The organism is Acinetobacter sp. Res13-Abat-PEC15-P4-01 (assembly GCF_015676285.1).
Lineage (GTDB): Bacteria > Pseudomonadota > Gammaproteobacteria > Pseudomonadales > Moraxellaceae > Acinetobacter > Acinetobacter nematophilus.
In genome coordinates this window covers 173,015-281,899 of record NZ_JADAIN010000037.1, presented here as the reverse complement: position 1 = coordinate 281,899, position 108,885 = coordinate 173,015, and the positions used below count along the sequence as shown (strand labels likewise).

Here is a 108,885-nt window from a genome sequence, read left to right as displayed (position 1 = left end):
ATAAATATTGTGTTAAGTCCACAGAAATAAGCGTGTTTCATTTGTTAATTTTATTTATAAAATAAATAAAATTAACAAATGGAATTATTTAAAAAATTGACTTACTTTGAGTTTTCTTAGTGCTATATTTTAATCATCGAAATGAAAAATAAAAATAGAGAGTAATTCACTATTTTTGATGGGTGAATGGTAATATGAAGCAAAAAAATAGAGAGGTCATACATTCCTCCGCTGAAGTTTTTGTCAATGACAACATGATCATGAATTGGAGTAATTATAAAAAGTGTAGTTTGGTCCTATTACTTGGTGCTATAGATGTTTTTTTGTGGGTCATATGGTGGTATGTCAGCCAAGCGAGCACAGATCTACAGCCTTGGATCAACCAAGCTTTTTACCCAACCTATTTTCGAATGTTGACACTTGCTACAATTGGTTTTTTTGTGCTTATTTTTCTGATTCGATCTTTAAAAAAAATTTCTATTTTTGAAAAACTTATTCCTTATATAACAATTGCATATTTTGGCGCTGTTTTTATTTATGGCGCTTATTGTATAGGTATATTCAGTCCAGCATCAATTGCAGGTTTTGTCAGTCTCATTACCGTTGGCTTGGTATTGTTTGAACGGCAGGTGGTGTATTTCACTGTTGTTCCTATTAGCATTTTTATTCTTATCAGTATTGCACTAACCCTGACAGGTAAAATTGCCTATGCTCCGATTTTCAGTGAAAAATTATTGACTACACCCCTGTATAAGAATGAGTTTTGGGTTTATTCGATGCTGTATTTTTATATTCCTATTTTTTTCGCAAGTTTGGTTTTATTTGAAATTCTTCTCACCCAGTGGCGCAAACGGGAGAAAATGATCGAGCATGTGAGTATTATTGATCCTCTGACCGGTATTTTTAACCGCCGTAAAATCAGTGAGAATATTGAAATGCTTAAACAGCAACGGAGCTCTTTTGCGATTGTGTTGTTAGACCTTGATTATTTTAAAGATATTAATGATAAATATGGGCATGACATTGGCGATATCGTTTTACAGCAAGTTGCCGGTATTTTGACTGAAAATATTCATGAAGAAGATATTGTTGGACGGTTTGGCGGTGAGGAGTTTATCATTCTGACCAGAGGAGGTCAGCTTGTTAAGGCCATTGATATCGCAGAGCGATGCCGTAAAGCAATTGAGAAACAAGTCATTTTATTGGATACACATCGCAAAATCAGCATTACTGCAAGTTTTGGTGTTGCTGCCTCAATCAATCCTTTTGTCATTACCAAAGAAGAAATTATCCGTCAGGCAGATCAGGCATTATATTTAGCAAAAAAGAATGGACGCAATCAAGTCCGTCATTTTCTCGAAATTAAAATTATCCCTTCAATTGAATCCAAGCAAGTGATTTAATGTTTTTCAAATTTTTTCCGGTAGATTAAACTTGTCATCAGGGTGATGCAACACAGGACCAAGATATAGTACATTGCGCCAATATTGCTATATAAACTGAGCCATTGTACCAATGGGAGAGTCAATCCACCGGCGATGGCATAAGCAACATTATAGGAAAAAGAAATTCCTGAAAAACGGATTTGAGCAGGAAACATTTTAACCATGCTATAAGACACTATACCTACCGTACCTGAAAAGAAACCTAGTAACAGATAGAGACTAAAAATAGTAGATGGTGTGCCATACCCTAAACTATTATAAAAAATACCTGAAATAACAGCGACGCAGAGTGAACCCCAGAACATAATATGGCCTGCACCAAAGCGATCAGCCAGCGATCCTGCAATGACACACCCTATCATCTGCATTAAGATTGCAGCACTTTGCATTTGAAATGCATCTGCACGTTGAAAAGCAAATGTCGCTGTAAGTAAATTAGGCATTGCTAAAATCACCACCACGACACACCCGGTTAAAAACCAAGTAAAGAGCATTCCAATCAAAACTGCTGACTTATGAAAGCTTAAGACCTGTTTGACTGGGAGGTCTTTGGAGAGCTGTTTACGTACCTGCATTGCTTTAAACACAGGTGTTTCTTTGAGATAGCTTCTCAGATATAAGGCAACTAATCCAAATATTCCACCCAAAATAAAGGGAATACGCCAAGCCCAACCATGGATTTCTGTTTCACTAAACTTGATGGAAATCAATAAAGACGTCAGTGATCCCAGTAAAATGCCTAAAGATAAGCCTGCTGTCAGTAGACCGTTGGCAAAGCCAATTTTCTTTTCAGAAACGTGTTCTGAAACAAAAGTCCACGCTGCTGGAATTTCTCCACCAATGGCAATACCTTGTACCACGCGCATAAGCAGTAATAATAATGGTGCAGCGAGACCTATTTCAGCATAGGTTGGCATAAGACCAATGACTAAGGTCGGAAGTGCCATCAATAGAATAGAGAGACTAAATAGACGCTTACGACCTACTAGATCACCAAAATGTGCCATGATTATACCGCCCAAAGGACGGAAGAAATATCCAGCTGCAAAAATTCCATAAGTGTTGAGCATGGCCCAAAAAGGACTCAGTGAGTCAGGAAAAAACAGTTCAGCAATGATTTTTGCGTAGAATACATAAATCACAAAATCATAAAATTCGAGTGCACCTCCTAAAGAAGAGAGAGCAAGGGTACGTTTGTCTTCCGGATCAAGATTTATTTTTTCATCCATGTTGTAATATCTAAAAAATAGTCATAACTAAAGGTTTATAATTTTAAAAAACAATTTTTTCCTTGAATAATCAATCTTTATTTTGATCGTGAGAACAAATTGTTATGGGTTATTTAGCATGTATGCTTTAGGTTAAATGAGGATGTATCAAGATGAATCCTCGAGTATTTAGCTGTTGGAGGTTATTCATAAAGCTGACTCTATAATTTATGCATATCATCATGTTAACTACACAGTTCGGAATCAACCATAAACCCGTATGAAAACTCAAAAGAGTAATAAGCTGTTATATACGAAAAAACCATGGAATAAGACAAAGAAGGATTCCCATCGCACTGATCAGCAGATTATTCTCAAAGAAATAGGGAAAAATCATTAAAGCGATGCCACAGATAAATGGCATGGTCATTTTTTGTTTTTTTCCATAAATAAAATAACCTAGTCCAATCGAACTAAAAATCAAACCGAGAAATAAGGCGGTACTATTCATTGATATGATCTCATGATTGAGTGACTGTTATTTACAAGAGTAAGATTAAAAATGAATTAAAAGCCAGTCTAAAACTTCATATATGATGAATGAAAGTTTAGCGAAGCAGATGCATTGCTTGTATGAAATAATGCAATTGTGATTACATGACTGAATGCTAAAATTAAACCACCACAAGGTATGCTAAAAAATCAGAAGAGACTATGAGTATTATTTTACCAATCGCTCAGCGTGGCGAAGATGTTTTAAAATTAATCGCAGCTCCAGTCGCTGATACTGAGTTTTCAACGGCATGGTTGCAAGAGCTTGCCAAAGCACTAGAGGCAACGATGTTGGAACGAAATGGTGTGGGGATTGCAGCACCGCAAGTTTATGTTTCTAAGCGAGTGATTATTGTGGCTTCACGACCAAATCCCCGTTATCCAGATGCGCCCGAAATGGAAGCCATTACGATGGTAAATCCTGAGATTATATCGCAGTCGTCACAAACAGTGTTGGGTGAAGAGGGGTGCTTGAGCGTACCTGATGAACGAGGTCAAGTGTCTCGTGCAGAACAGATTACCGTGCAGTTTTTTAGTTTAAAGGGCGAGAAAGTAATTCAGAGCTTCCACGGTTTTCCTGCTCGAATTGTTCAGCATGAAATTGATCATTTAAATGGTGTGCTTTTCGTCGAACGAATTTAATTTAAAAACTGGACAAAAGTTTACTTTGGGTAAACCGATAGCCCAGTTTTTTTAGGGCGTGTGATTTAATTCGACTTTGCTCTTTGTAAAGCATCATTCCATAAACTTAAATGATACTCACGTTGGTCATTGCTCATTTTCGGTTCAAAAGCTCGATCTAACTGCCAAGATTCTGAAATTTCATTGAGATTATTAAATATATTGCTTTTGAGACCTGCCATAGCTGCTGCACCCCATGCAGTCGATTCCAAAAGCTTTGGACGCAATACTGGTACATTTAAAATATCAGCTTGAAATTGCATCAGCATATCATTTTGACTCGCTCCACCATCCACACGCAGTTCTTTTAAAGGCTGTGAAATATCCGACTGCATTGCGGTTAATGCATCTGAAACTTGAAATGCGATGGATTCCAACGCTGCTCTGGCAATATGTGACTTATTGGTGCCACGTGACATGCCACAGAGTAATGCACGTGCATCACTGTCCCAATGCGGCGCACCCAATCCTGTAAATGCCGGTACAAGTACCACACCATCCGTGGTGTTGACTTGGCACGCTAACTGTTCAACTTCAGCACTGTTTTTGATAATGCCTAAACCGTCTCTTAACCATTGCACGATTGCGCCTGCCATAAATACACTGCCTTCCAATGCATAGCTAGACTGGTTTTGACAGTTCCATGCCAAGGTCGTGAGCAGTTTGTTTTGACTATATTGGATCTCATGTCCTGTATTGAATAGCATAAAACAGCCAGTGCCATAGGTATTTTTTGCCGTACCTGTTTCAAAACAGGATTGCCCAAATAACGCAGATTGCTGATCGCCCAGTACACCACAAATTGGAATTTCGGCACCCAACAAGCCTGTTGCTGTACTGGCAATATAGCAGTCTGATTGAATAATTTGAGGCAGGATACTTTTAGGAATATTGAATAATGCCAAGAGTTCCTCGTCCCATTGCTGAGTTTTTAAATCCATCAACATGGTACGAGACGCATTACTGGCTTCAATTACATGTTCCGAGCCTTGTGTTAGATTCCAGATGAGCCAACTGTCAATCGTTCCAAAGGCAACATGATTTTGCTCAGCCAATTGTCTTAATCCCTCAACATTGTCTAAAAGCCAAACCAGCTTTCCAGCACTGAAATAAGGATCAATTCTTAGTCCTGTCTTTAAATGAATTTTTTCAGATAAATTGTGTTGGCTCAGTTGATTACACCAATCTGTTGCACGTCGATCTTGCCAAACAATGGCTGGGGCAAGTGGCTTTCCATTTCTTTTGTCCCAAACAACAGTGGTTTCACGTTGATTGGTTAAACCAAGGGCTTTGATGTCTTTGGCAAGTAATCGTGCTGAGGCAATTGCTTGTTGAACCACTGCAATCTGCGTGGTCCAAATTTCCATCGCATCTTGTTCAACCCACCCAGATTGAGGCGTTTTGATTTGGATTTCACGTTGTGCTGACGCATATACTTTTCCATGCTCATTAAAGATAATTGCACGGCTAGAGGTCGTTCCTTGATCAAGTGAGAGTAAATAGCTCATCTTTTTTATATTTGTCCCTTGAAAAAAACTGATATTAACGCAATTATAGGACTAGGCACATCATTTAGAATAAATGTCGCGAATTATCTGCTTAATTTACAACATTTATGTTATGATGAGCTTGTTATCTGGGGATGTTATTGGCTTCGACGCCGATGATGAAGCTCATAGATGCATGCCGAGAGCGCATTTTCTCTCGTAAATCAAATTTGCATATTTTAGTCGCAAACGACGAATCTTACGCTCTAGCTGCCTAAGGGCAGTTTGTCCGCTTCACTGAATACTTGTGGTCAGTGAACCCGACCGAAGCGCACGCACACAAGTCCGTATAAAGTCAAGCCTCGGGGCTTTGTACTAAATTTAGAGGATCGCGTTTTGTACCCTGTTCGTCGGGTCACTTAGCGTTAAAATAATTGACGATATCTAAGCATGTAGTATTCTCGAGTGTAGTGTTGGCGGACGCGGGTTCAACTCCCGCCATCTCCACCAAATACCTTCCAAAACATGGCAAAATATGCCAAGTTTTAAAGACAAAAGGCTTGAATCTTAAAGGTTTAAGCCTTTTTTCTTGCCGAAATATAACCAAACATAAAAGCATATAGTATTGCGCTTCATGTATCCCAACGTGTATCCTTGAGAAAAAATTGAATCCGAGGGATACAAGGCTAATGAAAAGAACTGAAATAAAACGCCGTCCTTTATCAGATACGGTACTTGCTAACCTAGAAGCTGAATCAAAAGAGTATCGAGAGCTTGATGGTAATGGTTTATATATTCGAGTAAAAAGTGATGGTAATAAGTCATGGCAACTCAGATATAAAAAGCCTGATGGTAAATGGTCATGGTTAGGGCTAGGCGGTTATCCTGAAATAAGCGGACAGTTAGCACGTAAGAAAGCCAAAGAACTTTTAGATGATGTATCTAGAGGTGAAAACCCTATCATTTCTAAACAAGAGCGCAAACGCCAAGACTTAGAACAAAATAATGCTACTTTTGAATTGTTGGCTCGTGAATGGTTAGACACTAAATTAAAGTCATGGGTAACAGATACCATGACAAGAAATAAAGGTGCATTGGAAAAACATATATTCCCTGTTTTGGGTAAACGCTTATACACCACGATTAAACCTAAAGAGTGGATGGATTTACTCAAAGGGATACAAGAAGAAAAAGGCATTTATGAGCAAGTAAATCGTATGCGGGCAATGTGTCGTGATGTTTATGATTATGCAAAGGTCACAGGTCGTATTGATTACAACCCATTAGAGGGTATTCAGAAATACCTTGAGCAAGGTAAAAAAGCCAATATGGCGCATGTTGATGAAAAGGAATTGCCCGCCCTTTTAAGAGCTATCAATAATTATCCGACTATGGACGTCCGTATGGGCTTACAGTTGCTTGCTATGCTGTTTTGTCGTCCTAGTGAATTACGTGGTGCAAAATGGGATGAGTTTGATTTTGATAACTCAGTTTGGAATATCCCCGAAGAACGTATGAAGAAACGCCGTGAGCATGTTGTCCCTTTACCGACTCAAGCCATAGCAATTTTGCAAGAACTTAAAAGCTACGATACTAATTCTGATTTTTTATTTCCGAGTCGTTCAGATAAGAGCAAACCAAAGTCGGACACAGTTTTTATTATGGCTTTGCGCCGTATGGGTTATGAGGGGCGACAAACTCCACACGGTTTTAGGCACATAGCCAGTACGCTTTTAAATAATCGTGGTTTTGATGAGCGTCATATTGAATCGGCTTTAGCGCATGTAAAGGATGGTGTAGCGGGTGTGTATAACAAGGCTCAATACTTACAAGACCGAGCAAATATGATGCAATGGTATGCGAATCATTTAGAAGAAATAGCAGATCAAAGTATTATTCAATTTAAGAAAGCTAAATGACAAATTATATGCAAGTATAATGAATATTAATTTTTGAACAAAGAAGAACTCTAAGGGGGCATTATGCAAGGTTTAGTAGAAGAAGATTTATTTAAATTGATGGATGATTTTTCAATTAATGATGCTTCCTGCTTAATAGCAGGGATAAGCCCTCATAAATATTATTTTGATGATCAATATGGCGAATGGGGATTTCGAGAAATTAATAACAGTGATCCTGATAATATCCGTGAGGCTGTTGAGCTTGTTAAAAAATCTTTGTGTAATGCTATTAAAAAAGAAAAGTTAAAAGCAACTATAGTTGTGGATAATTACAATACTAAATTGTTAACAAAAAGTGATATGCAGACTGATTGGTTTTTGACTCATGAATTAGATGTGACTAGAACAACGATTGAAAAAACAGATTTAATAGAATGGCTTAGAGATAGAGGCGTATATCCCTTATCTTTTTTCCCTCAAGGAAAAATTGCGGATATTGGTAATCAATCTCATCCTTTATATAGCCCCAAATTGCATGCAGTTGTCAGTGCATGGGAATCATTATTTACAGCAGACATTCAAAGTACAACAACAAAAAAATATCTAACGGATTGGCTATCAACCCATGCTGACAAATTTTCTTTGAATATTAGATCAACAACAAAATTCGAGGAAATGGCTGAAATTGCTAATTTTGATAAAGGGGGGAATACAATTGTTGGAAACCCCCTCCACCATTTTGGAGGTGATGCTTATAAAGTTAAAGAACATACTAATTCAACACAATTAAATAAAAATATTTTAGCTGAAATCCCTGAAACACTAAATGACGCTTTAAGTGTAGACTTACCCTTTTAGTATTTGAATTTATTGAATTTACCTCCCACTTTAAAACTTATTCAAAAAATCCCCTACTATGATTTTATCAATATGGGGATTCTATTTATTACATAAATTCAATGACATATTTAACTTAACTTTTTAACAGAGTAAGCATAAATATGACTATCTATCCTGTACGTATCTCATTTAAAACAACGTGCCAAATCCTTGATGTAAGCCGTGAAACCCTCAACAACATTATTAAATTAGACCCTGACTTCCCCCAAAAGATTAAGGCGGGAACTTCACGCCAGTCGCCAGTCTATTTCGACTATATGCAAATCATCGAATGGCATAAATCAAAAATGCAAAACCTTACTCAAGACTCAAATGAGGTGGACGCATGAAAACTTTTATTAAAGATTTAGTACAAGGTATTGGCTACGGCATAGTTTTTATTATCTTGTGTTCTATTTTAGATTTTGCAATGAATAAAATTTGAGGGGGTATAAATGACTGCATATCAAGAAACCCCAAACCTAGAACAGCCTAATGACATATTAGCAAATTGTATAAGACTTAATCCACAGGACAGCGCATTTATGCGTCACCCTGTCATTGAATCAAATGGTAGCCCTAACCACCCCATCTATATTGATAATGCTGTCATTGATATAGATGGCGTGAAGTATGACAACCCGATGATATTGCCTATCTATAACGGTCAATTGAAATTGATTCAATGTGCTGTATTACAACGGACACAACGAGTTCAAATACTGCCTGATGGACTTGCTTATGGCTTTGCCTACTTTGGCGAACTCAAAAAAGATAAGCCTGTCATTATCTGCTATGAACTCAAGACGTTTTTTAAACTTGCTCAAACACATTACGCCACTGCTTTAGCTGTATTGCCTGATATGTGTAAAACAACGAATACAGCGTTAAAACACGCAGATATAAACACAATTGAAGTGGTCGTAAAACAGTTATGGAATGCAGGCTACAAACAGCTATATATCCCGACTCGACCACAGAATAAACAAATATTGCTCGAAATAGCACGAAGCCAAAAAGCACAGCTTATAGAGCAATATCGAAATGATGGAAGTTTTATGGAAATTACACAAGATGAAACAGTGCAAGAGGTACAAGCGTTTATAGATGATGCAATAAAAGACCTACCAGTATTTCAGGAAGTTTGGAAAGAACCCAAAAAAATAAAGTCTGAATTATTACCAGTGAAGAAAATTACTAAAGATATGCTTCCACTCGATGTATATAACTATTGTGAGGATGAAGCAAAACGAGCAGATAATATGACTTTTGATCTAGTCGCCGTGTGTCTACTTACTTCATTGGGTGCATTGATAGGCGCACGAGTCGCGATTAAGCCTAAACAACTAGATGATTATTCAATCGTGCCTAACCTATGGGGCGGAATAATTGCGCCACCGAGTAGCAAAAAGTCACCCGCTATAAGTGCAGGCACAAGGCATTTAGATCGACTCGTTTTACAAGCTAAAGAACAATTTGAATTTGAGCAAAAGGAAAGCATTGCGAAAGGCATTGTATTTAAATCGACTGAAAAACTACTTAATAAAAGAATAGATAAAGTTGAGGAAGCTCAGGACAAGTTAAAACTTGCTCAGGAAATTGCCGACATGCAAGCGGAAGCAGAAAAACCGCCTGTATTAAAACGCTACTTTACCAATGATTCCACACCCGAAGCATTGGCAGATTTAGAGAGAAGTAATCCAAACGGTATTTTAGTCATCCGTGATGAGCTTATCGGCTTGCTCAGTTCATTAGATCAAAATGATACCGATACAGGACGAGCATTTTATCTTGAGGGATGGAACGGCAATAGTTCATTTCAGTTTGACCGAATTACGAGAGGTTCAGGATTTATACAAAATCATTGTCTTTCAGTATTGGGAGGGATACAACCTGACAAACTAATGAGCTATTTAGAAAAAACCATAAAAGGTATGGGCAATGATGGCTTGTTACAACGCTTTCAGTTGCTTATCTATCCCGACATTGAAAAATGGCAATATGCTGATGTAACGAGCAATAAAGAAGCTAAGGAAGCGGTATTTAATTTGTTTAAACAACTTGATGAACTCAATGAACATGAGCTAACAAAGCTAGGCGCACAACCAAGTGATGAATTTAATACTCGACCTTATTTTCGATTTACAGCACAAGCGCAGCAAGCCTATAAAGCATGGTCGACTCAATTAAATGGCATCACGATTCCCAATGAAGAACACGCAATCATTCAGGAGCATTTATCGAAGTTTGGTAAATTAATGCCCTCATTGGCTTTAATCTTTCATCTTGTGGATTCTGTGCAACTAGGTGAGCGTATAGGCGGAATAAGCCTTAATTGTGTAGAAATGGCAATTAAATGGTGTGATTACCTAGAAAGCCACGCACGGCGCATTTATGGCATGGTTCTACATTCAAGTACATTTAAAGCCCATGCTTTAGCTTTGAAGTTAAAGAGTCTTAAAGAAAGTGATTCATGGCGTATAGATGGTTTTAGTTCAAGAGAAGCCTATCGTAAAAGTTGGAAAGGTTTAACAGAGATAAATGCGATAAATGAAGCCCTTGACGTATTAGTCGATTATGAATGGCTCAATGAATTTGAAATTGAATCAACTACTCGTGGAGGTCGACCTAGTAAGCGGTATTTGATTAACCCTAAAATTTACGATTCCCCCAAATAGCACTGTCAAAACTGACATAACTCAAAAGGTTTTGTCGGTTTTGTCATTTGTGATTCTACGAAAATAATAATTTTCCGACCCCATAAAAAGCATAGTTTTTTCAGCCCCTAAAGGTATTTTATAAATCTAGTTGTAATCTTGTGGTGATTGACTTCCGATAAACCTTGAACTAAGCCAAATAATCGAATTTACGGACACGTTAGATTCCAATAAAATCTTGCCGTAAACATGCCGTTTATTAATTTTCGGCTATCTCTAGATACCGATAAAACCTTACCCTAAACTTACCGTTTCGTTTTATTTTCGGAGTCCTTAAAAAAGAATTTATACACACCTTAAACATTGAGTTTTCCGACACGTTAGATATCAGAAAAATCTTATCTGTTACTAATTTTTAGAGTCCATAAAAAGAGTTTTCGGAGCGTTACGTGAACAGCTTGGTTTATATGTTACTTTTCAAATATTTTTAATTTCCGAATGCCCTAAAGAACCTGTCAAAACCTAACATTTTTTGAGTCCATAAAAAGATGTAAAATTTACAACTTGTAGGTTATGATTTTAATGATTCAAAATTTAAGAGTCTAAAATTAGAAAAATAGGGGAAAAGATGCAGGATTTTTTAGGTCAAGCCGCTGAAAAGAAAAAATTAGCAAAGTTTGCCATACAAGAAAAAAGGTATGATGATGCATGGAAATTTTTACATGAACAAAAAGAATTATATTTAAGACACGCATCTCGATCGGGATTTGACCTAAATTCGACTAGAGTAATTGAGGCTTCAATTCATGAAGATTTAGCAAAAATTTTGAGATTAGAGTCTAAGCATAAACAAGCACTAATCAATTTATCTTATACATATAAAGCTCAATTTACGGCAAACAGACCTATTGCTACTTTAGAAAAAAAATTAAAGTCATATTTTTCGAAAGTTTATGAAAAAGAACGATATGAAAAGTTTAAGTCACTCTTAAATTCACTTAAGGATTCTGATTACATTTCGATTAGAGATTTTATAGAAATTTACTTTCCTCAACTTCCTAACAGTCTTGATGAATAAATTTGAAGTAAAAACCTGATAAAACCTTAGTTTTATTTTTTAAATTTAGTGGCTAAAAGTTATTTTAATTAGAAGATCTAATCGGGGTAAATTATTCCTAGTAAAAGATATCTTGTATCCCTGTGTGTATCCCTTAGATTTAATAATTTTAAAAGACAACTTAAAACAACAACTTATACGCATTGTTCAATTGACGCCATCCCACCAAATTTTTTATTATAAATCAGTCACTTATCATAAGTGGCTTTTTTATTGCCACATTTTTGCCACACTTACCACTTTTTGCGCCACATTCTTATAAATATAAAAAAAGGCACTTATTAAGTGCCTGTATTTAGTTTTGCCATCTCAATCCTGTTTTTATCACCATGAATCCATTTCGCATATCGCTTAATTAGCATTTGCAAGCTATGGCCGAGTTGATCGGCAACAAATACAGGATTAACACCATCCATTAATAACATTGTGGCGTAAGTATGACGTGCGTTGTATGCAGGTCTATGACGAATCATGCATGATTTCATTGCTTCGACTAAGCGATTTCTTGGTGGCTTTTCATTAAAAAAAGGCTCGTTAGTTTCAGGACAAATCATCACATAATCATTGTGAAGCTTTAAACCTTTAATTGCATTTAATGCTTCTTTTGATCTGTCATTTAAGTATACTTCACGTGCAGTATGAGTCTTGGTTACATTTTTTTCATGTCCACGTACACGGCTTTTATTTATACGCATGGTTCCGTTAAACCAATCTATATCTGACCATCTTAATGCAATTAATTCAGAAGGTCGGCAGCCACACCAGAATGCCAGTTCATAATACCAATAATAAAAATGATCTTTATCTTTCAAATTTGTGTTTAACCAATTTAATAACGTATTCATTTCATCACGGCTAAATGGGTCTGGAATATCAATCTGTACTTTTTTATTTTTAATATGTTGTATAGGGTTTTCAGTTATATATCCATTCTCAATAGCTGCATTAAAAACGCCACGAAGAGGAATTAAACAATTATTTAACGTCTTGGTTGTTTTATAATCTGCATCAATAATTAATTCTTTAATATCATTGCTGGTAATACGATGAATTGGCACTAAAGCTAGGTATGGCATCCAGTGTTTCTGTAAAATATTACGATAACCTTTCTTTGTATCAAGATTGCTTTCACATTGTTTTAGATACTTTTGTGCTACTTCTTGAAATAGAACACCATCACTGACGATTACATGTGTTTCATCAATTGTTTGACCTCTTGCCTGAGCAAGGTCATGCTCAGTCAAGATTCCCCATTTTGCCTTATTTTTTAATTCACCTCTAATTTTAGCGGCTGCGCTAATACCTTCCGCACTCGTGGGATGCGGGAGGGTGATGTAGTACCGTTTTTTGTTGTGGGTAAAGTTGATTTCGATTGCGCCATCTCTGATCCGCACGCCCGCAGGTAACGTGTTTCCGCTTGCTCTGTCAACCATTGGTTATAACCTCTTAAAGAATAATAAATATTGCCATCTTGTTTTGACCAAACTAAATCTTCTGGCCATTTCTTTTTTCGATGTGAAAGCTTTTGCTCTTCAATTCCTGTTAACTTCGAAAATTGGCAAGCATCTACCCAATCAATTGGTGTTAATAGCTGAAATATATGGATTCAATTCAATGACATTTAGCAAAGCAGTTGATGTCAATAATGATCAATTTCATTTAAAACCTGAGCAAATTGAAGCGATTGCGTCATATACAAAAGATATTCGCATTTTACAAAGCATGGCTTCGATGTATGAGAATGTTGCAATTTATCAATATCCTAATTATGAAATTATTGGAGACTGTTCATTTCTCGCGAACATTGGCGAAGTCTCGAATAAGGTTGGTGAACTTTTTAATGGTTTAAGTGAGTCGTTAAAAGATCACATAATTACTGAAGTTGAAATGGCAATGATTGAAAAGCATGCTATGGAACTGATCAGTGCAGTGGCAACGTTGAAAAATTTGGCACGTAAGAAATCTGAAAATGATCTCAAACATGAGGATCATTAAATATGGCTTTAACATTTGATCAAGTTCGAGATGCAGCAATTGGGCGTTGGCGTGATTGTATTTTTCCAGCATTTGGAATTGAAGTTCCACGTAATAAAAATACACATGGTCCTTGCCCGATCTGCGGGGGTAAAGATCGTTTTAGGTTTGATGATCAACAGGGAAAAGGAACATGGATTTGTAACCAATGTGGTGCAGGTGATGGGTTTTCTTTAGTAGAAAAATCAAGAGGCTTGAAATATTCAGAAGTTTTAAAAGAAGTTGGAGCTGTATTAGGGCTTTCTGCTGAAAGTAAAGTGACTGAAGAAGATCGAAAAAAATGGCGTGAAAAATCCGAGCGTTTACAACTGGAACAAGCTCAAAAAGAAGAGAAAGAACGTGAAGCGGCAGCCAAGCGTGCAAAACGGACATGGTCATACAAATCTGTAGATCGTGACTGCCCATATTTAGAACGCAAGCAAGTCCTTAATCATGGCTGTAAAGTCAATGGAAAGGGGAATTTGGTTATTCCGCTTTTCGATATAGACGACAAAATTTGGAATATTCAAGAAATCCATGCAGATGGACATAAGCCATATTTACCTGGTGGACGTATTAATGACTGTTTTTTTCTGATTGGTCAAATTACGGCACCAAATCAGATTATTTGTTTTGTTGAGGGTTATGCCACAGGTGCAAGCGTTTTTGAAGCAACAGGACGCGCCACAGTCGTAACATTTCAGTCAAGCAACATCGACAAAGTCGCTAAACAATTCAGAAAGAAATATCCAAATGCTCAGTTTGTATTTTGTGCTGATGACGACAGTCATTCAAATCCTCCAGATGCGGGACTGAAAGCTGCTAATAAAGCTTTGGCTGCGACTGGCGGTATTGTGATTTTACCCAAATTTGAAACAGTGGAGTCAGTATGAGTGACGAAGAAATTATTGAGCAGCCAACAGCAACATCAAAGCCACCATCTGATTTTAATGACTTGCATGTGCTACGCGGGCTTGAAGCGGTGCGCGAGCAGATTGAGAGCGGAATTTTATCTCAACTTTCTGCTTTTGCTGTTTCCCCACACCCCTTAGATTCAGCTGACCAAACTTTGGGGCAATTGTCAGGAAATGATGTAGCTATCGACAAATCCGATAGTGATTTTAAGTTAGATTTTGCACCACCAATGAATGATCCTACTCAGAATAGTCAGCAAACAACAATTGGTGAAGGAGATTTTAGGGTTCTTGACCCAAATAGTCCTGAAGCTAAACTAAAAAATGCATTGGATAGATATGCTGTGATTGCATGTAGTAATGATGCATTTGATTTAAAAACAAATCATAAATTTAAGATTTCTTCTCTTAAACATACATTGAGTAGCATCTTTAAAGTTTGGTATGCCCATGATGACCGCAAAACGCTTGAAAAAGATGAAGTTGAAAAATTATTAATTGAAGATGCTGGGCATGTTGCCCCTAATATGAGTAAAAATTGTATTTTGCTCAAAGGTGAAACATTTTTATATGACAAGTCGTTGAATCGAGTAGTGTCTTGGTCGGCTTCTCAGCTTATGTATCCGAATGAATATAAAAAATGGATTGAAAGTCCGACTCGAAGTGAAATTGATTATGAAAAATTGATCTTTGATCCGACGCGAAAAATTGACATTGACCCAAATTACATCAACACATTTGAGGGGTATGCAGTCAAAGGGTTGCTGGATCAAGACGGGAATCCGTATGAATTTTCAGATGTGCGGTCACGATGTGCAGGAATATTGAAAATGATTTGGTGTTTGTGTAATGGAGATCTTGATATTGAAAAATGGTTAATTCAATGGCTTGCATTTCCGCTTCAAAACGAAGGGCAAAAGGCACATAGTGCGGTACTTATGGCTAGTCATATTCAAGGATCAGGTAAAACGACATTATTTGAAAAGGTCATGGGCGGAATTTATGGAAAATATCATCGGGTGATTACATCGCAAGAGTTAGAGAGTCCACAATTTAATGGGTGGTTAAATAATGCAGCTTTTATTTTTGGTGAAGAAATTGCAACAAACGCGACCAAATACAACGTTACGCCTTATCTAAATGCCTTGATTACGGCTAAAAGTGTAACGATTAATGAGAAGCAACGTCCTCAGAAACAGGTTCCTGCTTATTTTAATATGGCATTTGCTTCAAATGAGAATATCCCTTTTCCTTTACACGGTGAGGCTCGCCGATGGTTTGTGATTGCACCTGCGAATAAATTGGATGAAAAGTTAAGTGAACAAGTATATAGCGAAATAGCGTCAGATGGATTGGATGCATTTTATACATACTTGATGACCTACTCACTAGATGGTTTTAAGCATGATAAGCCACCGATCACAGAAGCAAAAAAGGCGTTAATGAATGCAAGTAAGCGGTCTATCGAAGTTTTTATTGATGAATGGATTGCTGGAGAAACCAAATATAAGTATGTCAATTGCAAGGCAAGGCAGTTATATGACTCATACAAAGAATGGGCATCATCCACATTGGAGCACAAATATTCGTATCGAAAATTTACTGAAGATATGAAGAAAATTGATGGGATAAAATTGCTTGAAAAACAGCGTTGGAGATATGGTCGTGAGGAAGAGCAATCACTAATTGTGTGCGTAAATGAATGCCCTGCTGGTGAAAATGCAATGGACTGGTACGGCATTGGTGTGAATGAATTTGAAAAAGGAGTTCCAAATGTTCTTACCGCATGATAAATTAAACACTGCTGATTTTTTCAGTAAAACAATAGCTTGTACGCTATTAGATGTGAACGATGGGAATGACAAAAATCCTCGTTCACACGTTCGTTCACACGGTAATGCACTGATTAATAATAGTAAAAATGTGCAATGTGAACGAGTGAATAAATTTTCGCGCGCATACGTGAGAATTTATTTTCCTTCCCGCTGTTTTATATCTACTTCTATTTCACCCCTTATTTATGTTTTTTTTCTTCGCGTGCGCGTATATTTTATTATTCACTCATTCACATTTAATAAAATTAAATATAAAAACAATAGCTTACCATGTGAACGACTTTTAAATTTTATTCCCACATTATTCACACGTTCACACGGAGTTTGAATTATGGAAAAGTTTTTACGGTTATTAAATCCAAAAACAATTAATTATGAAGCAGATCGGATTGATGGAGGTGTGCAACAACTAACTGCACAAGATGTATTGCTTGCAATGAGCTAGGGTAGCGAATAGGTCGTATGTTGACAGCTCGGAAAGACGGCATGAATCATGTATATGCGCAACTCATGATCATCATAGCTCGACAGGATGTTGAGAAAAGGTGGGTATAAAATGGATTTAACTTTGGTGACGGCAAGCCATTAACACATAAGTTGGCCATAGTAATGAAACTTCTGATCCCTGTCTGTAATGGCAGGGATTTTTAATTCGTGAAACATTTAATAATATTTATTTTATTAAGATTTTCGTGGAACATTTTAATAAAATAGATATTGCACCAAAATGGTGCATTAAAAAGCTCGGTAGGGGGGTATCAAAAAATTTTTAAGATACTATCAGCGGACACCGCCCCCTCTCTCATTTATAAAAAAAATCTCATTTGAGGAAAAAGTAAATAAACTTTACTGAAAATCAGATAAATATCTTAAATTTTTGACGTTTTGAGGTGAATATGGCTTTAACTGAAAAGATGAAAGCTTTTGCCCAGGCGAAAATGCAGGGCAAGTCAAATAAAGAAGCAGCTGAGTTGGCTGGCTATTCAAAAGGATCGGCGGCTAGTCGTGGAAGTCAATTAGCTGAAAATCCTGACGTAGTTGCATATCTGGCGAGCTTGAATTTAAGGGGGGCTGGGGGAGTGGAGCATATGCCTTTAGGTGAAGCGGCAATACAAGCTGAAACTAAAGACATGGAGAGTGTAAACAGTTCTCTAGAGTATTTGCAATATGTTTATAAAAACCCCCGTATAGACCGTAAAACTAGAATTGAAGCAGCCAAAGCAGCGCTGCCATATGAAACAGGTAAAATTGCAGAAAAAGGCAAGAAAGAGCAAAAGGAAAATGATGCTCAAGAAGCTGCGAAAGCAGGTAAGTTTGCAACATTAGAGAATCAGTTGAGAAATTAAATGACCGCAATGCCTCCAGTTTGGACAACAGCATGCCCAGACTGGGCATTGCGAATTGTTGAAAAGCGTAGTTTGTTGCCATGTGAGCCATTATTTCCTCATGTTGCTGATATTGCTGAACGAATTTTTAAAGATTTAATTCTAGTTGATGTGATGGGTAGCCCAAAAATGGGTGATGTCACATTAGATTGGGTGCTTGGGTTTGTTCGCGTGATTTTTGGCGCTTATGATCCTGTACTTAAAAAGCGTTTGATTCGTGAATTTTTCTTACTCATTTCAAAGAAAAATACGAAATCAACGATTGCGGCAGGCATCATGTTGACGGCTTTGTTGCTGAATTCTCGAAATTCTGCCGAGCTGATTATTATTGCTCCGACAAAGGAAGTTGCAGATAACTCATTTAATCCGATCCGTGACTTCATTCGTGAAGATGAAGAGCTGCGTGGCATGATGAATGTGTCTGAACATACAAAAACGGTCACGCATCTTGGTACTCATGCTGTTCTTAAGGTCGTTGCAGCAGATAGTGATGCATCGGCAGGTAAAAAAGCGTCATGGATTTTGTTTGATGAGGTTTGGATTTTTGGTAAACGACCAAAAGCAGCATCAATGTTTCGTGAAGCAAAAGGTGGTCTAGTTAGTAGACCTGAAGGTTGTGTAATTTATCTTTCAACAATGTCAGATGAACAGCCACAGGGTGTATTTAAACAATTACTAGACTATAGCCGTGATGTGCGAGATGGAACGAAAATTGATCCTACATTCTTGCCATTGTTGTTTGAGTTCCCTAAAGAATATTTAGAAAATGATCTGCATTTGTTGCCTGAGAATTTTTATATTACTAATCCAAATCTAGGGGCTTCTGTTGATCTTGATTATCTAGTAACTGAGTTTCAAAAAGCGGTTGATGCGGGTGAAACTGAAAAGCGCGACTTTCTCGCTAAGCATTTGAATGTAGAAATTGGCATGATGCTCCGTGCTAATCGGTGGTCAGGTGCTGATTTCTGGCAGATGGCAGAATATAAAGATCGGTTAAATATTGAAAAATTAATTGATCTTTGTGACGTCATTGTTGGTGGGTTGGATGGTGGTGGGTTGGATGATTTGTTCGGTATGGCGTTGATCGGACGTGACAAAAAAGATTCATCGATTTGGTATGGCTGGAATCGAGCTTGGGTGCATCCGATTGCTTTAGAGCGACGTAAAGAAATTGCCCCCGCCTTGGAAGATTTTTCACGGCAGGGTGATTTAGTTATCGTCGAGAAAATTGGTGACGACGTTAAACAGGCTGGAGAGATTCTCAAAAAAATATATGATGCTGGGAAGTTTCCTGAAAAGTTTGCTATAGGCTTGGATAAAGAAGGGATGCCATCATTACAAGATGGTTTATTGGAGTCAGGTATTCCTTTTGAATTATTGATTGGTATTCAGCAGGGATGGAAGTTGTCTGCACCAACAATAACGCTTGAGCGGAAAATAGCTGAAGGAAAATTCTTACATGCAGGTCAACCGATGATGAGTTGGGTTGTAGGTAATGTGCGTTGTAAAGTCAGTGGAAATAATTTACTGGTGACAAAGCAAGAAAGTGGTAAAGCTAAAATAGATCCATTTATTGCAAGTTTAAATGCCACGGCTTTGATGTCCTTAAATCCAGAACCGCCTGCGCAAAGTTATGGAGTGTATTTTTTATGACACGAAATGAAAGAATAAAGTTGGAGATGATTCATCTTCGACATGAAATTTCCCATTTGGGAGCCTGTACAACATCAGGCAAAACAGAACAAGAGGTCGCTCACATTGATGAGCGATTTTTTTTGGCTTGTGAAAAGTTGGATTCACTTAAAGCAGGCTTAAAGCGTAGTAAAAATTAGGAGTTATTCATTAATGAATCGTGCATATAGCCTGCTCTCAATTAAGTCACTTGATGAAGAGAATGGGATTGTTTATGGCATTGCAACAACCCCAGTGACTGATCGAGTTGATGACATTGTTGAGCCTCATGGCGCTAAGTTCACATTACCGATTCCATTCCTATGGCAACACAACGATCAAAAACCTGTTGGCAATGTAGTTAAAGCTGATGTTCAGGATGACGGCATTCACGTTGAAATTCAGATGGTAATGGCTGAACAAGTTAAATCTGTTGAGCTTAAAGAACGGCTTCAGTTGGCATGGGACAGCATCAAAACTGGATTAGTTCGTGGTATGTCCATTCGTTTACGAGGCTTAAAAATTGCTGATATTCAACAATCATGGGGTATCCATTTCTTTGAATGGGAATGGCTCGAATTATCAGCTGTGACAATACCAGCAAATCAGGAAGCAACAATTACTGGCATAAAGTCATTCTGCCAAAGTAATCAGCAAAGCCAAACTACGCCCCAGCATGAAGAAAAATCGGTGCCATGTGTAGTGCCTAAATCTGTTCAGCCTGAGTCAAAACACATTGTTGTGAAGTTGGCTGAAAACTCAAACAAAACTGGAGTAATACTCGTATGAAATTAGCTGAACAAATTGCTAAATTAAAAGCCAACATCAAATCACATCAAGATCAGATTGTTGTGAAATCAGGTGCATCAATTTCAAAGGGTGTGACACCTGATGAAGGTGTTGAGGCAGAAATTAAGCAACTTCAAGATGAAATTGATGTGATGAAAAAAAATCTATCGCGTTTAGAAAATATTGAAAAGTCACAAGCGGCTTGGAGTGAAACCACAGTACCTGTTGCAGGACAAAATGGACAAGAAGGTCTTGATTCAAATCAAGGCAAAACAGTTGTAGAAACTGAAAGTAATTTACCTAAAGGTATCGGTTTTGCAATGATGGTCAAATCAATGGCAGTTGCTGCGCACAGTAAGGGTGCTGTGAATGCGATTCAAGTTCTTGATTCTTGGCAAGCTCCAGAAGTCGTTAAAAAAGCAGTAAGTCAAAAAGCATTGATCGGTACAACAACCAATGCAGATTTTGGTGCGGCATTGGTAGATTTTCAAAATCTAACAGGCGAATTTATTGAACTATTACGTGGTCAAACCGCTGTTGATAAGCTTGCGCCTCGTATGCGCGAAGTACCATTTAATGTGAAAATGCCTGCTCAAACGGGAGCTGTGAGTGTTGGTTGGGTAGGGGAAACAAAACGTAAGCCAACAACGAATCCAACATTTGGTTCTGTGAATTTAACAAAATCTAAAGTGGCTGGTATTGTTTTGTTATCAGAAGAGTTAATGCGCTTTTCATCACCAAAAGCAGATCGTATCATTTTGGAAGATTTTGTTAAATCTACAGCAGAATTTATTGATAATGATTTCTTTGATCCAGAAAAAGCTGAGACTGAGGACAGTCCTGCTTCTGTTTTGGCGGGGTCAACTAAAATTGATAGCTCTGGAACAACAGCAGTTGCAATTGAAGCTGACTTAGAAAAAGTAATTAAAGTACTTACAGATAATAATATTCCCCTTGAAGGTGCATATTGGGTAATGTCTGCAAGTCGTGCTGCGAATCTAAGTAACATGCGCGATGCAATCGGGCGTAAGTATTTTGATGGTATGAACCTTAAAGGTGAAAAGGAATTGATGACCTTACCTGTGGAAATTTCAGCAGGTGTAACTGACAAAATCGTTCTAGTTGTACCAGGTGAAATTTTGCTTGCTGATGATGGTGGCATGGATTTTGCCATCAGTACTGAAGCAACCATTAATATGGGGACTGATGCAGCTCCAGATTGGGTTAATTTATTTGAACGTAATCTTATGGCAATTCGCGCTGAACGTTTTATACGTTGGAAGAAACGTCGAGTTCATGCTGCTGCATATTTGCAATTTGCATAAAAATTAACTTTAAAAAAGCCTCTATTTAGAGGCTTTTTGCATTTATAGGAATATTGAAATGCCAAAAGTTAAATATTTAAAAGACTTATGTTCAGGTCGTGCAGGTTCTATACATGATTTGCAGGAATATGAAGCAAATATATTGATTACGCTCGGTGTCGCGAAGCTGTTAAGCGATAAAGTTAAAAAGAATGCTTCAAAACCACCAAATTTACTTAAAAATTTAAATGGTACACCTGTCGTAAATGATTTTGGTGAGCTGGTTGAAGCTGCGGAAAGTGCTGAAAATCCTATTGATAATGGGAAAAAATCTGCACAAAAAGGTGAATAAATGGGATTATTGAGCAAAATATTTCGCAAAAAGTCCATGTCACCTGTAAATGGTGGTGGCTGGCGTAGTGTGTATGAATCATTTATGGGGGCTTGGCAACGAAATATTGAGCTTAAACGAGAAGATTTACTGCTATTTCATGCCGTATTTGCTTGTATTTCTGCCATTTCAAAGGATATTGGTAAACTCCCATTGGAGTTGCGAAAAAAAGAAAATGGGATTTGGGTTAAAACTAAAGATAAGAAATTACCTTTTTTTGAAAAGCCGAACCCATTTCAAACTATGCAGCAATTTATTGAATATTGGATAATTTCAAAGGTTACACGTGGCAATACTTATGTGTTTAAGCGTCGTGATGCATTTGGGAATGTCATTCATTTGGTGGTGTTAAATCCTGATAATGTCAGACCATTGGTCGATGAACAAGGTAATGTATTTTACAGTATTGGTATAGATCGCCTAGCAGGTCAATTGGAAACAGTGATTTTACCTGCTTCAGAAATTATTCACGATCGTGAAAATTGTCTTTACCATCCATTGGTGGGAATTAGTCGAATACAAGCGGCAAGTATGGCTGCGGTTCAAGGTTCTGAAATCCAAAAATATGGTTCTAGTTTCTTTCACAATATGGGGCGTCCGAGTGGGATTTTGGTCGCACCTGGTAAGATCGATCCAGATGAAGCTAAAGATATTCAAGACCGCTGGAACGAAAATTACTCTGGGAATAATGTAGGAAAAACCGCTGTTGTAGGTGGAGATATGAAGTATATCGCCATGTCTATTCCTGCCTCTGATGCTCAGATGATTGAGCAGCATAAGTGGTCTGCTGAAATCTGTTGTTCTGTAATGGGCGTGCCACCATTTAAAGTCCACATTGGGTCTCTGCCTGCAGGAACAAACCCTGAAGATATGGAAAGAATCTATCTTAATAGTTGCCTACAGTCTTTGATTGAATCTGTTGAAAACTGTTTGGATGATAGCTTTGATTTAAAAGCAAAAGGTTATGAAGTTTTTATTGAAGTTTCAGGTTTATTGCGAATGGATTCAATGTCACAAATGAATTTTTATTCTGTTGGCGTTAAGGGTGGCATTATTTCCCCAAATGAGGCTCGTAATCAGTTTAATTATAGTCCTGTTGCTGGTGGTGATTCTGTTTATATGCAACAGCAAAACTTTTCACTCGAAGCATTGTCTAAACGTGATGCTAAGGATGATCCATTTGCTGGAAATTCTGGAAAATCTACGGGGGAAAATAACAATGCTGACAGTTAATGATGTTGCTCGACATTTAAGGTATGACGAAGGTTTTGATCAAGAAGATTTACAAATGCTACTTGATACATCAGAGCAGGCTGTAAAGGATCATGTGAAAACCAAGTTTGATGCTGAAAATAAAGTACAACAGAGAGCAATTCTTTTGTTGTGTGGTTATTACGACAATTACCGTGGTATTGAAAAAGAAATGCCATCCAATGGCAATTTCTTACCTGAGCCAGTATTGGCTTTGCTTAATCCGTATTACACACCTTTGGTGTTGTAATTTACTTATGAGGCATATCAAAAATGACCTGTTTAGGATGTGAGAAAAGACGTGAATGGATCAGCGAACAACTCGAAGCAGCAAAAAAATCTTGGCGAATGCTCGTGCAACGAAACAGTCCTCAAGTTGCTGGAAGCAATGACAGCACAGAATCAAGTGATAGCCACACAAAATCAAGTGATGAGCACACAGAATCAACAGCTGATTTCAATCGTGGATCAGAACAGTCAATTGATGAATCAAGTTCAAAGTCTGATTGAGTTGATTGGCGAAGAAGAGCAAGAGCAGGAACCTAAACCACAATTTCGGGATGATTAGTCCATGCAAGCTGGAAAATTACGCCATAGAATCACGATTCAAAAACTTGTTTCAGGTGGTCGTGATGAAGCTGGTATGCAAACAGGTGATGTTTGGGAAGACTTCATAACAGTATGGTCAAACGTGTCTGATTTATCTACCCGAGATATTATTGCGGATCGTGCCGTGCAGGGCACAATGCAAGCTCGAGCGCTTATACGTTATTCCTCAAAATCTGCTCAAATTGATACAACAATGCGAGTGAAGTTTGATGGTAAATTATACCGTATAGATGGTGCTCCAAAACATGACTTAGAAAGCCGTCGTGAATATCTCACTTTGAATTTAGCTGAAGGGTTAAAAGAATGGGGGTGATTGATGGCAGAACAATATATTCACGGTTTGGATGAAGTCGAAGCCAAGTTAGAGCTTTTATCTAATGGTAAGGCTGCTAAACGTGCAGCCACTCGATCTGCTCGAAAAGTTATGGCGGTTGTTAGAGCAGCTGCAATTGCTCAAGCAAAACAATTGGATGATTTGGAAAGTCCAGAACGGATTTGGAAAAATATTGTTGTGAAAGCTGGGAGAATTTCTGGCAATGACGTTATGATGAAAGTCGGCATTCGTGGTGGTGCAAAGTCTTATGTGAAATCTAAAGATAATGTACGAAAAGGATTAGCAGGTAAAAAATATAAAACTGATGGGGATAAACAAAACCCTGGTGGAGATACTTTTTATTGGCGATTTCTGGAATTCGGCACTCAGAATATGATTGCTTGTCCATTTATGCGTCCATCATTGCAAAACAATGTAAATACCATTACCAACAATTTTGCGGGCATTTTTAGCACTGAAATCGATAAGGAGTTGGCTAAGTTATGATTCCTATTTTTAATGTGCTGAGTGTAGAAAATACCCTTGTAGCTGATCGAATTTATCGTGATCTTGCGCCCGAGGAAGTTACTTATCCTTATGTCACATGGTTTTTGACAGGTGGCGAAGCGTTAAACGATAAAGATGAACCATCCATCATCCATACGGGCAAAGCCGACAGATTCAGGTGCGCCTGCGACATATAGAGGACCTTCAATCGTTCTTGGTGTTCCACCTGTAATACCTGCTTTCGCATCTGCTTCATCGGCACGTAAATCCAAATAGTGCTCTAGACCCAGACCTGCTGCAAGAAGCCCCAGTTCGTTGGCCTGTCCTGCATCGGTAAAATACTCTAAACCCTTCCAAAGTTCAGTTTGGGAAATATCCAGGTCCTCAATAGCCTGGAATAAATCTCCGAGCAATCGAACGACAATTTGCTGAACACGTGGATTTACTTCACCTGTTGCAGTGTCTACATTCATTTGTTGAACTAATTTATCTATTTCTTGGCGGTTCATACTGATTCTCCTGAAGTATGAAAGGTTTTACGTGGCTTGCTTTGCTTACTCATGGTTGATGAATGAAATATTTAAACCAACAGCTTTGCTTGCTCCATTGCGCACCACAGTCCTTGTTAATTACGACGATTTAAAAAATAAACGATCTATATGGTTCAGCTGTCATCTTCACGAATAGATGAGGGATGACGATTTAAAGCCATCACTTCGATATTCATGTATGGATACAGCGGGAGACCTTGTAAAATACTGTGCAGTTCTTCATTACTCTCAACATCAAAAATACTGATATTTGAATATTGACCTGTGATGCGCCAAATATGACGCCACTTTCCTTGACGTTGTAAATCCTGTGAATATGCTTTTTCAACAGCTTTTATTTCATTGGCTTTTTCAATAGGCATATCCAATGGGATATTTACATCCATTCTGACTTGGTAAAGCATGCGAACTCCTTGAATTATTTACGACGCAAGTGGTCAATTTTGTTTTCATCCAGTTCAATACCCAATCCAGAAGCTGTTGGAATTTTCAGCTCAAAATTTTCATATTGAAGTGGTGTTTTTAAAATTTGTTCTGTCAGCAGTAAAGGACCAAATAGTTCAGTGCCATAAGCTAAGTTGCTGAATGTGGAAAAAACATGTGCAGATGCGATGGTGCCTACAGGTCCCTCAAGCATCGTGCCACCATAGAGGTCTATACCTGCGAGGTTTGCCAGTTTTCCAACTTCACATGCTTCGGTTAAGCCTCCTGATTGAGCCACTTTCACTGCAAAGACGGATGCTGCATTGCGTTTAGCCAGTTCATAAGCACTTTGCGGTCCCATCAAGGACTCGTCTGCCATAATCGCAATATCAAACTTTCCCGTTAGGCGCTGCATGGCATCAATATTCTGAATTGCACAAGGCTGTTCAATCAGATCGATTCCGCCATCTTGGAGCATTTTGATGCCTTTAATTGCGGTTAATTCAGACCACGCCCGATTGACATCGACTCGAATTGAAATCTCATCGCCCAAAGCTTGCTTAATTGCCAAAACATGTTCGACATCCTGTTGCAAAGGTCGTGAACCAATTTTTAACTTGAAAATGTTATGACGTTTAGCGGCAATCATTTTCTTGGCTTCAGCAATATCTTTTTCCGTATCACCCGAAGCCAATACCCATAAGACAGAAATACTGTCACGTAAACGACCACCCAACAACTCACTGACAGGGATACCCAAACGTTGGGACTGAATGTCCAGTAATGCAGTTTGAATCGCACATTTGGCAAAACGGTTACCATTAATATTGCGTTGAATGATTTGCATCGTCTGCGCAATATTCAATCCAGATAAGGTCTTGAGCAAGGGTGCAAAATAAGTGTCTATATTGGTTTTAACACTTTCAGGACTCTCTTCACCATAACCTAAACCACCGATCGTGGTCGCTTCCCCCCAGCCAGTGAAACCATCTTCAGTGGTGATTTTAATCAGCACCAAAGTTTGTGTTTGCATCGTCGCAACCGCCATCTTATGAGGGCGAATGGTGGGGATCTCGACTAAGAGTGTTTCAATGGACTTATACATGTTGCGAATTTCTTAAGTATTAAGCTATTTATATACCCTAAATTAATGTAATATCTTTAACTAGGCTGTATTTGGTATTTTTAGATACTTAAAAGGTATATTAAGAGGCGAAATAGAAAAAATGGAATTAAGACATCTTCGTTACTTTGTGACGGTGGTAGAAGAGCAAAGTATTACCAAAGCGGCTGAAAAATTATGTATTGCTCAACCCCCGCTGAGTCGACAGATCCAGAATCTTGAGCAAGAACTGGGGATTTTGTTGTTTGAACGGGGTTCGAGACCTGTAAGAACGACTGAAGCAGGGCAGTTTTTTTATCAACATGCCGTACAGATCCTGACTCATACTGCTCAAGCAGCTTCTATGGCGAAACGTATAAGTGCAGTCAATAAAATTGTCCGTATTGGTTATGTCAGTTCACTTTTATATGCACTCTTACCCCAAATCATTTACTTGTTTCGCCAGCGTCATTCTGATATTCAAGTAGAGCTAATTGAGTGTGGGACCAAAGACCAAATCGAAGCATTAAAACAGGGCAAAATTGACTTGGGTTTTGGTCGTTTAAGGATTAGTGATCCTGCGATTAAGCGTATTGTATTGCGTGAAGAAAAGCTGAAATTGGCTGTACATAAAAATCATCGTCTGGCTGAATATATTGAACAAGGACTTTATTTATCACAAATTACCCATGAAACGATTTTCTCTTATCCCGCAACCCAAAAACCCAATTTCTCTACCTTGATTCAGTCGATTTTTACTGAATTGGGGCTGGTTCCTAAAGATATGGTTGAAGTGCGTGAAATTCATATGGCCCTTGGTTTGGTATCATCAGGAGAAGGGATCTGTTTGATTCCTGAAAGTGCCAGTGATATCGGGATGAAAAATTTAGTCTATATCCCAATTTTAGATGTGGAAGCCTATAGTCCAATTTCGCTATCTATTCGAAATATGGACCAAAGCAGCTATGTGCCGAATATACTTGCATGCGTGAGAGAGGTTTTTGAGCAGGAGAATATCCATTTAAAAATGAATGTGTAAATCATCTCAATTGATGAATGACTGTATGGAAACGTTCTTATATTCTGGATGTCGAATATAAGTTCTTAGAACGCTTCCTTGAAATAAATACTTCAAGTTTGAATGAAATAGAGCAATCAATGTTAACGCGTTCATCAAGAGGCTAAATTTTTTTCCATTGCAGATTTTCTTCATCAAAATTGATTAAAAAAGAGGTTCCCGACTCATCACCCACCAGATAAGAAGATGGGTTAACCATGAGAACTTTTAACAGTGTCCCGGCTTCAATGGTAATTGGACGTAAATTTTCTTTCGTTAATGTAACGGGTTGAAGTAATTCAATGATTTCCATTTTTTAAATTAACCTGTCGTTTGACTAAAAACTCATTCATTCATCATGACATAAATGAAGACCTGTAGGCTGAAATTTAAATTAAAAAGCGTCGCTGTAATGTATTGATATGTAATCTAAAGAATATTTATCAAGATTAGAGCTAGATTTTGACTTGCATGCAAAATCTAGCTGTTCAGGTTATAAAGTGATGGTGGCGCCAAGAACTTTAATAAATTGTGCTAACCAAGCCGGATGTGCAGGCCATGCAGGCGCAGTCACCAAATGACCGTCAGTCACGGCTTCAGTAACATCTATATCTGCATATTGACCACCTGCGAGTTTAACTTCAGCAGCACAAGCAGGGTAGGCAGAACATAGACGACCTTTTAATACATCAGCGGCAGCCAGTAGCTGTGCGCCATGACAGACTGCGGCAATCGGTTTCTTTACAGTATCGAATTCACGCACAATTTCAACAACACGTGCATTCATTCGCAAATACTCAGGCGCACGACCACCAGGAATGATCAAGCCGATATAATTTTGCACATCAACTTGGTCAAAATCATAGTTAATTGCAAAGTTATGACCACGTTTTTCACTATAGGTTTGTTCACCTTCAAAATCATGGATTGCCGTGGCTATACTGTCACCATTTTTCTTGTCTGGGCAGACTGCATGGACGGTATAACCTAATCCTGTAAGGAATTGGAAAGGCACCATGGTTTCATAATCTTCAGCATAATCACCGACTAACATCAAAATTTGTTTAGACATTTTTTCACCTGCTGTTCAAAAAATAGTTATCCTTTCAGGTAAAATAACATGCTCAGATTGCAGTTTTAAGTTGAATTTATACGGCTTTAGTCTTAATTTTATTGAGAACGTTGTAATAAATAGATATGCAAATTTCTTATTCTAAAGCAATACTTTTCAGCTTGAGAAAACAACGCTTGAAGCTCAATCCACAACAGGAAGAAGTCGCCGACTTATTTTAAAAGTGATGAATACAGGATTAAAAAGGAAAAATATGAAAAAGTATCTTTTGGGTATTGGTTTAGTGTTTGCAGCAACAGTAAATCATGCTGCGGCGCAACAAACAGTGTATCGGGGAATGGGGGAGGCATCTTCACAATTTCCAAGCTTTAAGAAAATGTTCAAAGATGGACTGATCAATAAAAAGGCAGAAGTTTCTAGATATGATTACAATGATGTATATCGACTCAAGAAACCCTTAAATTTTATGGGGCAAACTGTCGTTTTGGTTTCAGATGAGTATATGTCTAAATATGCAGGATGTTGTGTAAGTGAGGGCTGGGGAGCACTTGTCGCAAAAAATACAGATTTAAAACAATTAACTCAATTTGCAAAAGCCAATCAATGTTCATTGACTGAAATGGATCGAAGCAGTACAGACTACTATTATTATAAGCTGAAACAACTGCCAAAAGCACAATATTATGAACTTTCCTGTCGTGAACGAGATCTAGAAAACCAGCAGTAATTTGCATTCAATTCATTCACCAAATCCTCTTTAAAGGGGATTTGGGTTTTATTAGCGATGTGTTTTATAAGCGTTGCATTTTATAGAAATCGAGATTTCCAAGTTCAGTTGAAGAAAGTTAAACCTAATAGTAACGTGACTACAGAATCAGTACACCTGTTCCTGCACCAATCAACATTAACCATACGGGATGCACATTTTTAAATACGCTGAGTAGCACGGTAAGGACAACGATTGCGATCAGTAAAATATTTTGTGCGGAGGCTTGGGCAATAATCCATGCACTGACGAGCACTAAACCAACAGTAATGGGCTTTAATGCTTTTTCAAATCTCACACGTAATGGATGGCTTTTAAAATTATTCCAAAATTTCAGGGCATAGACAGTGATAATTGAAGAAGGTCCGAATTTGGCAAAAGATGTAACAAGCAATCCCATGGGTCCTGCAACATGCCAGCCGACCAACGGCACAATCATCATGTTGGGACCGGGTGCAGCCTGTGCCATTGCAAACATAGAACTGAATTGTTCAGCAGTCATCCACTGATGAACCACCACCACTTGATGTTGCATTTCTGGCAAGATGGCATTTCCACCGCCAAATGCCAGTAATGACAATTGAGTAAAAACTAAAGTGAGTGCGATAAGGACATACATTTTGTTTTACTCCTGAGTGAATCTACGCTGTTTAAATGCTAAAACTGCCATATTTACCGTGACTAAAATCAACAGTGTGAATGCCAAAGGCAGTTTGACCAGTAACATGAAAACAACAGTCAGAAAGATGGTGAAATAGGTTAGTTTGCTTTTCATAATCGGTTTTAGCATTTTAAACCCCGTGGCAAACAGTAAACCTGCCGCCGCCGCCGCTAAACCTTGGATCATGTGGCGAACAAAGACAATCTCTTGGAAATTGACATAGATTTGATACAGTGAAATCACGATCACTGTCGGTGCCAACATCAATCCGACCACAGCACTGATTGCACCTTTGATGCCTGCAAAATCATAACCAATTGCGACAGCCATATTGACAATATTACCCCCCGGCAGAATTTGGCAGACACCGAGTAAATCTGTAAATTTTTCAGCTGTCAGCCATTTTTGGTCTTCAACAATTAAACGATGGGCCAGTGGAAGTACGCCACCAAAGCCCATTAAACCAAGCTTCATAAAGCCTAAAAATAATGCTCTGCAATCGGGTGTTTCAATGGTTTGTACCACTGGCATTGCTTCACTATTCATTTAGACCTCTTCAATTGAATGTCCTGTGTGGATTGAATGTAATTATCTGCTTGTTGAGTTATAATTAAAAATGCTATTTTTGCTGTTATTCATACTTAAAAAGTATGGTTTTAGAGAATATTTTTCGCAACTTGACCCCAAAACCATTGAATAGATTTTTATATTGAGGTGGACGCATGATCGATATTCATAAACTCAAGGCTTTTGTTGCCGTGGTTGAAGAAAGCAATATTTCTCGTGCAGCTGTACGTTTGAATATGCAACAACCTCCCTTAACACGAATAATCAAAAATCTAGAAGATGAATTGGATACTCCGTTGTTAAAGCGCTTGCCTCGTGGCGTTGAGGCGACTGAAGCAGGTAAAGCACTCTATCAGGAAGCAGTCACAATCCTTGCACACGCGCAGGCGATTCCAAAACGCGTGCAGAATATCTCGAAAGGATTAGAAGGACAGATCAATATCGGCTTCACCAATTCAGTAGGTTTGCATTCATTTTTACCGGCGTTGTTACGGAATTTCCGTGAAAATTTTCCTGCTGTAGCCATTCATTTAGAAGAGGATGCGAGTAGTTCACTGATTGATTCAATTATTAATGAAAAAAATGACATCGTATTTTTACGTAAACCCGCACCCATTAATTTGGGATTAAAAAGCTTACATGTCTTGGATGAACCATTAATTGTTGCTTTACCGAGTAATCATCCCTTGGCTTTACAAGGTGAAGTGATTGATCTGTTGGATTTAGAACCCTATGACTTTGTGCTATATCGCCGTTTGGCAGGTCAGGATTTATTTGACAATATTTTGGCATGTTGTTATCAGGCGGGTTTCAGTCCAAGGATTGTTCAGGAAGCGCCTCGTTTAACATCGAGTCTAAATTTGATTGCAGCAGGGATTGGTTTATCCATTGTTCCTGAAGCAATTCGGGATTTTTGGAATAAACAGATTGTCTATAAGGCACTAAAAGCAGACACCACATGTATCGCACCGATTTATGCGGTGTATCAGAATAATGTTGAAAATGTACGTTTAAAACATATTTTAAATTTACTGAATTAATTTTTGTGCTCAATCTCAATCAAAATGAATTGTTTGTCATAAGATTTATATCACATCAGACCAATGATGAGATTGCATTAAATCGATGCTTGATTGAGTCGTTAAGAAATTAAAAAATAACGGAATCATTGCATTTTTGCTACACATAAAAGCTCTACCGGGGATTAGTATGGTTTTTTTAAATTTAAGTGTTAAAAATTAGAATTGAGGATAGGCTTTTGAAACTCAAATTTGTAAAAAATATTTTAGTATCAGCAATGATGTTGTCTTCTACTACTGTTTTATGGGCAGAAACAGCAGTGCAAACAGTTCAAACGATGCCTATCGCTGTAAAAGCTCAGAAAAAATCGGGGATCGATGATCAATATTTTGATCAAACTGTAAAAGGCAGTGATGATTTTTATCAGCATGTGAATGGAGGCTGGATAAAGAATACTGAAATTCCAGCGGATAAATCTCGTTGGGGTACCTTTGATATTTTGCATGAAGAATCATTAAAACAACTGCACGATATCGTCGATGAATTGTCAAAACAACAGTTGGCTCAAGGAAGTGCCGAACAAAAAGTTGCGACTTTGTATGCCAATTTTATGGACGAAAAGCGTATAGAAACATTAGGCATTCAACCCATTCAAGCTGAAATTGCAAATGTTGATGCCCTTAAAAATAAAAAAGATATTGCACAATTGGCAGCGCATTTTTCACGTATTGGTGTCACCAGCCCTTTTGATGTAGGCATTGACCAAGATATGAAAAATTCTACACAAATGATTGCGATGTTGGGACAAGGTGGTTTAGGACTGCCAGATCGTGATTATTATTTAAAGAATGATGCAAAATTTAAAAAAGTACGTTCGCAGTACCTCAGCTATATTGAAAAAACATTAAAACTGGCCGGTGATACTCAAGCTGCGCAACATGCACAAGCAATTTTAAAATTAGAAACGCAAATTGCGAAAATACAGTGGAGTAATGTACAAAACCGTGATGTATCAAAACTCTACAATATTTATAAAACTGAAGATTTAGCCAAACTCAGTCCAAAAATTGATTGGAAAACCTATTTAGAAAAACAAGAGTTGGCAGATAAAATTAAAATCATTCAGGTGATTCAACCGAGTTATTTTAAGGGTTTAAGTCCAATTGTAGACAATACATCACTGGATGTTTGGAAAGCTTATTTTAAATTCCATTTGGTCAGTGATTTTTCACCTTTACTCAGCCAAGCATTTGTAGACAACAGTTTTGATTTCTATAGTAAACAATTACGTGAAATCAAAGAGCAAAAACCGCGTTGGAAGCGTGGTGTGCAATTGGTCGAAGGAACTTTGGGTGAAAGTCTGGGTCAGATCTATGTGAAAAAATATTTCTCTGCTGAGAAAAAACAACGTATGGAATTACTGGTTCAAAACTTGATGAAAGCCTATTCAAAAAGTATTGAGCAATTGGATTGGATGAGTCCTGCAACAAAAGTACAGGCACAGAAAAAACTGGCAAGCTTTGCGGTAAAAATCGGTTATCCAAACAAATGGCGTGATTATTCTGCCTTGGACATAAAAAATGATGATTTGATAGGAAATGTGATTCGTTCACGTGAGTTTGAACATCAATATGCATTGAACAAATTGGGTAAACCTGTTGATCGTGATGAATGGGGCATGACACCGCAGACAATCAATGCGTACTACAATGCCTCTTTAAATGAAATTGTTTTCCCAGCAGCAATTTTACAGCCCCCATTTTTTGATATGGATGCTGATGATGCAGTGAACTATGGCGCGATTGGTGCAATTATTGGTCATGAAATCAGTCATGGTTTCGATGATCAAGGCAGCCAGTTTGATGAGTTGGGCAATATGAAGAATTGGTGGACTGCCGAAGACCATCGAAGATTTAAAGAGAAAACCAATGCACTGGTGGCTCAATACAATGCCTATGAACCGATTAAAGGCTACCATGTCAATGGTGAGTTAACATTGGGTGAAAACATTGCGGATAATTCTGGTTTGGCGATTGCCTATAAAGCCTATCAATTGTCACTCAATGGGCAGCCTGCGCCCGTGTTGGATAATTTAACCGGTGAACAGCGCTTCTATATCGGTTGGGCTCAGGCATGGCGTTCAAAAATCAACGATGCCATGCAAGTGGAACTGTTAAAAAGAGATCCGCATTCGCCAGATAAAGTCCGTGGCAACGCGACTTTACTGAATCAGACTCCTTTCTATGATGCCTTCCATCTTAAACAGGGAGACAAGATGTATTTACCTGCCAATAAACGTGTCACCATTTGGTAATGTCGTGAATCAACCTGCCAAATCAGCTGATGGTTTGGCGGGTTTTTATGATCATCTGTATTGTTGATTCAATAATGCCTTTGAAAATAGCTGTTTAGGTTGAGCTTTTTTTAGATTCAAGTAATTGATTATCCCTAATTCAAGTTTTTGTGATTTTTTTATCATTTTATTTAGATAAATAGTGAATAAATTCAATAGAATAAGTTTGTTATTTTGGCTTTTTTCAGCTATTTTCTTAAAAAATACAATTGAGAAATGTTAGGTGAATTTAAAAGCATTCTTTTGGTTTGCTGGGGTGGGTTGTGTACTACAGGCTTGTACAAGCATCTCGACTTCAACATCTGATACCTTTAAACAGTATGCGTCTCCGCAAGAAGTGATTGATAAGAAAAATATCAATGATAATCAACGCTCATCTAAAGAATATGTTTATGATTGGGGACCTAACCAAGGTCATCAATCAGTACAGTCATTAACACCAAAAACCTATTTAAATCGTTATTGTGTTGCCAAAGGCGGGCGTTTTAGCCAAGTTGAAACCAGTACCATGAATCTGGTCAAAGATGTGTGGACAAAGAAACTGTTGAAAACGTATAGCAGTGTGAAACAAGGTATTGGTGCATATCACTGCGTCGAAAGTAATGGTCAACAATGGTATGTTTCAATTGAACCTTTATCCGAGCGGAAGCTGGCACAAACTGAGACTCGTGCTGTTATCTTGCAGACCAGAGTATTATCTTTGGATGAATTAAAAAAACTGTATAACACTAATACTAATGTAGTAATTGCTGCGCAAGAGAAGAAATCAAAGCATCATCCTGCGAAAAGCACTGAAATCAAAGCCTACAATTCAAAAAATACCAATGTGAATTCTGTGGTGAAAACTCCTCCTGTAAAACCAATTGAAGAAAAGAAGACTGTTGGACAGGTCGTTGAAGAAGTGAAGGAAAAACCGCAAGCTGAAAAAGTAGTGAATACACCGCAAGCACAGCAGATGCAATTATACAGTGCTGCACGTAAAGATTTGGGACGTGGGCAAAATCAGATCAATGCCTGTAATAATGCCGAAAGAGCCTATAATTATGGGCGTTTACATGGGACAAGCGGAATCAATGCCTACGCAGAATCAGGTGTCTTGGTGGCTAGATGTTTAACCAATGTACCGAGTTATAGTCAACGGTTTTCTAATCCGCAAGATCGAGCTAAACGGATTTTGCAGAATTTATCGACCAACCAAAATCATGCCGTTGCTAAACACATGTTAAAGCAAATGAAGTGATGGGGCAGCAGATTGAAGTTGGATCGTTCAACATTATGGATTCAAGCCAAAGCTAGTCAAAGATTCTTGCAAGCGTATGAAATATTGCTTTTATGAGATTCACGATTGAGCGCAAAATGAGTTGAACAATAATCTCAGCAAACAATTCTTTTAAAAAATGCCCCAGTTTTTTTAAAATGTGAAAACCCCATCTGAACATGGCGCTGATTTTACTAAAGATGTAATCAATTATCGACCTAACAGGATGATGTTTATGTGATTGCCACCACTGTTGTAGCTTACTTATGTTTATTCTTGGAGGATTTTCACAAAAAATCAGCATATACAACCAGATCGAGAAAATAATACCTAGACATGACAGTGTGACATACAGTATTGACATAAAGTTTTGTTTTTAATTTTCATATGATGTTTACAGTATATTCTAAACACAATCGTACAAAATTTTTAAAATAATACAAAATAGACATCATAAAAGACAGACATTGAAAAAGCATGCTGAGAAACAACCGAACTAAAAAATAGCAGACTACAAAAAATCTTTTTCAATTTATTTAAAATTTTTTGTTGCGCTTGAAAATGAGAACTCTATCAAGTTACAGAGTCACAAAAGTGCTGATTCGTCATTTATGTTAAAACTGCCTAGGTCTTCAATTGGAAATTTTCCCATGTCACATCGAATTTTCGACTTAATTTCAAATCAGTTCTCAAAACTTGGACGCACTGTGTTGATCGCTAGCGCATTGATGGGAACTGCACAATTTGCTGTTGCAGGACCGACCGTCGACCAACTCAGTGATTGTTTAGTCAAAGCAACGACAGCAACAGATAAAACTACTGTACTCCAGTGGACTTTTGCCGCTTTATCCGCTCATCCTGACTTAAAGGCATTGAGTAATGTCAGTGATGCTCAAAGAACCCAACTCGATCAGAAATTTGCTCAGGTTTTACAACGCGTCATTGTTGAACAATGTGCTGTACAGGCAAAGGCGGTAATTCAAGCTGAAGGCTTACAAGCAGTAGGCGACAGTTTTCAGGAGTTGGGACGCAGTACGGGTGAAGATATTCTTAAAAATCCTGAGGTCAAAAAACAGTTGCAGGGCGTACTTCGTTATGTCGACTTAAACAAATTGGTGATGACTTTTTTAACTCCTGATATTTGGAATAAATTGGGGACGATTCGTCAATAAATCATCTTTTCAAGTTGTCTGAGAAAAGTGTTTTTGTTGTCTGGGTGAATTAAAAGTTGTACCGTGATCCCCCGATGGTCTCTTATTCAGGATTCAAGAGAGTAAGGGGGAATTCATTAAAAAATCTAACATTAAATTGCATTTTCGTCCGCAAATCAGCTGTTAGAACCTTATCGAAAGATTGGTTTTTTTAACTCTTTACATGCTATCTTGATGCCTGAATGGAAAGAATGTGCCAGGACATTTGAATGGATTTTGAAAAGCTGTTTTTATATAAACAATGGTCGGATCGACGCTTATTTGAAGCAATTGCCCAGATAGATGCGGCGCAGTATTCAGACGATTATAATTTTGCCAAGCAGCAATTCAATCATATGATCATTGTCGAAGAACTCTTTCGATCTCGGCTAGAAAATAAAAAAGCCTTACATAGTCAAACCAATACAGAAGTATTACCTGCATTTGATGAGTTGCAACAACGGATTGAACGTTCTGATGTTTGGTTTATTGGGTTTGTAAAACAGATTGAATCGAATCAACTGGCTGAAATCATTCATTTTCAATTTATCGATAAAAAAACAGGCAGCCTTTCCGTAGAAGAAATGCTCTTCCATATCATCAATCATGGCACATACCATCGGGGTAATATTGCCCATGCTTTGCATCATGCTCAAGTCGCTCATCCAGCAGATACATATACGGTTTTTATTCATCAACACGAACCTGAACGCAGGGCAGTTTGATAATTTATAAATAACAGATGATTTTTGCTTTTTGATATTAAAAAAAGCCGGAGGGTCGAATCAACAGTTTTCTTATTAAGTTAAGATTTAATTGTCAAAAAATAAAGAATACGTATAAGTATTCAAATGATAGGTATGAGGTGAAATCTCATACAAGCGAAATTGACCTTATCCGTAAATAAAAAATTGATTGAACGGGCGAAACTTTATGCTCTAATTCATTGGCTTGAACAGGATGCTGCTTATCAGTACCCTGTAATTTCATAGCGAATCAATGATGATTTAGCTTTTAAGACTTTTTATCAGTGTACCAGTCTCACCAAATAACTTTTCACGATATTCTGCTTCGAGTTGTTCAGTTTGCATATGTAGGGGATTGAAATTGTGATTTCTTATATCTAACATTTCAATCATAGCTTTTGATATGATTCCTATACGATTTATTCCTCCAAAGCCAAGATATATACCATCTTTCAGCTCCCGAATAGAAAACTTTATATCACTTCTGCGTAATATTTTGATCCAGTAATTAAACAGTACTGGAGAGAGAAGTTTAGTCACCCGTGTCAGGGCTATTCTTCTGTTTTTCGTTGTGTTGCCGCCTATGGCAACCAATACATCAAATGCAACGGATTTATGTTCAAGTTCTTCAAGTGCGTGCCATTCCCAAAGGTTTCTATTTTCTTGAATCGTTCTCTGTTTAATTAACGGATCCGTTAATAATAATCGTGCAAGCGTTGCAGTATAGTGTTCCATCACTACTGTTGCAGCCAATTGTTCAACTTTGGGAAGTTTTCGAAATTCATCTAATTTAGCGCTAGTTTTAGCTTCTATCTCTGCAACTTCAGGATAATCCGACTGGATGAGATGCTGATTCAGTGACTGATGTTCCCGACTATGAAAGGCTTCTTGGGCAATAAAATTTCGAATATCTTCTAGTAATTTCTCATCTGTAATTTGATCACGAACATTTCGTACGCTCTCAATGAAAAACAATTCACCGGGTGGAAACATGGCTGACAACACGACAAAAAGAGCGGTTACCACAGAATTATGTTCATAGTAAAAAGTAAACTTTTTGCTTTTATCAAATGGAATAATCACATTACGACGAATGATTTTCTGTAGAGATTGTGGCGAGATATTCATTTTCTTTTCCCTTTGCAATAGGTGATAATTTGAACAATATTTGTTTTGTATATAGAATCTATCAGTGAATTTATACGGAAAAAAGACGGATTTAATTATGGAATTTTTAAGATGGTAACTATAAGAAAACCAAAACAAAGTAGATCAAAAAATACTTATATGTCTATAATTGATGCAGGATTTATTTCGGTAAAAAGTAATGGCTTGGATTACACTACAGTATTGAAGGTATGTGAAATTGCCGGAGTGGGTTCTGGAAGTTTTTATGAATATTTTAAAAATAAGGAAGCCTTGTTTGTAGAAATGCAGCAACATTTTATTGAACAACTTGCCAAAGTGATTTACGAGGTCATCCCTACGATTCAAGAAATGGAAATTCCTGAAGCAATCAGATCAATTTTTTTACATATTGGTGAATTTTTAGCAAAAGATGAGAATAAATATTTCTACTGGTTGAGTGTTTCTAGCAAATACAGTACTGAGGCGAGTCATGTAAAAGCAGTAAAGGCAATCAATACCTTGGCGATTGAATATGCCGTTAAACATCCTGAAGTATTAAGAATAAAAAATCTAAAATTGATGGTTTATATTTTAATTAATTCCAGTGTTGCCCTGACGATAAATTTTTTTTCATCTCAAAATATGGGTTTTACATTTGAAGAATTAATTGATTGCCTAATTGATATTACAATGTCCTATATTGATGATGATCGTCATAAATTAAAAATATAAAAACCCGCTCTAAAGCGGGTTCTCTTCCCAGATCAAAGCAACTTAACCAATCAATTTCTTCATCAATTCATTGACTTGAGCAGGGTTGGCTTTACCACGAGAAGCTTTCATTACTTGACCGACTAGACCATTAAATGCTTTCTCTTTACCAGATTTATACTCTTCAACCATTTTTTCATTGGCAGCAAGTACTTCTTTGATAATAGCTTCAATTGCGCCTGTATCAGTTTCCTGTTTCAAGCCTTTTTCAGCAATAATGGCATCGGCAGTTTTGCCTTCTTCCCACATAAAGCCAAAGACTTGCTTGGCAATCTTACCGCTAATGGTGTTGTCGACAATACGTGCAACCATCCCACCCAGCTGTTCAGCAGAAACAGGAGAGTCAGCCAAGTCTAAGCCAGCTTTGTTCAAAGCGCCTGAGAACTCACCCATCACCCAGTTTGCCGCAACTTTACCTTGAGCGGCGCCGCCAGAAGCTGTAACAACCGCTTCATAGAAGTCAGCTAATTCACGAGAAAGTGTTAATACATGAGCATCGTATTCAGTGACTGCAAAATCTGCGATAAAGCGTGCACGACGTGCTTTCGGTAACTCAGGAAGAGCAGCACGTGCTGCTTCGATTTGTTCATCCGCAATGATCACAGGCAACAAATCAGGGTCAGGGAAGTAACGATAGTCGTTGGCTTCTTCCTTGGAACGCATTGAACGTGTTTCCATTTTATTCGGATCGAACAAACGCGTTTCCTGGTCAATTGAACCGCCTTCTTCCAAGATGTCCATTTGGCGTTGGATTTCAACATTGATGGCTTGTTCGATAAAACGGAATGAGTTGAGGTTTTTTAACTCACAACGTGTACCGAACGGCTGTCCCGGACGACGTAATGACACGTTACAGTCAGCACGGAACGAACCTTCAGCCATGTTACCGTCAGAGATCCCTAACCAACGCACCAAAGTGTGAATGGATTTGATATAAGCAACAGCCTCTTCCACAGAGCGCATATCAGGTTCAGACACGATTTCGAGTAAAGGTGTGCCCGCACGGTTTAAGTCGATGCCAGACATACCTTCGAATTGATCATGGATTGATTTACCTGCATCCTCTTCCAAATGTGCACGTGTTACACCTATACGCTTCACTGTGCCATCTTCAAGCTGAATGTCGATATGACCTAGCCCTACGATTGGATTGTCCATCTGGCTGATTTGGTAGCCTTTTGGAGAGTCTGGATAAAAGTAGTTCTTACGTGCAAATACCGATGCCTGATCGATATAGGCATCAATACCCAAACCAAAACGAATCGCAAGGTCAACCACTTCCTGGTTTAATACTGGCAACACACCTGGCATAGCCAAATCAACAAGACTGGCTTGGGTATTCGGATCCTGACCAAATTCAGTTGACGAACCTGAGAAAATTTTAGAGTGGGTTGCGAGTTGGGTATGGATTTCGATTCCAATCACGACTTCCCAACCGTCAATCAACTTTGAAGGTGCTAACTTTTGAGCTTCAGTCATTATGCATTCTCCTCAGCGATTGCTGCACGTTGGGTATGCCAGTCCGTGTTTTGTTGATATTGATGAACAATCGACAGCAGTTGTGATTCCGACCAGTAATTTCCAATGAGCTGTAAGCCTACAGGCAAGCTGTCTTTATCAAAACCAACAGGCGCATTGATGGCCGGTAAACCTGCCAAGTTCACAGCAAGTGTATAGATATCGCCTAGATACATTTCTGTTGGGCTGAGGTTTGCACCAATTTTGTAGGCTGTCGTTGGTGCAGATGGTGCAGCAATCACATCAACATTTTCAAATGCAGTTAAGAAGTCTTGTTGAATGAGACGACGTACTTTCTGTGCTTTCACGTAATAAGCATCGTAATAACCCGCTGAAAGGGCATAAGTACCAATCAAAATCCGACGCTGTACTTCAGCACCAAAGGCTTCAGAGCGAGAGCGTTTGTATAGATCTAAAATATCCTTTGGGTTTTCACAGCGATAGCCATAGCGGACCCCATCATAACGTGACAAGTTTGAAGATGCTTCAGCAGGTGCAATCAAATAATAGGTCGGTACATAAGCTTCAGTCATGTTGAGATCAATCTCAACCAAAATTGCGCCCATACTTTCCAGTGTTTTCAATGAATCTTCAACACGTGCCTTGACGTCCGCATCTAGACCTTGAACATTGAAGTATTGTTTCGGGATACCAATTCGTAATCCCTTCACAGCAGTTGCATTCAAGTTTGCAACATAGTCATCTACTTCTTTGTTGACTGATGTCGAGTCTTTTGCATCATGACCTGCGATGGTGTTCATCAAAAAGGCACAGTCTTCAGCCGAACGTGCCATAGGACCACCTTGATCCAGGGAAGATGCGAAAGCAATCATTCCGAAACGAGAGACACGACCATAAGTGGGTTTTAGACCTGTCAAACCACAAAATGATGCAGGTTGGCGAATAGATCCGCCTGTATCTGTACCTGTAGCAAAAGGGGCTAGATCAGCAGCAACCACAGCAGCAGAACCACCTGAAGAACCACCTGGAACATGTTCTAAGTTCCAAGGGTTTTTGGTTGCGCCATAGTATGAACTTTCAGAGGTAGAGCCCATGGCGAATTCGTCCATGTTGACTTTACCCAAAGTCACTAAACCGGCAGCTTTTGTTTTGGCTACAACGGTTGCATCATAAGGTGAAATAAAATTATCCAACATTTTTGAACCCGCAGAAGTTTTAATTCCTTGAGTACAGAAAATATCTTTATGTGCCAGTGGAACCCCAGCCAAAGGACCCGCTGTGCCATTTTTTAATAAATTGTCAGCAGCATCAGCTTGAGCCAAAGCGTATTCGGGAGTAACCGTTACATACGAGTTAACACGATCATCAAGTTTCGCAATACGGTCTAAATAGTGTTGAGTCAATTCGCGAGATGAAAATTGGGCAGATTTTAAACCTTCTGCCATTTCACGAATCGATAAACGGTGTAAATCAGTCATGAGTACAATTCTTTACGATTAATTTTTAAAAATAAGTTCAACTGATCAAATATTATTCAATCACTCTCGGAACAAGGTACAAACCATCCTGAACTGCGGGAGCAATGGCTTGATATTCTTCACGATGGTTGCTTTCCGATACCACATCTGGACGAAGTGGCTGCGGATGATCGAATGGGCTCTTAAGCGGTTCAACACCCTCGGTATTGATCGCTTTTAAGGTCTCCATCATCCCTAAGATTTTATTTAAACTTTGAGCATATTCAGCAGATTGCGTATCATTAAGCGACAATCGAGCAAGATTGGCGATTTGCGATACAGTTTGTGCATTTAATTCTGCAGAATGCTGAACATCTGAACTTGACATGATGTCTCACCTAATCAGTTTTAAAAAAATTCAAAATATCGTGCGTTATAATAAGCGATTGACTTGTTCAAATCATCACATTTAGTTAAAGTTGCCATCTTGCGTCCATATAAAGTTTAAACTGAGAACGACCCGTGATTCTAAAACGACTAATTGGCTTGTTTTCGCCAGATCTAGCCATTGATTTAGGTACTGCAAATACACTTATTTATGCACCAGGAAGGGGCATTATATTAAACGAACCGACAGTTGTGGCGATTCGTCACAGTGGTTCGCAGAAAATTGTTGCAGCTGTGGGTTTAGATGCTAAGCAAATGCTTGGTCGTACCCCAGCCAATATTTCTGCAATCCGTCCGATGAAGGATGGCGTTATTGCTGATTTCGAAGTCACTGAAACCATGTTAAATCAATTTATTGGTAAAGTGCATGAAAAACGCCTGTTCCCACCTGCGCCTCGTGTTGTTGTCTGTGTACCGTGTAAATCAACTTTGGTAGAGCGCCGTGCGATTCGTGAAGCTGTATTCAATGCTGGTGCCCGTGATGTACGTTTGATCGAAGAGCCTATGGCTGCTGCGATCGGTGCAGGTATGCCTGTAGAGCAAGCATGTGGTTCTATGGTCGTTGATGTCGGTGGCGGTACCACTGAAATTGCAATTATTTCCTTGCAAGGGTGTGTATACGCAGATTCTTTACGTATCGGCGGCGATGTTTTCGATGAGCAAATTATTAATTATGTACGTAAAGCACATGGTTGTGTAATTGGTGAAACGACTGCTGAAACCATCAAAAAAGAAGTCGGCATGGCAGTCGCAGACGGTAAAACATTGGAAATTGAAGTGCGTGGTCGTAACCTTGCTGAAGGTGTTCCACGTGCGATTACAGTGACTTCTGATGAAATCACGCAGGCGATTGCTGATCCATTACAGAGTATTGTATCTGCTGTAAAATCTGCACTTGAACAAACGCCCCCAGAATTATCTTCAGATATTGCTGAACGCGGAATCGTTTTAACAGGTGGTGGAGCATTACTGCGTAACCTGGATAAATTACTTGCTCAAGAGACAGGCTTACCTGTTGTTGTTGCTGAAGATCCTTTAACTTGTGTGACTCGTGGCGGTGGAAAAGTCTTGGAATTCTTTGACAATCCAAACCATGATATGCTTTTTGTAGGCTAAACTATACTCGATTAAGTTTAAGGATGAGGCGGTGCAACCGAATCTCTTTTCAAGACAACCGCCATCTTTTCGCTCTTTTATCATTGCGGTCATCACTTGCCTGGTAGTGTTGTTCTTTAACTGGCGCATGCCTCAAGTGATTCAACCTGCAAGAGAGGTCTTGTACGCGGCATATAATCCAATTTATGCCTTAGCAAGTTATCCTGTATTGTCGAAAGAATGGCTGAATCAACAAACAAAATCTGAAGCTCAGTTGCGTCGTGAAAATACTGCGATGCAAGCTGAATTGCTTCAGGCTCAAGTGCGTCTGCAAAAACTCTCAGAACTTTCTGCCGAGAATACCCGATTGCGAGGATTACTCGATACACCGTTAATTATTGACGGACGTATGGAGATTGCCGAAGTGATTGGAACGGATGCCGATCCATTGCGTCATATCATTATCATCAACCGTGGTTCAGCAAATCATCTTAAAGTCGGTCAGACTGTTTTAGATGATAAAGGGATCATGGGGCAGATCATCAACGTTTATCCGCACAGTAGCCGTGTCATGCTGCTTTCTGATAAAGAACATTCTTTATCAGTCCGTCTTGAAAGCTCAGGTATGCGAGCCATTGTGACAGGTACAGGCGATTTAGGGCATTTGAAAATGGAATATGTTCCAACAAGTGCTAACATCAAAGTGGGTGACAAGGTTTATAGTTCTGGTTTAGGTCAGCATTTTCCAGCAGGTTATTTGGTCGGTACTGTGTCTAAAGTAATGCGGCATAATACTGGAGAGTTTGCACAAATCGATGTTGTTCCAGCTGCACAGTTGGCAGGTGGGCATCATGTTGTGGTACTTTTCTCGGATTCATTAGCGATGGAGCAGCCAAATGTTGATCGCTAAAAAACTGCCATCAGAAAAACAGCGTAAGGATCCGCTATGGATCATCATTGTTTCGATCGTGATTGCTTCGATTCTCGTGGTTTATCCGATGTCCTATGCAATAGCGGGATGGCGTCCACTGTATATGTTTTTAATCATGCTATTTTGGGTGCTTTGTCAGCCAACTTGGTGTGGGATCTGGTTTGCATTTACGTTGGGTCTGTTCACCGATCTTTTGTTGGATGCACCATTGGGCATGAATGCATTAAGTTATGTACTGATTGCTTTTTTAACGCGTTATTTTATTCGTGAGAGACGTGTGCTGACATTTAGTAACCTTTGGGTGATCAGTATGCTGGCAATTCTTGCACATTTAACCTTTACCTTTATGGCACAAGTGATGGCAGGAACACATTTTTCAATAACACGTCATTGGCAAACTTTGGTCTCCAGTATTTTTTGCTGGCCAATTCTTTACTACTTATTGAAAAGATGGCGCATTTAATTCTTGCTTCAAGCTCGCCAAGGCGTAAAGCACTGCTGTTACAGTTGGGCTTGAACTTTGACACGCATAGCCCGGATGTTGATGAATCTGTATATAAACATGAGCAGATTGATCGCTATGTATCACGTTTGGCTCAAAATAAAGCACAAGCCGTTTTAAGCTTGTATCCGCAAGCTACGGTTATTGCTGCGGATACAAGTTTGGTTTTTGCCGATCAAATTATCGGTAAACCAGCATCCAAACAGCATGCTTTTGAAATTTGGACATTATTGTCAGGGCAGAAACATGAGGTGCTGACAGGTGTTTGTGTTGCAAATGCCAATCAATTATTGAGTACCGTGGTTCGTACAGAAGTTGAGTTTCAAGCTTTAACGCTCAGTGATATGGAAGCGTATTGGGCTACAGGTGAACCTTTGGGCAAAGCGGGTGGATATGCAATCCAAGGCATTGCCGCGAAATATGTGACACGGATTAATGGTAGTTATAGCAATGTCGTTGGGCTACCATTACATGAAACGATACAATTACTTGATCGTCTAGATCAATGCAGTTGAGGCACTAAATTAACTGCAAAAAAGAATTTTTATAATGTTTTGAGTTGAATTATGTCTGACGAGTTACTGATTAACGTCACACCTATGGAGTGTCGTGTGGCGTTAATTCAAAATGGTACGGTCAATGAATTATTTGTTGAGCGAACTGTTAAACGAGGGTTGGTCGGTAATATTTACAAAGGAAAGGTCGTGCGTGTCCTGCCCGGGATGCAGGCTGCTTTTGTGGATATTGGCTTGTCACGCACCGCATTTTTACATATCAATGATATGATTTGGCCACGTAATCAGCCTACGCCGAATGTTTTTGAACTATTGCAACCCGGTCAGATTCTGACAGTACAAGTGATGAAAGACATGCTGGGTACTAAAGGTGCACGACTCAGTACTGATCTTTCTATTCCTTCACGCTATCTGGTTTTGATGCCCTATGGGAGTCATATTGGCGTTTCACAACGGATAGAGTCTGAAGAAGAACGCGATCGCTTGCGTTCAATGATTGAAAGGATTCAAGAAGAGCATAAGCTTCCTGGTTCAGTCATTGTTCGTACAGCAGCTGATGGAATTGATGAAGCATCCATTGCACAGGACATGGCTTATTTAGCTAAGCTTTGGGAATTTATTCAGAAAAAGCAGAAAATTATTGCGGTTCCTTCACTGATTTTCGAAGAACTCCCTTTACCTCAACGCGTGATTCGTGATTTAGCAAATGAAGACACGGCAACGATTTATGTCGATTCACGTGAAATACATGCGAAGTTACAAGAGTTTGTGGCAGAGTTTGTTCCAAGCATGGGGAGCCGCTTGCAACACTATCCTGGTGAACGTCCATTGTTTGATTTGTACAATGTTGAAGAAGACATTCAAAAAGCATTACAAACTCGGGTTGCATTAAAGTCTGGTGGTTATTTGATGATTGACCAGACGGAAGCAATGACCACGATTGATGTCAACACAGGTTCTTATGTGGGCGGTCGTACCCTTGAGGATACTGTCTTCAAAACCAACATGGAAGCCACACAGGTGATTTCACGTCAGTTACGGTTACGTAATTTGGGTGGCATTATTATTATTGATTTCATTGATATGCAGGAAGCTGTGCATCGCGAAGAAGTCATGAACCAGTTTGAGAAAATGCTTGAGCGTGATCATGCCAAGACTAAAATTACCCAAGTCTCTGAACTGGGTTTGGTGGAAATGACACGCAAACGTACCCGTGAATCGTTGGAACATTTGTTATGTGAATCATGTCCAACCTGTCAGGGGCGTGGATTTGTAAAAACAGCAGAGACAGTGTGTTACGAAATTTTTCGAGAAATTCTTCGATATACACGCGCTTATGAATCTCAGAGTGGCTTTACTGTTATCGGTCATCCCTCTGTGATTGATCGGCTGTTAACAGCAGAAGCCCCGGCTGTCGCGGATTTGGAGCATTTTATTAACCGTGTGATTAAATTTCAGGTTGAAAATTTATACACGCAAGAGCAATACGATATCATTTTAAGTTAAAATTGTAACAGGATGTCGTTAAACAGTTGTTACATCTGAAATTTTACTTTTTAAGCTGATTTCACAATACTAGATTGCAAAGGTAGCCAAAGACTCTCTCCCTACCAGTCTTAGCAAGTGAGGTCATAAAATGAGCGTAAGTGAACAATTAATAAGTCGCGGTATAAAGCATGTATTAGAAAACCAACCTAAGAATACATGTGTAATGTTGGATGACAATGGTCAAGAAGTGAAAATTACCAAAGACATGGTTGTAAATGTCTGTCACCAATTACTCAATAAATGTCGTAATGTTAAAGATTAAGGGGCATCAATAAGCCCCTTAATTTTTTATAGAATTAAATTTTTATATCACTCAAATCTAATGATCAATAAGAAATCATCCGTTCAGTGAAGATTGAAAAGCCTAAGCAGGCTTCTCTACTGTATTTGACTGAACCATAATATCTTGTGTATAGACTGGCGTATCGTCGTTTTTTTCAACGGGTGGTTCAACAAATTTTTCCATGGCATTTTTTTGCGTAATCAGTTGTTCAAATTTCTGAATCTCATTCTCTAAATGGGTCAGTAGATTTTGCAACTTCGGCAATGACTTACGGCAACCTGTTAAACCCACTTCCAATTTATCCAGATAACTGGTCATGGTAATATTCAATGCCTGACCATCGAGTACGATGGATGCTGGGTAGAGTGCATCCAGCTTAGCACCATTCCAGTACAAAGGTTCTCTTGGACCCGGTACGTTGGAAATAATCACATTAAAAGCCTGACGCTTGGGCATAAGCCCTGATGCAATGTTGATACCTGCAGCACCAAAAACAAAAGCACTATAATTCAGAATTTGATCTGAACTCATGCGTTTAAAGCGATTCTTGGCGTTTTGTACACTGCGTTTGATGATATCTAAGCGTTCTAAAGGATCTTCTTTATGGGTACCTAAATTTGCCAAAATCATGGTGATGCGATTGCTCATATCCGAATCGTCATCACGTAATGAGGCAGGCACCATGGCAATCAAAGGTTTTTTAGGCAAGGCGTCTTGGGTGATTAGATAATCCCGAATAGCGCCCGAACACACTGCAAGTACAACATCATTGATGGTTACACCCAGTGCTTTTGAGATGTTTCTAAAGCGATCAAGTTCAAAAGATTGTGCTGCAAAACGCCGAGAAGAACTTACCCGTTGGTTAAATAAACTACTCGGTGCTTGAAAACTTGAAACATAGTCAGGGTTCTTGCCCATTTCTTTAAAAACAGTTTGAAACAGCTCCTGAGTAACTTTCGGGGCAGCTTCAACTTGGTTTTTTAATGCGGAAAATACTTTTTTGACCCGTCCAAGTTTGGTTTCTTTAAGACGTTTGGCACGTTTTCCTTCAACACACCATGGTGGAACAATGGTTTTTGAGTGCGCATCTTTAGAGAATGATTTTTCTAAGAGACGCATACCTGCAACACCGTCAATCATTGCATGATGGATTTTAAAATACATGGCAAAACGATTGCCCTCGATCCCTTCAATGATATGGCAAGTCCAAAGCGGTTTTGCACGGTCAATCAGCGCGCTATGTTCTTGTGAAATATAAACCAATAATTCACGAATACGTCCCGGATGAGGCAGGGCGATATGACGGAAATGATGATCAATATCGAATTCTTCATCTTCATCCCAAAATAAACCATTAAGACGATTGTTAAATGGAGGAACAGGAATAGACTTTGAATTGCGAATATCAGCGACAAGGTCTTGTATAAACGTTGAGGGTGCATGTTCAGGTATTTGAAATAAGAACAATCCACCAACATGCATCGGTTGCTGTCGTTTTTCTAAATTTAAAAAAATGAAATCAATAGGGTGTAATGGGCGCATGGTCTTGGATTGCCTCACTGCAATTTCTACAACAACTCATTTGTGAGTGTTAGATTGTTAGAATTATAGAACCGAGTAAATAGTATAAAACTTTTTTAGACATAAAATCCAAGCATTTCGATGAATGTAAGGTTTACAAAAAGTCATTAAATTTAATGACTTTTTTTTTACCATTATTTTTGAAGATTGCCTGCATGTAAACCGCATTCTTTATGCGTTGCTTCTTCCCACCACCAACGACCCTCGCGTTCATGTTGATTGGGAAGTACTGGTCGCGTACAGGGTTCACAACCGATTGAAATAAAACCTTTTTCATGTAAGGGGTTGTAAGGAATTTCCATCATGCGGATATAGTTCCAAACATCTGCACTGGACCAATTGGCCAAAGGATTGTATTTGATTAACTGTTTTCCTTCACCTGAAAAACCTGCATCAGCTTGAATGACAGGAATCGCTGTACGTGTTCCCGGACTTTGATCTTTACGTTGACCTGTAATCCAACCATCTAAAGTGGCCAGTTTTTTACGTAAGGGTTGTACCTTTCGGATACCGCAACATTCTTTATGATCATCTTGATAGAAACTGAATAAACCCTTTTCATTAACCAATTGCTGAACCGCATCTGATTCAGGAAAGCAAATCTCAATTTTTATGCCGTAGTGCTTACGAACAGTGTCAATAAATTGATAGGTTTCAGGATGTAAACGTCCGGTATCTAAACTGAATACACGAAATGGTTTCCCTAAATTATGTGCCATATCAATCAGAACAACATCTTCTGCGCCAGAAAATGAAATAGCGATTTCACCTTCTTGTGAAAGTGCAAGCTCTAAAATTTCAGAAGGGGATTTGTCTGCATACTCTGTTGCTAGAGCATCAACAAGATCTATAGTGGGAATGGCGGTCATGTCTGCTCCTGGCAGTTAGCTTGAAGCTATGTTGTTCATCAACATTCTAAAAGATATTTCAATTTAGGCATTTTAGCAAAAATTAAAGCAATTCAATTTTGTGTGAATGTTATCTTTGAGATGTGCGTATATTTTAAAGTAAATGAAATATTGTGCTTAGCAGATTAATTAAAATGCTTATGAATAAAAAAGATTTAATAGCTGTATTCAGTTTGAGTATAGAGTAAAGAAGATACCCCATAGAACATGGATAAAGGGAGCATAATTCTACTAGAAGCACATGCCGTCATGTCCCAATGATTTACTGGCTCATTTTACACGAAGGTTTTGTTTTAAGCTCACTGTGAAGCTATCTCGCAGTCCTCATTTATAAGTATTTCAATATTCTCTTGGGAATCTGCTGAGTTAATCCGGCTTTTTTCATGTTATTGGCATAAATCAAATAATTCTGTTTTGCTAGACGCTGATTATTTAATGCTACATAAACATCGGCTGTGTTTAGATATGCGACTGTTCTGTTTGGATCAAGTTTTATGACTTTTTTGAGTATTTTTAGGGATGCTTGATGATAGCCCAATTGATATAGATAGAATGCTGTGTCATTGAGTTCAATTACATCATCAATGGTATAGAAGGAAAGTTGGCATTGGAGTATTGCAATCTGTTGTTTTATTTCTGATTTATTGTTTTTATTGATATTTTTTAGAGCATCTGAACTGTTGTAATGAAAATATGTGACTAACCCCCTACTCCCGGCAGTATCGTCGATCCAAACCGGTGTATGTTCTTTCTTATCCCACATTCCACCGCACAGATTTGAAATCATTTTGGGAATAGCGTCAACAATGACCTTATTTTTATCATTGATGATCAGACAGTAGTTTTCATTGCCTTTTGCTATAGGTACGCTTAGAAATGAGTATTTCTGCGTACGATAGATATAATCCTCAGAAATATCTTTTAATGAAAGACCGATTTGTGCATGTTTGAGATCTAAAGCACTACAATTTGTATAGTCCAGTAAGTTGTAATCTGCATGTACGTTAAAACATGCACAACTCAATAGAAACAGGGCTATTTTTTTCATGATGTGATTTGCCTAAATTAATTTTTTATCTGTCTCTACGATACGGTATCTTTGTTGTCGCTTTTAATAAGTTTAACAGTAACACTTCCGGTAGGGGGAGTTAATGTAGATGCAGTTCCTGCATAATGGATGAGTTGTACTGATAAGATTATCCATGATGATTCAAAATGAATTGAGTTTAGAAAACTTTCAGCATTTTCTTAAAACTTTAGTGCTATGATAAGCGCAAAATTTTTAACCGACATTTGGGAGAACCCATGGAAATCGTATGTCTTGATCTTGAGGGTGTATTGGTTCCAGAAATCTGGATCAATTTTGCAAAGAAAACAGGGATCAAAGAATTAGAAGCAACAACGCGTGATATTCCTGACTACGATGTGTTGATGACTCAGCGTTTAAACATATTGAAACAACATGGTTTGGGTTTAAACGACATTCAAGCTGTGATTGCAGATATGGGACCATTTCCTGGTGCAAAAGAGTTTGTTGAGTGGATTCGCACACATTTCCAATTGATTATCCTTTCAGATACATTCTATGAGTTTGCCCATCCGTTGATGCAGCAATTAGGTTGGCCAACAATTTTCTGCCATAAGTTGGAAACTGATGAAAATGGCATGATTACAGCATATAAGTTGCGCCAGCCAGATCAAAAACGTCAAGCTGTAAAAGCATTGCATGGTTTAAACTTTCGTGTGATTGCAGCAGGTGACTCTTACAATGATACGACAATGTTGGGTGAAGCTGATCATGGCTTTTTATTCGATGCACCTGAAAATGTGATTCGTGAGTTCCCTCAATTCCCACCAATTCACGGTTATGAGGCTTTAAAAGAAGCGATTCGCAATGCTTCTGTTCGTGATATTCCTGCTTAACTGTAAGTACCATCAAAAGGCGCTTGATGCGCCTTTTTTTTAAAGTAATTAATAACAATGGCTTAAAATTGAATTTGTGAACCCATTTGATTTGAAATACAATGATTTTAGAAATTAAGTGCAACATTGCAACAGGATTTAAATTAGAATGGCAACATATCAAAAAAAGAAAAAAGGGCATAACCGCTACTGTTAGAATCAAGCCTCACCCATCACAGTCTCAAACCTTTACAACCATGAGAGATGCAAAAGCATGGGCGCAAGAATTAGAATTGAAACTAAAAAATGAAAAGAAAGGTGATTATGATCATATCCTTTTTAGAAATGCTTTAGAAGAATACCGAGACAATATATCAATAAGTAAAAAGGGTGTAGTTCGTGAAAGAACCAGGATTTAGGAGCTATATTCCAAATCTTCAACAATCACTATTACTAAATTTTTTAACCTTTAGATAGTTTTACAACAATAAGTCAAATAAACTATCTGAAAATAATGGGAAATAAATGAAAAAATTATTATTTTTAGCAGTTCTAATGGGGTTAACTGGTTGTGGTGACACAGACCAAAATGATACATCTCAATCGACTTTACAAAGTTCAACAGCATCTGTTAATTATCGTATGGCAGCGTCGTCAAGCGCATTAAGTGCTCCATCATTTGGACAGTGGGTTGTTAATGGCTATGCATCTGAAGGTGCATCAACTGTCGTTAATGCGTCCAGAATGGTAGGTGGAGTTGCCACCGAATCTAAAGCATTGATCACTCCAAACGTTTCGCAAGTTTCAAAAATACTTCGAGCAGGTCTTGGTGGAGCAGCTCTTACTTTTGCAGTCGATGAGCTATTAGATGGCATTGATTGGGTGATGGATCCAGCGAACAATAGTGTTAAATTCAAAACCGAAATTGAAGGTATAAAACAATACAAAGGGCTTGGTGATTCATTATTTGATACAGCGGAAGAATATTGTTCATGGCGCTTAAATAAAGTTAAATCTGAAGCATACCCAGATTCATCACTTAGAAATATAACTATTTCTTCAAATGGAACCTATGGAACTTGTTGGATCTATACATATTCTCCTGTTTATGCTGTGGATTTTGGTTTTGATATTATAAAAATTAAAAAAATAGAAGAAAAAAACCTCCCATTCGACGTAGTCTCCCAAGAAATCATCAACAACGCTGAAATAGGAAACACTGATGCTCAAGCTGTTACATTAGCAGCAGCTCAGACAATGGTTAGTGAAGCGGAGAATGATGCTACAAAAGCAAAAGAAATAGAGGATGCGTTTGAGAGAAATAGTGATGAGAAATGTAAAAATCATAATTTAAAAATGAATAGTAAAGCTGCCATGGTTGAATGGCGGTATGAGGAATTATATAAAGACAGATTTAATCTTTATATCAATCACAAAGAAGTATCTAACCCATTTATATTGAATGGGAACAATAAAGGCTCTTGGGATGGGCATGTGAGTCAATATAAATATGCGCAAGGTGTTCTTAGAGCTACTATTAAAACAGCGTCTAATGCTGGATGTCCTGCAACACCTAAAGCAAATTATTGGGTAAATAAAGAGCCACCTTCTCAACCTGGACTACATTCTTAAGGTTATTTAAATGATTAATGTGACTATTAGTGAATATTCTAAAAAGTTTTCGGTTAAAAAAGTATGTTTTTCTAATTCATTTGGTCCGTTCCGTATAACGTATCAAGATAAAAATGGTGTACCTATTCTTGAGCGATTAGATGAAGAATCTTTTCAGCGCAATGTTTATTCAACAGTAATATTTGTTGGTGCTGAATATAGAAAGGTAGCATATAGGAACCATATAAAAGACCCAGAAAATCAATGTTTGACACTAGAAGATTATAAGTTGGTTGGCGATGAGTTCATTCTTATTAATAAGATTGTGACTGAGCTTCGCGATCCCAATAACCCTTATGAATTTAAACAGTCTTGTTATGATGGGAAAGGCAACCTTCATTACGTATCAATGGATATTGAAGGTGAGTCTAAACGATACGACTCAGAAGGTAGAGAGATAGATGATTCATTGGGTATTAAAGGATTGGAAACCATTGAGTATGTAGAATCTCAATATTTAGAAGAGGCAATTAAAAAATCATCAAATATAAATTTCAATAGATAAAAATATGAAGTGCAACATTAATGCAATTTATTTTTGTAAATTATTGAATTATATTTAATTAAAAGGCGATTGATGCGCCTTTTTTTATTTAATGTATATTTACAGTCAGAACGTATCATGAAGCAGAGTATTGATAGAGGGAATTAAACAGATAATGAAAAAAATGAATGAGCTTCATTCCATTCAACGTAAAAAAAACCATTAGAATTAAAGGTTTTTTTAGCTGTTTTTAAAATTTTATTTGCATCAGGCATTTTTGGAAATAAAGTCAATCATTTCTTTTGTCGGTCTCATTCGCCCAAGTTGCCATTGTTCAGGAGGATATTCATCAATCCGAATCCAGATATGTTCTTGGAAAGAAGGATTGCCTTTACCTTCAATCTCGATGAATAATTCTGTTATTCTTTTAAATAGTTCAGCTTTGCTATTTTCGTCTAGTAAGCCTTCAATTGTCTGAATATTGATGAAAGGCATAACGTTCTACATCCTATCTGAGTCTTTTATGTAGACCTAGGTTAATAAGAGTTTTCAAAAATGTCAAACCAAAGTTTTTCGGATTTTCAATTCCCATTTGAAGTATGTGGTATCTTCAAGATCTCTGAGGTATTGAGTGATAAATGGACAATTCTCATTTTACGGGAGGCTTTTTATGGTGTCACTAAATTCAGTACGTTTATTGAAAATACTGGCATATCAAAACAAGTATTATCCAATCGCTTAAAACATCTCATTCAGGAAGATATATTTTCGTTATCGATTTATAAAATGGAAGGAGATAGAGAGCGTAAAGAGTATTTACTAACTCCAAAAGGAAAAAGTCTAAATATCGTCTTACTTGCTATGCTTGAATCAGGTGGGAATTTTATCCATGAAAATAAAGATGTAGTTAAAGTTTTTAGCAAAAATGATCATGAATTGGTTAAGTTAAAATTAGTTGATTCTAAAAATAATATTATCAATTTTGAAGATATTGAATTGCGGTTGGTAAAGAATAATTAGCGGCTAATCAGCAACATATGGCTTTTGTGTTGAGGTAAGCAGTGTGAAAAAATCAGAAAATGATGAAACGAAAAGCCATGATTTAGTGATATGTCAAGTCGGTTTTTTATTTCTAAGTTGATGCGGAAAATCCAACAGGATGTTTATGGGAAAAATTTCATGTTTAACCTAATTTAGCGCATTCATGCCTAAAAAAGGAAAAGAAAATTAGTGTAAACAGATTGTTTATGGGTATGCCAGATCAATAAAAGCACAGATTCAATGGGGTTAGCGTAAACAGTTAAACTCATTTCCAACCCTGCACAGCGTGTAAAGATGAAATTGGTGAGGAAGATGCTCAACAGCTGTTTAATGCTGCTATGAACAAGTTTGCTAAGCATATGAAAAGAAAGCAAGGAATCCAGCTGCACAAGTGTTTTAGAAATATTTCTGGATGACTCAGGTTAAGTCACTGATTTCAAATATTACTGTTAAACATGATGGGAGAATGATGCCTGTTTGAGCAAATCGAATACTGTTTTAAATTACATTTTTTCGATGTTTGAATGCAAACAAAAGAGCCAGAGACGCTAATAAAATAATCATGAGAATATAAATATCAGCAGTAAAAGTAAGACCAGCATGGCTGACAAAATATCCCGCGATAATGGCTGGTATACTAAACGCTAAATAGCTCTCAACATAAAATGTTGCCATCAACCCAGCACGTTGTTCAGGTAAAGCCAATGGCATCACCGTGCGGATTGCACCCATAAATCCTGTCCCAAATCCAACCCCGGTCACCACCGAACCCATAAATAATAAGAATGTAAGAGAGAAGTGAATACCCGATAAAATAATGGCTGCGCCTAAGAGAATACTCAGTGCGCCAGTCGTTAAGATGTGAAGTGTTTTCGCACTGCGAAGGGTTAAAATTCCGATTGCACCTGAAATGGTCAAGGTAATAAACATCATACCATTGAGCCATGCTGATTGGACTTTAAAAGCGTGGGCCAATAGCGAGGGCATTAAAGACAAGAAAAAGCCGCTGACCATCCATAAAGAAATATTGATTGGGCTAACAATCCAAAGTGCTTTACGTGCTTGTGGCGGAACTGTAAGACGTGGTTTAAGTGATGCAAATGCTCCACGCCGTTTTTCAGCCGTCTCCGGGCTAAAATAAGCGATACATAAGGTACAGAAGAAAATAAAAATGAATATTTCAAAAATTAAAGTCAATGCATGCGTCGACATTGCTAACACGATACAAGTCATGAGCATGCCGATTGCCATACCCAACATAGGAGAAATACTGTTGATTAATGAACCATGAGTTTTGCTTAAATCTAGTAAAGCTGCGCCAAAGGTTGAAGCAGCCAAAGCTGTGGCGACACCCTGCAAGGCTCGGGCAATAAACAGCATTTCAATATTTGAGGAAAAAAGAAAAAACCCCATAGAAATAATCTGTAAAAAGAGTGCGGTAAAAATAACAGGTTTACGCCCAACATAATCTGACAATGAACCCATTACCAATAATGTTGCCAATAAAGCAAAAGCATAAGTTGCAAAAATTAAGGTTAATAAAACGGGTGAAAAGTGAAACTGTTGTTGATAAAGACGATATAAGGGGGTAGGTGCGCTTGAAGCTGCCAAAAATGCCATCAATGTAAAGGTATGGGTATAAAGTGCAGTTTGAGGGCTAAATTGAAATGAAGTCATTTGATGATTGAGATTATTAGAATTGCTCATCATTTAAAACGCATATTAAAGAAAGGATAGATTCTGTTATACCTGATTTAACCTGAAAGGCAAGGAGCGATTAAGGGTTTATTTTTAATAGTTGACCATATGTTATATTTAATTGTTTGTATATTATAATTATTTTATATTTTATCATCAAAGGCTTCCGTGCCTGAATTCAATTGGAACGTCTTAATCTTAAAGTGCGCCTCGAATCAAAGGATAAGCATTATCTAATAGGATTTTTTGGGCGGCAGCATTGGGATGGATTAAGTCCTTTTGCATGAGATTTTTATTGCCTGCAATACCATTCATAAAGAAGGGATACAGTTTTACGTTGTACTGCTGGCTTAAGGTCTGGTAGTTTTTTTCAAAAGCCTGGCTATAAGCTGCGCCATAATTGGGTGGAATCTTCATACCCAACAATACGACCTTGGCTTGGCTTTTTTGACTTTGTTGGATTAATTGAGCAAGATTTTTTTGAATCATTTGGGGTGGTTGACCACGTAAACCATCATTGCCGCCCAACTCAATCACGACCACATCAGGTTTATGACTTTGTAATAATTTGGGTAAACGTGCCAAAGCACCACTGGTGGTTTCTCCACTGACACTGGCATTAACCACTTGATGCTGTTTGGGAAATTGCTGATTTAAGCGTTGCTGGAGCAAAGTCACCCAGCCTTGTTGTGGATTTAAACCGTAGCCCGCACTTATGCTGTCACCTAAAATCATGATCGTTTTTGCAAAACTACTAACGGGCAACAGACAGATCATGCTAAAAAATAAACAATGAAAAGCGCTTTTCATCATTTTCAAATTTAACAACGTTTTGATTTGCATATATAAGGTACTTTACAATGTCTAAGGTTCAGGATGCTTCAACTTCTTCCATCATGCCACAAGTGATAATTTCTGCACAGCAACTTACACAAAAGATAGAATTACCGCATCAAACGCTTACAATTTTTGAAAATCTCAGTCTCGATATTTATGCAGGTGAACAGGTTGCAATTACAGGACGCTCGGGTTCGGGTAAGTCAACTTTATTGGGTATTCTGGCGACATTAGATCAGGCAACTACAGGGCAGCTCAGTGTATGTGGCGAGCGCATTGAACATTTAAATGAAGAGCAACGGGCTTTGGTGCGCCTAAAACATATCGGTTTTGTTTTCCAGTCTTTTCAGTTGTTGCCACATTTGTCTGCTTTAGAAAATGTCATGTTGCCTCTTCGTTTACAAGCCGATTTTAATTATCTACATGCAGAGCAAAAAGCTCTCGATTTATTGGGGAAAGTGGGTTTGGCACGTCAAAGCCAACAAACGCCTAAAGTATTGTCAGGGGGAGAACAACAGCGTGTTGCGATTGCACGGGCGCTGATTTCAGAACCTCAGATTGTTTTTGCTGATGAACCTACAGGCAACTTAGATGAACATACTGCATCCGAGATTGAGCAGTTATTGTTTAGCTTAAATCAAGCATTGGGAACGACCTTGGTTTTGGTGACGCATAACCCACAACTGGCAGCACAATGTCAGCGTCATTATGAGTTAAAAGATGGTCATTTGATAGAACATTTACAATCCTCACAGCGTGTTGAGGTGGTGTAAATGTTGAACCTTTTTAAGCCGCTATTTCGGCAAAGTTTTGCCAGCTCAGGCATTTATTTACTGATTGTTGCATTGAGTTTGGCTATTAGCGCGACCACTGCATTAAAATTCAGTAATGATCAGGTTAAGCAGGCCGTTACTTTACAGGCAGCAAAAATGCAAGCTGCTGATTTAGTGCTGAGTGATACCAATCCAATCGACCCTCAGTGGTTGAAAGAAGCTGAGCAACTCAAGTTAAAACAGTCACATGTTACGATGTTCAGTTCTATGGCATCGACTCATGATCAATTTGTGATGGTCAATGTCAAAGCCGTTGATCAAGCATTTCCTTTACGGGGAGAGTTAAGGATTCGCCCGCAACAGCCGTTACAGCGAGGTGGAATTTGGCTCAGTAAACGGGCTCAAGAATTGTTGAAGCTCAATCTCGGTGATCAAGTTCAAATTGCCAATGGTCAATTTAAAGTTACGGGCATCATTGAACACGATTCGAACCAAGAGTTGGGTTTTTCTGCATTTTCACCGACAGTGATTATTGCTCAAGCCGATATCGCAAAAACAGGAGCGATTCAGATCGGCAGTCGGATTGAATACCGGTTGTTGATGGCGGGTGAGAAACAGTCGATTGAAGCCTATCAAGCATTTTTTAAAACATTCATAGCACAAGAAAAACAAAAGAGTAGTCAGCAACTTATATCCAGTCAGCAGGAATACTCGACTGCCTTAGATACTAGACAGGCAACATCAGAAGTTCAGCGACTTCCTGCTCAGTCAGAACAATCTCCTCAAGACCTACAAAATACAGATCAAGCGTTGGATGCGCAGAGTAATTTAAGGCTGCGTAATGCAGATGAAGGCAATTCACGGTTATTAAAACCGATTGAAAATCTGGATACTTTTTTACAACTGGCAAATATTCTGACGATTCTTCTATGTGGATTAGCAATTGCACTCACCAGTCAACGCTATGTACAGCAGAATCAAGATCATATCGCCTTAATGCGTTGTATGGGGGCAAGTAAACGACAGATTTTCCAAGCTTATTTAAGTCTATTGTCAGTGGTAATTTTGATTGCGATCGTGATTGGCAGTCTATTGGGGCTGGTTTTAGGTTATTCATTGCTACAGCTTATGTTACAAATGATTCCTAATCTCGAATTACAGTTTTCAATTTGGCAGATATTTTCAGGTCCATTGCCGATTGCAATTTTCACCAGTGCAATTGTGCTGATTGGTTTTATCTTGCCGAGTTTATGGCAATTGCTCAACACACCTCCGATACGTGTTATTCGCCAACAGGAAAAAACAGCAGGTTCAATATTATGGATGATGGCGACAGGTTTAATCAGTCTGATTATTTTTAGCTTGGTATTGACGGAGAATCTAACCCTGACGGCAGTGGTGATGGGGGCGGTCATTGTATTAACGGGGTTATTGTATGCTGTGGTCTGGGCAGTATTAAAGGCGCTGAAAGCGATGAAAAGTGGCTTGTCTGCCTATATTCGGACACCTTCCCAAACAGCTTTGCAAATCACAGCATTGGCATTGGGTTTGAGTTTAATTACCGTATTGGCTGTATTACGCACTGATTTATTGGAGCGTTGGCAGCAACAGTTGCCTGAAGGCACGCCAAATCAGTTTATTTATGGTTTGCCTCCATTTGAACTTGAAGCATTTAAACAGCAGTTGGCACAACAGCACTGGAAAAGTACACCGCTATATCCCAATGTCAAAGGGCGCTTACTGGCTAAAAATGGTCAGGCTTTTCCTGAATCGTTGATAAAAAGTAATAATTCATTACGCCGTGAGCTAAATTTAACCCAGGCAGATCATTACCCACAGGATAATATCATTGTTGCGGGGCAGTCTGAATTGACGGAAGTTGGGCAAGTTTCGGTCGAAGCAAAATTGGCGGAAGAGTTGGGTATCAAGATTGGAGATCGTTTAACCTTTAGTTTGCCTGAAGGAAACCTGCAAGCTCAGGTCGTAAATTTACGTACTGTTCAATGGCAAAGTTTTAGCCCAAATTTCTTCTTTATTTTTACACCCAAAACATTGGATGAAAATGCAGGAAGTTATTTAGGAAGTTTTTATGTCCCGGCAGCAGACAAAGGCAAAATGGTCAGCTTAATCCAACAATTTTCAAATACAGTGTTTATTGATGTGTCTTTGATTTTTGATGAAATTAAACAACTGGTTGCTGTCTTGGTAAAAATTATTACAGTATTGGCTGTTTTGGTCAGTTTATCAGGTTTTCTTGTTTTGATTGCTTGCATTAACTTGTTGATGGATGAGCGTAAAAGAGAAGTTGCATTGTTACGTTCATTTGGAAGCTCAAAACGCCAATTAAAACGTATGATGAGTATGGAGATAGGTTTTATTGGGCTTTTGGCAGGGATTGTTTCATGCTTCTTTGCTGAGGTGATCAGTGCGATTGCCAGTTATCGTATGGAGATGACTTTACAGTTTCATTGGGAAATTTGGCTTATTCTCCCTATTTTGATGGCAGTCTTATGCGCAGTCATTGGAAGATACCGTTTAAGCTATTTGTCAGAGATTCCACCCTTACAGAGTTTAAGGGAGCTGAATTAAAATGAAGTGATTGAACCAAAATCCTCTGTCTACTTTGACGATTCCAGTTTCTGGATATTGTGAAGTGAAGGTAAAAAACAGGCTCACTTTGCTGAGCCTGTTTCAATTAAAACTCTGCTTAATTACGATGAATGTACGAATACTCTAAAATAAACATTCAAATGTGAGTCACTAATTTTGAGATACATGCTGTGGACTAAAACTGAAATTGCGCTCGCATTTGTGAAACCGCCTCTTGCCAAAGTGGAGTAATCGGACCCACTAGATGCTGGCAATACAGATAGAATGCATAAATGAAAGCCATACCTAAAATCACAATGATGAGATTTACAGCCGTTGCTGCTTTCATACGCTGCGAAACATACCAGGCCAAAGCCATGACAGCTCCCATTAACATCCCGCCAATATGCGCAGCATTGTTGATTCCAGAAGCAAGAAAACCAAATGCTAAGTTGATGGCAAGAACAGTTAATAGCGATCTTTTATCCAGAACGAATCTTTGGTTTGGGGTGGGCGGGAACAAAGAAAGTAGGGTTAAAGCCCCCCCTAAGCCCATCACTGCTCCCGATGCTCCTGCGGATACATGCGGAATCAGTTTTTGATCAAAGTGCTGTAAAAATTCATAACTGTTGCGAATATCCAAGTAACCACTGAGCAGACTGCCCATTAATCCAGCCAATACATACAGCCCTAAAAAATAAAATTTCCCAAAGGTTTTTTCAGCCACATCACCAAAAATATACAGTGCCCACATATTCATCATCAGATGCAAGATGCCAAAATGAAAAAACATACTGCTGAATAAACGATATGGTTCCTCTAGAAAGGTTAAAGGTGCATAATCAGCACCCCAGCGCAAAGCATCCAATGTGGTGGGGTCAGTTATATTCACGCCTGACAAAACTTGAATGGCAAATAAACCAACATTGATTGCAATTAACATTAAGGTGATTTTGCCAATCGTATTGGGTGAGTTATATATGGATGAGTCTTGATAATTCGACATGCTATTTCTTAGCTTTTTATTGATAGATTTAGCTTAACATGAAATGTCAGCATTTTCGGAGTAAACAGCTGAGATGAAAGCTTTTATTGTTCGTGCTTTGTTAATCGTAATCAGTGTATTGATTCTGATTCAGCTGTGGATTTTCTCCAGTTTGGTGTATTGGCGTACCCATGATGTAGAAACCACGATGTTTATGCGATGGACATATTTCTCAGACTTTAAACCGATCGAACATCAATGGCGCAATTATGATGATATTAGCGACAACATTAAGCACGCGATTGTTGCGGCTGAAGATGCTAAATTTTTAGATCATCATGGTTTTGATTGGGATGGAATTGAGGGTGCTTTGCAACGCAATCTAAAGAAAGACAAAGTGGTTGCAGGCGGTTCAACCATTTCGCAACAACTGGCTAAAAATTTATTTTTCTATAATCGCCGTTCAGTGATTCGCAAAGGTCAGGAGGCGATTGCAACGACAATTATGGAACGCATGTGGAGCAAGCAGCGTATTCTTGAAGTGTATATGAATTCAGTCGAGTTCGGTGATCATATCTATGGTGTGGAAGCTGCCTCTCGTTATTATTTTGCTAAAAGTGCAAAAAGTCTGAACCGAGAGCAAGCTGCCTTTTTAGCGGTGATTCTGACGAATCCCAAGTACTATCAAGAAAATCGCAATGATCCTAAATTACTCTATCGTAAAAAACTGGTATTAAAATATATGCGTTATACCCGTATCCCAGATTAATCAGCAATATCTAAAAAAAGTGAAATCATCATGTTTGGAAAAGCACAAAAAAGTGTGCTTTTTTTATATCGTGATGCTTTTTTTATGAAATTGTCATAAATTTGAAGCATACTAGAATAATGACATTTTCTTGATGCAGGTTTATTGCATGAATACCGCAGTGACTCCAACAACACCGACAGAATATTCTTATAATGAACGATATATCAATCGTGAACTTTCGATTTTAGATTTCCATTTACGTGTTTTAGAGCAAGCTGTTGATCCTTTGCATCCGCTGCTAGAACGTATGAACTTTTTACTGATCTTTTCTCGCAATATGGACGAATTTTTTGAGATTCGTGTAGCAGGAATGATGGAACAGTTAACGTTGGGCAATGAAAGTCGTTCACCCGATGGACTCACACCAAAACAAGTTTTGGATCAAATCTCTAAAACAGCCCATGAAGCAATTGAACGTCAATACCGTATCTTGAATGAAGAGATTTTTCCGAAACTCCGTGAAGAAGATATTTGTTTCTTGCGCCGTGGAGAATTGACGCCCGCCCAATCGGTGTGGATTAAAAAGTATTTTCAAGAGCAGGTTGCACCGGTCTTGACTCCGATTAGTCTTGATCCAGCACATCCATTCCCACGCTTGGTAAATAAAAGCCTCAACTTTATTGTGACTTTAGAAGGGAAAGATGCCTTTGGTCGTCAAATTGACTTAGCCGTTGTTCCAGCACCGCGTTCTTTACCGCGTGTGGTACGCTTACCTGATGAATTGACGGGCGGTAAAGAACATTTTGTAATGTTGTCTGCGATTATTCATGAACATGTCTCTGACTTATTCCCAGGGATGACTGCAACAGGTTGCTATCAGTTCCGTGTGACACGTAATGCAGATTTAGCACTGAATGAAGATGTTGAAGACTTGGCGAAGGCATTGAAAGGCGAGTTGAGTTCACGTCGTTTTGGTCGTGCGGTACGCTTAGAAGTTACAGAAAATTGTCCGAAACATATTTATGAATATTTGCTGGATGAATTTGATTTAGAAGAAGAACAGCTTTATAAAGTCGATGGACCTGTCAATTTAGCACGTTTAGTATCGAACTTTAAACGTCCACACATGCGCTATGATTCACATGTGCCTGCGATCCCGAAAGTATTAAAAAAGTCTGAAAACATTTTTTCAGCCATGCAGAAGCAAGATATTCTCCTGCATCATCCCTTTGAGTCTTTTGCGCCTGTAATTAACTTGTTGCGAGAAGCAGCACGAGATCCTCAAGTTCTTGCGATCAAACAAACATTGTATCGTAGTGGAGCAGACTCAGAAATTGTACAGGTATTGGCTGAAGCGGCACGTAATGGTAAGGAAGTCACAGCAGTGATTGAACTGCGAGCGCGTTTTGATGAAGAATCAAATATTGCTGTTGCCAATGTATTGCAAGAAGCAGGGGCTGTGGTGGTGTATGGTATTGTGGGTTATAAGACACATGCCAAAATGATTTTGGTGGTTCGCCGTGAGAATAATAAACTTGTTCGCTATGTTCATTTAGGAACAGGCAACTATCATGCAACCAATGCACGAATCTATACCGATTACGGTTTATTAACCACAGACAAAGAACTCTGTGAAGATGTGCATCGTATTTTTCAAGAGTTGACGGGCATGGGTAAAATGGCGAAGTTGAAAAAACTTCTACATGCACCGTTTACCTTACATGCACAGTTAATCGCTTATATTGATGATGAAATTGCCAATGCCAAAGCGGGTAAACCTGCTCAAATCATTGTGAAGGTGAATGCTTTAACAGAGGTTCAGTTAATCAATAAGTTGTATGAGGCTTCGCAAGCAGGTGTACAGGTAGATTTGATTATTCGTTCAATTTGCTGTTTACGCCCAGGTTTAGCAAATCTCTCTGAAAATATTCGTGTGCGTTCAATTGTGGGACGTTTCTTGGAACATACCCGTGTTTACTATTTTGGTAATAATGGCAATGCCCGTATTTATTGCTCAAGTGCGGACTGGATGGATCGAAACCTATTTAATCGTGTTGAAGTGTGTTTTCCCATCGAAGATCCTGCCTTGAAAAAGCGTATTTATCAGCAAGGTTTGGTGAATTATCTTAAAGATAATACTCAAGCTTGGTTGTTGCAAGGAGATGGAACATGGCTTCGTGCTCAACCTAAAGAAGGTGAAACCATACACAATGCACAAAAAACCTTATTAGAGCATTTTAACGGCTAAATTCAATATTCAATGATTTAAAACCCGATTGATTTCAATCGGGTTTTAACAACTGATTATGAATGCCTTTACTTGTATTTTTTGACAAAGTTAATACGTTCTTTAGTCATATCAATTTCACATTGCATAGCATCAAAGTGACTTTCACGACCATAGTTGGCTTCATCTACTACACATTGACTTTCTCTCTCTTTAATCCAAATGCGTTGTAATCGTTGAAGTTCTTCCTTACTACTTTTTTTAAGTTAGCCATTTTTTGTTTATAAGTAATATTGAGCTTATTATCTACAACTTTATATTCATCAATATAGCAACCCAAAATATCATTGTGATTTGTACTGTTTGGAACACATTTAACTTGATAGCTAGTATTAGCAAACGCCAATGTGTTACCAAACAGTATGATTAAAATGAATAAATAAATTTTTCTATTCATAACAATTACACTTAAGCCCCTTTTCAAATATATCAGCTTTGTCTCTGCGTCGTTTTCCTAACCCCCTATTATTTTTATTAAATTAAATATTCTTTTTCCTTTTATAGATTAATCGAATTATAAGAGTTATTGTTGAAATCAATGATATTGTTGGTAATACAGCACCTCGAAATAGGCTATTTTGATACCCTTTATAGATAAATGTAGATAAAAAATCTTGTTCAGCATAACCAATAGATGCATAATTAAAAAAATATCCCATTATGGATGCATATATTCCAGAAAATACAAAAAAAGAAAGGATTTTGTTAATTTTATCTTTAATGAAAAAAATAGAGTTTAGACTTAATGAAGCAATTAATAATGTTAGAATTACACTATAGACAGTAATATAATAATTGTAACTTTCCATTTAACCTCCAAGTGCATTTTTAATAAAATCTGCTGAAATACGACCTTCCTTTCGTGTTTTAGCAATTACTTTTCCATTATTATAAATTACTCGTGTCTCATGTCGATAATCTTGTTTAGAAATATCCTTAGTTCCACCTCTATTAGGGCTTGCAAAATCTGTATGCCCAATAACTACACTTCTCTTTTTACCAACTTTGAATAAAGCAATTGATATTAAGGCACTGAGAGTATCTGATTCTCCATCAAATGCAGTATTACAACCATGTATTTCTATTTTTGATTCATTTGTAAAAACATTAAATTTAATATCAGAAATAGTATATAGATTGCTCCAATTACTGTTTCCAAAAAGACTCCATTCACTATATTTTGTTGCCCAATCTTTATATAAGTTTGAAGCCAAATTATATGTATCTACTGAATATTTTGTTAGATTTTTTTTAAGAGATGCTCCAATTACTGAATAAAGCCCCAGATCGGAACCATGTGCAAAAACATCTAAAGATTGAATTGAGTTTTCGGTCTGAGAATTAATTAAGTCTATGAATTGTTTCATACCACTTGAGATAAAATAAGATTTAATTGGTAAATCATTTTTATAATCAGCAATTACATTCTTTGAAGCATGGAAAAAAGCTCCATTATCTCCAAGTGATTTAGCACCACCATACAAAACCAATCGTATTGGAGATCCCAACTTTACAATTTCAACTTTTGCATTTTTTGTCGTTTTGGTTGAATGTCGATCTACCATGAATCAGCCTCAAAAAGTTTAATTTCAATATCTTGTTCCTTTTCAGTACATTCTAATTTTTCTGTCATTCCATTTTCATCAGTTATGCCTTCAATAGCATGCCCATCGGCATAAGTAATAACATATTTAACATTTTTATATGGTTGGTTATTTAAATTATTTACTAACTGATAGTGACCTGAATATAGCATTAAGTTTTTAGCTATAAAGCTTGATGAGTTTGAGTTTCTTCTATAATTCTCCCCTTGACTGGTTCCAACAACATGGTCTTGTCTGGATAAAATTTTAGCTCCACAACTTAATAGATCATTGACATAAGCGACTGGTTTACCATCCATAATAATATGGTTATGACTGGCTTGTATCGTCGACCAACATTTACACTTAGGACAAAAGTGACCATCTCCAGCACATAGAAATAAATTTCCCATTTGAGATGTTCTTTGTTGTGTTGCTTGAATGATCCCACCATGGTTGGTCATCGAATTATTGATTGCGAAACTTTTAGCCATTATTAACTCCTTCTTTTTGAGTTAAAAAACCTTCAGGAACTTTATCTCCTTTGAAAATATTAATAGCAACGGATTTATTTGGACTATCAATAATTTCATCACCATTTTCTAAATGACTACCCACTAATGCAACAGACTTTCCATTTATCATACAAGCTTGACCTGTACCTGAAACAATTTTAGAGATTGTTCCATCCGCATAAATTACGTCGTCGCCGACTAAAGCAATAGTTAAGCCACAAATTTTGTATTGAACAGCACTGGCATTTACTAATCCACCATTCCGAGTTTTAGCCCCATTTACTGCAAAGTGATAAAGCGTTTTGGGTTTATGTTGAAAATAAAGCTGTTCAGCTTTTATAGTTTGCTCAATATCTTCTTGAGACATTTGCTTTAATTGCTCTATAGGCAATTCATGTAAAAATTTCGGATTCGTCATTTTTATATCCTTTAAATTATTTAAACTATAATAAAATTTGCTTAAAAAAATCTAACACTATAAATTAATTGATAATTTTTTATATTTTAGAGGTTTTAAGCAAATGAAAAACACAAACAATTACGATTAAATATGATTATTTCGAAAGTAAATTTTGAACAAAAAAAGTTAAAGTGGTTAAAATATAACATAAAAATACTTTTTAGAAATACTAAATAATGAGAATTTATAAAAATACGCTTATCTATGAATTAATCTATATTAATAAATAGGATTTAGAATCACCCCTAGATAGCTGGGATTTACAGTGGTTTAGCTTTGAATTGAAACAGTATCAAAGGAAGTACAAACAAATAAATAATTGCAACGACTAACCAAATTGCGCTAGGCCATTGCGTGTGAACGTGAAAATAGAGACTTGAAAAGAATAGGGGGGCAATGATAGACGCTAAACTTACTGTAGATGCAATCAAGCCCTGAAATTGTCCCTGTTGTTCCACAGAAACTTTATCTGAAGCCAGTGCTTGTAAAGACGGTGTTCCAATACTGCCTAAGGCAAAAATTGGCATAATGACAAAGATGATCCATCCCTGTTGCGTAAAAGCCATAATAATTAAAGCAGTGCATAAGCAGATGATACCTAGAAGTACGGTATTTCTTTCACCAAAACGTTTAACAGCATGTTGAGGGATAAAAGATTGAACCAAAACTTGGCATAGTCCAAAAGCCCCTAAAGAGAGTCCGACCCAAAACTGTTCCAATGGAAAGAGTCATGCCCCCAAAGTGCCCAGCATACTCCATAAGCCTCACCACAGGCGCTAAAAATAAAAAATATTATCATCAAGGGAAGCAGGTTTGGTTGATTAAGTGCAAATTTAAAAGTGTTAAATGGATTTAAACTGGCATGCTTTTGAATGATGGCATGTTGGGGGCGAGATTCAGCTAAAGCAAAGAGAGCAATTAAAAAATTCAAGCCCGTCAACAATGCGGCGATCAGAAAGGGGAGTTTTAGTCCGTATTGTCCTAATAGTCCACCGAGTACAGGACCAATAATGAAGCCCAAACCAAACATGGCATTGAATCTACCAAAGTACTTGGCGCGATTTTCTGTTGATGAAATATCAACGATATAAGCTGAAGCAACAGCCATATTGGCACTGGTCATTCCAGCAATGATTCTTCCGATGAACAACCAACTTAAATGCGAAGAGAAAGCCAGTAATAGATAGCTGATCGTTGAGCCAGCTAAAGAAATTAACAGTACAGGTCTTCTTCCTATTTTATCGCTTAAACTGCCTAAAATCGGAGAGAAAATGAATTGCATCATTGCATAACAGCTGATGAAAAAACCCATCAAGAGTGCTACGTTTTGTTGTTGGCTTAGCGTTTTAAGTAATGAGGGGAGTAATGGGAATACAATTCCGATTCCAATCGAATCTAAAACAATCGTTGAAAAAATAATGAATAAAGGTCGATTCATGGTGCGTCCTATCGAAAAGCCAGGCACAGAAAAACTGTAGAAACCTGTTAACGATGCTTGAAAGATTCAAGCCCTTGAGAACGCTGACCAAAATGATGATTGGCTATGTGTCGCTTACAGCATTTTCAATGATTGAAAATGAGACTAAGTAAGTCGATTTTTCGCGATTTTTTTATCGTAACAAACCATACAAAGCTAGAAGACTAACAGTGTACTCGATAAATATTAGCACCTTTGAATGAAAAAAACACCATACTTAAAATTAAGGATTAAAAAAGGAGCCATATTCGGCTCCTTTTTAGAAATTTTCAGATCAATGTAGATTGGCGGTGATTTTCTGAAGAATTTGCACCAACACGTCAAATTCACTTTGCAGTGGTGTGCTTTTACGCGTTACTAGAGCTAAAGTACGAGAAGGTGCATTTTCAATTGGTTTTACCACAATTTGATCATTGTTCTTCAGCATGTGAGCATGAATCGCGATCTCTGGAAGTAGGGTATAACCTAAGTTCGAACTCACCATTTCAACCAAAGTTGGTAAAGAGCTCGCCTTTAAACGATGATCATTTTTACGTTCACCAATTGGGCAAACACTTAGTGTATGGTCACGTAAGCAATGACCTTCCTCAAGTAACATTAGATGGGACAGATCTAGGTCATCTAAGCTTCTTGCAGTCATGGCATTTTGATCTGCTTTATTGCAGACCAAGAATAAATCTTCTTTTGCAATTTCAGCAACTTTTAAACCACGTGTGTCAAAAGGCAATGCCAACATGATTACATCTAAATTACCATGCTCAAGTTTTTCAACGATTTTTTCACTTTGTGCTTCGTGTAAATGTAGTTGAATCTTAGGAAGTTGTTTATGCACTTCTTCCAAAAGTTGAGACAAAATAAATGGCGCAATGGTGGGAATGATCCCTAAATGTAAATCTCCAGTCAAAGGTTCGCTCATTTCACGACTTAAACGCATTAAGTCTTGTGCATCTGCGAGTAGAACACGGGCTCGGGCAACAACTTGTTCACCTAAGGGAGTTAAACGTACGTTTTGGCGATCACGTTCTACGAGTACGCCACCCAATAAACGCTCTAACTCCATAATTCCACCCGATAATGTGGATTGAGTTACAAACGAACGGCGCGCTGCTTCAGTAAAGTGCAACGTCTCAGACAATGTCACCAAATATGACAACTGTCTTAGGGATGGTAATGCAGCCATAGTGTCCTAATGCTTATGATTTAAAATGATGTGCAAATAAGCCGCTAAGTTGAGGAACAAAATGCGGTGGGATATCATGCCCCATTCCTTCAATTAATTCAAATTTAGCGCCCGAAATTGCTTTCGCAACTGCCTTACCGTGACTTGGAGGTAGTAAACGATCTTTAGAACCATGTAATACTAACGTTGGTTTGTTGATCTGTTTGTCCAATTTAAGTAAGGAACCTGTACATAATATTGCTAAAAACTGTTGAAGTACACCCGCTGGGTGATAACTACGACGATATAATTTACGCGCGGTCTGAATTGCCTCGACTTGGTTGATATAACCCGGTGAACCAATCATTTGAAAAACCTTTAATGAATGATTCACAATCCCTTCTTCATCACGGGATTCAGGCTTACCGATCAGACTAAAAAGTTGCTTTGGAAAAGGGGGGGGCAAGAAAGGTTGATTATTGCTGGTAAACAGAAGACCCAGTTTATCAATTTTTTCTGGATATTTTGCCGCTAGGATCTGCGAAATCATTCCACCCATTGAAGCACCGAGAATATGTGGTTTTTCAATTCCCATGCGATCAATCAATAAAGCAACATCGTCTGCCATATCGAATAGATTGTAGGGTGCACCATCATTGGGTAGACCCAAAGCGAAACGTCCCATTAATTTATAGGAGTTTAAGCGCGGACCCTTGTGGCGGATTTTTGAAGATAAACCAATGTCACGATTATCAAAACGAATGACATGAAAGCCTTGATCAATGAGCGATTTACAAAAAAAATCCGGCCAAAATAACATTTGTGCACCCAACCCCATAATCAAGAGAACAGAAGGATGTTCAGGATTTCCGCCTGTTTCGACATGTAGTTGAATACCATTGCCTAAATCGACTTTAGTTTCATTCATGAATGAAGCATAAGGTGAAATTTGGAATTGAAGTGCGCTATTCATTGTTATTTTCCCAAGCAAGGATACGCATTGATTAAAAAGTATCCTTGCTATTAAACCCTTAAACTGATGCAGGAATCAAGTCTGGAACAAGTTTTGTTAAAGTGAGACGCTGTTTACCTGCAGTTGCACCCAGTAACACGAAACCACGCAAGGTTCCATCAGCATCAGTGGCTTTAGATAGCATTCCATCGTCAAACTCTTCATTTTCCCAAGTGACTTCAACACCAATCGGTGCAGGTAAGACCGTTAATGGTGCAGCTGGTGTTTTAACTGCGACTGGCATTGCTGGGTAATGAACTGTTGTGGTTTGACCACTTAACGTTTTGGCTAAAGCACGTGCTTGTTGCATGATTGGCATCACATAAGGCAGCAGCGTCCCATTCACTTCCGCGCAGTCACCTATAGCAAAAATATCCGCTTGATTGGTCTCAAGTAAAGTATTGGTAATTACACCGCGGCTGGTGTTGATTTCGGCTGTTTTTGCTAAAGCAATATTCGGCTGTAGACCAATCGCGGAAAGGACTACATCTGCAACCAATGATTGACCACTTGCCAATGAAACGATGTAACCGCGCTCAGTTTTTGATACTTTTTCCACGGTTGTACCTAAAACAAAGTTGATGCCCGATTCTTCAAGATTTTCTTTAAATGCTTGTGCAACATGTTCTGGAAGCAGGCGTCCTAATGGTTGCGGTGCTAAATCAATAACCGTAACCTGATGACCTGTATTTTGTAGGTCATTGGCAAATTCGCAGCCAATTAGACCTGCACCCAAGATAACTACGCGTTTATTACCGCAATCACCTGTCGTGCAATTTTCCAGTGTTTCACGAAATGCTCGATAGTCAATCAATGAGTTGACGACATGGATGTCATCACTACCATCACCTGCGATGGCTAGGCGAATTGGGTTTGCACCTACTGCAAGAATTAATTTCGAATATCCTTGCGTAGAAGTCGTGCCTTCTTTTTCAAGAATCAATTCATGTTTTTCTGCATCTATACTTTTTACCCAAGTTTCTTTTTCGATCCGCATATTTAATTGCGTACTCATTTTTTCGGCATCACCTAGCCCAATTTGTTCAGGTGCTTTTTTACCAACCAAGGCATTTGACAATGTAGGTTTTGCATAATTGACCGCATCATCTGCGCAAATCATCACTAATTCTTGTTCAGTGTTTAACTTACGAAATTCTCTTGCAAGCGTATAACCTGCCATACCAGAACCGATGATGATGATTGGTTGCATATCTTTCTCCATACATGCCTAAAAGAGTGGGGGATTGAATAATTTTTATGACAAATATACGTAAAAAAGACCATGTAAACATGGTCTTTACGCGAAATTTTAGATTTCTACCATTTCAAAGTCTGCTTTAGAAACACCGCAGTCTGGGCAAGTCCAGTCGTCTGGGATATCTTCCCATTTGGTACCTGCTGCGATGCCGTCTTGTGGCCAACCCTCTGCTTCGTCATAAATCCAACCACAAACGATGCATTGATATTTCTTCATCTGATTCTCCGATAACTGATAGGTGAATTACATTATCTATCAGTAAAATTCCATCCGCTGCTTGACTCAAATAATATGCAAAAAAAAGTGTGTACATATTCCTCTAAATTTTTACGCAGTTCTGTGTCTAAAGTAAAGTAAATATCGGAGTTTATCTCACTCTTGTAAAAGCTGAATGGCAGGTCAGGACAAAAGCAATGTTTATTATGCCAACTGGTTGGAAAAGATTTCTAAGGCCACTCATTTTTAGTGAACGTCATAATGAAGTGCTAAATTATTCAAATCATTGAACTTAGACTAAGGTCTGAATGAAAAATTTTAAAAGTATAGCTAAAATAGAATAAGGTTAAACTATAGCCAATATTTTATATAAAAATGGCTGCAATAAAATCAATAACTTAAAGTGATATAGGTTTTTCCAGGTTTGAATGTAGCTGTCAATTTTCCTTAAAAAACGTTAAAATTCACGCATTAATTTTCTTTTAAATATCTCCCTAATGATGAACATGTCTACTGCTTTGTGGTCAAGTATTCGTACTGTCCAGGATTTTCCAAAACCAGGTATCTGTTTTTATGATTTAACCCCGTTGTTTATGAACAATCTGAGCGAATTGGCTGATGCATTGATTGCAAGTATTCCTGTTGAACAATTGGCAGAGGTGGAGAGTTTTGTTGCGGTAGAAGCGCGTGGTTTTGTGTTGGCGAGCTTATTGGCACAACGTACAGGCAAAGGGTTATTGTTGGTTCGTAAAGCAGGAAAATTACCACCTCCAGTTGTTGGCGTGGGCTATAGTCTGGAATATGGTTTGGATCGTTTGGAAATGTCAGCCAACATTACCCCACAGAAAGTGATTATTGTGGACGATGTATTGGCAACAGGTGGGACACTCAAAGCAGTTAATCAATTGATGCATAAATGCCACCATACGGTATTGGGTGCGAGTATTTTTCTTGATTTGCCTGACTCACATCAAGACTTGGGGTTAAAAATTTGGTCTGTTTTAGATGAACACTCAAAACCTGTAGAAAAAGCAGTTGCTTAATCTGTTTGAAAGCCTTGTTTAAACAAGGCTTTTTTTACAAATATTGAAAAGTTTAGCCCATTCATTAAAAATTAATAAATGAAAGTTTGTTCCATATAGCTAATCAAACGATTTAAGTTTTCAGGTTGAGCCAGGCGGTGATGACCCCCTTCAACAGTTTCAATCTGCATGTATGGATCTAATTGTTCAAAAACTTTGTACATGTCCAGAATTTCATCACCCAATTCAATATATGCGATTTGAGGAATATCATGCTCAAGATCAGCTTCATTGATCTCAGGATAATCGTCACGAAAATCTGGTTTTAAACTGGGATTGGCAATCACAGTTGGAATACGATGTTTCTGGGACATTTTTAATGACCAGTAGCCACCTAAACTATGTCCCACCAATAAATCAGGCTTAATTTTTTCAATAATATCGTGATAAAAATTTTCAACTGTTTGATAGTTTAAATTGCGATAATCCACATTAATACAATATTTTTTTATTGCATTGATGACATGGAACTTGGTTGATTCTTTAGATGAATCCAAGCCATGTAAAAATAAAATTTTAGTCTTGCTATTGCTCATTGTTATCACTTGCATATTGTCTTTATATCTGTAGACACAAACCATAATTCATGGATTTAAAAACTTTCCATTTCAACTATTTTTGGTATGCACTTAGTGTACTGAGCAAGATATTTTTTATAACTTAGCTATTGGTCTAAGAACTTTATTTTTTTACATCAAATAAATCAGATTTTTTTATAATACATTGAAAATTAAATATTAAAATTATTTCTACTGACGTGCCTTATTAACAAAAAGTAATCATTTCTATCCGTGGTTGTACTAAGCTATGGATAACACAATTAAAAAAAGAGACTGGGATGATCACACTTAAATACGATATCAAAATCCACGCAACTGCACAGCGAGTATGGAATGTTCTTTGGGATACCCATACTTATTCTAAATGGACACAATCCTTTTGTGAAACCTCACAGATGCAATCTGATTGGAAAATTGGAGGAGAGACATTATTCCAAGATGCCAATGGAGATGGAATGATTGCCACAATTACTGAGTTAGAACAATTTAGGAAAGTGGTTTTCAAACATTTAGGTATATTAAAAAATGGTATGGTGGATACCACAAGTACCGAAACCCAAGAATGGAATGGCACATTTGAGCAATATCATCTGGATGAACACGACGGTATAACCACTTTACATGCTGAGATTGAAACTGTGGAAGAGTATCGAGAAATGATGGATCGTGGATTTCAACAAGGCTTTGCTGTCGTCAAATCATTGGCAGAACAAGCTTAGTATTAATTCAGTCCTTCCTTATCCATTCAATAGCTTGAAGATGAGTTTATGTCATTTCATTTTTAGCTGCATGACATTGAATAATAATGGGTTGTTCGATAGAAAATGAGGTTAATACACCTGAAATATTGCGAGGGTAGAAGCGAATTTTTTTAAGTAATGGTTCTAATATGATTTTAATGTCATGATTTATGTTAGGCATATATTCCATTTTTCGAATCTGTCCTTCTGTGCCAACCAGAAATTTGACATTCAATGCGATATTCCCTTGTGAATCAAATCGTACATTAGGATTCGAGTTTGCACTTTTTGTATTTATAGGTTGGCAAAACGGTTCCAACAGAGTTTGTAATTGGGAAAAATGAGGCTTGATTGCATAATCAATCGACTTAGGAAATTTGATGAATAAACTGTATTTTCCATAATAATATGCTGTTCTTGCAATATTTTCTTCATCAAGATTGAGCGTTTTATTTTTAAAGTCATTACTGACCTGAGGAAGTTGTGCCAAGGTTATAGTGCTGGCGATTTCTAAAGCTCTTCTGTTGAGTATTCTTTGCGTGGGATGCGGATTCATCAATTTAATCTGAATCTGTCGAGTCTGCTGATTTGGACTGATTTCCAATTGCCAAATATAGTCTTGATTTGCAATGTCGGTCGATTCAATTTTTATTGGGAGATCTTTTCGGGTATTACTCATGACAATGATCTGTTCCGCTGCAATTTTGCTTGAAAAAGACAAAACATTGAAAAGAATGATACTTTGGGCGAATCTTTGCCAGTATTTATTCATGATTTTTAATTTTTACAGGGTTCATTGAGTTATATTCATACGCATTATGTTGTAAATCTGCTATGCTATGCAACTTCCGTTTTTTTAATATAATCGAGGCAGAGATGACGCAACATAACGCTCAATCGACTTCTGAACAACCCATTTCCGAAAACGATTTAATTGCACAGCGTCATGCCAAGTTAAAGCAAATCCAAGATCACGCCAAGGAAACTGGTGCTAGCCCGTGGCCAAATACTTTTAAGCGTGAGCATTACGCACAAGATCTACAACAACAATTTGCAGATCAAACAAAAGAACAAATTGAAGCAGGCGAACAAGTTCACGTTTCTGTTGCTGGTCGTGTGATGTTGAACCGTGGATCATTCATCGTGATTCAAGACATGACAGGGCGCATTCAGCTTTATGTTCCACGTAAAGAACTTGCTCCAGAAGTTTTAGAAACTGTAAAAAGTTTAGACCTTGGCGATATTATTGCTGTTCAAGGCTATATCGGTCGCTCTGGTAAGGGCGATTTATATGTTCATATCGAACATTTTGAATTATTGACCAAGTCTTTACGTCCACTTCCAGATAAGTTCCATGGTTTGACTGATACTGAAGTGAAGTATCGTAAACGTTATTTAGATTTAATTGTGAATGAAGAAACACGTAAAACTTTTGAAATTCGTGCAAAAGTTGTGTCTGGTATTCGTAATTACTTAACCAATGAACGTTTCATGGAAGTTGAAACACCAATGATGCATGTGATTCCGGGGGGTGCATCGGCACGTCCATTTGAAACCCATCACAATGCATTGGATATGCCATTATTCTTGCGTATTGCACCTGAACTTTATTTAAAACGTCTGGTTGTCGGTGGTTTTGAACGTGTGTTTGAAATCAACCGTAACTTCCGTAATGAAGGTGTTTCTACCCGTCATAATCCAGAATTCACCATGATTGAGTTCTACCAAGCTTATGCTGACTACAAAGATCTTATGGCTTTGACTGAAGGCATGTTGGAAAAATTGGCCCTAGATATTCTAGGTTCAACGGATGTGCCGTATGGAGATGAAGTATATAGCTTCAAAGGTCCATTCAAAAAAATCTCAATGTTCGATGCGATTTTAGAACATAACCCAAGTTTTACTGCTGAAAATGTATCTGATCGTGAGTTCTTGGCAACATTTGTTCGTGAAGAGCTTAAAGAGCAAGTAAAGCCTGGTTTTGGTCTGGGTAAGTTGCAAACGATTGTATTTGAAGAAACTGTAGAAACTCAATTACGCCAACCAACATTCATTACGGAATATCCTGCTGAAACTTCACCTTTGGCACGTCGTAATGATGACAATCCTCATATTACCGATCGTTTTGAGTTCTTTATTGGTGGTCGTGAACTTGCAAATGGTTTCTCAGAGTTAAATGATCCGATTGATCAGGCTGAGCGTTTCCAAGCGCAAGTTGCTGAAAAAGATGCAGGCGATGATGAAGCAATGCACTATGATGCAGACTTTATTGAAGCATTGGAATACGGTTTACCGCCAACAGCGGGTGAAGGTATTGGTATTGATCGTCTGGTTATGCTTTTTGCAAATGCACCAAGTATCCGTGATGTGATTTTATTCCCACATATGCGTCATAAAAACTAAGCGATGCAATTAAAAAAGCCACTGAATTCAGTGGCTTTTTTATAAAGCAGGTTATAGCAAATCAGAAATGGAATACACCTAAACCGTTTTTGATTTCATCTAAGGTATCTTGAGTAATAATGCGGCATTTTTCAGTGCCTGTTTTTAAGATATCCATGATGTAATCTGGATCTTTAGCAAGTTCCATACGACGTTCACGAATTGGGGTAATCAACTCTTTTAAAACACCTTCAAGACGTTTTTTCACTGTTCCATCGCCTAAACCCCCACGGCGATAGTGCGCTTTCAGCTCTTCAACTTCTTCTTTGTTTGGATCGAAAGCATCTAAGTAGGTAAATACAATATTGCCTTCCACTTGACCTGGATCTTCAATACGCAAGTGATTTGGATCGGTATACATCGCATTGACCGCTTTTTTGATGTCTTTATCTGTCGCATCCAAGACTATGGTATTGCCTAAAGATTTTGACATTTTAGCTTTGCCATCAAAACCAGGTAAACGGCTCATATTGGATAAAAGTGCTTTACACTCAGGCAAAATGTCTTGACCAATCTGACGATTTAAACGACGGACAATTTCATTGGTTTGTTCAATCATTGGAATCTGGTCTTCACCTACTGGAACGACAGTCGCTTTAAATGCGGTGATGTCAGCAGCTTGTGCAACAGGGTAGCACAGAAAACCGGCAGGAATATCACGTTCAAAACCACGTAATTGAATTTCAGCTTTGATGGTTGGATTACGCTCTAAACGAGACACAGTGACAAAGTTTAAATATAGCATGGTCAGTTCATTCAATGCTGGCAAGCATGATTGAACACAGATCGTGGTTTTAGTTGGGTCTATACCTACCGCTAAATAGTCTGTGGCAACTTCAATAATATTGCGGCGGACTTTTTCAAAGTTATCTGCATTGTCAGTTAGAGCTTGAGCATCAGCGAGAAGGAGATGTTGATGATGAGAATCCTGTAAGCCTACTCGTGAGCGCAAAGAACCTACAAAATGTCCCAAATGTAGTTGTCCAGTAGGACGGTCGCCTGTCAAAATCACAGGACGATTATCTTGATTCGTCATTATCGCTTCCAAAGTCTTTATAGAGACAGTCGTGTTTTATGAATGGGCACTATTGTACGAGATAATTTATTTTAATGTCAGCGAAAAATAGCCCAGAACCAATTTTTATGGATAAATGTGAAAATCTACAAAATTTTATATAGAAAAATGAAATTTCACTTTAAAATAGTGCGATAACTAAAATTTTGGATAAAAAATGGCAAGTAGTTTATTAATACTATTAGATGATATTGCAGCAGTCTTAGATGATGTTGCTGTCATGAGTAAAATGGCAGCAAAAAAAACAGCTGGTGTTTTAGGTGATGATTTAGCACTGAATGCGCAACAAGTCAGTGGTGTCCGCGCTGAACGTGAACTTCCTGTCGTCTGGGGTGTTGCGAAAGGTTCATTTATTAATAAACTCATTTTAGTACCATTGGCATTATTGATCAGTGTCGTTGCACCCTGGTTGATTAATCCATTATTAATGATCGGTGGTTTATTTCTGTGCTATGAAGGTGTAGAAAAAGTTCTTCATAGTCTAAAACATAAGAAAGCCAGTACTGAAGAAGCTGCACAAGAAGAGTTAACGCAGATTGAAAGCGATTTAGCAACTTTTGAAAAAGAGAAAATTAAAGGCGCGATACGCACCGACTTTATTCTTTCAGCCGAAATTGTGGTGATTTCTTTAGGTACGGTTGCAACAGCTGCTTTTGGTACAAAAGTCATGGTGCTGTCTGTGATTGCAGTGATTATGACTATTGGTGTCTATGGCTTTGTTGCGATGATTGTCAAAATTGATGATTTAGGTTTGTACTTGACACAACAGGCATCGAATGTAAAACAAAGTATTGGTCGAGCTTTATTGGCATTTGCACCGAAATTAATGAAAACCTTAACCATTGTCGGCACAATCGCAATGTTTCTGGTAGGTGGTGGAATTATCAATCATGCAGTATCTTCATTGCATCACTTAACAGAGGAAGCGGTGGATCATATTGAGCATATCCCAACAGTGGGAAGTATCATTGGAGCATTAACGCCAACTTTGATTAACCTTGTAATTGGCATTGTTGCTGGTTTGGCGGTGGTGTTGGTGGTTGGATTGATTCAAAAATTACGTGGAAAATCAACACCTGCATAATTTGAAAAAGTATTTTAAACTGATACCAATTTAAAAATAAAAGGACAGATCTATGCGTTGGAAAGGACGTAGAGAAAGCGATAATGTCGAAGATCGCCGTGGTGGTGGCGGTGTAAAAGCGGGTGGTATCAGCATTCTTGGATTGATTGTCGCTTTTGTGGCATGGAAATTCTTTGGTGTTGATCCACAACAGGCTTATCAGGCAACCAAACAGGTGACTTCTTCTGGAGCGAGTCAAAACTCTGCACCAATCAATATGACACCTGAACAGCAGGAAACGGCATCTTTTGTTAAAACGGTGTTGGCAGATACGGAGGATACTTGGAAGCAGGTGTTTATTCAGCAGGGTGCTCAATATACACCGCCTAAACTGGTCATGTTCAGTGGTGCCGTACAGTCAGGTTGTGGAACGGCTGAATCTGCCATGGGACCCTTTTATTGTCCAGCAGACCAAAAAGTATATATTGATACCCAGTTCTTTAAAGATATGCGTCAACAAATGGGCATTTCGGGCGAAAAAAATCAATCCGAGCTATCTGCACAAGATGAGGCCGGCGATTTCGCGCAAGCTTATGTGATTGCACATGAAGTTGGTCATCATATTCAAAATTTATTGGGTATTTCCTCGCAAGTGCAACAGGCTCGTCAACGTGCCAATCAAGCTCAGGGTAACCAACTCTCAGTACGGTTGGAATTACAGGCGGATTGTTTAGCAGGTGTCTGGGCAAATCGTACACAACAGCGTACACAGTTTCTTGAGCAAGGGGATATAGAAGAGGCAATGGATGCCGCAGAAAAAATCGGTGATGACTATTTGCAGAAAAAAGCACGTGGTTATGCTGTTCCAGATAGCTTTACCCATGGTACCAGTCAACAACGGATGCAATGGTTCAATACGGGGATGAAATCAGGCGACATCAACAGTTGTGATACGTTTAAATAAATTTTTAAGTTCAAGTATTTAAAAAAGGGCATAAAGTGTGCTCTTTTTTTCTGAATAAATTTTTGCAATCCAATTTTTTATGTTAAAAAATATAACGAAAAAAGTCAGGGTTCAGTTTTTTTTGTAAAATTATATAAATTGTTAAATGGTCTCTTATTCTATATTTAATAAAGAAATGATTGAGTATTTGATGTGCATTTAAATTAAAAAATCGAAAATAGGGTTCGAATGGGTAATTATTTCTTTCTCCAAGTTTTTACAGTAGTTTTTGCGCTTTCTATTGCGACGACCATATTTAATAAACGTATACTCGGTTTTCCTCAAGCGATTGGTGTACCTATCGTTTCTGCAATTTTTGTCTTTATATTGCAATGGGGAGCCAGTTTACTGAATGGTAACCAATTTATCTCGATTAATATCCATAATATTGAAGAGGCTGTACGCCATGTCGATTTTTATGATTTTTTAGTCAATGGTGTGATTTGTTTCATTCTGACCTCATCCGCATTGAAATTTAAAGTTTCCGATTTAAAAGTCTATTGGAAGCCGATCAGTATTTTAGCCACGATTGCATTATTGCTGTGTGCCGTATTCTTTGCAGGACTGGTGTTTGGTTTCCAGTTCTTGATTGGAAATCCTGTACCGATTTTAGTGCTGTTATTACTTGGTTCAGCGCTCGGGGCAACCGATCCAATCGGGATCAAAGGCGTACTGAGTTCAGTACGTGCACCCCATCATTTGATGGTCAAATTAGAAGGTGAATCCTTATTTAATGACGCAATGTGTATTGCGGTCTTTATGACCTTGTTGAATGTCCTGGAAGGTGAGCATTTCAGTCTGATTGCAACCCTGCAAACCCTATTATACGAAATTGTAGTGGCTGTAATCATTGGTTGGGCTTTTGGTTTGGGGATTTTACGCCTATTACGTGGCAAACATGAGATGGAGTCACTAATCTTAACCACAGCATTGTTGGCATGTGGTTCATATCTTGTGGCATTGTTTGCGCATGCTTCCGCACCGATTGCTTGTGTAATCGGTGGTTTGATTGTTGGAAATAAATGGAAAGAAATTTTACAAGACCGTGAAATTCGCGAGGTCAATCATTTCTGGCATACGGTAGAAGGGATCATTAATTCATTCTTATTCACTTTGATTGGATTGGAAATCTTTATTTTAGATCTCAGTACCAGTCTTATTTTAGGTGGTATTTTTGCGTTCTTTGCCTTGCATCTTTCTCGTTTTGCTGCAAATTTCCTTGCTTTTGCATTCTTTCCATCATTCCGTAAAAAGAGTTACAACGGTAGCCTTGCCATTCTGTCATGGGGAGGTGTCCGTGGAGGGATTTCACTCGCATTGATTCTTGCTGTGGCAAACGTACCGGAGTTGCGTGATTACAGCAGTATTTTGATTGGTTATACCTTTATCAGTGTATTACTTTCAGGGGTGGTCTGTGGTCTAGGTTTACCTGCGGTAATGAATGCTTTTTATTACAATCCAAACGAAGAAACTCAAGGTTTTAAAGGTTGGTACCAACGCATGTGCAATAAAATGAATCGTAAAGGCTTTAAGTATATTGTAGGTGAAGATGCCGCAGGTCACGAAACAATTACGATTTATAATCCAGAAGCATTGGTCGACAAGAAATCTGATGATGGTGTTGCTACAGTTCATCATCCAGAAAAAGCGCAGGAAGTGAAGCGTTTGGAAAATCCGGCAAACTTTTAATTTAAAAAATCACATTTAAATGCTGAATTGATGTGAAGCATGCTTAAAAAATACCCTCCAATGTGAAGGGTATTTTTTTTAATGTTTTGTAAATTGGCCCATCATTACTTTGCATTTTTTGCCAAGAAATCCAAATACGGCTTAATCAATAATTGTTCTTGTTCAAGAAGGGGTAAATGCCCAACACCTTTTAGAATAACGGGTTCTTGAGCATTTTTTAATAAGCCCTTTAATTCAGCCGCAGCTTCAACATTGATAATTTGATCTTTATCACCCCATGCAATTAATACAGGCTGGTCAATAGAGCGGGCAGCAATCGCAAATGAGTCAGGTGTAAACAATTTAGACATTACAATCAATTGTTCAACCAGCTTGGTGGTATTTGCAGATTGGCTGATCATCAATTTTTCTTGTGAGTCTTTTAATTCTTTTGGAATAAAAGGTGGAAGATTGGTCGCAATTTTCATTAAGCGATCAAAGTCTCCAGGTTTGCTGACAATCATATTGCGTAAAGTGGTTGGATCTTTGAGATATGGGGTATTGGCAGATTTAAAGACACCTGCACTGTCGATTAAGAATAATGATTTAGTATCGACAGGGTACTGAGCAGCATACAGTAATGAGATAGAACCACCCATTGAATGTCCTGCAACATTCAGACCATTCTCAACTTTTATCGCTTCTGCAAAACGACGTAATTTCTCAGTTAAATTAGGGAGTGAGTAATCAAAATCACTCGGAACCTTACTATCACCTTGACCCGGTAAATCTGGAATAATGACATGATAATATTGCGTTAAATAGCGTGCCACACGATTCCAGTTGTCTCGACTTCCTGCAAGTCCATGTACCAGCATAAGTGTCGGTTTTCCTGCTGGTCCACCTTCACTGTATGCCCAGTCAATATCACCAACCTTGACACGTTTGGTTTCCATTCCAGCCCAAGCGCGTTCCTGCTGAAGAACACTTTGAATATCAATCGTTGGGGCAGCATAGGTATTGGACAAACCGAGTGATGTCACAGTACCCGTGACCAATGCGGCAGATAAAAGCAGTTGATTGAAGATTCCTTTCATTTTTGCATACTCTTGTTGTTGTATTTCAGGTAGGATTCAAGATTAGAATATGTACTATTAAATTACATTTGCCTAAAATGTCCGAAGCTTATTTTCTAAGTCAATTTCGTTGAGTGATTTTCACAGTTGTTGCTCTTTTAAGTGTAAAGGTCCTATGCAGAATGATGAACTGGCACAGATGATTTTAAATGTCATTGTGCAGATTCCAAAAGGCAAAGTTGCAAGTTATGGTCAAGTCGCAAAGTTTGCTGGCTTACCGAAACATGCACGGCTTGTCGGGCGTGTACTGGGACAGCTTCCAGAAGATCATGATATTCCTTGGTACCGGGTCATCAACTCCCAGGGGCGCATCAGCCTAAATAAATTGGATGAACATGGCATGTGCATACAGACAGCGAGATTACGTGAAGAAGATGTAGTTGTTGTTGATGGCAAAATTAATTTAAAGAAATATCAATGGATACCTTAAATGAAAACCTCACCCTGTATTTATAGTGAGGTTTTCATTGTTCAAGTCATTTTATTTAATGACCAAAACAGGGATTTGTAATTCAGTTAATAAATTTTGTGCAACACTTCCCATGATAATCTTTTTCAATCCAGTACGCCCATGTGAGCTGAGAATGACCAAATCAGTTTTCAAATCATGCACTGCTTGATTCAGGGTGTGAGCAATATTTTCACCTTCAAGTAAACGTGTTTCAACTTGTACACCTTCTGCGGCGAATTGTGCTTTGGCTTCGTTGATGTTGGCTTGAATAAATTCACGGGCACGTTCGATCAGCATGTTGCTTTGACCGTTCGCCAAATATTCTGATGCAATATATGGGTCCAGTGTCATGACTTGTACAACCGTAATTTTACTGTTGAATGCTTTTGCAAATTCCACAGCATGTTTAACCACAGATAGGGATGTTTCTGAGCCATCTACAGGCACGAGAATGTTTTGATAAGCCATGACTATTTTCCTTATTTTAACAAAAAGCTGAATTGAATATTTATACGCATCACCAGTCTATAACCTGATCATAACGCGAATATGAAATGAATAAAACCCAGTAAAAGCATAGGGATAATTAATATAAATATCATAAATTTAAATCAATGCACCGGCATAAACTAACATTACTGAGCTGAGACGAAAAGCAACCAAAAATCAATTAAATTCACTTTATAAGGCGTCTGTATTTTATTGTTTTTTAAAAATTAAATTACTTTGATTCATAAATTATATAGACAATAAAATGCAGATAAAAAATCAATTGAGCCAATTGCTGAATTGTAAATCAAAAGCATCCGTTAGAATGAAGCTGAAACAAACTCAACTGAAACAAGACAGATCCACATGATTTATACAATAAATTTGAGGAAATGATCATGGAATATCAAACAATTATTATAGAAAAGAAAAATGGAATCGGTTACTTAAAGCTTAACCGCCCGGAACAATTGAATAGCTTAACGCCTGTGATGAGTCTAGAAATTCTGGAGGTACTCAGGCAATGGAAAGAGGATGCTGAAATTCGCGTTATTGTCATCGCCGCAGTTGGCAAAGCATTTTGTGCCGGGCAAGGAATAAGTCCTGAAGTACTCAATGGTGGCGTCATTGACTTGGGTGAGGTATTGGAAAAGTACTTTAATCCGCTATTAGCCCTCATCAATGATATGCCCAAAGTCATCATTTGTGCAGTCAATGGTATCGCTGTAGGAGCGGGGGCGAGCTTGCCACTGTTGTGTGATATTACACTTGCAGCAAAATCAGCAAGTTTCTCACAGATCTTTAGTAAAATTGGTCTTATTCCCGATTGTGGTGCAACATGGTTGCTTCCACGTTTGATTGGTTTTGCTAAAGCCAAAGCATTGATGTTGACAGCAGAAAAGATCAGTGCAGAGGAGGCAGAACGTATCGGAATGATTTATAAAGTCGTTGCAGATGATCAGTTGGAGCCAGAAGTTGTACGTTTAGCTGAGCATTTTGCGACACAAGCCAGTTTAAGTCTTGCATTGATCAAACAGGCCATGCGGGTCACCATGCACAATGATTTTTATACGCAAGTTAAAGTTGAACAGGATTTACAAAGAAAGGCAGGACAGTCAGAAGATTTTTTAGAAGGAGTCCGTGCTTTTTTAATGAAAGATCAAGCCCATTTTAAAGGACGATAAATCCCAATGCCTATCTTTAAAAGCCACTCCAACAGCATTGTTCAATGGATAGTAGTGGCATGGGGAGTATTGCTCCCTCATGCTACTGTTGCAGATCAAATTAAAGCCATTCCTTGGATAAAACTGAAAACAGAAACCTCACAGGCCAAGCAAATTTGTCAGGCATTAAAGGTCAACTGTGGAAAGGATGTAGATGTATGGAAAAAGCAATCAGGGGCAGACACTCATTTATATTTAACTGACGATAGACCGCAACTAATCGAATTTATAAAAGAAAACAATCAGTATACTGTTCTGAATTATTGGAATTTTCAGCATTATCAGCATCACGGTCATAACACTGATTTTGATGAGGAATTAAACAGTGATGGATTAAGGATTTATCCTGCATTTTATCCTTTAAATCGCCAAAAGCTTGCTATTGCAGTAGTTAAGCGTTGGAGCACGACTTACTCGGGAGGTGGACGGGCAGAAGAGATCGCTGATTTTGTCATGTTAGAACCAAATCATACATATAAACTGGCATTGGCTGATGTTGCTTTTCATTCTTATGAGATGATTCGAGCCTGTTTTTCTCAAGAGGAATATCAATCTTCTCCACACTGTCATGATGAAAGTGGTTCCAATTTGTCCATCCAATTTAAAGATATCGGTAAAACATATTATCAATGGACCTTAAATTTTACCGATTTTACTTGGGAAGCGTTCAAACCTCACTCATCAAAAGTTATAGAAAAGTCGCATAACATTGTGTTGCCTTTTCAGCAAAAATAGAGATCTGTGATTTTTGTAAATAATCAACAAAATTACACAATACATAATTTAATTATGTATTGCATAAACTGTTAATTTCTTATAGGATGAATTTAGAGTTCAAATTCACTGTCATCAAGCTGATTCTGGCTCAAGACAGACTGAATGACGGAAGGAAAGAACGGACTAACGGCGTATTTTGATTGGTGGATCAAAATAGCAGTGTGCTGTTCTCAGCATTAAAAAACGGATGAATTTATCTAAATAAGGGAAACTAGATGGATATTTTAGATAACCCATTAGAATTATGTGGTTTTGCTTTTATTGAGTTTGTATCGACGGAAAATGGATTAGATCAAATTTTTGAAACCATTGGTTTTAGCAAAGTCGCAAAACATAAGTCTAAAAAAGTGTATTTGTGGCGTCAGGGTAACATCAATATTATTTTGAACTATCAACCCGAATCCTATGCTTCATTCTTTTTCAAAGAACATGGACCTTCTGCTTGTGCAATGGGGTTTAGAACACGTGATGCAGCTAAAGCTTTTAAAAATGCGATAGCACTAGGCGCTGAACCCATGTATTCACAGGCAGGACCGATGGAATTGAATATTCCAGCGATCAAGGGAATTGGAGGAATGCCAATTTTTCTTGTGGATCGTGATATTTACGAAAATGATTTTGTTTTCTTCGATGATGTTGAAAAAAACCCACGTGGTGCGGGTCTGAATGAAATTGATCATTTAACACATAATGTTTATAAAGGACGCATGGAATATTGGGCGAATTTCTATGAAAAAATCTTTAATTTTCAAGAAATCCGTTACTTTGACATTAAAGGTGAATATACGGGGCTGACTTCAAAAGCACTCACTGCACCAGATGGTATGATCCGTATTCCATTGAATGAAGACTCAGACAAAGGCAATGGTCAAATTGCAGAATTTTTGGCTGATTTCAACGGTGAAGGTATTCAGCATATTGCTTTTATTACAGATGATTTAATTTCAACATGGGATAAGTTGAAAGGTTTAGGTCTGAAGTTTATGACCGCACCCCCGGAAACCTATTATGAAATGTTAAAGGATCGTTTACCTGGTCACGGTGAGCCAACCGAAGAGTTACAAAAGCGTGGTATTTTATTGGATGGAAATACCAAAGAAGGTGAGAAGAAGCTGTTATTACAGATTTTTTCTGAAAACATGCTTGGACCGGTTTTCTTTGAGTTTATTCAACGTAAAGATGATGATGGCTTCGGTGAAGGGAACTTTAAAGCATTGTTTGAATCTATTGAACGTGATCAAATCCGTCGTGGTGTATTAGAAGCCAAATAAGGTCAGCGATGTAAGCAGAAGAAGCCAGGAAAACATTTTCTTGGCTTTTTTATTACAATATGAAGAAAACATTTAACGCGTTTGAATGTACTGATTGATTGCAGCCACTTCTCGTTTAAATAGTTCAAGTTTTTCACTGCCTGTATGCACGGGGAGAAATACTTCACTATCCAAAGCAACAATACAGAACTCCACTGCTTGATGCGCATTGAAAACAGGCAAACCAATGGCATTGATGCCTGTAAGAAGATCACCTTGAGCAATTGCCATACCTAATTCTAAAGTAGTTTCCTTGAGTTGAATAAATTCGTCCCAATGGCTGGGTTTAATTTGATAATGATTGAGAGCGGCTTTTTCCCATTCTGCAAATATCAAAGGCTTGATGATTGGTTCAGGTAAATATGCGGCAAAAACTCGTCCAGCAGCTGAGTTGACCAATGGCATAATTGAACCAACTTTTGTGACGATTGAAATTGGATGATTGGATTCAATGGATTGCACGACCAAAGGACCTTTCGGTGACCATTTACTGATTTGAATGCCACAGCCGATTTTATTCTGTAATTCATAAATTCGATGTTGTACCAATTGCAGGGCATCGGTATGCTGGATACAGTTTAAGCCTAAACGCCAGGCCTGATCACCCAGTGCATATTGACCATCTTCCAGCTGTTTGGCATAGTTCATGCGAATGAGACTGACCAAATAGCGGTGTACTTTGGCCGGATGCATATCCAGTTTGCCTGACAGTTCTTTTAATATAATCGGTTTGTTATGTTCCAAAAGAGCATTGAGAACGGCTAAGCCCACTTCAAGTGATTGAACGCCACCAGATAACTTTTCTTCAATCATTCAATAACCCTTGATCGCATTTAATCTTGCAGCTTTGATTTGCTGTCGATATTTGATTTTACACTCAGCACATAATGCCTGAGCATGCTGCAAAATAGAAATCATCTTTTTAAATGAGATAAATAGATGAATAGCATAAGCATACTGTGCATGATGCACTTTAGTATGCGTTTACAAGGTATTGTATATCAACATACTCAAGTTAAAATAACAGACCTTGCTGAAAATTAGACAATAAAAATCGGGATCGAAGCTATTGGTCTTCCATCCCGATCACCTTGTACTTTAAGCCGCTTGAATATTTTTAATCCGAACAGCGATTGCTGCTTGAATGTCATCAAAACTGACATTTTCTGCCAGCTCAACCAGTACTAGACCATCATGGGTGACATCGAGCACAACTAAGTCACTGACAATACGGTGAACCACTTACGACCAGTCAGTGGTAGGACGCATTGGGATAAAATTTTAGCTTGACCTTCTTTGGTTGTATGCTCCATTAAAATCACAACTTTTCGTACCCCTGCAACAAGATCCATTGCACTGCCCATGGCTTTGATTTTTTACCCGAAATCATCCAATTGGCATGATCACTTTGTTCAGAAACTTCCAATCGGCTTAAATTTGCAGGGTCAATTCGACCACCTCGAACCATGGCAAATGATTCTGAGCTTAAGGAAAATGCATCCCCCGTTTTAGCGGTTACTGTTTGCTTGCCTGCATTAATCAAGCCAGCATCCACATTTTCTTCAGTTAGGAATTCATCACAGCCCTAAACCATGATCATCCACGCCTGCATTATTATTGATGCAGGTGAAATGTTTAACATCACTATATTTAAGGGCTTTGATCAAGGCTTCAGGAATACCGCAACGTCCAAATCCACCCACAGCAATGGTTTGACCGTCTTTCACGATACCATGCAGGGCAGCTTCGGCATTCCTGGCTACTTTATCGAGCATACGGATTATCCCAACTCGGCTTCATGCAAGAAATGAGTATGCTGCGGGGCACGTTTGGTTCTGCTCCATTCATCCAGCATGTCTACTTTCATTTCTTCAGTAATTTTTGAAATTTTTGCATCGGCATGAACATCGTTATACGTCAGTTCTAAGCGGTGTCCATTTGGATCAAAGAAGTAAATTGAATGGAATATCCCATGATTGGTAATACCGAGGACTTTGACACCATTGGCTTCAAGATGAGATTTTGCAGAAAGAAGCGCATCTAAGTCTTCAACTTCGAAAGCAATGTGTTGAACCCATTGAGGCGTATTTTCATCACGTCCCATTTCCGGTTGAGTCGGTAACTCAAAAAATGCCAATACATTGCCTTGACCTGCATCCAGGAATAAATGCATATAGGGATCAAATGCTTTAGTTGACGGAACATGGTCTTCTGCAAATGCCAGAATAAACTCCATGTTGAGCATTTTTTTATACCATTCCACTGTTTCTTTGGCATCTTTACAACGATAGGCCACATGATGAATTTTTTTAATTGCAAAACTCATGATAAAACTCCTTTTCTGTTTTATTCCCAATCTGGTTGTTGTTCTGGGGTTGCCTTTAAGAAAGCAGGCAGGGTTAGGCAGTACTGATCAATCGATTGAATCTTTGGAAAGTCGCTTAGATCAACATTGAAACGTTTGGCGTTATACACTTGCGGAATTAAACAGCAATCTGCAAATGTGGCTTGAGTGCCAAAGCAGAACTGCCCATTTGAGCTTTTTAATTGCTTTTCCAAGCTTTTAAAACCTTCAATAATCCAGTGTTGGTACCATTGATTTTTCTGTTCATCATTTACAGCAAATTCATGTTTTAGATATTTCAGCACTCTGAGATTATCTAAGGGATGAATATCACAGGCGATGGTTTGTGAAAAAGCTCGTATTTTGGCGCGTTCAACAAGATCAGTCGGCAATAAAGGTCGTGTTGGATAGCGTTCTTCCAAATACTCCAAAATATTCAGGGATTGTGTAAAAGGCTGATCTTGATCAGTCAAACTCGGTACTAATTGACTCGGATTGAGTGCTAAATAATGTTCTTGTTGTTGCTCATTTTTGAGCAAATGGACTGGCTGTATAGCATAATCCAGCTGTTTGAGGTTTAAGGCAATCCGTACGCGATAAGCCGCAGAGCTACGAAAATAACTATACAGTTTCATCACACAATTCCTTGTGTTGATTAAACTTAAACTGCTTGGCAGGTAAAATCGTATTCGTCACCTGACCAAAGCCCACACGAACAGCACCTTTTTCAGCGTAGCCTTTCATCACTACACGGTCGCCATCTTCAAGGAAGCCGCGCTTTTCACCATTGGATAAGCTAAGGGGTTTTGTCGTGTTCCAAGTCAGTTCCAGTAAGCTTCCGTAAGAATTTTCGGTAGGACCTGAAATTGTTCCAGAACCCATCAAATCTCCGACTTGAACATTACAACCTGCAATCGTGTGATGGGTCAGCTGTTGTGCCATTGACCAGTACATGTATTTAAAGTTGGTTTGACAAATCACTTCACTCTGCTGCGATTGTGAAGTCTGCAGTTCCACACTGAGGTGAATGTCGAAACTATTTAATGTATTTTCTTTTAAATAATCCAGTGGCTCTGGATGTTGTTGTGGACCTTTGACTTTAAAGGGTTCTAAGGCTTCCATCGTCACCACCCAAGGTGAAACTGTACTGGCAAAGGTTTTGGCATTAAATGGACCTAAAGGCACGTATTCCCATTGTTGAATATCACGTGCAGACCAATCATTCAGCAACACCATGCCAAAAATATGATCCCATGCATCTTCAATTGCAATCGGTTCACCCAATTCAGTTGTTTTGCCTACGATAAAAGCTGTTTCGAGCTCAAAGTCGAGTTTGCGTGTTGCTGAAAAGACAGGACGTTGCTCATGGGGGAGTTTGATTTGACCGGAAGGGCGGACAATTTCTTTACCGCTGACAACCACGGAACTGGCACGGCCGTTATAACCAACAGGTAACTCACTCCAATTGGGAAGTAAGGCATTTTTAGGATCTCTAAACATGGTTCCGACATTGGTTGCATGTTCTTTGGAGGAGTAGAAATCTGTATAGCCAGAGATCTGTATGGGTAAATGTAAGGTGACTGCATTTTGTTTGAAGAATACTTTTTGTTGTAAGTCAGGATGATCACGAAGGGTTGGATTGTCCGCAGAAAGCAAGTCTTGCAGTGCTTGGCGAACATAATGCCAATTTTGTTTACCTGTTTCTATAAATTTATTCAGACTGCTTTGGTTAAAACAGAGTGCTTTACAATTCGGGAGTAATCCTAATGTTTCTAAAGCAGCGAGGTCGATTACCCAATCACCAATCGCAACACCGACACGTTTATCTCCCTGTGAGGTTTCACTAAAAATGCCATAAGGTAAATTATGAATACTGAAATCAGATTGAGGTGCGATATCAAGAAAGGTAGTTAAATGTTGTGTCATGGCGCGCTTTCCTTGTCTCTCATGAATGAGAATTTATTTCGTTTTCTCTTTTCTGCTCAAGCTAATGAAAAACAAATAAATATTATTTTTTTATCCGTTTTCATTATGCTGATTAGCCCAGAATGTTCTAGCTGATGATTTCTATCATACTGAAAATTAATAATTACGCAATACATAATTTAATTACATAATTCATAATAATTGTTATTTGTTGAATTTTCTGCTTATATGCGCAGTTATGAGAAAAGTAAATCAATTATTTTTCGATTAGATATAGGCATTTTTGATTAACTTATGATATACGTAATTTTGAATATAAAAATTACGCGACAAGGATGAGAATAATCATATGTCAGAACACGAGCAAGGAAACCTGAAACATGGTTTAAGCAATCGCCATATCCAACTGATTGCACTGGGTGGTGCAATCGGTACTGGATTGTTTCTAGGGATCTCGCAGTCGATCAAGCTTGCGGGGCCTTCAGTAATCCTCGGTTATGCGATTGCAGGGCTGATTGCGTTTCTAATGATGCGACAGTTAGGTGAGATGGTGGTACAAGAGCCAGTCAGTGGTTCATTCAGCCACTTTGCTTACAAGTACTGGGGCTCATTTGCAGGGTTTATGTCAGGTTGGAACTATTGGGTACTCAATGTTCTCGTCTGTATGGCTGAACTCAGTGCAATTGGCTTGTATATCCAATATTGGTGGCCTGAAATCCCGACATGGATTTCAGCATTGGCGTTTTTTATTTTAATTAACGGCATTAATCTGTTGCATGTAAAATTTTTTGGTGAAATGGAGTTTTGGTTCTCTATCGTCAAAATTTTGGCAATCTTGGCGATGATTGGCTTTGGTTCCTATTTGCTTGCAACGGGTACAGCAGGACCACAAGCCAGTATTACCAATCTCTGGGCATTGGGCGGTTTCTTCCCATTTGGTGTTGAAGGACTGGTCATGGCAATGGCTGTAATTATTTTTGCTTTTGGCGGTATCGAGTTATTTGGAATTACTGCTGCAGAAGCAAGAGATCCTGATAAAACTTTGCCTAAGGCAGTGAATCAAATTATTTACCGTATTTTGATTTTTTATATTGCAACGCTTTTCATTTTGTTTGCCCTGTTTCCTTGGAACAAAATGGCGGAAGGTGGAAGCCCTTTTGTAATGGTCTTTGCCTCACTGGATAGTCAAGGCGTAGCGACTCTGTTGAACTTCGTGATTCTTACTGCAGCAGTTTCGGTATATAACGGAACAAGCTATTGTAGTAGCCGTATGTTGTTGGGCTTGGCTCAACAGGGCAATGCACCAAAATTTCTTCAACATATCAATAAACGAGGAATCCCAACCAATGCAGTGCTTGTTTCTGCATTCGTTACAGTTTTATGTGTTTTGTTGAATTATGCATTTCCAGAAAAAGCATTTGGTCTGTTAATGATGCTCGTGGTTGCCGCGATTGTGATTAACTGGGTGGTGATTTCATGGACTCACCTTAAATTCCGTAAATCTATGCTTGAACAGGGGCAAACCACTAAATTTCCAAGTATTGCTTATCCATTCAGTAATTATCTTTGCATGATTTTTATGTTCGGTATCCTTGTTGTAATGTCATTTACACCAGATATGCGTATCGCAGTGATGATGATTCCAGCTTGGATTTTATGTTTGATGTTTGCATACTATCTGAAACAACGAAAGCTAAAAAATGCACATCAAGATGTAGCCTTGAATTCAGATGCATAATCCAATATTTTTTTGAATCTTGATAAAAGGGTTAAATGAAAATTTAACCCTTTTGTTTTGATAAGATTGAACATTGATGTCAGTCATGGGCTTGATGTTTTAAAAACTGCATCAGTTGATCTGGGTCGTCGCTCTGTAATTGCGAACGCATTTTTAATATTTGCTTTTCATCAAGATCATAGAGTTTCAGTGAGAGTAGCTGTGCAATCTTTTGTTCAGGAAAGCGGTATTTAATAAGCTTTGCAGGAACACCACCTACGATTGCATAAGGTGGAACATCTTGAGTGACGACCGCACCTGTTGCAACAACAGCACCTTCACCTAAGCTTATTCCCTGCATGATCATGGCACGACTACCGATCCAACACCCATCACCAATGACCGTATCCCCAGCCGGTAAAAAACTGCGGGTATCAAAAGGAAAAGTTGAGATCCAATCCGGACGATGTAATTGATTGCCTCCCATCATGATCACACATTCAGCGCCGAAACAAACGAAGTTACCGATATACAATTGGTCAATTGGCTTTTCAGTAGTGGACGCTTTGTCATGTAAATAACGCACCACGCAGCGCTCAAAGCCTTGATCCCAATACGCTGAGTAATAGGAGTAATTACCTTTTATATGAATATTTGGATTTTTAACTGTTTTGGAAATAAATTCAAATTCACACCAGTGCTTTACTGGTGAATTTATCGAGTCAGACATTCTATAAGGTAACTTGATGTGCGGAAGGCGTTATGGCTATTTTATATGAGCTTTATGCAATTGGGCTATACAAATTCAATCTACAAGCCGAAGCAAATCAGTATCATCTTCATGTTTTAGCTGATTGATCAAGAAATACCTCTAGAATGTTTCATCTGCATTCGATTTAAATGAGTTTTAAATGGAGGAGATGTGTTGCATGGGTATGGCGAATATAATCGGCGCGATGGTTAAAATAGCGCTCAGTGATTTGTTGGCCAGATAAATCCTCCATGACTTTATATCCCATCGCAGTCACAGCTTGGTGTAATGCTTCCAAACGAAAAGCACCGATCAAAGGTTCTTTGAGAAATTGAGTAAATTGGATTAAAGCAAACGCTCCAAACCGTTCAATACCTTCGAGCGCCTTATAATCAATTGAATAGTCGAGTACGACTTCACTTTGTTGTGCTGCAATGGATGCAATATTTTTTAAAGTTGCTAAAGTGGTTTGTGGTGTTAAATAATGTGTTGTGCCCAGCCAAGAAAAAAAAGCAGGCTGGGCGGATTTAAAGCTGCTTCGTTTCAAAGCATCAGAAAGTTTTTCTTTTTCGAAATCAATGCTGACAAACTCTACATTTCCAGGGAGTTGTTGGGATGTGGAAATTTTCTTTAACTTTTGTATTTTGGTCTTCTGTGTATCAGGATGATCAACTTCAAATATTTTAAGTTGGGGATATTGGGTTGCTAAACGTAAAACAAAGGAATCTAGGCCTGCACCGACCAAGACATATTGTTGAATTTGATGGTGCTCAATGGCGTGTTGTAGCAGATCTTCACTATATCGTGAACGACCAACCACTTGTCCAGTCAATTTGCCAAAGGTTTGATTCATCAACTTTGAATTCAATGTCTTGCGAAACAATGCATTATTCAGTAATACGCGCCAGCGGCTATTGGTCATTGCAAAAGCATAGGGATCTGAAAATACAGGATCGCTTGCGTTTAAATGATGGTTGGCTCGCAGAGCAGCGGCTGCTTCTGCGGTACGACTTACACGCCCAGCTTTCATATTGTTCCTCAGGAAATTTTTATTTTCATCAATCTATTACAAATTGATTATTTAACAATGGCAAGAAATTTGGACAGGGTGATGATTATTGCTATTTTGAAGGCATCTGATCGTCCCTCTATATAGCCAAATTTGTTAAAAACTCATCCAGTAAAATATAATTTCTCTTGAGTAAAAAGATTGAAATTAATAGAAAGTATTTGAAGTATATAATATTTTTTTATTAATGGGTTTTAGCGCTAAAGTGTAAATTGATTGATGTAGGCGATGCCTCAGTTTGCGTAAATAACTTTTTTATTGAACTGTATCTTTGTGCCGACAGCCAAGCCGTGTTTTGTTTTTCCTCATATATTTCTGTCCAATATGGCGATGTTGATGTCATTTCACGATAGAAAGACCATAATGATTTATAAATATAAAAAATAGAGAACTAATCGTCGGTATCGAAGATATTAAATTTATTTGGAGTAAATTATTGAAAAAATGACCTGTATGAATAATCCGTGGTTTGACTGCAGGCGACAGCAAAATTGAACAGTATTCTTAACAATTGCATAGGATGGATTAGTTTTTACAGGTTATTTGAATTATTGTTGTTCTAGAATCAAATATTATTCTTGAAAAGAAAAAAGGGCTGAATAATCAGCCCTCAACATAATGAGTAGTTTTGCTTAGATATACTCAACACTGACTACTTCATATTCGACTTCGCCCTGAGGCGTGACGATTTTTACTTCATCGCCTTCATTTTTACCTAAAAGACCACGTGCGATAGGAGAGTTCACTGAGATTTTATTAATTTTAAAATCTGCTTCATCATCACCGACAATCTTGTAGGTTTTCTTTTCTTCGGTATCTAGGTTTTCAATGGTTACTGTCACACCAAAAACAACACGACCTGTTTGCTCAAGTTCTTTTACATCGATCACTTGGCAGGCACCGAGTTTACCTTCAATGTCTTGGATACGACCTTCACAGAAACCTTGTTGTTCACGTGCTGCATGGTATTCTGCGTTTTCTTTTAAATCCCCATGTTCACGTGCTTCTGCAATTGCAGCAGTAATACGTGGACGGTCAACAGATTTCAACTGCTGTAATTCTTTCTCTAAGGCAACCTTGCCTTCGGGAGTCATAGGATAACGTTGCATTGTTGTCCCTCAGTTTTGTATTTAAAAAAATACTGGTTTAGAAATGAAAAAATCCCGCCACCGATAAGGTGACGGGACTTATCGGAAACGAATTAACCTAGTGTTTGCAAATCTTGCAAGCGATATACATCCATTGGCAATTGAATTGCTAAAGCTTGGCAAACAGCATCAGCACCGTTCAAAGTAGTTGTGTAATACACTTTACCTTGCAGTGCAGAGCGACGGATTGAGAATGAATCCTGCTGAGCCTGTTTACCTTCAGTAGTATTGATAATGAGGTGAATCTCGCCATTTTTCAAGCGGTCAACAATATTAGGGCGACCTTCTGTGACTTTATTCACACGTTCACATTCAATACCAGCGTCTTTAATGACATCATAAGTACCGCCAGTTGCGATAATTTTGAAGCCTAAATCCACCAATTGCTTCGCAATACCTGGTGCACGAGGTTTGTCTGAATCACGTACTGAAATAAATACATGTTTCACTTCACCTTCAGTTGGCTTGCCCGGCAAGCGATCATTAGAGCCTAACACAGCTTTGTAGAAAGCTTCACCAAAAGTTTTACCTACACCCATAACTTCACCAGTAGATTTCATCTCTGGTCCAAGAATCGGATCAACACCTGGGAATTTGTTGAATGGGAATACCGCTTCTTTTACTGCAAAATGAGTTGGGATAATTTCTTTTGTGAATCCTTGAGATTCTAAAGATTGACCCGCCATACAACGTGCAGCAACTTTTGCTAAAGATTCACCAATACATTTCGAAACAAATGGTACTGTACGAGATGCACGTGGGTTAACTTCAAGAATATAAACATCGTTGCCTTTCACAGCAAACTGCACGTTCATCAAACCAATAACGCCAAGCTCTTTCGCCATAGCCACTGTTTGACGGCGCATCTCGTCCTGAATCTCTTGGGAAAGAGAATATGGGGGAATCGAACATGCTGAGTCACCAGAGTGAATACCCGCTTGTTCAATGTGTTGCATGATTCCGCCAATCACAACATCTTTACCATCAGATACACAGTCAACATCTACTTCTGTTGCATCATCAAGGAAGTGATCGAGTAATACAGGTGCTTCGTTAGATGCTTGAACCGCATCACGTAAGTAGCGCTTGAGTTCATCGTCATTGTAGACGATTTCCATAGCACGGCCACCAAGTACATAAGAAGGACGTACCACCAATGGATAACCCACTTTAGACGCTTCAGCCATGCCTTCTTCAGCAGATTTTACAATGCTGTTGCTTGGTTGGCGAAGATTTAAACGTTGAATCATTTGTTGGAAACGTTCACGGTCTTCTGCACGGTCAATTGCGTCAGGAGATGTACCAATAATTGGTGCACCAGCTTCTTCCAAAGCACGTGCCAATTTCAATGGTGTTTGACCGCCGTACTGTACAATAATGCCTTTAGGCTTTTCAGTACGCACGATTTCAAGTACATCTTCAAGTGTGATTGGTTCGAAGTATAAACGGTCAGATGTGTCATAGTCTGTTGAAACAGTTTCTGGATTACAGTTGACCATGATGGTTTCATAACCATCTTCACGCATTGCAAGTGCAGCGTGTACGCAGCAGTAATCGAACTCAATCCCTTGACCAATTCGGTTAGGACCACCACCGATAACCATGATCTTGTCTTTGCTAGACGGATTGGATTCACATTCTTCATCATAAGTTGAATACATATATGCTGTATCTGATTCAAACTCAGCAGCACAGGTATCAACGCGTTTATAAACTGGATATACACCCAAGTTCCAACGATGCTTACGGAATTGCTTTTGCGAAATGCCCATTAAGTTTGCAATACGCAAATCAGATAAACCTTTACGTTTAAATGAACGGATATTGTCAGCGTTTAAGTCACCGAAACCTAAAGTTTTGATTTGTTCTTCAGTCTTGATGATGTCTTCGATTTGGATCAAGAACCAACGATCAATATTGGTTGCGGCGAAGACTTCTTCTAAAGTGAAGCCATGGCGGAAGGCATCAGCAACATACCAAATACGATCTGGACCAGGTACTTTTAGCTCAACCAAGATTTTATCTTTTGCGCCTTCCGTTCCTACAGCGATTTGTTCGTCGAAACCACAAGTACCAACTTCAAGACCGCGTAATGCTTTCTGTACAGACTCTTGGAAGTTGCGACCAATCGCCATCACTTCACCCACAGACTTCATCTGTGTTGTCAATGTTGCATCAGCTTGCGGGAATTTCTCGAAATTGAAACGAGGAATTTTAGTCACTACATAGTCAATAGCCGGCTCGAATGATGCCGGAGTGGTACCGCCTGTGATGTCATTTTTCAATTCGTCAAGGGTATAACCCACCGCGAGCTTCGCAGCAATTTTTGCAATAGGGAAACCGGTTGCTTTGGATGCAAGCGCAGAAGAGCGAGATACACGAGGATTCATCTCGATCACTACCATACGTCCATCTTTCGGGTTAATACCGAATTGAACATTGGAACCGCCCGTTTCTACACCAATTTCACGAAGTACAGCTAAAGATGCATTACGCAATAATTGGAATTCTTTATCTGTCAGCGTTTGTGCAGGGGCGACGGTGATTGAGTCGCCTGTGTGTACACCCATCGGATCAAAGTTTTCAATGGTACATACAATGATACAGTTGTCGTTTTTGTCACGAACGACTTCCATCTCGTATTCTTTCCAACCAATCAATGATTCATCAATCAATAATTGTTTAGTTGGCGAAAGATCGAAACCACGTTCACAAATTTCAATAAATTCTTCTTTATTGTAAGCGATACCACCGCCTGAACCACCCATCGTAAATGATGGACGAATGATGACCGGGAAGCCAAAACGCGCTTGAATTTCAAGTGCATGTTCCATGCTTTCCGCAACATCGGCACGCGGACATTCTAAGCCGATCTTACGCATTGCAATGTCGAACAATTTACGGTCTTCAGCTTTTTCAATAGCTTCTTTGGTTGCACCGATTAATTCAACATTATATTTTTCCAAGATACCGTTGGCATCAAGTGCAAGTGCGCAGTTCAATGCCGTTTGTCCACCCATTGTAGGAAGAACTGCATCTGGGCGTTCTTTCTCAATGATGGCTGCTACGGTCTGCCACGTAATCGGTTCAATATACGTTGCGTCTGCCATCGTTGGATCTGTCATAATGGTGGCTGGGTTAGAGTTCACCAAAATCACACGATAACCTTCTTCACGAAGCGCTTTACATGCTTGTGCACCTGAGTAATCGAACTCACATGCTTGTCCGATTACAATCGGACCCGCACCAATAATTAAGATACTTTTAATGTCTGTACGTTTAGCCATGATCGCTTCCTTAATTACTTCTTAGATGCTTCAATAAGTTCGATAAAATGATCGAACAATGGGGCACAGTCATGTGGACCAGGGCTTGCTTCTGGGTGACCTTGGAAGCTAAACGCAGGTTTATCTGTACGATGAATCCCTTGTAGGGTTTGATCGAATAAAGATTTATGTGTTGCTTTAAGATTTGCAGGTAATGTCTCTGTATCTACAGCGAAGCCATGGTTTTGCGAAGTAATCATCACTGTACCGTGATATTGACTTTGTGCGTCAATATTTTGTACAGGATGGTTTGCACCATGGTGACCATGTGGCATTTTCACCGTTTTAGCACCAGAAGCGAGCGCTAGAATTTGATGACCTAAACAAATACCGAATACAGGCAGGTTTGTTGTTTCAACAATGGTCTTAACCGCTTCAATGGCATAATCACATGCCGCTGGATCGCCAGGACCATTTGACAGGAACACGCCATCTGGATTAAGTGCCAATACTTTTTCTGCAGGAGTTTGAGCAGGAACCACAGTCAACTTGCAACCGCGATCTGCAAGCATACGTAAGATGTTGGTTTTGACACCATAATCGTATGCAACCACATGAAATTTAGTTTCAGGTTGAGAGAAGCCTTTGCCCAGTGTCCATGAGCCTTCAGTCCATTCAAAACCTTCAGGGTCACAACATTCTTTAGCAAGGTCTAAACCGTTTAAGCCACCAAAGGCACGTGCTTGGGCAATTGCTTCTTCTTCAGTGATGTTTTCACCTGCAAGAATACAGCCGTTCTGTGCACCTTTGTCACGTAAGATACGTGTTAATTTTCGTGTATCGATATCTGCAATGGCAACGACATTATGTTGTTCTAAGTATTCGCCAAGAGATTGATTTGCGCGGAAATTGCTGTGTAATAAAGGAAGGTCACGAATGATGAGACCATTCGCCCAGACTTTATGAATTCGACCTGACTCAGTGTCTTCTTCATTACAACCAGTATTACCGATATGAGGATAAGTTAAAGTTACAAGTTGCTGTGCATAACTAGGATCGGTCAAAATTTCTTGATAACCAGTCATGGCAGTGTTAAAAACGACTTCACCAGTCGTACTTCCCGTAGCGCCGATCGATGTACCTTTAAAAACAGTACCGTCAGCAAGGGCTAAAATGGCGGGGGTGCTCAAACCATAGCTCCTGAACTAAAACCACAAAAATAGGGCTGTAAAAAAGCGAGTAGACGAAAAAAAAGGAAGGCTAATTAAATCCTACCCTCCTTATGTCTGCTCGCTTGTAACTTAACAGCGCATTATACGCATGAAGCGATTAAAAGTCCATTTTATTTATGTGGATATTGTGAGATAAATGCCTTGCTATTTCTTAGAAACTGTTGACACATCAGAGATGCTTGAAATGACTACAGACTCTATTAATTTTATTGTGCTTTTTAAATGAATTTTTTGAAATTGTAAGTAATTAATAATTGTCAGACAAATCAAAATCTAAAACTTATTTCTGTAGGCTATCTTGTTGGTTCGTATTCTAGGGGGAATCAATATGACAATATCTAAAGAAAGTGTGACAGAAAAAGTAACAAAAGACACAGCTGCTTTGAAAGAGGTTGCTGCTGAAACTGTGGAAAATTTAGAAAAACTGGGCAAAGATGCACAGCAAAAAGTAACGCAAGCTGTGGCTGATACTCAGAAAAAACTGGAAGCTGAAACAGATCAGCTGAATGAACAGGTACAAGATCAAGTTCAAAACTTCAAACAAGATTTGGTACAACGTCTTGATGTCATCAAAACACAATTTTCTAATTCACAAAAAGATTTGGTGGAATTGGCTGAACTGTTAAAATCTGAATTAAGCCTTTTGGTGAAAGAGTTGACTGAAGTCGGCAAAGAAATTCGTGAAGATGTTTCAAAAATTTCGTCTAAACATAAAGTTCAGCTTACTGAGACATTAAAACGTTCAAAAGAACATACTCTAGAAGTGTGGCACAAAGTTACAACCAAGCAATAAGTCGTTATCGGTTTTTGTCTGTATGTAAATATCTAAACCAGATAAATAGAAAAGTGAGGCAAAATGCCTCACTTTTTTATTTAAATGCAACTGAATTGAACAGTGACCATTAGAAGGTATGTAACCAGTCACGTTTGTTGTGAAAGTCAGCTTGCTGTCCGCTATGTTGCATTGCGAAGAAATGCTGACCTTGCGTGGTATTCAAAACAGCACTTAGTCCAATAAACAAATCAGACCACTTTAGTTTATGTGCCAGCATAAACTCAGTCAGGTCTAAACTAACATTCAATCCATAATGTGTGCGCTTAAGCTGATTTAACTCAATATCATACGCAGCAACAGGAGGCATGTTTTCAGGATAACGATATTCTTCAAATTGATAGGCTTGCCAAGCTTGAGAAGGGGAGAGATTTACTTCTCGGTATTGGTCTTCGCCATGTACGCCAATGAAAACTTCAAAACAGGTATTTTCCCAGAGAAAATCTTGACGCGGATGAGCTGCAACAGGTTCAGGATACACAATAAATTGATTGGGATCTCTTAACCAATAACCTACATTCAAGGTATAAGGATTGATCTGCTCAATTGCACCCACTAAAGAGATACTTTGAAAACGACGATCAAAAGCATTAAGTTCGTAACTTGCCATGAAAATAAATCTTAATTAGAAAGATGAGCGTGACGAACCAAATTAGAAAGTTTTTGATTTTGTTTGGCTGCTTTTTTGTAAAGCAAAGCAATTTTACCGATAGTTTGAACTACCTCTGCGCCAGTGGTATCCGCTATTTCAGTGATCGTTGCTGTGCGTGCTTCACGATCTTCACCCGCAATTTTAACTTTAATTAGCTCATGATCATTTAAAGCACGGTTTAATTCTTCAACGACACTTTCAGTCAAGCCTTTATCACCCAGCATTACAACTGGATTTAATGCATGTCCGATTTGACGTAAACGCTTACGTTCTTGGATAGATAGAGTCGCCATAAAAAATAACCTGATTTTAAAAACGGCTTAGTATAACAAAAGCCATATCGCTGCGCTGTAAATTCTGTAGAAATATTCGATGAAGCTTATTCAAAAAAACATATCAATATCTATCGATTTTAATCCATATGAATACTGCAATGAGAATATTTTTCACGTACAATCACAAGTTAGTTATCCGTTTAGATCAAGAGAGTTATGGCTACACGCATTACCAACCAAAAGTTATCCAAAAGTAGTCGTGCGTGGATGAGAGAGCATTTAGATGATCCTTTTGTGAAAAAAGCACAAAAAGAAGGATATCGTGCTCGCGCAGCATATAAACTTCTTGAAATTCAAGAAAAATATAAAATGATTAAACCCGGAATGACTGTGGTTGACTTGGGGGCTGCGCCAGGAAGCTGGTCGCAAATCGCAGGAAAACTGGTCGGTGACAAGGGTTTAGTGATTGCTTCCGATATTTTGGAAATGGATGCTTTGCCTGATGTTACTTTTTTACAAGGTGATTTCAGAGAAGAAGAAGTTTTCGAAAAATTGTTAAATATTTTAAATGGACGCACTGTAGACGTTGTAATTTCAGATATGGCCCCCAATACATCAGGTAATAGGGCTGTAGATCAACCTCGCCAGATTTATTTGTGTGAACTTGCGCTAGATTTTGCCAATAAAGTTTTAGGACCGAAGGGGCAATTTGTAGTCAAGGTTTTCCAAGGTAGTGGATTTGATGAGTTCCGAAAGCAAGTCGTGGACAGTTTTGATGTATTGAAAACAGCAAAACCTGCTGCTTCACGTGCACGTTCAAAAGAAGTTTTTTTAATTGGACAGGGTCGTAAAAAAGTTTCGCAATAGCGGGCATTTTTAAGGTATGTTCGTAGTTCGTAATGAATTGCCAACAAATGCTTGCCAAGTTGTTAAAAATTGTGCATTTTGTACTTTTTTAATCTTTATTGCGAAATTCATTACTCGCTTTTTGTTACGATCAAGCATGATTGAGCCTGATCAAAATAGTTATATATGGGAATAAAGCTTTGAGCGATTACTTCAAAAATGCCGTATTGTGGCTGGTCATACTGGGTGTGCTGATCTTAATCTTCAGCAATCTCAGTGACCGCAGTAAGCCTTCTGCGATGAATTATTCTGAATTCGTCACAGCGGTGAATGCTGGTCAAATTAGTAAAGTCACAATTGATGGTGAAAGAATAAGCGGCGAAAAAAAGAACGGTTCGAACTTTGAAAGTATTCGCCCAGCAGTTCAAGATCCTGAACTGATGCCTACACTCATCAAAAATAACGTTGTTGTTGAAGGTACTGCACCTCAACGTCAAGGTTTGTTGATGCAACTTCTCATTGCAAGTTTCCCTGTACTCTTAATTATTTTATTGTTCATGTTCTTTATGCGTAACATGGGCGGTGGTGCAGGCGGTAAAAATGGTCCAATGAGTTTTGGTAAATCCAAGGCAAAAATGCTTTCTGAAGACCAAATCAAAGTGACATTTACTGATGTCGCAGGTTGTGATGAAGCAAAACAAGAAGTTGTAGAAATTGTAGATTTCTTAAAAGACCCTGCAAAATTCAAACGTTTAGGAGCAACAATTCCAAAAGGCGTATTGATGGTTGGTCCTCCAGGTACAGGTAAAACTTTACTTGCGAAGGCGATTGCCGGTGAAGCAAAAGTGCCATTCTTTAGCATTTCAGGTTCTGATTTCGTTGAAATGTTTGTAGGTGTGGGTGCTTCACGTGTACGTGACATGTTCGAACAAGCAAAACGTCATGCGCCTTGTATCATCTTTATTGACGAGATTGATGCTGTTGGTCGTCATCGTGGTTCAGGTACTGGTGGTGGTCATGATGAGCGTGAACAAACTTTGAACCAGATGTTGGTTGAAATGGATGGTTTCGAAGGTAACGAAGGTATTATCGTTATTGCTGCGACCAACCGTGCTGACGTACTCGATAAAGCATTGTTGCGTCCAGGGCGTTTTGACCGTCAAGTGATGGTGGGGCTTCCTGACATCAAAGGACGTGAGCAGATTTTGGCAGTGCATTTAAAGAAACTTCCATCTGTAACAGGTGTTGATCTTAAAGTGCTTGCACGTGGTACGCCGGGCTTCTCTGGTGCGCAATTGGCAAATCTTGTCAATGAGGCAGCTCTGTTTGCTGCGCGTCGCAACAAGAACACTGTCGATATGCATGACTTTGAAGATGCAAAAGACAAGATCTATATGGGACCTGAGCGTAAGTCGATGGTGATCCGTGAAGAAGAACGTCGTGCGACAGCTTACCATGAAGCAGGTCATGCGATTGTTGCTGAGATTCTTCCAGGTACTGATCCTGTGCATAAAGTAACCATTATGCCGCGTGGTTGGGCGCTGGGTGTGACTTGGCAATTGCCTGAACATGACCAAACCAGTCATTACAAGTCTAAGATGTTAAATGAACTGTCTATCTTATTCGGCGGTCGTATAGCAGAAGAAGTGTTTATGAACCAGATGTCGACAGGTGCTTCCAACGACTTTGAACGTGCAACTAAAATGGCGCGTGCAATGGTGACCAAGTACGGTATGTCTGACAAAATGGGGGTAATGGTTTACGAAGATGAAAACCAAAATGGTTTCTTTGGAAACGTCGGTAGCCGAACTATTTCTGAAGCAACTCAACAACAAGTTGACCAAGAAGTACGTCGTATTCTTGATGAGCAGTACAAAGTTGCCCGTGATATTCTTGAAAATAACAAGGATATTGCCCATGCAATGGTGAAAGCTTTGATGGAATGGGAAACCATTGATCGTGATCAAATCCGTGACATTATGGAAGGTCGTGAGCCGCAGCCACCTAAGGTTTATGTTGCTGAGAATCCTGTAATCGATGTGACACCTACAGATGGTCCATCAACTCCGCCGCCATTACCGGCAACCTGATTGAACCAGGTCAAAAAGAGTCTCATGTGAGGCTCTTTTTTTATGCAAATACACTTTATTGTTAAAAGAATTTATCTTGAAATAGTGTGTAATTGGTAAACTAAAAGGAATTAATCATGGAGAAGCGACATGCAATTGGTGTCACTGCCAAATAAAATCTTGCGTTGTGGACGTTTGAGTTTGGATTTATCACAAGCACATGTCATGGGGATACTCAATGTAACTCCAGATTCTTTTAGTGATGGTGGGCAGCATAATCAAAAGGATCAAGCCATTGCTTATGCCAAACAAATGATTGAAGCAGGTGCAACTGTGATTGATGTAGGTGGTGAATCTACTCGTCCTGGCGCTTCGATTGTAGAAATTGCAGAAGAAATCCGACGTGTGATTCCTGTGGTGGCTGAACTTGCTCAATATGATGTAGTGATCTCTGTGGATACCTCTCAACCGGAAGTCATTCGTGCCGCAGTTGAAGCAGGTGCACACATTTGGAATGACGTACGTGCATTAACACGTCCAAATGCATTGCAAACGGCGGCAGAATTGGATATTCCTGTGATTATCATGCATATGCGTGGTGAGCCAACTACAATGAATCAATTGGATCAGTATCAGGATGTGACATTAGAGGTGATCAAAGAGTTACAACAGCGTATTGATGCTGCATTGCAGGCAGGCGTAAAGCCTGAAAATATTCTGATTGATCCAGGGTTTGGATTTGCAAAAAATGCCCAGCAGAATTTAAAGTTGCTCAATGAGTTTTATAAGCTTCATTGCTTGGGATATCCTATTTTATCCGCATTGTCACGCAAGCGTTTCATAGGGGAGACACTGGGTGGTGTGGATGCACAAAATCGCGCGGTGGGCAGTGTTGCTGCGCATTTGATAAGTATTCAGCAAGGGGCATGCATGGTACGTGCACATGATGTAAAAGCAATGTCGGATGCGATTAAAGTTTGGCAGGCAATGCGTACTGCGATTTAACCACAAGTGCTTTAAATTGGATGTAATTGTGGGTTTAGGAATCTTTCTTAAATGCATAAGTTTGGTGATTGGCGTGTATTCCTGTATCCAATGAGCAAACGATTTAAAAAATATAACCTTAAGAGCGCAAGTAGATTTGGCGAATTGTAGGGTTTGTGTTATATAAGCGCGTGAATTGCTGTTTTATTTTAGGTTGCTATGTTTAACGATCTACTTCTCCCAATGTTCGATGATGAATATTATCCCGATATTCTGGTTGCCGAAATAAAGCAACTCATTGAACAATTTGCTAAAAAGGTGGCTAAAACCAGCTTTAGCGATGCTGAAATTTATTCTTTGGCAAATCTGACTGTGACTGAAATTAATGAAATGAAGCCTCAGTTTGAAGACTTAGACTCCTCGCTAGATGATACTGCAGCAGATTATATTGCTGAAGCATTGATGATGGTGGTACAAGACCAAGGCTATCTTGATATTGAAATGGAAGAGCTGGTTGCAAATAGAGAGTGGTAAATCACTCTCTATTTATTGCTGGATCTGAATATTTAAAATATTAAAACGCCATGATTGCCATATTGTTTAATGGTTATAGAATAGCTTTGGTTGCTTGATTGTTTAAGTGCCATTTTATTGAAACACCTTCAATTAAAAAATTAAATCCTTGATTTAGAAAATATTCAATTGCCAGATCATTTGATTGCTTGAATGTGTCAATTCTCTAATGAAAATACAAATATGTATTAATTTTAAACATTTAAATATCAATTGTTTAAAGTGTGATCATCGGTTTATTTAAATGCTTGACGTAAGGTGTATAACTTTAGATAATGCGCACACAGTTTACGGCTATGTAGCTCAGTTGGTTAGAGCACCGCACTCATAATGCGGGGGTCACAGGTTCAAGTCCCGTCATAGCCACCATTTTTATAGACCATGCTCACCGCATGGTCTCTTTTTTTGTATCGTCAAATGTTTAAGTCAAAACCATGTCGATCGTATGGATTAAAAATAAAGTCAGGCAATGGGGCTGAACTCAATCAAAAATGAAATTTTTAGTGCCATATATACAGACCGTCAATCTGTAGAAAGCGCATACTGTAAAATATAATTTGTTTTTTAATTCACTAAATCCGTGATATGTCAATGTTGCTTGATGGGATTAAGCTTTTATTGGCGTGCTTTATGGTGATGGTTTAAATTGGTTTGGAAACATTGCTGCTAGAAAGGTGATCCACTTTACATCAATGCTATGCTTTCTCAGCAAGAAAACTTTCTATAAAGCGATGTGTTTGTGAATCTAGATAGAAGGGTGCAATCAAAGATTGGATGATGCTGTCTAACAGACCGTGTTGGTCTAATGCACCTAATGTATGCGGAATAAATCGCGCTGCTTCAATGTATAAGTCATTTTTATCTAGACCTACAGAGTGCAATAATTCCTGCAGACTATATTCACCAAAGTATTCATAAAATGCTTCTACAACATTGAGAATAACCTGCTGCATATATTCTGTTTCACGAAGCTCTTTCCATGTTTCGTAAACGAGAATAAAGAATTCCTCAAAATCTATCGACTGTAGTTGAGAAAATGTTTCTTTTAACGAACGCTGTTTGATTTCAGACCAGATGTGGGTCGCAATATCTGCCAAATCCTCATTGGGAAGCATAATGATATTACTGAGTTGTTTGCGTATTGCTGCCGCAAGCTGGTTTTCT

General features: G+C 38.4%; 104 protein-coding genes, 1 tRNA gene, 1 other RNA gene and 5 pseudogenes (1 of these 111 running past the window's edge). 62 read left to right on the top strand and 49 right to left on the bottom strand.

What is annotated here, in order from left to right; genetic code table 11:
* The first annotated feature begins 260 nt into the window (after nt 1–260).
* Complete coding sequence (locus IMO47_RS14145) at nt 261–1,403, top strand: GGDEF domain-containing protein (protein WP_196074394.1); 1,143 nt, start codon at nt 261–263, stop codon at nt 1,401–1,403.
* On the opposite strand, the gene IMO47_RS14140 is transcribed toward IMO47_RS14145, so the two are convergent.
* Both IMO47_RS14140 and IMO47_RS14135 read right to left on the bottom strand, forming a co-directional pair.
* On the bottom strand, nt 1,400–2,674 hold the full coding sequence (locus tag IMO47_RS14140) for an MFS transporter (RefSeq protein ID WP_196074395.1): 1,275 nt from the start codon (nt 2,672–2,674) through the stop codon (nt 1,400–1,402). The two genes, IMO47_RS14145 and IMO47_RS14140, sit on opposite strands and share 4 nt — an antisense overlap.
* A 286-nt stretch (nt 2,675–2,960) precedes the next feature.
* On the bottom strand, nt 2,961–3,164 hold the full coding sequence (locus IMO47_RS14135; protein ID WP_196074396.1) for an amino acid transport protein: 204 nt from the start codon (nt 3,162–3,164) through the stop codon (nt 2,961–2,963).
* Between the two features lie 203 nt (nt 3,165–3,367).
* Between IMO47_RS14135 and def the strand changes: the two genes are divergently transcribed.
* On the top strand, nt 3,368–3,847 hold the full coding sequence (gene def / locus IMO47_RS14130; protein ID WP_196074397.1) for a peptide deformylase: 480 nt from the start codon (nt 3,368–3,370) through the stop codon (nt 3,845–3,847).
* A gap of 65 nt (nt 3,848–3,912) precedes the next feature.
* Here def and glpK read toward each other — a convergent pair whose 3' ends face one another.
* Entirely contained in the window at nt 3,913–5,394 is a 1,482-nt protein-coding gene (gene glpK, locus IMO47_RS14125) for a glycerol kinase GlpK (protein ID WP_196074398.1), read from the bottom strand.
* A gap of 130 nt (nt 5,395–5,524) precedes the next feature.
* Between glpK and ssrA the strand changes: the two genes are divergently transcribed.
* The 6 genes from ssrA to IMO47_RS14095 all read left to right on the top strand — a co-directional run bounded on the left by ssrA (nt 5,525) and on the right by IMO47_RS14095 (nt 11,888).
* Nucleotides 5,525–5,883, top strand: a transfer-messenger RNA (tmRNA) gene (gene ssrA / locus IMO47_RS14120).
* A gap of 179 nt (nt 5,884–6,062) precedes the next feature.
* Entirely contained in the window at nt 6,063–7,292 is a 1,230-nt protein-coding gene (locus tag IMO47_RS14115) for a tyrosine-type recombinase/integrase (RefSeq protein WP_196074399.1), read from the top strand.
* 63 nt (nt 7,293–7,355) lie between these two features.
* On the top strand, nt 7,356–8,132 hold the full coding sequence (locus tag IMO47_RS14110) for a hypothetical protein (protein ID WP_196074400.1): 777 nt from the start codon (nt 7,356–7,358) through the stop codon (nt 8,130–8,132).
* Nucleotides 8,133–8,275: 143 nt separating this feature from the next.
* Nucleotides 8,276–8,503 (top strand): transcriptional regulator, encoded by a 228-nt coding sequence (locus tag IMO47_RS14105; RefSeq protein ID WP_196074401.1) that lies wholly within the window; start codon nt 8,276–8,278, stop codon nt 8,501–8,503.
* Nucleotides 8,504–8,608: 105 nt separating this feature from the next.
* On the top strand, nt 8,609–10,831 hold the full coding sequence (locus IMO47_RS14100; RefSeq protein ID WP_196074402.1) for a YfjI family protein: 2,223 nt from the start codon (nt 8,609–8,611) through the stop codon (nt 10,829–10,831).
* 607 nt (nt 10,832–11,438) lie between these two features.
* Complete coding sequence (locus tag IMO47_RS14095; RefSeq protein ID WP_196074403.1) at nt 11,439–11,888, top strand: hypothetical protein; 450 nt, start codon at nt 11,439–11,441, stop codon at nt 11,886–11,888.
* Between the two features lie 320 nt (nt 11,889–12,208).
* Here the strand turns inward: IMO47_RS14095 and IMO47_RS14090 are convergent, their stop codons facing one another.
* A complete protein-coding gene (locus IMO47_RS14090) occupies nt 12,209–13,360 on the bottom strand; it encodes a site-specific integrase (protein WP_196076365.1) in 1,152 nt (383 codons plus the stop codon).
* On the opposite strand from IMO47_RS14090, the gene IMO47_RS19940 reads away from it, so the two are divergent.
* The 14 genes from IMO47_RS19940 to IMO47_RS14020 all read left to right on the top strand — a co-directional run bounded on the left by IMO47_RS19940 (nt 13,335) and on the right by IMO47_RS14020 (nt 24,909).
* Complete coding sequence (locus tag IMO47_RS19940; protein WP_347339653.1) at nt 13,335–13,922, top strand: phage regulatory CII family protein; 588 nt, start codon at nt 13,335–13,337, stop codon at nt 13,920–13,922. The two genes, IMO47_RS14090 and IMO47_RS19940, sit on opposite strands and share 26 nt — an antisense overlap.
* Before the next feature lie 2 nt (nt 13,923–13,924).
* Nucleotides 13,925–14,833 carry a primase-helicase zinc-binding domain-containing protein gene (locus IMO47_RS14080; RefSeq protein ID WP_151802650.1) on the top strand — a complete coding sequence of 303 codons (909 nt, stop codon included), beginning with the start codon at nt 13,925–13,927 and terminating at the stop codon, nt 14,831–14,833.
* Entirely contained in the window at nt 14,830–16,644 is a 1,815-nt protein-coding gene (locus IMO47_RS14075) for a DUF5906 domain-containing protein (RefSeq protein WP_196076363.1), read from the top strand. The genes IMO47_RS14080 and IMO47_RS14075 overlap by 4 nt, the downstream gene beginning before the upstream one ends.
* Before the next feature lie 941 nt (nt 16,645–17,585).
* The gene (locus tag IMO47_RS14070) at nt 17,586–18,035 is read left to right on the top strand and encodes a hypothetical protein (protein ID WP_196076362.1); all 450 of its coding nucleotides are present in this window, start codon (nt 17,586–17,588) and stop codon (nt 18,033–18,035) included.
* The gene (locus IMO47_RS14065) at nt 18,036–19,727 is read left to right on the top strand and encodes a terminase large subunit (protein ID WP_196076361.1); all 1,692 of its coding nucleotides are present in this window, start codon (nt 18,036–18,038) and stop codon (nt 19,725–19,727) included.
* The gene (locus IMO47_RS14060) at nt 19,724–19,906 is read left to right on the top strand and encodes a hypothetical protein (protein ID WP_100885483.1); all 183 of its coding nucleotides are present in this window, start codon (nt 19,724–19,726) and stop codon (nt 19,904–19,906) included. The genes IMO47_RS14065 and IMO47_RS14060 overlap by 4 nt, the downstream gene beginning before the upstream one ends.
* Before the next feature lie 13 nt (nt 19,907–19,919).
* Entirely contained in the window at nt 19,920–20,534 is a 615-nt protein-coding gene (locus IMO47_RS14055) for an HK97 family phage prohead protease (protein ID WP_196076360.1), read from the top strand.
* Nucleotides 20,531–21,859 carry a phage major capsid protein gene (locus IMO47_RS14050; RefSeq protein WP_196076359.1) on the top strand — a complete coding sequence of 443 codons (1,329 nt, stop codon included), beginning with the start codon at nt 20,531–20,533 and terminating at the stop codon, nt 21,857–21,859. Before IMO47_RS14055 ends, IMO47_RS14050 begins: the two co-directional genes overlap by 4 nt.
* Before the next feature lie 58 nt (nt 21,860–21,917).
* Entirely contained in the window at nt 21,918–22,190 is a 273-nt protein-coding gene (locus tag IMO47_RS14045; RefSeq protein WP_196076358.1) for a hypothetical protein, read from the top strand.
* Nucleotides 22,191–23,462, top strand: a complete 1,272-nt coding sequence (locus IMO47_RS14040; RefSeq protein ID WP_100885479.1) for a phage portal protein — start codon at nt 22,191–22,193, stop codon at nt 23,460–23,462.
* Nucleotides 23,449–23,730, top strand: coding sequence for a head-tail connector protein (locus IMO47_RS14035; protein ID WP_100885478.1), 282 nt, complete (start codon nt 23,449–23,451; stop codon nt 23,728–23,730). The genes IMO47_RS14040 and IMO47_RS14035 overlap by 14 nt, the downstream gene beginning before the upstream one ends.
* A gap of 138 nt (nt 23,731–23,868) precedes the next feature.
* On the top strand, nt 23,869–24,048 hold the full coding sequence (locus IMO47_RS14030) for a hypothetical protein (RefSeq protein ID WP_100885477.1): 180 nt from the start codon (nt 23,869–23,871) through the stop codon (nt 24,046–24,048).
* Nucleotides 24,049–24,051: 3 nt separating this feature from the next.
* A complete protein-coding gene (locus IMO47_RS14025; RefSeq protein WP_100885476.1) occupies nt 24,052–24,402 on the top strand; it encodes a phage head closure protein in 351 nt (116 codons plus the stop codon).
* 3 nt (nt 24,403–24,405) lie between these two features.
* A complete protein-coding gene (locus tag IMO47_RS14020) occupies nt 24,406–24,909 on the top strand; it encodes an HK97-gp10 family putative phage morphogenesis protein (RefSeq protein WP_196076357.1) in 504 nt (167 codons plus the stop codon).
* Nucleotides 24,910–25,052: 143 nt separating this feature from the next.
* On the opposite strand, the pseudogene IMO47_RS14015 reads toward IMO47_RS14020, so the two are convergent.
* From IMO47_RS14015 to IMO47_RS14005, 3 genes and pseudogenes are all read right to left on the bottom strand, one after another.
* Nucleotides 25,053–25,418, bottom strand: a pseudogene (locus IMO47_RS14015) (dioxygenase); the annotation flags it as partial.
* Between the two features lie 155 nt (nt 25,419–25,573).
* Nucleotides 25,574–25,864 carry a muconolactone Delta-isomerase gene (gene catC / locus IMO47_RS14010; RefSeq protein ID WP_196076356.1) on the bottom strand — a complete coding sequence of 97 codons (291 nt, stop codon included), beginning with the start codon at nt 25,862–25,864 and terminating at the stop codon, nt 25,574–25,576.
* A 14-nt stretch (nt 25,865–25,878) separates the two neighbouring features.
* Nucleotides 25,879–26,988: a muconate/chloromuconate family cycloisomerase gene (locus IMO47_RS14005; RefSeq protein WP_196076355.1), complete on the bottom strand. Its 1,110-nt coding sequence runs from the start codon at nt 26,986–26,988 to the stop codon at nt 25,879–25,881.
* A gap of 121 nt (nt 26,989–27,109) precedes the next feature.
* On the opposite strand from IMO47_RS14005, the gene catM reads away from it, so the two are divergent.
* Entirely contained in the window at nt 27,110–28,024 is a 915-nt protein-coding gene (gene catM, locus IMO47_RS14000; protein ID WP_196076354.1) for a cis,cis-muconate-binding transcription regulator CatM, read from the top strand.
* 142 nt (nt 28,025–28,166) lie between these two features.
* On the opposite strand, the gene IMO47_RS13995 is transcribed toward catM, so the two are convergent.
* Together IMO47_RS13995 and IMO47_RS13990 are read right to left on the bottom strand one after the other, a co-directional pair.
* Nucleotides 28,167–28,355: a hypothetical protein gene (locus tag IMO47_RS13995; RefSeq protein ID WP_004829530.1), complete on the bottom strand. Its 189-nt coding sequence runs from the start codon at nt 28,353–28,355 to the stop codon at nt 28,167–28,169.
* 180 nt (nt 28,356–28,535) lie between these two features.
* Nucleotides 28,536–29,114, bottom strand: a complete 579-nt coding sequence (locus IMO47_RS13990; protein ID WP_196076353.1) for a DJ-1/PfpI family protein — start codon at nt 29,112–29,114, stop codon at nt 28,536–28,538.
* A gap of 253 nt (nt 29,115–29,367) precedes the next feature.
* Here IMO47_RS13990 and IMO47_RS13985 point away from each other — a divergent pair, with 253 nt between their 5' ends.
* Nucleotides 29,368–29,841, top strand: coding sequence for a hypothetical protein (locus tag IMO47_RS13985; RefSeq protein WP_196076352.1), 474 nt, complete (start codon nt 29,368–29,370; stop codon nt 29,839–29,841).
* Nucleotides 29,842–29,980: 139 nt separating this feature from the next.
* Here the strand turns inward: IMO47_RS13985 and IMO47_RS13980 are convergent, their stop codons facing one another.
* Nucleotides 29,981–30,499 (bottom strand): chromate transporter, encoded by a 519-nt coding sequence (locus IMO47_RS13980; RefSeq protein ID WP_196076351.1) that lies wholly within the window; start codon nt 30,497–30,499, stop codon nt 29,981–29,983.
* Between the two features lie 6 nt (nt 30,500–30,505).
* Nucleotides 30,506–31,087, bottom strand: a complete 582-nt coding sequence (locus IMO47_RS13975; RefSeq protein ID WP_196076350.1) for a chromate transporter — start codon at nt 31,085–31,087, stop codon at nt 30,506–30,508.
* Nucleotides 31,088–31,263: 176 nt separating this feature from the next.
* On the opposite strand from IMO47_RS13975, the gene IMO47_RS13970 reads away from it, so the two are divergent.
* The 5 genes from IMO47_RS13970 (at nt 31,264) to IMO47_RS13950 (ending at nt 37,654) form a co-directional block, all read left to right on the top strand.
* Nucleotides 31,264–32,148 (top strand): LysR family transcriptional regulator, encoded by an 885-nt coding sequence (locus tag IMO47_RS13970; RefSeq protein ID WP_196076349.1) that lies wholly within the window; start codon nt 31,264–31,266, stop codon nt 32,146–32,148.
* A 218-nt stretch (nt 32,149–32,366) separates the two neighbouring features.
* Nucleotides 32,367–34,442, top strand: coding sequence for a M13 family metallopeptidase (locus tag IMO47_RS13965; protein WP_196076348.1), 2,076 nt, complete (start codon nt 32,367–32,369; stop codon nt 34,440–34,442).
* A 262-nt stretch (nt 34,443–34,704) separates the two neighbouring features.
* The gene (locus IMO47_RS13960) at nt 34,705–35,721 is read left to right on the top strand and encodes a hypothetical protein (protein WP_196076347.1); all 1,017 of its coding nucleotides are present in this window, start codon (nt 34,705–34,707) and stop codon (nt 35,719–35,721) included.
* Nucleotides 35,722–36,389: 668 nt separating this feature from the next.
* Nucleotides 36,390–36,911, top strand: coding sequence for a hypothetical protein (locus tag IMO47_RS13955; RefSeq protein WP_196076346.1), 522 nt, complete (start codon nt 36,390–36,392; stop codon nt 36,909–36,911).
* 248 nt (nt 36,912–37,159) lie between these two features.
* Complete coding sequence (locus IMO47_RS13950; RefSeq protein ID WP_196076345.1) at nt 37,160–37,654, top strand: DinB family protein; 495 nt, start codon at nt 37,160–37,162, stop codon at nt 37,652–37,654.
* 282 nt (nt 37,655–37,936) lie between these two features.
* Here IMO47_RS13950 and IMO47_RS13945 read toward each other — a convergent pair whose 3' ends face one another.
* On the bottom strand, nt 37,937–38,803 hold the full coding sequence (locus IMO47_RS13945; protein WP_196076344.1) for a metal-dependent hydrolase: 867 nt from the start codon (nt 38,801–38,803) through the stop codon (nt 37,937–37,939).
* Nucleotides 38,804–38,914: 111 nt separating this feature from the next.
* Here IMO47_RS13945 and IMO47_RS13940 point away from each other — a divergent pair, with 111 nt between their 5' ends.
* Entirely contained in the window at nt 38,915–39,535 is a 621-nt protein-coding gene (locus IMO47_RS13940; protein WP_196076343.1) for a TetR/AcrR family transcriptional regulator, read from the top strand.
* A 42-nt stretch (nt 39,536–39,577) separates the two neighbouring features.
* Here the strand turns inward: IMO47_RS13940 and gatB are convergent, their stop codons facing one another.
* The 3 genes from gatB to gatC are packed head-to-tail and all read right to left on the bottom strand — an operon-like array spanning nt 39,578 to nt 42,898.
* Nucleotides 39,578–41,053, bottom strand: coding sequence for an Asp-tRNA(Asn)/Glu-tRNA(Gln) amidotransferase subunit GatB (gatB, locus tag IMO47_RS13935; RefSeq protein ID WP_196076342.1), 1,476 nt, complete (start codon nt 41,051–41,053; stop codon nt 39,578–39,580).
* Nucleotides 41,053–42,531 carry an Asp-tRNA(Asn)/Glu-tRNA(Gln) amidotransferase subunit GatA gene (gatA, locus tag IMO47_RS13930; RefSeq protein ID WP_196076341.1) on the bottom strand — a complete coding sequence of 493 codons (1,479 nt, stop codon included), beginning with the start codon at nt 42,529–42,531 and terminating at the stop codon, nt 41,053–41,055. Before gatA ends, gatB begins: the two co-directional genes overlap by 1 nt.
* 52 nt (nt 42,532–42,583) lie before the next feature.
* The gene (gene gatC / locus IMO47_RS13925; RefSeq protein ID WP_196076340.1) at nt 42,584–42,898 is read right to left on the bottom strand and encodes an Asp-tRNA(Asn)/Glu-tRNA(Gln) amidotransferase subunit GatC; all 315 of its coding nucleotides are present in this window, start codon (nt 42,896–42,898) and stop codon (nt 42,584–42,586) included.
* A gap of 134 nt (nt 42,899–43,032) precedes the next feature.
* Between gatC and IMO47_RS13920 the strand changes: the two genes are divergently transcribed.
* The 6 genes from IMO47_RS13920 to IMO47_RS13895 all read left to right on the top strand — a co-directional run bounded on the left by IMO47_RS13920 (nt 43,033) and on the right by IMO47_RS13895 (nt 47,810).
* Nucleotides 43,033–44,073 (top strand): rod shape-determining protein, encoded by a 1,041-nt coding sequence (locus IMO47_RS13920; RefSeq protein WP_005033052.1) that lies wholly within the window; start codon nt 43,033–43,035, stop codon nt 44,071–44,073.
* 31 nt (nt 44,074–44,104) lie between these two features.
* A complete protein-coding gene (gene mreC / locus IMO47_RS13915; protein WP_151803868.1) occupies nt 44,105–44,962 on the top strand; it encodes a rod shape-determining protein MreC in 858 nt (285 codons plus the stop codon).
* Nucleotides 44,949–45,446, top strand: a complete 498-nt coding sequence (gene mreD / locus IMO47_RS13910) for a rod shape-determining protein MreD (protein WP_196076339.1) — start codon at nt 44,949–44,951, stop codon at nt 45,444–45,446. Before mreC ends, mreD begins: the two co-directional genes overlap by 14 nt.
* Nucleotides 45,434–46,000 (top strand): Maf family nucleotide pyrophosphatase, encoded by a 567-nt coding sequence (locus tag IMO47_RS13905; protein ID WP_196076338.1) that lies wholly within the window; start codon nt 45,434–45,436, stop codon nt 45,998–46,000. Before mreD ends, IMO47_RS13905 begins: the two co-directional genes overlap by 13 nt.
* 51 nt (nt 46,001–46,051) lie before the next feature.
* Entirely contained in the window at nt 46,052–47,506 is a 1,455-nt protein-coding gene (rng, locus tag IMO47_RS13900) for a ribonuclease G (RefSeq protein ID WP_196076337.1), read from the top strand.
* 130 nt (nt 47,507–47,636) lie between these two features.
* Nucleotides 47,637–47,810 carry a PA1571 family protein gene (locus IMO47_RS13895; RefSeq protein WP_004829508.1) on the top strand — a complete coding sequence of 58 codons (174 nt, stop codon included), beginning with the start codon at nt 47,637–47,639 and terminating at the stop codon, nt 47,808–47,810.
* A gap of 102 nt (nt 47,811–47,912) precedes the next feature.
* Here IMO47_RS13895 and IMO47_RS13890 read toward each other — a convergent pair whose 3' ends face one another.
* The 3 genes from IMO47_RS13890 to IMO47_RS13880 form a co-directional block, all read right to left on the bottom strand.
* Complete coding sequence (locus IMO47_RS13890) at nt 47,913–49,373, bottom strand: wax ester/triacylglycerol synthase family O-acyltransferase (RefSeq protein ID WP_196076336.1); 1,461 nt, start codon at nt 49,371–49,373, stop codon at nt 47,913–47,915.
* A gap of 173 nt (nt 49,374–49,546) precedes the next feature.
* A complete protein-coding gene (locus tag IMO47_RS13885; protein ID WP_196076335.1) occupies nt 49,547–50,281 on the bottom strand; it encodes a phosphoadenylyl-sulfate reductase in 735 nt (244 codons plus the stop codon).
* 367 nt (nt 50,282–50,648) lie between these two features.
* On the bottom strand, nt 50,649–51,368 hold the full coding sequence (locus IMO47_RS13880) for a tetratricopeptide repeat protein (protein WP_196076334.1): 720 nt from the start codon (nt 51,366–51,368) through the stop codon (nt 50,649–50,651).
* Nucleotides 51,369–51,625: 257 nt separating this feature from the next.
* Between IMO47_RS13880 and thrH the strand changes: the two genes are divergently transcribed.
* From thrH to IMO47_RS13860, 4 genes and pseudogenes are all read left to right on the top strand, one after another.
* Complete coding sequence (thrH, locus tag IMO47_RS13875; RefSeq protein ID WP_196076333.1) at nt 51,626–52,243, top strand: bifunctional phosphoserine phosphatase/homoserine phosphotransferase ThrH; 618 nt, start codon at nt 51,626–51,628, stop codon at nt 52,241–52,243.
* 101 nt (nt 52,244–52,344) lie between these two features.
* Nucleotides 52,345–52,638: pseudogene (locus IMO47_RS13870) on the top strand (hypothetical protein); the annotation flags it as partial.
* 109 nt (nt 52,639–52,747) lie between these two features.
* Entirely contained in the window at nt 52,748–53,854 is a 1,107-nt protein-coding gene (locus IMO47_RS13865; RefSeq protein ID WP_196076331.1) for a hypothetical protein, read from the top strand.
* Nucleotides 53,855–53,864: 10 nt separating this feature from the next.
* Complete coding sequence (locus tag IMO47_RS13860) at nt 53,865–54,398, top strand: hypothetical protein (protein ID WP_196076330.1); 534 nt, start codon at nt 53,865–53,867, stop codon at nt 54,396–54,398.
* A gap of 246 nt (nt 54,399–54,644) precedes the next feature.
* On the opposite strand, the gene IMO47_RS13855 is transcribed toward IMO47_RS13860, so the two are convergent.
* Nucleotides 54,645–54,872 (bottom strand): tautomerase family protein, encoded by a 228-nt coding sequence (locus tag IMO47_RS13855; protein WP_196076329.1) that lies wholly within the window; start codon nt 54,870–54,872, stop codon nt 54,645–54,647.
* Nucleotides 54,873–54,932: 60 nt separating this feature from the next.
* Here IMO47_RS13855 and IMO47_RS13850 point away from each other — a divergent pair, with 60 nt between their 5' ends.
* Entirely contained in the window at nt 54,933–55,397 is a 465-nt protein-coding gene (locus IMO47_RS13850) for a helix-turn-helix domain-containing protein (protein WP_196076328.1), read from the top strand.
* 519 nt (nt 55,398–55,916) lie between these two features.
* Here the strand turns inward: IMO47_RS13850 and IMO47_RS13845 are convergent.
* Together IMO47_RS13845 and IMO47_RS13840 are read right to left on the bottom strand one after the other, a co-directional pair.
* Nucleotides 55,917–57,125, bottom strand: a complete 1,209-nt coding sequence (locus IMO47_RS13845) for an MFS transporter (RefSeq protein ID WP_196076366.1) — start codon at nt 57,123–57,125, stop codon at nt 55,917–55,919.
* Between the two features lie 189 nt (nt 57,126–57,314).
* Nucleotides 57,315–57,893 (bottom strand): arylesterase, encoded by a 579-nt coding sequence (locus IMO47_RS13840; RefSeq protein ID WP_227552327.1) that lies wholly within the window; start codon nt 57,891–57,893, stop codon nt 57,315–57,317.
* A gap of 83 nt (nt 57,894–57,976) precedes the next feature.
* Between IMO47_RS13840 and IMO47_RS13835 the strand changes: the two genes are divergently transcribed.
* Nucleotides 57,977–58,726, top strand: a complete 750-nt coding sequence (locus IMO47_RS13835; RefSeq protein WP_196076326.1) for an ABC transporter ATP-binding protein — start codon at nt 57,977–57,979, stop codon at nt 58,724–58,726.
* Complete coding sequence (locus IMO47_RS13830; RefSeq protein WP_196076325.1) at nt 58,727–61,315, top strand: FtsX-like permease family protein; 2,589 nt, start codon at nt 58,727–58,729, stop codon at nt 61,313–61,315.
* 196 nt (nt 61,316–61,511) lie between these two features.
* On the opposite strand, the gene IMO47_RS13825 is transcribed toward IMO47_RS13830, so the two are convergent.
* Nucleotides 61,512–62,321 (bottom strand): rhomboid family intramembrane serine protease, encoded by an 810-nt coding sequence (locus IMO47_RS13825; protein WP_196076324.1) that lies wholly within the window; start codon nt 62,319–62,321, stop codon nt 61,512–61,514.
* Between the two features lie 73 nt (nt 62,322–62,394).
* Between IMO47_RS13825 and mtgA the strand changes: the two genes are divergently transcribed.
* Both mtgA and ppk1 read left to right on the top strand, forming a co-directional pair.
* Nucleotides 62,395–63,069 (top strand): monofunctional biosynthetic peptidoglycan transglycosylase, encoded by a 675-nt coding sequence (mtgA, locus tag IMO47_RS13820; protein WP_196076323.1) that lies wholly within the window; start codon nt 62,395–62,397, stop codon nt 63,067–63,069.
* A 148-nt stretch (nt 63,070–63,217) separates the two neighbouring features.
* The gene (ppk1, locus tag IMO47_RS13815) at nt 63,218–65,299 is read left to right on the top strand and encodes a polyphosphate kinase 1 (RefSeq protein ID WP_196076322.1); all 2,082 of its coding nucleotides are present in this window, start codon (nt 63,218–63,220) and stop codon (nt 65,297–65,299) included.
* 848 nt (nt 65,300–66,147) lie between these two features.
* Here ppk1 and IMO47_RS13805 read toward each other — a convergent pair.
* The 8 genes and pseudogenes from IMO47_RS13805 to rubA form a co-directional block, all read right to left on the bottom strand.
* Nucleotides 66,148–66,903 carry a hypothetical protein gene (locus IMO47_RS13805; RefSeq protein ID WP_196077860.1) on the bottom strand — a complete coding sequence of 252 codons (756 nt, stop codon included), beginning with the start codon at nt 66,901–66,903 and terminating at the stop codon, nt 66,148–66,150.
* Entirely contained in the window at nt 66,897–67,415 is a 519-nt protein-coding gene (locus tag IMO47_RS13800; RefSeq protein ID WP_196075326.1) for a PAAR domain-containing protein, read from the bottom strand. Before IMO47_RS13800 ends, IMO47_RS13805 begins: the two co-directional genes overlap by 7 nt.
* On the bottom strand, nt 67,408–67,854 hold the full coding sequence (locus tag IMO47_RS13795) for a PAAR domain-containing protein (protein ID WP_196075327.1): 447 nt from the start codon (nt 67,852–67,854) through the stop codon (nt 67,408–67,410). The genes IMO47_RS13800 and IMO47_RS13795 overlap by 8 nt, the downstream gene beginning before the upstream one ends.
* Before the next feature lie 302 nt (nt 67,855–68,156).
* A pseudogene (locus IMO47_RS13790) lies at nt 68,157–69,334 on the bottom strand (TCR/Tet family MFS transporter).
* A 313-nt stretch (nt 69,335–69,647) separates the two neighbouring features.
* Nucleotides 69,648–70,553: a LysR family transcriptional regulator OxyR gene (oxyR, locus tag IMO47_RS13785; protein ID WP_196075328.1), complete on the bottom strand. Its 906-nt coding sequence runs from the start codon at nt 70,551–70,553 to the stop codon at nt 69,648–69,650.
* 13 nt (nt 70,554–70,566) lie between these two features.
* Complete coding sequence (estB, locus tag IMO47_RS13780; RefSeq protein WP_198426926.1) at nt 70,567–71,505, bottom strand: esterase EstB; 939 nt, start codon at nt 71,503–71,505, stop codon at nt 70,567–70,569.
* 58 nt (nt 71,506–71,563) lie between these two features.
* Entirely contained in the window at nt 71,564–72,754 is a 1,191-nt protein-coding gene (locus IMO47_RS13775) for an FAD-dependent oxidoreductase (protein WP_196075329.1), read from the bottom strand.
* A gap of 99 nt (nt 72,755–72,853) precedes the next feature.
* Nucleotides 72,854–73,018 carry a rubredoxin RubA gene (gene rubA, locus IMO47_RS13770; protein ID WP_004678010.1) on the bottom strand — a complete coding sequence of 55 codons (165 nt, stop codon included), beginning with the start codon at nt 73,016–73,018 and terminating at the stop codon, nt 72,854–72,856.
* A gap of 497 nt (nt 73,019–73,515) precedes the next feature.
* On the opposite strand from rubA, the gene IMO47_RS13765 reads away from it, so the two are divergent.
* Nucleotides 73,516–74,061 (top strand): adenine phosphoribosyltransferase, encoded by a 546-nt coding sequence (locus tag IMO47_RS13765; protein ID WP_196075330.1) that lies wholly within the window; start codon nt 73,516–73,518, stop codon nt 74,059–74,061.
* 71 nt (nt 74,062–74,132) lie between these two features.
* Here IMO47_RS13765 and IMO47_RS13760 read toward each other — a convergent pair whose 3' ends face one another.
* The gene (locus IMO47_RS13760; protein ID WP_196075331.1) at nt 74,133–74,636 is read right to left on the bottom strand and encodes a YqiA/YcfP family alpha/beta fold hydrolase; all 504 of its coding nucleotides are present in this window, start codon (nt 74,634–74,636) and stop codon (nt 74,133–74,135) included.
* A gap of 302 nt (nt 74,637–74,938) precedes the next feature.
* Here IMO47_RS13760 and IMO47_RS13755 point away from each other — a divergent pair, with 302 nt between their 5' ends.
* Entirely contained in the window at nt 74,939–75,379 is a 441-nt protein-coding gene (locus IMO47_RS13755; protein WP_196075332.1) for an SRPBCC domain-containing protein, read from the top strand.
* A gap of 46 nt (nt 75,380–75,425) precedes the next feature.
* On the opposite strand, the gene IMO47_RS13750 is transcribed toward IMO47_RS13755, so the two are convergent.
* Nucleotides 75,426–76,172, bottom strand: a complete 747-nt coding sequence (locus IMO47_RS13750) for a hypothetical protein (protein WP_196075333.1) — start codon at nt 76,170–76,172, stop codon at nt 75,426–75,428.
* Between the two features lie 104 nt (nt 76,173–76,276).
* Here IMO47_RS13750 and lysS point away from each other — a divergent pair, with 104 nt between their 5' ends.
* The gene (gene lysS / locus IMO47_RS13745) at nt 76,277–77,803 is read left to right on the top strand and encodes a lysine--tRNA ligase (protein WP_196075334.1); all 1,527 of its coding nucleotides are present in this window, start codon (nt 76,277–76,279) and stop codon (nt 77,801–77,803) included.
* A gap of 61 nt (nt 77,804–77,864) precedes the next feature.
* On the opposite strand, the gene trpS is transcribed toward lysS, so the two are convergent.
* A complete protein-coding gene (gene trpS, locus IMO47_RS13740) occupies nt 77,865–78,878 on the bottom strand; it encodes a tryptophan--tRNA ligase (protein ID WP_196075335.1) in 1,014 nt (337 codons plus the stop codon).
* Between the two features lie 196 nt (nt 78,879–79,074).
* On the opposite strand from trpS, the gene IMO47_RS13735 reads away from it, so the two are divergent.
* The 3 genes from IMO47_RS13735 (at nt 79,075) to IMO47_RS13725 (ending at nt 82,672) form a co-directional block, all read left to right on the top strand.
* The gene (locus IMO47_RS13735; RefSeq protein WP_196075336.1) at nt 79,075–80,001 is read left to right on the top strand and encodes a DUF808 domain-containing protein; all 927 of its coding nucleotides are present in this window, start codon (nt 79,075–79,077) and stop codon (nt 79,999–80,001) included.
* 52 nt (nt 80,002–80,053) lie between these two features.
* Nucleotides 80,054–80,944, top strand: a complete 891-nt coding sequence (locus IMO47_RS13730; protein WP_196075337.1) for a neutral zinc metallopeptidase — start codon at nt 80,054–80,056, stop codon at nt 80,942–80,944.
* A gap of 228 nt (nt 80,945–81,172) precedes the next feature.
* Nucleotides 81,173–82,672 carry a cation:proton antiporter gene (locus IMO47_RS13725; protein ID WP_196075338.1) on the top strand — a complete coding sequence of 500 codons (1,500 nt, stop codon included), beginning with the start codon at nt 81,173–81,175 and terminating at the stop codon, nt 82,670–82,672.
* 104 nt (nt 82,673–82,776) lie between these two features.
* Here the strand turns inward: IMO47_RS13725 and IMO47_RS13720 are convergent, their stop codons facing one another.
* Complete coding sequence (locus IMO47_RS13720; protein ID WP_196075339.1) at nt 82,777–83,748, bottom strand: alpha/beta hydrolase; 972 nt, start codon at nt 83,746–83,748, stop codon at nt 82,777–82,779.
* A gap of 154 nt (nt 83,749–83,902) precedes the next feature.
* Here IMO47_RS13720 and IMO47_RS13715 point away from each other — a divergent pair, with 154 nt between their 5' ends.
* Nucleotides 83,903–84,217: an MGMT family protein gene (locus IMO47_RS13715; protein ID WP_196075340.1), complete on the top strand. Its 315-nt coding sequence runs from the start codon at nt 83,903–83,905 to the stop codon at nt 84,215–84,217.
* A gap of 51 nt (nt 84,218–84,268) precedes the next feature.
* Here IMO47_RS13715 and IMO47_RS13710 read toward each other — a convergent pair whose 3' ends face one another.
* On the bottom strand, nt 84,269–84,706 hold the full coding sequence (locus IMO47_RS13710; RefSeq protein ID WP_196075341.1) for a universal stress protein: 438 nt from the start codon (nt 84,704–84,706) through the stop codon (nt 84,269–84,271).
* 419 nt (nt 84,707–85,125) lie between these two features.
* Between IMO47_RS13710 and IMO47_RS13705 the strand changes: the two genes are divergently transcribed.
* From IMO47_RS13705 to hppD, 3 genes are all read left to right on the top strand, one after another.
* Complete coding sequence (locus IMO47_RS13705; protein WP_196075342.1) at nt 85,126–85,911, top strand: enoyl-CoA hydratase-related protein; 786 nt, start codon at nt 85,126–85,128, stop codon at nt 85,909–85,911.
* A 6-nt stretch (nt 85,912–85,917) separates the two neighbouring features.
* Complete coding sequence (locus tag IMO47_RS13700; protein WP_196075343.1) at nt 85,918–86,685, top strand: hypothetical protein; 768 nt, start codon at nt 85,918–85,920, stop codon at nt 86,683–86,685.
* A 257-nt stretch (nt 86,686–86,942) separates the two neighbouring features.
* On the top strand, nt 86,943–87,998 hold the full coding sequence (gene hppD / locus IMO47_RS13695; RefSeq protein WP_004829476.1) for a 4-hydroxyphenylpyruvate dioxygenase: 1,056 nt from the start codon (nt 86,943–86,945) through the stop codon (nt 87,996–87,998).
* Between the two features lie 72 nt (nt 87,999–88,070).
* Here the strand turns inward: hppD and IMO47_RS13690 are convergent, their stop codons facing one another.
* The 6 genes and pseudogenes from IMO47_RS13690 to fahA all read right to left on the bottom strand — a co-directional run bounded on the left by IMO47_RS13690 (nt 88,071) and on the right by fahA (nt 92,307).
* On the bottom strand, nt 88,071–88,850 hold the full coding sequence (locus tag IMO47_RS13690) for an IclR family transcriptional regulator (protein WP_196075344.1): 780 nt from the start codon (nt 88,848–88,850) through the stop codon (nt 88,071–88,073).
* 285 nt (nt 88,851–89,135) lie between these two features.
* Nucleotides 89,136–89,613, bottom strand: a pseudogene (locus tag IMO47_RS13685) (CoA-transferase); the annotation flags it as partial.
* Between the two features lie 4 nt (nt 89,614–89,617).
* A pseudogene (locus IMO47_RS13680) lies at nt 89,618–89,812 on the bottom strand (CoA-transferase); the annotation flags it as partial.
* Between the two features lie 5 nt (nt 89,813–89,817).
* Nucleotides 89,818–90,363, bottom strand: a complete 546-nt coding sequence (locus IMO47_RS13675) for a VOC family protein (RefSeq protein ID WP_005032987.1) — start codon at nt 90,361–90,363, stop codon at nt 89,818–89,820.
* Between the two features lie 20 nt (nt 90,364–90,383).
* Nucleotides 90,384–91,016, bottom strand: coding sequence for a maleylacetoacetate isomerase (gene maiA, locus IMO47_RS13670; protein WP_196075346.1), 633 nt, complete (start codon nt 91,014–91,016; stop codon nt 90,384–90,386).
* Complete coding sequence (gene fahA, locus IMO47_RS13665) at nt 91,003–92,307, bottom strand: fumarylacetoacetase (RefSeq protein ID WP_196075347.1); 1,305 nt, start codon at nt 92,305–92,307, stop codon at nt 91,003–91,005. The genes maiA and fahA overlap by 14 nt, the downstream gene beginning before the upstream one ends.
* A gap of 349 nt (nt 92,308–92,656) precedes the next feature.
* On the opposite strand from fahA, the gene IMO47_RS13660 reads away from it, so the two are divergent.
* Nucleotides 92,657–94,045, top strand: a complete 1,389-nt coding sequence (locus IMO47_RS13660; protein WP_196075348.1) for an amino acid permease — start codon at nt 92,657–92,659, stop codon at nt 94,043–94,045.
* Nucleotides 94,046–94,124: 79 nt separating this feature from the next.
* On the opposite strand, the gene IMO47_RS13655 is transcribed toward IMO47_RS13660, so the two are convergent.
* From IMO47_RS13655 to carA, 5 genes are all read right to left on the bottom strand, one after another.
* The gene (locus IMO47_RS13655; RefSeq protein WP_196075349.1) at nt 94,125–94,754 is read right to left on the bottom strand and encodes a CatB-related O-acetyltransferase; all 630 of its coding nucleotides are present in this window, start codon (nt 94,752–94,754) and stop codon (nt 94,125–94,127) included.
* A 166-nt stretch (nt 94,755–94,920) separates the two neighbouring features.
* The gene (locus tag IMO47_RS13650; RefSeq protein ID WP_196075350.1) at nt 94,921–95,805 is read right to left on the bottom strand and encodes a class I SAM-dependent methyltransferase; all 885 of its coding nucleotides are present in this window, start codon (nt 95,803–95,805) and stop codon (nt 94,921–94,923) included.
* Between the two features lie 671 nt (nt 95,806–96,476).
* Nucleotides 96,477–96,953 carry a transcription elongation factor GreA gene (gene greA, locus IMO47_RS13645; RefSeq protein ID WP_004829465.1) on the bottom strand — a complete coding sequence of 159 codons (477 nt, stop codon included), beginning with the start codon at nt 96,951–96,953 and terminating at the stop codon, nt 96,477–96,479.
* A gap of 92 nt (nt 96,954–97,045) precedes the next feature.
* Entirely contained in the window at nt 97,046–100,279 is a 3,234-nt protein-coding gene (gene carB, locus IMO47_RS13640) for a carbamoyl-phosphate synthase large subunit (RefSeq protein ID WP_196076282.1), read from the bottom strand.
* Between the two features lie 14 nt (nt 100,280–100,293).
* Nucleotides 100,294–101,448: a glutamine-hydrolyzing carbamoyl-phosphate synthase small subunit gene (gene carA / locus IMO47_RS13635; RefSeq protein ID WP_196076283.1), complete on the bottom strand. Its 1,155-nt coding sequence runs from the start codon at nt 101,446–101,448 to the stop codon at nt 100,294–100,296.
* 370 nt (nt 101,449–101,818) lie between these two features.
* Between carA and IMO47_RS13630 the strand changes: the two genes are divergently transcribed.
* Nucleotides 101,819–102,283, top strand: coding sequence for a hypothetical protein (locus IMO47_RS13630; protein ID WP_196076284.1), 465 nt, complete (start codon nt 101,819–101,821; stop codon nt 102,281–102,283).
* 109 nt (nt 102,284–102,392) lie between these two features.
* On the opposite strand, the gene IMO47_RS13625 is transcribed toward IMO47_RS13630, so the two are convergent.
* Together IMO47_RS13625 and yhbY are read right to left on the bottom strand one after the other, a co-directional pair.
* On the bottom strand, nt 102,393–102,932 hold the full coding sequence (locus tag IMO47_RS13625; RefSeq protein ID WP_196076285.1) for a DOMON-like domain-containing protein: 540 nt from the start codon (nt 102,930–102,932) through the stop codon (nt 102,393–102,395).
* Between the two features lie 11 nt (nt 102,933–102,943).
* Complete coding sequence (gene yhbY, locus IMO47_RS13620; RefSeq protein WP_196076286.1) at nt 102,944–103,267, bottom strand: ribosome assembly RNA-binding protein YhbY; 324 nt, start codon at nt 103,265–103,267, stop codon at nt 102,944–102,946.
* Nucleotides 103,268–103,465: 198 nt separating this feature from the next.
* Between yhbY and rlmE the strand changes: the two genes are divergently transcribed.
* From rlmE to IMO47_RS13595, 5 genes are all read left to right on the top strand, one after another.
* Nucleotides 103,466–104,116 carry a 23S rRNA (uridine(2552)-2'-O)-methyltransferase RlmE gene (gene rlmE, locus IMO47_RS13615; protein WP_004829459.1) on the top strand — a complete coding sequence of 217 codons (651 nt, stop codon included), beginning with the start codon at nt 103,466–103,468 and terminating at the stop codon, nt 104,114–104,116.
* A 179-nt stretch (nt 104,117–104,295) separates the two neighbouring features.
* Nucleotides 104,296–106,185 carry an ATP-dependent zinc metalloprotease FtsH gene (gene ftsH / locus IMO47_RS13610; protein WP_196076287.1) on the top strand — a complete coding sequence of 630 codons (1,890 nt, stop codon included), beginning with the start codon at nt 104,296–104,298 and terminating at the stop codon, nt 106,183–106,185.
* 129 nt (nt 106,186–106,314) lie between these two features.
* Nucleotides 106,315–107,169: a dihydropteroate synthase gene (gene folP, locus IMO47_RS13605; RefSeq protein ID WP_198426925.1), complete on the top strand. Its 855-nt coding sequence runs from the start codon at nt 106,315–106,317 to the stop codon at nt 107,167–107,169.
* Between the two features lie 198 nt (nt 107,170–107,367).
* The gene (locus IMO47_RS13600) at nt 107,368–107,682 is read left to right on the top strand and encodes a DUF5713 family protein (protein ID WP_196076288.1); all 315 of its coding nucleotides are present in this window, start codon (nt 107,368–107,370) and stop codon (nt 107,680–107,682) included.
* A 331-nt stretch (nt 107,683–108,013) separates the two neighbouring features.
* A tRNA-Met gene (locus IMO47_RS13595) sits at nt 108,014–108,090 on the top strand.
* 326 nt (nt 108,091–108,416) lie between these two features.
* Here IMO47_RS13595 and IMO47_RS13590 read toward each other — a convergent pair.
* On the bottom strand, nt 108,417–108,885 hold the 3' end of the coding sequence (locus tag IMO47_RS13590; RefSeq protein WP_196076289.1) for a hypothetical protein. 572 nt of this gene lie beyond the right edge of the window; 469 of the gene's 1,041 nt are visible here — the last part of the coding sequence; its start codon lies off the right edge, out of view; the stop codon is at nt 108,417–108,419.

What these genes read in the sequence shown, in the direction of transcription:
- IMO47_RS13895 (WP_004829508.1), top strand. Translation starts at nt 47,637, where the DNA reads ATGAGCGTAAGTGAACAATTAATAAGTCGCGGTATAAAGCATGTATTA.
- IMO47_RS13995 (WP_004829530.1), bottom strand. Translation starts at nt 28,355, where the DNA reads ATGGAAATCATTGAATTACTTCAACCCGTTACATTAACGAAAGAAAAT.
- IMO47_RS13750 (WP_196075333.1), bottom strand. Translation starts at nt 76,172, where the DNA reads ATGAATAAATACTGGCAAAGATTCGCCCAAAGTATCATTCTTTTCAAT.
- IMO47_RS14145 (WP_196074394.1), top strand. Translation starts at nt 261, where the DNA reads ATGAATTGGAGTAATTATAAAAAGTGTAGTTTGGTCCTATTACTTGGT.
- IMO47_RS14140 (WP_196074395.1), bottom strand. Translation starts at nt 2,674, where the DNA reads ATGGATGAAAAAATAAATCTTGATCCGGAAGACAAACGTACCCTTGCT.
- IMO47_RS14020 (WP_196076357.1), top strand. Translation starts at nt 24,406, where the DNA reads ATGGCAGAACAATATATTCACGGTTTGGATGAAGTCGAAGCCAAGTTA.
- IMO47_RS13890 (WP_196076336.1), bottom strand. Translation starts at nt 49,373, where the DNA reads ATGCGCCCATTACACCCTATTGATTTCATTTTTTTAAATTTAGAAAAA.
- IMO47_RS13985 (WP_196076352.1), top strand. Translation starts at nt 29,368, where the DNA reads ATGAAAAAGTATCTTTTGGGTATTGGTTTAGTGTTTGCAGCAACAGTA.
- IMO47_RS14080 (WP_151802650.1), top strand. Translation starts at nt 13,925, where the DNA reads ATGGCTTTAACATTTGATCAAGTTCGAGATGCAGCAATTGGGCGTTGG.
- IMO47_RS13990 (WP_196076353.1), bottom strand. Translation starts at nt 29,114, where the DNA reads ATGTCTAAACAAATTTTGATGTTAGTCGGTGATTATGCTGAAGATTAT.
- IMO47_RS13720 (WP_196075339.1), bottom strand. Translation starts at nt 83,748, where the DNA reads ATGAAAGGAATCTTCAATCAACTGCTTTTATCTGCCGCATTGGTCACG.
- IMO47_RS13730 (WP_196075337.1), top strand. Translation starts at nt 80,054, where the DNA reads ATGCGTTGGAAAGGACGTAGAGAAAGCGATAATGTCGAAGATCGCCGT.
- IMO47_RS13945 (WP_196076344.1), bottom strand. Translation starts at nt 38,803, where the DNA reads ATGAATATCTCGCCACAATCTCTACAGAAAATCATTCGTCGTAATGTG.
- mreD (WP_196076339.1), top strand. Translation starts at nt 44,949, where the DNA reads ATGTTGATCGCTAAAAAACTGCCATCAGAAAAACAGCGTAAGGATCCG.
- IMO47_RS13980 (WP_196076351.1), bottom strand. Translation starts at nt 30,499, where the DNA reads ATGTATGTCCTTATCGCACTCACTTTAGTTTTTACTCAATTGTCATTA.
- IMO47_RS14110 (WP_196074400.1), top strand. Translation starts at nt 7,356, where the DNA reads ATGCAAGGTTTAGTAGAAGAAGATTTATTTAAATTGATGGATGATTTT.
- IMO47_RS13975 (WP_196076350.1), bottom strand. Translation starts at nt 31,087, where the DNA reads ATGAATAGTGAAGCAATGCCAGTGGTACAAACCATTGAAACACCCGAT.
- IMO47_RS14065 (WP_196076361.1), top strand. Translation starts at nt 18,036, where the DNA reads ATGACCGCAATGCCTCCAGTTTGGACAACAGCATGCCCAGACTGGGCA.
- IMO47_RS13690 (WP_196075344.1), bottom strand. Translation starts at nt 88,850, where the DNA reads ATGATTGAAGAAAAGTTATCTGGTGGCGTTCAATCACTTGAAGTGGGC.
- IMO47_RS13795 (WP_196075327.1), bottom strand. Translation starts at nt 67,854, where the DNA reads ATGACGAATCCGAAATTTTTACATGAATTGCCTATAGAGCAATTAAAG.
- gatC (WP_196076340.1), bottom strand. Translation starts at nt 42,898, where the DNA reads ATGTCAAGTTCAGATGTTCAGCATTCTGCAGAATTAAATGCACAAACT.
- maiA (WP_196075346.1), bottom strand. Translation starts at nt 91,016, where the DNA reads ATGAAACTGTATAGTTATTTTCGTAGCTCTGCGGCTTATCGCGTACGG.
- IMO47_RS13600 (WP_196076288.1), top strand. Translation starts at nt 107,368, where the DNA reads ATGTTTAACGATCTACTTCTCCCAATGTTCGATGATGAATATTATCCC.
- IMO47_RS13865 (WP_196076331.1), top strand. Translation starts at nt 52,748, where the DNA reads ATGAAAAAATTATTATTTTTAGCAGTTCTAATGGGGTTAACTGGTTGT.
- IMO47_RS13675 (WP_005032987.1), bottom strand. Translation starts at nt 90,363, where the DNA reads ATGAGTTTTGCAATTAAAAAAATTCATCATGTGGCCTATCGTTGTAAA.
- IMO47_RS13825 (WP_196076324.1), bottom strand. Translation starts at nt 62,321, where the DNA reads ATGTCGAATTATCAAGACTCATCCATATATAACTCACCCAATACGATT.
- IMO47_RS14040 (WP_100885479.1), top strand. Translation starts at nt 22,191, where the DNA reads ATGGGATTATTGAGCAAAATATTTCGCAAAAAGTCCATGTCACCTGTA.
- IMO47_RS14035 (WP_100885478.1), top strand. Translation starts at nt 23,449, where the DNA reads ATGCTGACAGTTAATGATGTTGCTCGACATTTAAGGTATGACGAAGGT.
- IMO47_RS13855 (WP_196076329.1), bottom strand. Translation starts at nt 54,872, where the DNA reads ATGCCTTTCATCAATATTCAGACAATTGAAGGCTTACTAGACGAAAAT.
- IMO47_RS13850 (WP_196076328.1), top strand. Translation starts at nt 54,933, where the DNA reads ATGTCAAACCAAAGTTTTTCGGATTTTCAATTCCCATTTGAAGTATGT.
- glpK (WP_196074398.1), bottom strand. Translation starts at nt 5,394, where the DNA reads ATGAGCTATTTACTCTCACTTGATCAAGGAACGACCTCTAGCCGTGCA.
- estB (WP_198426926.1), bottom strand. Translation starts at nt 71,505, where the DNA reads ATGAATAGCGCACTTCAATTCCAAATTTCACCTTATGCTTCATTCATG.
- hppD (WP_004829476.1), top strand. Translation starts at nt 86,943, where the DNA reads ATGGATATTTTAGATAACCCATTAGAATTATGTGGTTTTGCTTTTATT.
- lysS (WP_196075334.1), top strand. Translation starts at nt 76,277, where the DNA reads ATGACGCAACATAACGCTCAATCGACTTCTGAACAACCCATTTCCGAA.
- IMO47_RS13775 (WP_196075329.1), bottom strand. Translation starts at nt 72,754, where the DNA reads ATGCAACCAATCATCATCATCGGTTCTGGTATGGCAGGTTATACGCTT.
- IMO47_RS13700 (WP_196075343.1), top strand. Translation starts at nt 85,918, where the DNA reads ATGCCTATCTTTAAAAGCCACTCCAACAGCATTGTTCAATGGATAGTA.
- IMO47_RS13755 (WP_196075332.1), top strand. Translation starts at nt 74,939, where the DNA reads ATGATCACACTTAAATACGATATCAAAATCCACGCAACTGCACAGCGA.
- IMO47_RS14090 (WP_196076365.1), bottom strand. Translation starts at nt 13,360, where the DNA reads ATGGTTGACAGAGCAAGCGGAAACACGTTACCTGCGGGCGTGCGGATC.
- yhbY (WP_196076286.1), bottom strand. Translation starts at nt 103,267, where the DNA reads ATGGCGACTCTATCTATCCAAGAACGTAAGCGTTTACGTCAAATCGGA.
- IMO47_RS13845 (WP_196076366.1), bottom strand. Translation starts at nt 57,125, where the DNA reads ATGAGCAATTCTAATAATCTCAATCATCAAATGACTTCATTTCAATTT.
- gatB (WP_196076342.1), bottom strand. Translation starts at nt 41,053, where the DNA reads ATGACTGAAGCTCAAAAGTTAGCACCTTCAAAGTTGATTGACGGTTGG.
- IMO47_RS13970 (WP_196076349.1), top strand. Translation starts at nt 31,264, where the DNA reads ATGATCGATATTCATAAACTCAAGGCTTTTGTTGCCGTGGTTGAAGAA.
- folP (WP_198426925.1), top strand. Translation starts at nt 106,315, where the DNA reads ATGCAATTGGTGTCACTGCCAAATAAAATCTTGCGTTGTGGACGTTTG.
- IMO47_RS13710 (WP_196075341.1), bottom strand. Translation starts at nt 84,706, where the DNA reads ATGGCTTATCAAAACATTCTCGTGCCTGTAGATGGCTCAGAAACATCC.
- catC (WP_196076356.1), bottom strand. Translation starts at nt 25,864, where the DNA reads ATGCTTTACCAAGTCAGAATGGATGTAAATATCCCATTGGATATGCCT.
- IMO47_RS13655 (WP_196075349.1), bottom strand. Translation starts at nt 94,754, where the DNA reads ATGTCTGACTCGATAAATTCACCAGTAAAGCACTGGTGTGAATTTGAA.
- IMO47_RS13885 (WP_196076335.1), bottom strand. Translation starts at nt 50,281, where the DNA reads ATGACCGCCATTCCCACTATAGATCTTGTTGATGCTCTAGCAACAGAG.
- greA (WP_004829465.1), bottom strand. Translation starts at nt 96,953, where the DNA reads ATGCAACGTTATCCTATGACTCCCGAAGGCAAGGTTGCCTTAGAGAAA.
- IMO47_RS13760 (WP_196075331.1), bottom strand. Translation starts at nt 74,636, where the DNA reads ATGAGCAATAGCAAGACTAAAATTTTATTTTTACATGGCTTGGATTCA.
- carB (WP_196076282.1), bottom strand. Translation starts at nt 100,279, where the DNA reads ATGGCTAAACGTACAGACATTAAAAGTATCTTAATTATTGGTGCGGGT.
- IMO47_RS13860 (WP_196076330.1), top strand. Translation starts at nt 53,865, where the DNA reads ATGATTAATGTGACTATTAGTGAATATTCTAAAAAGTTTTCGGTTAAA.
- oxyR (WP_196075328.1), bottom strand. Translation starts at nt 70,553, where the DNA reads ATGGCTGCATTACCATCCCTAAGACAGTTGTCATATTTGGTGACATTG.
- IMO47_RS14115 (WP_196074399.1), top strand. Translation starts at nt 6,063, where the DNA reads ATGAAAAGAACTGAAATAAAACGCCGTCCTTTATCAGATACGGTACTT.
- IMO47_RS13630 (WP_196076284.1), top strand. Translation starts at nt 101,819, where the DNA reads ATGACAATATCTAAAGAAAGTGTGACAGAAAAAGTAACAAAAGACACA.
- IMO47_RS14135 (WP_196074396.1), bottom strand. Translation starts at nt 3,164, where the DNA reads ATGAATAGTACCGCCTTATTTCTCGGTTTGATTTTTAGTTCGATTGGA.
- fahA (WP_196075347.1), bottom strand. Translation starts at nt 92,307, where the DNA reads ATGACACAACATTTAACTACCTTTCTTGATATCGCACCTCAATCTGAT.
- IMO47_RS13650 (WP_196075350.1), bottom strand. Translation starts at nt 95,805, where the DNA reads ATGAAAGCTGGGCGTGTAAGTCGTACCGCAGAAGCAGCCGCTGCTCTG.
- IMO47_RS14095 (WP_196074403.1), top strand. Translation starts at nt 11,439, where the DNA reads ATGCAGGATTTTTTAGGTCAAGCCGCTGAAAAGAAAAAATTAGCAAAG.
- IMO47_RS13800 (WP_196075326.1), bottom strand. Translation starts at nt 67,415, where the DNA reads ATGGCTAAAAGTTTCGCAATCAATAATTCGATGACCAACCATGGTGGG.
- IMO47_RS13835 (WP_196076326.1), top strand. Translation starts at nt 57,977, where the DNA reads ATGTCTAAGGTTCAGGATGCTTCAACTTCTTCCATCATGCCACAAGTG.
- IMO47_RS14045 (WP_196076358.1), top strand. Translation starts at nt 21,918, where the DNA reads ATGCCAAAAGTTAAATATTTAAAAGACTTATGTTCAGGTCGTGCAGGT.
- IMO47_RS14105 (WP_196074401.1), top strand. Translation starts at nt 8,276, where the DNA reads ATGACTATCTATCCTGTACGTATCTCATTTAAAACAACGTGCCAAATC.
- IMO47_RS13715 (WP_196075340.1), top strand. Translation starts at nt 83,903, where the DNA reads ATGCAGAATGATGAACTGGCACAGATGATTTTAAATGTCATTGTGCAG.
- IMO47_RS13725 (WP_196075338.1), top strand. Translation starts at nt 81,173, where the DNA reads ATGGGTAATTATTTCTTTCTCCAAGTTTTTACAGTAGTTTTTGCGCTT.
- IMO47_RS14030 (WP_100885477.1), top strand. Translation starts at nt 23,869, where the DNA reads ATGACAGCACAGAATCAAGTGATAGCCACACAAAATCAAGTGATGAGC.
- IMO47_RS13950 (WP_196076345.1), top strand. Translation starts at nt 37,160, where the DNA reads ATGGATTTTGAAAAGCTGTTTTTATATAAACAATGGTCGGATCGACGC.
- IMO47_RS14075 (WP_196076363.1), top strand. Translation starts at nt 14,830, where the DNA reads ATGAGTGACGAAGAAATTATTGAGCAGCCAACAGCAACATCAAAGCCA.
- IMO47_RS14070 (WP_196076362.1), top strand. Translation starts at nt 17,586, where the DNA reads ATGGCTTTAACTGAAAAGATGAAAGCTTTTGCCCAGGCGAAAATGCAG.
- rlmE (WP_004829459.1), top strand. Translation starts at nt 103,466, where the DNA reads ATGGCTACACGCATTACCAACCAAAAGTTATCCAAAAGTAGTCGTGCG.
- mtgA (WP_196076323.1), top strand. Translation starts at nt 62,395, where the DNA reads ATGAAAGCTTTTATTGTTCGTGCTTTGTTAATCGTAATCAGTGTATTG.
- IMO47_RS13705 (WP_196075342.1), top strand. Translation starts at nt 85,126, where the DNA reads ATGGAATATCAAACAATTATTATAGAAAAGAAAAATGGAATCGGTTAC.
- IMO47_RS13735 (WP_196075336.1), top strand. Translation starts at nt 79,075, where the DNA reads ATGGCAAGTAGTTTATTAATACTATTAGATGATATTGCAGCAGTCTTA.
- IMO47_RS13905 (WP_196076338.1), top strand. Translation starts at nt 45,434, where the DNA reads ATGGCGCATTTAATTCTTGCTTCAAGCTCGCCAAGGCGTAAAGCACTG.
- IMO47_RS14060 (WP_100885483.1), top strand. Translation starts at nt 19,724, where the DNA reads ATGACACGAAATGAAAGAATAAAGTTGGAGATGATTCATCTTCGACAT.
- IMO47_RS13840 (WP_227552327.1), bottom strand. Translation starts at nt 57,893, where the DNA reads ATGATCTGTCTGTTGCCCGTTAGTAGTTTTGCAAAAACGATCATGATT.
- IMO47_RS14025 (WP_100885476.1), top strand. Translation starts at nt 24,052, where the DNA reads ATGCAAGCTGGAAAATTACGCCATAGAATCACGATTCAAAAACTTGTT.
- IMO47_RS13805 (WP_196077860.1), bottom strand. Translation starts at nt 66,903, where the DNA reads ATGGTAGATCGACATTCAACCAAAACGACAAAAAATGCAAAAGTTGAA.
- IMO47_RS13660 (WP_196075348.1), top strand. Translation starts at nt 92,657, where the DNA reads ATGTCAGAACACGAGCAAGGAAACCTGAAACATGGTTTAAGCAATCGC.
- IMO47_RS13830 (WP_196076325.1), top strand. Translation starts at nt 58,727, where the DNA reads ATGTTGAACCTTTTTAAGCCGCTATTTCGGCAAAGTTTTGCCAGCTCA.
- thrH (WP_196076333.1), top strand. Translation starts at nt 51,626, where the DNA reads ATGGAAATCGTATGTCTTGATCTTGAGGGTGTATTGGTTCCAGAAATC.
- trpS (WP_196075335.1), bottom strand. Translation starts at nt 78,878, where the DNA reads ATGACGAATCAAGATAATCGTCCTGTGATTTTGACAGGCGACCGTCCT.
- IMO47_RS13940 (WP_196076343.1), top strand. Translation starts at nt 38,915, where the DNA reads ATGGTAACTATAAGAAAACCAAAACAAAGTAGATCAAAAAATACTTAT.
- IMO47_RS14055 (WP_196076360.1), top strand. Translation starts at nt 19,920, where the DNA reads ATGAATCGTGCATATAGCCTGCTCTCAATTAAGTCACTTGATGAAGAG.
- gatA (WP_196076341.1), bottom strand. Translation starts at nt 42,531, where the DNA reads ATGACTGATTTACACCGTTTATCGATTCGTGAAATGGCAGAAGGTTTA.
- def (WP_196074397.1), top strand. Translation starts at nt 3,368, where the DNA reads ATGAGTATTATTTTACCAATCGCTCAGCGTGGCGAAGATGTTTTAAAA.
- IMO47_RS14100 (WP_196074402.1), top strand. Translation starts at nt 8,609, where the DNA reads ATGACTGCATATCAAGAAACCCCAAACCTAGAACAGCCTAATGACATA.
- catM (WP_196076354.1), top strand. Translation starts at nt 27,110, where the DNA reads ATGGAATTAAGACATCTTCGTTACTTTGTGACGGTGGTAGAAGAGCAA.
- IMO47_RS13880 (WP_196076334.1), bottom strand. Translation starts at nt 51,368, where the DNA reads ATGAAAAAAATAGCCCTGTTTCTATTGAGTTGTGCATGTTTTAACGTA.
- ppk1 (WP_196076322.1), top strand. Translation starts at nt 63,218, where the DNA reads ATGAATACCGCAGTGACTCCAACAACACCGACAGAATATTCTTATAAT.
- rubA (WP_004678010.1), bottom strand. Translation starts at nt 73,018, where the DNA reads ATGAAGAAATATCAATGCATCGTTTGTGGTTGGATTTATGACGAAGCA.
- rng (WP_196076337.1), top strand. Translation starts at nt 46,052, where the DNA reads ATGTCTGACGAGTTACTGATTAACGTCACACCTATGGAGTGTCGTGTG.
- IMO47_RS14050 (WP_196076359.1), top strand. Translation starts at nt 20,531, where the DNA reads ATGAAATTAGCTGAACAAATTGCTAAATTAAAAGCCAACATCAAATCA.
- IMO47_RS13955 (WP_196076346.1), top strand. Translation starts at nt 36,390, where the DNA reads ATGTCACATCGAATTTTCGACTTAATTTCAAATCAGTTCTCAAAACTT.
- IMO47_RS13625 (WP_196076285.1), bottom strand. Translation starts at nt 102,932, where the DNA reads ATGGCAAGTTACGAACTTAATGCTTTTGATCGTCGTTTTCAAAGTATC.
- IMO47_RS14005 (WP_196076355.1), bottom strand. Translation starts at nt 26,988, where the DNA reads ATGTATAAGTCCATTGAAACACTCTTAGTCGAGATCCCCACCATTCGC.
- IMO47_RS13765 (WP_196075330.1), top strand. Translation starts at nt 73,516, where the DNA reads ATGATGAACATGTCTACTGCTTTGTGGTCAAGTATTCGTACTGTCCAG.